Annotated in this window: 98 protein-coding genes, 1 tRNA gene and 5 pseudogenes (2 of these 104 running past the window's edge); 69 read left to right on the top strand and 35 right to left on the bottom strand. The window is 69.7% G+C overall.

The features are described from left to right. A protein-coding gene (locus RNB18_RS06290; RefSeq protein WP_311713155.1) for a polysaccharide deacetylase family protein crosses the window boundary here: on the top strand, positions 1-635 show its 3' end. It extends 643 nt beyond the left edge of the window; only the last 635 of its 1,278 coding nucleotides appear in the window; its start codon lies off the left edge, out of view; the stop codon is at positions 633-635. A gap of 94 nt (positions 636-729) precedes the next feature. On the opposite strand, the gene RNB18_RS06285 is transcribed toward RNB18_RS06290, so the two are convergent. Further along, positions 730-1,716 (bottom strand): ATP-binding protein, encoded by a 987-nt coding sequence (locus RNB18_RS06285; RefSeq protein ID WP_311713154.1) that lies wholly within the window; start codon positions 1,714-1,716, stop codon positions 730-732. Positions 1,717-1,817: 101 nt separating this feature from the next. Between RNB18_RS06285 and RNB18_RS06280 the strand changes: the two genes are divergently transcribed. Further along, the gene (locus RNB18_RS06280; RefSeq protein ID WP_311713153.1) at positions 1,818-2,642 is read left to right on the top strand and encodes a Fic family protein; all 825 of its coding nucleotides are present in this window, start codon (positions 1,818-1,820) and stop codon (positions 2,640-2,642) included. A 336-nt stretch (positions 2,643-2,978) separates the two neighbouring features. Here the strand turns inward: RNB18_RS06280 and RNB18_RS06275 are convergent, their stop codons facing one another. Further along, complete coding sequence (locus RNB18_RS06275; RefSeq protein WP_311713152.1) at positions 2,979-3,812, bottom strand: HAD family hydrolase; 834 nt, start codon at positions 3,810-3,812, stop codon at positions 2,979-2,981. A 611-nt stretch (positions 3,813-4,423) separates the two neighbouring features. On the opposite strand from RNB18_RS06275, the gene ssd reads away from it, so the two are divergent. The 12 genes and pseudogenes from ssd to RNB18_RS06220 all read left to right on the top strand — a co-directional run bounded on the left by ssd (position 4,424) and on the right by RNB18_RS06220 (position 20,418). Further along, positions 4,424-5,536 (top strand): septum site-determining protein Ssd, encoded by a 1,113-nt coding sequence (gene ssd / locus RNB18_RS06270; protein WP_311713151.1) that lies wholly within the window; start codon positions 4,424-4,426, stop codon positions 5,534-5,536. A 227-nt stretch (positions 5,537-5,763) separates the two neighbouring features. Further along, a pseudogene (locus RNB18_RS06265) lies at positions 5,764-6,486 on the top strand (CpaF family protein); the annotation flags it as partial. A gap of 93 nt (positions 6,487-6,579) precedes the next feature. Next, the gene (locus tag RNB18_RS06260) at positions 6,580-8,040 is read left to right on the top strand and encodes a recombinase XerD (RefSeq protein ID WP_311713150.1); all 1,461 of its coding nucleotides are present in this window, start codon (positions 6,580-6,582) and stop codon (positions 8,038-8,040) included. Further along, positions 8,040-10,019, top strand: coding sequence for a hypothetical protein (locus RNB18_RS06255; protein WP_311713149.1), 1,980 nt, complete (start codon positions 8,040-8,042; stop codon positions 10,017-10,019). The genes RNB18_RS06260 and RNB18_RS06255 overlap by 1 nt, the downstream gene beginning before the upstream one ends. Beyond that, complete coding sequence (locus RNB18_RS06250) at positions 10,016-12,532, top strand: hypothetical protein (RefSeq protein ID WP_311713148.1); 2,517 nt, start codon at positions 10,016-10,018, stop codon at positions 12,530-12,532. Before RNB18_RS06255 ends, RNB18_RS06250 begins: the two co-directional genes overlap by 4 nt. Further along, the gene (locus RNB18_RS06245) at positions 12,532-12,933 is read left to right on the top strand and encodes a hypothetical protein (RefSeq protein WP_311713147.1); all 402 of its coding nucleotides are present in this window, start codon (positions 12,532-12,534) and stop codon (positions 12,931-12,933) included. The genes RNB18_RS06250 and RNB18_RS06245 overlap by 1 nt, the downstream gene beginning before the upstream one ends. Before the next feature lie 180 nt (positions 12,934-13,113). After that, positions 13,114-14,097, top strand: a complete 984-nt coding sequence (locus tag RNB18_RS06240) for a PIN domain-containing protein (protein ID WP_311713146.1) — start codon at positions 13,114-13,116, stop codon at positions 14,095-14,097. A 345-nt stretch (positions 14,098-14,442) separates the two neighbouring features. Next, entirely contained in the window at positions 14,443-14,619 is a 177-nt protein-coding gene (locus RNB18_RS06235; protein ID WP_311713145.1) for a hypothetical protein, read from the top strand. A 474-nt stretch (positions 14,620-15,093) separates the two neighbouring features. Then, the gene (locus RNB18_RS06230; protein WP_311713144.1) at positions 15,094-16,494 is read left to right on the top strand and encodes a gamma-glutamyltransferase; all 1,401 of its coding nucleotides are present in this window, start codon (positions 15,094-15,096) and stop codon (positions 16,492-16,494) included. A gap of 339 nt (positions 16,495-16,833) precedes the next feature. Beyond that, positions 16,834-17,115, top strand: a pseudogene (locus RNB18_RS53625) (DUF4158 domain-containing protein); the annotation flags it as partial. A 172-nt stretch (positions 17,116-17,287) separates the two neighbouring features. After that, a complete protein-coding gene (locus RNB18_RS06225; protein WP_311713143.1) occupies positions 17,288-17,737 on the top strand; it encodes a hypothetical protein in 450 nt (149 codons plus the stop codon). After that, positions 17,734-20,418 (top strand): tetratricopeptide repeat protein, encoded by a 2,685-nt coding sequence (locus RNB18_RS06220; RefSeq protein ID WP_311713142.1) that lies wholly within the window; start codon positions 17,734-17,736, stop codon positions 20,416-20,418. Before RNB18_RS06225 ends, RNB18_RS06220 begins: the two co-directional genes overlap by 4 nt. Before the next feature lie 409 nt (positions 20,419-20,827). Here the strand turns inward: RNB18_RS06220 and RNB18_RS06215 are convergent, their stop codons facing one another. The 4 genes from RNB18_RS06215 to RNB18_RS06200 are packed head-to-tail and all read right to left on the bottom strand — an operon-like array spanning position 20,828 to position 26,850. Further along, entirely contained in the window at positions 20,828-23,509 is a 2,682-nt protein-coding gene (locus tag RNB18_RS06215; RefSeq protein ID WP_311713670.1) for an SAV_2336 N-terminal domain-related protein, read from the bottom strand. Further along, complete coding sequence (locus RNB18_RS06210; RefSeq protein WP_311713141.1) at positions 23,493-24,455, bottom strand: AAA family ATPase; 963 nt, start codon at positions 24,453-24,455, stop codon at positions 23,493-23,495. Before RNB18_RS06210 ends, RNB18_RS06215 begins: the two co-directional genes overlap by 17 nt. Continuing rightward, positions 24,452-26,467, bottom strand: coding sequence for a VMAP-C domain-containing protein (locus RNB18_RS06205; RefSeq protein ID WP_311713140.1), 2,016 nt, complete (start codon positions 26,465-26,467; stop codon positions 24,452-24,454). The genes RNB18_RS06210 and RNB18_RS06205 overlap by 4 nt, the downstream gene beginning before the upstream one ends. A 2-nt stretch (positions 26,468-26,469) precedes the next feature. Continuing rightward, positions 26,470-26,850: a CU044_2847 family protein gene (locus RNB18_RS06200; RefSeq protein ID WP_311713139.1), complete on the bottom strand. Its 381-nt coding sequence runs from the start codon at positions 26,848-26,850 to the stop codon at positions 26,470-26,472. 388 nt (positions 26,851-27,238) lie between these two features. Here RNB18_RS06200 and RNB18_RS06195 point away from each other — a divergent pair, with 388 nt between their 5' ends. Continuing rightward, positions 27,239-29,734, top strand: a complete 2,496-nt coding sequence (locus RNB18_RS06195) for a DEAD/DEAH box helicase (protein ID WP_311713138.1) — start codon at positions 27,239-27,241, stop codon at positions 29,732-29,734. Between the two features lie 168 nt (positions 29,735-29,902). Beyond that, a complete protein-coding gene (locus RNB18_RS06190; protein ID WP_311713137.1) occupies positions 29,903-30,133 on the top strand; it encodes a hypothetical protein in 231 nt (76 codons plus the stop codon). A 67-nt stretch (positions 30,134-30,200) separates the two neighbouring features. Here the strand turns inward: RNB18_RS06190 and RNB18_RS06185 are convergent, their stop codons facing one another. The 4 genes from RNB18_RS06185 to RNB18_RS06170 all read right to left on the bottom strand — a co-directional run bounded on the left by RNB18_RS06185 (position 30,201) and on the right by RNB18_RS06170 (position 33,506). Further along, positions 30,201-31,646: a UvrD-helicase domain-containing protein gene (locus RNB18_RS06185; RefSeq protein ID WP_311713136.1), complete on the bottom strand. Its 1,446-nt coding sequence runs from the start codon at positions 31,644-31,646 to the stop codon at positions 30,201-30,203. A gap of 75 nt (positions 31,647-31,721) precedes the next feature. Further along, entirely contained in the window at positions 31,722-32,195 is a 474-nt protein-coding gene (locus tag RNB18_RS06180) for a hypothetical protein (protein WP_311713135.1), read from the bottom strand. Beyond that, complete coding sequence (locus tag RNB18_RS06175; protein ID WP_311713134.1) at positions 32,192-33,073, bottom strand: DUF6083 domain-containing protein; 882 nt, start codon at positions 33,071-33,073, stop codon at positions 32,192-32,194. The genes RNB18_RS06180 and RNB18_RS06175 overlap by 4 nt, the downstream gene beginning before the upstream one ends. 160 nt (positions 33,074-33,233) lie before the next feature. Further along, positions 33,234-33,506: a helix-turn-helix transcriptional regulator gene (locus RNB18_RS06170; protein ID WP_010044175.1), complete on the bottom strand. Its 273-nt coding sequence runs from the start codon at positions 33,504-33,506 to the stop codon at positions 33,234-33,236. Positions 33,507-33,674: 168 nt separating this feature from the next. Between RNB18_RS06170 and RNB18_RS06165 the strand changes: the two genes are divergently transcribed. Beyond that, entirely contained in the window at positions 33,675-34,733 is a 1,059-nt protein-coding gene (locus RNB18_RS06165; RefSeq protein WP_311713133.1) for a hypothetical protein, read from the top strand. A gap of 55 nt (positions 34,734-34,788) precedes the next feature. Here the strand turns inward: RNB18_RS06165 and RNB18_RS06160 are convergent, their stop codons facing one another. Together RNB18_RS06160 and RNB18_RS06155 are read right to left on the bottom strand one after the other, a co-directional pair. Next, a complete protein-coding gene (locus RNB18_RS06160) occupies positions 34,789-35,433 on the bottom strand; it encodes a hypothetical protein (protein ID WP_311713132.1) in 645 nt (214 codons plus the stop codon). A gap of 13 nt (positions 35,434-35,446) precedes the next feature. Next, on the bottom strand, positions 35,447-35,656 hold the full coding sequence (locus RNB18_RS06155) for a hypothetical protein (protein ID WP_258311499.1): 210 nt from the start codon (positions 35,654-35,656) through the stop codon (positions 35,447-35,449). Positions 35,657-36,120: 464 nt separating this feature from the next. Here RNB18_RS06155 and RNB18_RS06150 point away from each other — a divergent pair, with 464 nt between their 5' ends. The 7 genes and pseudogenes from RNB18_RS06150 (at position 36,121) to RNB18_RS06120 (ending at position 41,899) form a co-directional block, all read left to right on the top strand. Next, entirely contained in the window at positions 36,121-37,191 is a 1,071-nt protein-coding gene (locus tag RNB18_RS06150) for an ABC-three component system protein (RefSeq protein WP_311713131.1), read from the top strand. Then, a complete protein-coding gene (locus RNB18_RS06145; RefSeq protein ID WP_311713130.1) occupies positions 37,188-37,661 on the top strand; it encodes an ABC-three component system middle component 2 in 474 nt (157 codons plus the stop codon). The genes RNB18_RS06150 and RNB18_RS06145 overlap by 4 nt, the downstream gene beginning before the upstream one ends. Beyond that, positions 37,654-39,486, top strand: coding sequence for a P-loop NTPase family protein (locus tag RNB18_RS06140; protein ID WP_311713129.1), 1,833 nt, complete (start codon positions 37,654-37,656; stop codon positions 39,484-39,486). Before RNB18_RS06145 ends, RNB18_RS06140 begins: the two co-directional genes overlap by 8 nt. A 227-nt stretch (positions 39,487-39,713) precedes the next feature. Then, a pseudogene (locus RNB18_RS06135) lies at positions 39,714-40,105 on the top strand (aldo/keto reductase); the annotation flags it as partial. Positions 40,106-40,158: 53 nt separating this feature from the next. Further along, a complete protein-coding gene (locus tag RNB18_RS06130) occupies positions 40,159-41,058 on the top strand; it encodes a hypothetical protein (protein ID WP_311713128.1) in 900 nt (299 codons plus the stop codon). A gap of 119 nt (positions 41,059-41,177) precedes the next feature. Then, the gene (locus RNB18_RS06125) at positions 41,178-41,390 is read left to right on the top strand and encodes a hypothetical protein (RefSeq protein WP_307710715.1); all 213 of its coding nucleotides are present in this window, start codon (positions 41,178-41,180) and stop codon (positions 41,388-41,390) included. Positions 41,391-41,608: 218 nt separating this feature from the next. After that, positions 41,609-41,899, top strand: a complete 291-nt coding sequence (locus tag RNB18_RS06120) for a hypothetical protein (RefSeq protein WP_311713127.1) — start codon at positions 41,609-41,611, stop codon at positions 41,897-41,899. 252 nt (positions 41,900-42,151) lie between these two features. On the opposite strand, the gene RNB18_RS06115 is transcribed toward RNB18_RS06120, so the two are convergent. From RNB18_RS06115 to RNB18_RS06100, 4 genes are all read right to left on the bottom strand, one after another. Next, a complete protein-coding gene (locus RNB18_RS06115) occupies positions 42,152-43,354 on the bottom strand; it encodes a hypothetical protein (protein WP_311713126.1) in 1,203 nt (400 codons plus the stop codon). Continuing rightward, positions 43,351-48,471, bottom strand: a complete 5,121-nt coding sequence (locus RNB18_RS06110; RefSeq protein ID WP_311713125.1) for a hypothetical protein — start codon at positions 48,469-48,471, stop codon at positions 43,351-43,353. Before RNB18_RS06110 ends, RNB18_RS06115 begins: the two co-directional genes overlap by 4 nt. A gap of 10 nt (positions 48,472-48,481) precedes the next feature. Beyond that, positions 48,482-50,461: a CHAT domain-containing protein gene (locus RNB18_RS06105; protein ID WP_311713124.1), complete on the bottom strand. Its 1,980-nt coding sequence runs from the start codon at positions 50,459-50,461 to the stop codon at positions 48,482-48,484. Between the two features lie 99 nt (positions 50,462-50,560). Further along, positions 50,561-51,388: a hypothetical protein gene (locus tag RNB18_RS06100; RefSeq protein ID WP_311713123.1), complete on the bottom strand. Its 828-nt coding sequence runs from the start codon at positions 51,386-51,388 to the stop codon at positions 50,561-50,563. A gap of 515 nt (positions 51,389-51,903) precedes the next feature. Between RNB18_RS06100 and RNB18_RS06095 the strand changes: the two are divergent. The 6 genes and pseudogenes from RNB18_RS06095 to RNB18_RS53620 all read left to right on the top strand — a co-directional run. Then, positions 51,904-52,353: pseudogene (locus tag RNB18_RS06095) on the top strand (ATPase, T2SS/T4P/T4SS family); the annotation flags it as partial. Positions 52,354-52,422: 69 nt separating this feature from the next. Next, complete coding sequence (locus RNB18_RS06090; protein ID WP_311713669.1) at positions 52,423-53,352, top strand: type II secretion system F family protein; 930 nt, start codon at positions 52,423-52,425, stop codon at positions 53,350-53,352. Then, positions 53,349-54,137, top strand: coding sequence for a type II secretion system F family protein (locus RNB18_RS06085; RefSeq protein ID WP_311713122.1), 789 nt, complete (start codon positions 53,349-53,351; stop codon positions 54,135-54,137). The genes RNB18_RS06090 and RNB18_RS06085 overlap by 4 nt, the downstream gene beginning before the upstream one ends. 76 nt (positions 54,138-54,213) lie before the next feature. Further along, the gene (locus RNB18_RS06080) at positions 54,214-54,435 is read left to right on the top strand and encodes a DUF4244 domain-containing protein (RefSeq protein WP_311713121.1); all 222 of its coding nucleotides are present in this window, start codon (positions 54,214-54,216) and stop codon (positions 54,433-54,435) included. Continuing rightward, complete coding sequence (locus tag RNB18_RS06075) at positions 54,422-54,787, top strand: TadE family type IV pilus minor pilin (protein ID WP_311713120.1); 366 nt, start codon at positions 54,422-54,424, stop codon at positions 54,785-54,787. Before RNB18_RS06080 ends, RNB18_RS06075 begins: the two co-directional genes overlap by 14 nt. After that, positions 54,754-55,401: an Rv3654c family TadE-like protein gene (locus RNB18_RS53620; RefSeq protein WP_394817594.1), complete on the top strand. Its 648-nt coding sequence runs from the start codon at positions 54,754-54,756 to the stop codon at positions 55,399-55,401. The genes RNB18_RS06075 and RNB18_RS53620 overlap by 34 nt, the downstream gene beginning before the upstream one ends. Positions 55,402-55,659: 258 nt before the next feature. Here RNB18_RS53620 and RNB18_RS06065 read toward each other — a convergent pair whose 3' ends face one another. Further along, positions 55,660-58,155 carry a DEAD/DEAH box helicase gene (locus tag RNB18_RS06065; protein ID WP_311713119.1) on the bottom strand — a complete coding sequence of 832 codons (2,496 nt, stop codon included), beginning with the start codon at positions 58,153-58,155 and terminating at the stop codon, positions 55,660-55,662. Positions 58,156-58,236: 81 nt separating this feature from the next. Between RNB18_RS06065 and bldG the strand changes: the two genes are divergently transcribed. The 16 genes from bldG to RNB18_RS05985 all read left to right on the top strand — a co-directional run bounded on the left by bldG (position 58,237) and on the right by RNB18_RS05985 (position 82,519). Further along, positions 58,237-58,578: an anti-sigma factor antagonist BldG gene (gene bldG / locus RNB18_RS06060; protein WP_024885807.1), complete on the top strand. Its 342-nt coding sequence runs from the start codon at positions 58,237-58,239 to the stop codon at positions 58,576-58,578. Positions 58,579-58,697: 119 nt separating this feature from the next. Further along, positions 58,698-59,135 carry an ATP-binding protein gene (locus RNB18_RS06055; RefSeq protein WP_266515708.1) on the top strand — a complete coding sequence of 146 codons (438 nt, stop codon included), beginning with the start codon at positions 58,698-58,700 and terminating at the stop codon, positions 59,133-59,135. 287 nt (positions 59,136-59,422) lie between these two features. Further along, positions 59,423-61,831 (top strand): sodium-translocating pyrophosphatase, encoded by a 2,409-nt coding sequence (locus RNB18_RS06050; protein WP_311713118.1) that lies wholly within the window; start codon positions 59,423-59,425, stop codon positions 61,829-61,831. A 215-nt stretch (positions 61,832-62,046) separates the two neighbouring features. Continuing rightward, positions 62,047-62,646 carry a small secreted protein gene (locus tag RNB18_RS06045; RefSeq protein ID WP_311713117.1) on the top strand — a complete coding sequence of 200 codons (600 nt, stop codon included), beginning with the start codon at positions 62,047-62,049 and terminating at the stop codon, positions 62,644-62,646. 125 nt (positions 62,647-62,771) lie between these two features. Further along, positions 62,772-64,307 (top strand): DUF7059 domain-containing protein, encoded by a 1,536-nt coding sequence (locus RNB18_RS06040; RefSeq protein WP_394817593.1) that lies wholly within the window; start codon positions 62,772-62,774, stop codon positions 64,305-64,307. A gap of 193 nt (positions 64,308-64,500) precedes the next feature. Then, positions 64,501-66,831, top strand: coding sequence for a serine/threonine-protein kinase (locus RNB18_RS06035; protein ID WP_311713115.1), 2,331 nt, complete (start codon positions 64,501-64,503; stop codon positions 66,829-66,831). 278 nt (positions 66,832-67,109) lie between these two features. Next, positions 67,110-67,307, top strand: coding sequence for a hypothetical protein (locus RNB18_RS06030; RefSeq protein ID WP_059209128.1), 198 nt, complete (start codon positions 67,110-67,112; stop codon positions 67,305-67,307). 258 nt (positions 67,308-67,565) lie between these two features. After that, entirely contained in the window at positions 67,566-70,385 is a 2,820-nt protein-coding gene (gene topA, locus RNB18_RS06025) for a type I DNA topoisomerase (RefSeq protein WP_311713114.1), read from the top strand. Positions 70,386-70,521: 136 nt separating this feature from the next. Further along, the gene (gene tmk, locus RNB18_RS06020; protein ID WP_311713113.1) at positions 70,522-73,707 is read left to right on the top strand and encodes a dTMP kinase; all 3,186 of its coding nucleotides are present in this window, start codon (positions 70,522-70,524) and stop codon (positions 73,705-73,707) included. Positions 73,708-73,847: 140 nt separating this feature from the next. Beyond that, positions 73,848-75,053, top strand: a complete 1,206-nt coding sequence (locus tag RNB18_RS06015; protein WP_311713112.1) for a DNA polymerase III subunit delta' — start codon at positions 73,848-73,850, stop codon at positions 75,051-75,053. 71 nt (positions 75,054-75,124) lie between these two features. Next, positions 75,125-76,699, top strand: coding sequence for an alpha/beta hydrolase (locus RNB18_RS06010; protein ID WP_311713111.1), 1,575 nt, complete (start codon positions 75,125-75,127; stop codon positions 76,697-76,699). A 107-nt stretch (positions 76,700-76,806) separates the two neighbouring features. Then, a tRNA-Thr gene (locus tag RNB18_RS06005) sits at positions 76,807-76,880 on the top strand. 309 nt (positions 76,881-77,189) lie between these two features. Continuing rightward, a complete protein-coding gene (locus RNB18_RS06000; protein ID WP_311713110.1) occupies positions 77,190-77,384 on the top strand; it encodes a hypothetical protein in 195 nt (64 codons plus the stop codon). A 106-nt stretch (positions 77,385-77,490) separates the two neighbouring features. Continuing rightward, on the top strand, positions 77,491-77,913 hold the full coding sequence (locus RNB18_RS05995; RefSeq protein WP_311713109.1) for a DUF3052 domain-containing protein: 423 nt from the start codon (positions 77,491-77,493) through the stop codon (positions 77,911-77,913). 84 nt (positions 77,914-77,997) lie between these two features. Further along, positions 77,998-78,891 carry a glycosyltransferase family 2 protein gene (locus tag RNB18_RS05990; protein WP_311713108.1) on the top strand — a complete coding sequence of 298 codons (894 nt, stop codon included), beginning with the start codon at positions 77,998-78,000 and terminating at the stop codon, positions 78,889-78,891. A 364-nt stretch (positions 78,892-79,255) separates the two neighbouring features. Then, positions 79,256-82,519, top strand: coding sequence for an AfsR/SARP family transcriptional regulator (locus RNB18_RS05985; protein WP_311713107.1), 3,264 nt, complete (start codon positions 79,256-79,258; stop codon positions 82,517-82,519). Here RNB18_RS05985 and RNB18_RS05980 read toward each other — a convergent pair whose 3' ends face one another. The 3 genes from RNB18_RS05980 to RNB18_RS05970 form a co-directional block, all read right to left on the bottom strand. Further along, on the bottom strand, positions 82,520-84,205 hold the full coding sequence (locus RNB18_RS05980; protein WP_311713106.1) for a bifunctional 3'-5' exonuclease/DNA polymerase: 1,686 nt from the start codon (positions 84,203-84,205) through the stop codon (positions 82,520-82,522). A gap of 91 nt (positions 84,206-84,296) precedes the next feature. Next, positions 84,297-85,031 carry a Clp protease N-terminal domain-containing protein gene (locus tag RNB18_RS05975; protein ID WP_311713105.1) on the bottom strand — a complete coding sequence of 245 codons (735 nt, stop codon included), beginning with the start codon at positions 85,029-85,031 and terminating at the stop codon, positions 84,297-84,299. An 81-nt stretch (positions 85,032-85,112) separates the two neighbouring features. Continuing rightward, positions 85,113-85,742 (bottom strand): LysE family translocator, encoded by a 630-nt coding sequence (locus RNB18_RS05970; RefSeq protein ID WP_059209145.1) that lies wholly within the window; start codon positions 85,740-85,742, stop codon positions 85,113-85,115. A 66-nt stretch (positions 85,743-85,808) separates the two neighbouring features. Here RNB18_RS05970 and RNB18_RS05965 point away from each other — a divergent pair, with 66 nt between their 5' ends. Next, positions 85,809-86,966, top strand: coding sequence for a DUF2786 domain-containing protein (locus RNB18_RS05965; protein ID WP_311713104.1), 1,158 nt, complete (start codon positions 85,809-85,811; stop codon positions 86,964-86,966). Here RNB18_RS05965 and RNB18_RS05960 read toward each other — a convergent pair. The 4 genes from RNB18_RS05960 to rpmB all read right to left on the bottom strand — a co-directional run bounded on the left by RNB18_RS05960 (position 86,938) and on the right by rpmB (position 88,704). After that, positions 86,938-87,480 (bottom strand): DUF4232 domain-containing protein, encoded by a 543-nt coding sequence (locus tag RNB18_RS05960; RefSeq protein ID WP_311713103.1) that lies wholly within the window; start codon positions 87,478-87,480, stop codon positions 86,938-86,940. The genes RNB18_RS05965 and RNB18_RS05960 overlap by 29 nt on opposite strands. 88 nt (positions 87,481-87,568) lie before the next feature. Beyond that, positions 87,569-88,081 (bottom strand): hypothetical protein, encoded by a 513-nt coding sequence (locus RNB18_RS05955; RefSeq protein ID WP_311713102.1) that lies wholly within the window; start codon positions 88,079-88,081, stop codon positions 87,569-87,571. A 67-nt stretch (positions 88,082-88,148) separates the two neighbouring features. Further along, entirely contained in the window at positions 88,149-88,454 is a 306-nt protein-coding gene (gene rpsN / locus RNB18_RS05950) for a 30S ribosomal protein S14 (protein ID WP_311713101.1), read from the bottom strand. A gap of 13 nt (positions 88,455-88,467) precedes the next feature. Beyond that, positions 88,468-88,704, bottom strand: coding sequence for a 50S ribosomal protein L28 (gene rpmB / locus RNB18_RS05945; RefSeq protein ID WP_266515650.1), 237 nt, complete (start codon positions 88,702-88,704; stop codon positions 88,468-88,470). Between the two features lie 62 nt (positions 88,705-88,766). Here rpmB and rpmG point away from each other — a divergent pair, with 62 nt between their 5' ends. The 8 genes and pseudogenes from rpmG to RNB18_RS05905 all read left to right on the top strand — a co-directional run bounded on the left by rpmG (position 88,767) and on the right by RNB18_RS05905 (position 91,848). Next, positions 88,767-88,931, top strand: a complete 165-nt coding sequence (rpmG, locus tag RNB18_RS05940) for a 50S ribosomal protein L33 (protein ID WP_311713100.1) — start codon at positions 88,767-88,769, stop codon at positions 88,929-88,931. A gap of 5 nt (positions 88,932-88,936) precedes the next feature. Next, positions 88,937-89,185, top strand: coding sequence for a type B 50S ribosomal protein L31 (locus RNB18_RS05935; RefSeq protein WP_311713099.1), 249 nt, complete (start codon positions 88,937-88,939; stop codon positions 89,183-89,185). Continuing rightward, positions 89,185-90,363, top strand: a complete 1,179-nt coding sequence (locus RNB18_RS05930; protein ID WP_311713098.1) for a CobW family GTP-binding protein — start codon at positions 89,185-89,187, stop codon at positions 90,361-90,363. Before RNB18_RS05935 ends, RNB18_RS05930 begins: the two co-directional genes overlap by 1 nt. After that, a complete protein-coding gene (gene rpsR, locus RNB18_RS05925) occupies positions 90,363-90,596 on the top strand; it encodes a 30S ribosomal protein S18 (protein ID WP_266515642.1) in 234 nt (77 codons plus the stop codon). The genes RNB18_RS05930 and rpsR overlap by 1 nt, the downstream gene beginning before the upstream one ends. Before the next feature lie 154 nt (positions 90,597-90,750). Continuing rightward, entirely contained in the window at positions 90,751-90,903 is a 153-nt protein-coding gene (locus RNB18_RS05920; protein ID WP_311713097.1) for a hypothetical protein, read from the top strand. Positions 90,904-90,905: 2 nt separating this feature from the next. Beyond that, entirely contained in the window at positions 90,906-91,067 is a 162-nt protein-coding gene (locus RNB18_RS05915) for an ArsR/SmtB family transcription factor (RefSeq protein WP_311713096.1), read from the top strand. Next, positions 91,064-91,454 (top strand): annotated as a pseudogene (locus RNB18_RS05910) (SRPBCC family protein); the annotation flags it as partial. The gene RNB18_RS05915 and the pseudogene RNB18_RS05910, both read left to right, overlap by 4 nt. Positions 91,455-91,605: 151 nt before the next feature. Further along, on the top strand, positions 91,606-91,848 hold the full coding sequence (locus RNB18_RS05905; RefSeq protein ID WP_176742548.1) for a DUF397 domain-containing protein: 243 nt from the start codon (positions 91,606-91,608) through the stop codon (positions 91,846-91,848). Between the two features lie 91 nt (positions 91,849-91,939). Here RNB18_RS05905 and RNB18_RS05900 read toward each other — a convergent pair whose 3' ends face one another. Next, positions 91,940-92,440 carry an ATP-binding protein gene (locus tag RNB18_RS05900; RefSeq protein ID WP_311713095.1) on the bottom strand — a complete coding sequence of 167 codons (501 nt, stop codon included), beginning with the start codon at positions 92,438-92,440 and terminating at the stop codon, positions 91,940-91,942. A gap of 365 nt (positions 92,441-92,805) precedes the next feature. Here RNB18_RS05900 and RNB18_RS05895 point away from each other — a divergent pair, with 365 nt between their 5' ends. The 6 genes from RNB18_RS05895 to RNB18_RS05870 all read left to right on the top strand — a co-directional run bounded on the left by RNB18_RS05895 (position 92,806) and on the right by RNB18_RS05870 (position 98,341). Beyond that, on the top strand, positions 92,806-93,630 hold the full coding sequence (locus RNB18_RS05895) for a helix-turn-helix domain-containing protein (RefSeq protein WP_311713667.1): 825 nt from the start codon (positions 92,806-92,808) through the stop codon (positions 93,628-93,630). Positions 93,631-93,771: 141 nt separating this feature from the next. After that, a complete protein-coding gene (locus RNB18_RS05890; RefSeq protein ID WP_311713093.1) occupies positions 93,772-95,232 on the top strand; it encodes an aldehyde dehydrogenase family protein in 1,461 nt (486 codons plus the stop codon). Positions 95,233-95,349: 117 nt separating this feature from the next. Continuing rightward, entirely contained in the window at positions 95,350-95,886 is a 537-nt protein-coding gene (locus RNB18_RS05885; protein ID WP_311713092.1) for a DinB family protein, read from the top strand. 18 nt (positions 95,887-95,904) lie between these two features. Continuing rightward, a complete protein-coding gene (locus tag RNB18_RS05880; RefSeq protein ID WP_311713091.1) occupies positions 95,905-96,546 on the top strand; it encodes a PadR family transcriptional regulator in 642 nt (213 codons plus the stop codon). Positions 96,547-96,629: 83 nt separating this feature from the next. Then, positions 96,630-97,583 carry an ATP-binding cassette domain-containing protein gene (locus tag RNB18_RS05875; RefSeq protein WP_394817601.1) on the top strand — a complete coding sequence of 318 codons (954 nt, stop codon included), beginning with the start codon at positions 96,630-96,632 and terminating at the stop codon, positions 97,581-97,583. Beyond that, positions 97,580-98,341 carry an ABC transporter permease gene (locus RNB18_RS05870; protein WP_311713089.1) on the top strand — a complete coding sequence of 254 codons (762 nt, stop codon included), beginning with the start codon at positions 97,580-97,582 and terminating at the stop codon, positions 98,339-98,341. Before RNB18_RS05875 ends, RNB18_RS05870 begins: the two co-directional genes overlap by 4 nt. A gap of 15 nt (positions 98,342-98,356) precedes the next feature. Here the strand turns inward: RNB18_RS05870 and RNB18_RS05865 are convergent, their stop codons facing one another. Next, positions 98,357-99,640 carry an ion channel protein gene (locus RNB18_RS05865; RefSeq protein ID WP_311713088.1) on the bottom strand — a complete coding sequence of 428 codons (1,284 nt, stop codon included), beginning with the start codon at positions 99,638-99,640 and terminating at the stop codon, positions 98,357-98,359. 117 nt (positions 99,641-99,757) lie between these two features. On the opposite strand from RNB18_RS05865, the gene RNB18_RS05860 reads away from it, so the two are divergent. Beyond that, entirely contained in the window at positions 99,758-100,519 is a 762-nt protein-coding gene (locus RNB18_RS05860; protein ID WP_311713087.1) for a MerR family transcriptional regulator, read from the top strand. Positions 100,520-100,545: 26 nt separating this feature from the next. On the opposite strand, the gene RNB18_RS05855 is transcribed toward RNB18_RS05860, so the two are convergent. Continuing rightward, positions 100,546-100,911, bottom strand: coding sequence for a YbjQ family protein (locus RNB18_RS05855; protein WP_057612411.1), 366 nt, complete (start codon positions 100,909-100,911; stop codon positions 100,546-100,548). Between the two features lie 132 nt (positions 100,912-101,043). On the opposite strand from RNB18_RS05855, the gene RNB18_RS05850 reads away from it, so the two are divergent. After that, positions 101,044-101,916 (top strand): DedA family protein, encoded by an 873-nt coding sequence (locus tag RNB18_RS05850; protein ID WP_311713086.1) that lies wholly within the window; start codon positions 101,044-101,046, stop codon positions 101,914-101,916. 19 nt (positions 101,917-101,935) lie between these two features. Here the strand turns inward: RNB18_RS05850 and RNB18_RS05845 are convergent, their stop codons facing one another. Then, positions 101,936-103,603 (bottom strand): threonine/serine exporter family protein, encoded by a 1,668-nt coding sequence (locus RNB18_RS05845; RefSeq protein ID WP_311713085.1) that lies wholly within the window; start codon positions 103,601-103,603, stop codon positions 101,936-101,938. Positions 103,604-103,704: 101 nt separating this feature from the next. Beyond that, a complete protein-coding gene (locus RNB18_RS05840) occupies positions 103,705-104,196 on the bottom strand; it encodes an inorganic diphosphatase (RefSeq protein ID WP_059209164.1) in 492 nt (163 codons plus the stop codon). 79 nt (positions 104,197-104,275) lie between these two features. Here RNB18_RS05840 and dacB point away from each other — a divergent pair, with 79 nt between their 5' ends. The 6 genes from dacB to folE all read left to right on the top strand — a co-directional run bounded on the left by dacB (position 104,276) and on the right by folE (position 111,900). Further along, positions 104,276-105,913 (top strand): D-alanyl-D-alanine carboxypeptidase/D-alanyl-D-alanine endopeptidase, encoded by a 1,638-nt coding sequence (dacB, locus tag RNB18_RS05835; RefSeq protein ID WP_311713084.1) that lies wholly within the window; start codon positions 104,276-104,278, stop codon positions 105,911-105,913. A gap of 66 nt (positions 105,914-105,979) precedes the next feature. Continuing rightward, positions 105,980-107,104 carry a zinc-dependent metalloprotease gene (locus RNB18_RS05830; RefSeq protein WP_311713083.1) on the top strand — a complete coding sequence of 375 codons (1,125 nt, stop codon included), beginning with the start codon at positions 105,980-105,982 and terminating at the stop codon, positions 107,102-107,104. 193 nt (positions 107,105-107,297) lie between these two features. After that, entirely contained in the window at positions 107,298-108,341 is a 1,044-nt protein-coding gene (gene tilS / locus RNB18_RS05825; RefSeq protein WP_311713082.1) for a tRNA lysidine(34) synthetase TilS, read from the top strand. 73 nt (positions 108,342-108,414) lie between these two features. Beyond that, a complete protein-coding gene (gene hpt / locus RNB18_RS05820; RefSeq protein ID WP_057612418.1) occupies positions 108,415-108,954 on the top strand; it encodes a hypoxanthine phosphoribosyltransferase in 540 nt (179 codons plus the stop codon). Between the two features lie 184 nt (positions 108,955-109,138). Beyond that, positions 109,139-111,172: an ATP-dependent zinc metalloprotease FtsH gene (gene ftsH, locus RNB18_RS05815; RefSeq protein WP_311713081.1), complete on the top strand. Its 2,034-nt coding sequence runs from the start codon at positions 109,139-109,141 to the stop codon at positions 111,170-111,172. A 122-nt stretch (positions 111,173-111,294) separates the two neighbouring features. Further along, a complete protein-coding gene (gene folE / locus RNB18_RS05810) occupies positions 111,295-111,900 on the top strand; it encodes a GTP cyclohydrolase I FolE (protein ID WP_311713080.1) in 606 nt (201 codons plus the stop codon). Between the two features lie 36 nt (positions 111,901-111,936). Here folE and RNB18_RS05805 read toward each other — a convergent pair whose 3' ends face one another. From RNB18_RS05805 to RNB18_RS05780, 6 genes are all read right to left on the bottom strand, one after another. Next, positions 111,937-112,422 (bottom strand): DUF3180 domain-containing protein, encoded by a 486-nt coding sequence (locus tag RNB18_RS05805; protein WP_311713079.1) that lies wholly within the window; start codon positions 112,420-112,422, stop codon positions 111,937-111,939. 68 nt (positions 112,423-112,490) lie between these two features. After that, a complete protein-coding gene (gene folK / locus RNB18_RS05800; RefSeq protein WP_311713078.1) occupies positions 112,491-113,102 on the bottom strand; it encodes a 2-amino-4-hydroxy-6-hydroxymethyldihydropteridine diphosphokinase in 612 nt (203 codons plus the stop codon). Next, positions 113,099-113,458, bottom strand: coding sequence for a dihydroneopterin aldolase (gene folB, locus RNB18_RS05795; RefSeq protein WP_057612423.1), 360 nt, complete (start codon positions 113,456-113,458; stop codon positions 113,099-113,101). The genes folK and folB overlap by 4 nt, the downstream gene beginning before the upstream one ends. Before the next feature lie 237 nt (positions 113,459-113,695). After that, positions 113,696-114,199 carry a nuclear transport factor 2 family protein gene (locus tag RNB18_RS05790; RefSeq protein ID WP_057612424.1) on the bottom strand — a complete coding sequence of 168 codons (504 nt, stop codon included), beginning with the start codon at positions 114,197-114,199 and terminating at the stop codon, positions 113,696-113,698. Further along, positions 114,196-115,056, bottom strand: coding sequence for a dihydropteroate synthase (gene folP, locus RNB18_RS05785; protein ID WP_311713077.1), 861 nt, complete (start codon positions 115,054-115,056; stop codon positions 114,196-114,198). The genes RNB18_RS05790 and folP overlap by 4 nt, the downstream gene beginning before the upstream one ends. A 50-nt stretch (positions 115,057-115,106) precedes the next feature. Next, on the bottom strand, positions 115,107-115,343 hold the 3' portion of the coding sequence (locus RNB18_RS05780) for a phosphatidylglycerol lysyltransferase domain-containing protein (protein ID WP_311713666.1). Its footprint extends 1,575 nt past the window's final position; 237 of the gene's 1,812 nt are visible here — the last part of the coding sequence; its start codon lies beyond the right edge, outside the window; it ends in the stop codon at positions 115,107-115,109.

Below are 115,343 nucleotides of genomic sequence, written 5' to 3'. Positions count from 1 at the left end.
CCTCCGCGCTGCCCTTCGACTACGACAAGGAGCTCATCGGCGCCCGCACCCCTTGCCTGGAGGGTCAGAAGAACTTCATGAAGGCCGCCCGCGAGCTGGGCTTCCGCTATGACACCAGCGGTGTCAACGACCAGGTCTGGCCGAAGAAGAAGCAGGGTCTGTGGGACCTGTCGATGCAGCTCGTGCCCTTCCCCGGGCACTCCTACGAGCAGCTCACGATGGACTACAACTTCATGGTCAACCAGTCCGGCACCGCGACCCAGGGCGACCGGAACAAGTACGAGTTCTGGGGCGACCAGATGCGCGACGGCCTGCTCAAGGGCTTCCACCGGGCCTACGACGGCAACCGCGCGCCTCTGATCATCGGCAACCACTTCGAGTCCTGGAACGGCGGCACCTACATGCGCGCCGTCGAGGAGACCATCGAGCAGGTGTGCAACAAGCCCGACGTGCGCTGTGTCTCCTTCCGGCAGCTGGCCGACTGGCTGGACGCCCAGGACCCGAAGATCCTGGAGAAACTGGGCGCCCTGGGCGTCGGCGAGGCACCGAAGCAGGGCTGGCCGGCCTTCCTGTCGGGCCGGCCGGCCCCGGCACCGAAGGGAGTCCCGGGGGCGCCGGCTGGCAAGCGGCAGTAGTCGTCGGTCGGTTGCCGCCAATTCAGACAGTGCCGCCACTTCAGACAGTGCCGCCACTTCAGACAGTGCCGCCGCCTCAGGCGGTGCGGCCGCTTCAGACCGTCGTGGCCGCCACCGCACTCTCGCCGAGCACGAATGAGGGGTCGATCTGCGCGGCCAGGTCGGCCCCCGTGCGCTCATTGCCCCAGGACTGGGCGTTCTTCAGGTGAAAGTGCACCATCTGCCGGGTGTAGCGCTCCCCGTCACGCAGCTCGTACGTCGCGTCGACCGCCGTCCGCAGCTGGTGCAGGGCGCGGCGGTTGACGTCTTCCAGGAGTGCGAACCGGGGTGGCCGGCCCTTCTCCAGGGCACGCACCCAGTCGGAGTGCCCGACCGTCACCAGCAGGTCGTCCCCGACTTCGGCGCGGAGGAAGTCGAGGTCGTCCCGACCCTGCACCTTGTTGCCGACGACCTTCAGGACGACGCCGAAGTCGCGGGCGTATTCCTTGTACTGGCGATAGACGGAGACTCCCTTCCGGGTCGGCTCGGCGACGAGGAACGTGATGTCGAAGCGGGTGAACATGCCGGAGGCGAAGGAGTCGGAGCCCGCCGTCATGTCCACCACGACGTACTCGCCCTGCCCGTCCACGAGGTGGTTCAGGCACAGCTCCACCGCTCCCGTCTTGGAGTGGTAGCAGGCGACCCCCAGGTCGGCGTCCGTGAAGGGGCCGGTGACCATCAAACGGACGATGTCGCCGTCGAGTTCCACCGCCCGTGCGCAGGCCTCGTAGACCGGGTTGTCCTCGCGCACCCGCAGCAGCCGCGAACCCTCGCCGGGTGGAGTGGTCTTGATCATCTCCGCTGCCGAGGCGATCCGCGGGTTCGTGCCGCGCAAGTACTCCTTGATCAGCGGCAGCCGCTCGCCCAGGGCGGGCAGCGCGGCCGCTTCCGCCTCGTCCAGGCCGAGCGCCGGCCCCAGGTGCTGGTTGATGTCGGCGTCGATGGCGATCACCGGTGCTCCGGTGGCCGCGAGATGGCGGATGAACAGGGAGGACAGGGTGGTCTTGCCGCTACCGCCCTTCCCGACGAAAGCAATTTTCATGTTCACGAAGGGTAGTCAGCAGATAGCTGTATGTGGCAGGCGTGCGTGAGGAAGACCACTCCATCGAGGGGTACGCGGCTGGGTTGCGTAGGGTCGTACTCATGAGTACGACAGGCGCGAACGCCGATCCGCTCGCGGCCCTGGGCTCGCTGCCCGGTGTGGCCGAGTCCGTGGAGTCCGTGCGCAAGTCCGTGGACCGGGTCTACGGACACCGTGTCATGCGGCGCCGCAGCAATGAGCTCACCTCCGAGGCGGCCCTGCGCGGCGCCCGCGGCTCGGCCGCGCTGTCCGGCGCGGACTGGGCCCTCGAAGAGGTGCGCCGACGCTCCGACTTCGGCGTCGACGGCGAGGCGCGGATCATGGGTGCGGCGCTGCGGCTGACCGCCGAGGCCGGCCAACTGCTGTCCATCTGGCGGCAGTCGCCCCTGCGGGTGCTGGCCCGGCTGCACCTGGTCGCCGCGGCGACCGACGAGGACGAGATCGGGCGTCCCCGTCAGGCCGGCGAGACCGTCGACGAGCCGCTCATCGAGCTGCCCCTGCCGGGCGCGGCCGAGGTCTCGGGACGGCTGGAGGGCCTGTCCGAGCTGATCATCGCGGGCAGCTCTGCCCCCGCCCTGGTCTCGGCCGCCGTCGTGCAGGGAGAACTCCTCGCCCTCAGGCCCTTCGTGTCCCACAACGGCCTGGTCGCGCGCGCGGCCGCGCGGATCGTTTTGGTCGGCAGCGGTCTCGACCCGAAGTCGGTCTGCCCGGCGGAGGTCGGTCACGCCGAACTGGGCCGTGCGGCCTATCTGGCGGCGCTCGACGGATACGTCTCCGGCACCCCCGAGGGCATGGCCGCCTGGATCGCCCACTGCGGCAGCGCGATCGAACTGGGTGCGCGCGAGTCGACGGCGGTGTGCGAGGCGCTCCAGCGCGGGGCGGCGTAAAACCCCCTGGAACAGAGTTGCGGCGGTACGAGGACTCGTACCGCCGCTGGCATGTTCACCGGGTTACCAAGCGTCCTCGAGATATTGCCCATCAGGTCGGGAACTTTGCCCGTCACCTGGTGCGGCTGGCCCGTAATCGACGGGTCGACGTCGCGTGGGTGCTCGGTGTCCATGCTCGGTCCGTGGGGCCAAATGCGTTTCTAAGGTGATCCTCTCGGATGTCCTTGGTCTCGCGGGCCGTTAACCCCTTTGTACTCCTGGACCGGAGCAAGCGGAACCCCTGGCCGCCGTTCTTTACTTTTGTCCGCAAATAGGAGTCAAGTAGGTGGAATCGCCTCAGGCCACTGTCGCCCGTCGCCGATTCGCGTACCAGACGAGGCCTGCCGTCGCTGCCGCCGCTCCTATCGCGGCGACCGCGACGAGCGCAGGGCGGTGCGGTACGGCGAAGCCGGGCAGCCGTTGCTTGAGCCGGACCGGCCGGTGGAAATCGAGAATCGGCCACCCGCGCGCGAGAGCCTCGCGGCGCAGTGTCCGGTCCGGATTGACGGCGTGTGCGTGGCCCACGGCCTCCAGCATCGGCAGGTCGGTCGCCGAGTCGCTGTAGGCGTAGCAGCGCTCCAGGTCGTATCCCTCGGATGCTGCCAGCTCCTTGATCGCCTCGGCCTTGGTCGGGCCGTACGCGTAGTACTCCACCTCGCCGGTGAAGCAGCCGTCCTCGCCCACGACCATCCGGGTCGCCACCACCCGGTCGGCGCCCAGGAGTTCGCCGATCGGCTCGACGACCTCGGCGCCGGACGTGGAGACGATGACGACGTCGCGGCCGGCGGTGTGGTGCTCCTCGATCAGGGAGGCGGCCTCGTCGTAGATGATCGGGTCGATCAGGTCGTGGAGCGTTTCGGCCACGATCTCCTTGACGTGCTGGACGTTCCAGCCGCGCACGAGCGCGGAGAGGTACTCGCGGGTGCGTTCCATCTGGTCGTGGTCCATACCGCCGACGAGGAAGACGAACTGGGCATATGCGGTCCGCAAGGCGGCCCTGCGGTTGATCAGCCCGCCTTGGTAGAACGACTTGCTGAACGTGAGTGTGCTCGACTTCGCAATGACCGTCTTGTCCAGGTCAAAGAAGGCTGCTGTGCGAGGCAAGGAGTGGTTTTCCACGACCCCGAGCATAGGTGCAGCCCATTCGGCGTAAGGTGAGGCGCGTGGGTTTGCCTGAGAGGGCTCTCGGGTACACCATGGAAGTCACGGATCGTTCGCGACCGTGCTAACCCGGTCCGGCTCCTCCCCCCCCGAGTCGGCCGTGGAGACGACCCCCACTCTCCCCCCCGGTGGGGGTCGTCGCATGTCCGGGTGGGTTTTTCCTCTTCCGTTCGCGGTCCCGCGACCACTTCGAGGCGGCTTCGGCCGCCTCTTCCGTCTGCCCATGATCTGTCACTGTGTGTAGCCGTCGCGCTGCTCTGCGGAAGTTTTGCACAGGCGCTGCAAGGGCTCACCGGTATGGGTGACGGCGATATTCACAACCGCTGAGTTGTCCACAGTTATCGACCAAGATCCACACGATTTCCGGGACCGCTGCACCGTGATTCCCACACGTCCCGCTCCAGCCGACTTCATGGCCGGTTCTGGTTAGTCGGGTGTGTTGGGCCGGTTCGTATCGGCCGTTCATATGGAGGCCGGTTGCCGGTTCTTCACACATTTGGGAATCGCGGGGCCGAAGGGGCCGCGCGAGAGAGGCGCCGCGCGGGCCCTCGTGGAGGCCCCGCGCGGCGCGGCGAAGGGGGATGGGGACCGTGACCGCAGCCGTCACACACGAGGGAGAGCCCGCTGCCGGAGGGCGACCGGGCCGGCCGTTGATCGTCACGGAGGACGAGGACCTGCTCGACGACCTGCTGCGCCTGTGCGCGGCGGCCGGGGCGAAGGCCGAGGTGCATCACGGAGTGCCGGAGCCCAGAGGAAGCTGGGAGGCCGCCCCGCTCGTCCTGGTCGGCGACGACGCCGCACGGCGCGTGCGCGGGGCCGCACGCCGGCGCGGAGTGGTGCTCGTGGGCCGGGACCAGGACGACTCCGGGGTGTGGAAGCGGGCCGTCGAGATCGGCGCCGACCACGTTCTGATGCTGCCCGACGGTGAGCAGTGGCTGGTCGACCGCATCGCCGACGTCACCGAGGGCGTCGGTCGGCCCGCCCTCACCGTCGGTGTCATCGGCGGCCGCGGCGGGGCCGGAGCCTCCACGCTCGCGTGTGCCCTCGCCGTCACCTCCGCGCGTGAGGGCCTGCGCACCCTCCTCGTGGACGCCGATCCGCTGGGCGGCGGACTCGACGTGCTCCTCGGCGGCGAGAGCGCCGAAGGGCTGCGCTGGCCCGCGTTCGCCGCCTCGCGCGGGCGGGTCGGCGGCGGTGCCCTTGAGGAGTCGCTGCCACGGCTGCACTCACTGCGGGTGCTGAGCTGGGACCGCGGCGACCGCATCGCCGTCCCGCCCCAGGCCGTGCGGGCGGTGCTCGCCGCGGCCCGGCGCCGGGGCGGCACCGTCGTCGTCGACCTGCCTCGCCGCCTCGACGACGGCGTCGCCGAGGTCCTCTCCCAGCTCGACCTCGGGGTCCTCGTGGTCCCCGCCGAACTGCGCGCCGTCGCCGCGGCCGGCCGCGTGGCCTCCGCCGTCGGCATGGTCCTGCGCGACCTGCGGGTGGCGGTACGAGGCCCGTACGCACCCGGCCTCGACGACCGTGAGGTGGCCCGCCTGCTGGGACTGCCCCTGGTGGGCGAGGTGCCGGTCGAGTCGGCGCTCCAGCGGCCGAGAGGAAGCGACTCACCTCCGGGGGCGGCCGTAAGAGGGCCACTCGCGCGCTTCTGCAAGGAGTTCTGGGAGCGGGCGCTGGCGGAGGCGGGAGCGGCATGAACGTCTTCTCGGGATTCGAGCGGGCGGACGGCACGGTGGACGGTTCTGCCGAGGTATGGCGGACGGGTGATCCGGTAGCCGGATCCGCTGAGCGGCGGCGGTCGGGTGATTCGGTGACGGGTTCCGTGGAGCGGCGGCGGCGGTCGGGTGAGGTGCCGGTCGGTGCCATCGGGCTGCGGGCCGCCCCGGTGGGTGGTCTTACGGCTTCCTCGACGGCCGGCGCGGACATGGCTCCCGGGCTGCTGGACGGCGTACGGCAGTGGCTGGCCGAGAGCGGGGCCGAACCGACGCCCGCCCGTGTGGCGCAGGCGCTGCGGGAGCAGGGACGGGTGCTCGGGGACGCCGAAGTGCTGGGGGCCGCCGAACGGTTGCGGTCCGAGCTGGTCGGCAGCGGCCCCTTGGAGCCGTTGCTCGCCGACCCGTCGGTGACGGATGTCCTGGTGTCGGCGCCGGACCGGGTCTGGGTGGACCGGGGCGGCGGACTCGAACTGACCGCTGTCTCCTTCCCGGACGCGGCCGCCGTACGACGACTCGCGCAGCGGCTCGCCGCGGTGGCGGGGCGGCGCCTCGACGACGCGCGGCCCTGGGTGGACGCGCGGCTGCCGGACGGGACCCGGCTGCACGCGGTGCTTCCTCCGGTCGCCGTCGGCTGTGCCTGTCTGTCGCTGCGGGTCGTACGCCCTCGTGCGTTCACGCTGGACGAGCTGGTCGCGGCCGGCACGGTGCCGCCGGGCGGAGACCGGGTGCTGCGGGCGCTGCTCGACGCGCGGCTGTCCTTCCTCATCAGCGGCGGGACCGGCACCGGAAAGACGACGCTGCTGAGCGCGCTGCTGGGGCTCGTCGGGCCGGGCGAGCGGATCGTGCTCGCGGAGGATTCGGCGGAACTCAGGCCGGACCATCCGCACGTCGTACGGCTGGAGACGAGACCCGCCAACCAGGAGGGCGCAGGTTAGGACAAGGCTTTGTGCATGTCTCATGGGTGAACTGGGCTGCCAGGAGATGCCGTTAGATTCAAGGGGCAGTTGTTGTCTCTTGGGAGCGGTGTGGACTACTTCTTTGTGTCTCACGACAAGGTGCGGCGGTACGGCAAGGACTTGTTGCCGGGTGTCGATCTGGATCTTGAGGCGTACGTACGGCGTCGGGGTGCTTTGAAGGAGGGCACCCCGTTCTTCCTCGGGCCGGACATGCGGCCGATGGAGCCGCTGTGTTCGTTCTTCTTCGAGATGGCCAAGACCCTGAAGGCGAAGTCGCTGGCCGACTATACGTATGACGCCCTAGACGTGGTCGACTTCCTAGATGACCTGGAGTTTCCGACGGATTTGCTGTCGGTGACCGAGGAGGACCTGGTCGCCTACCGCGACGACCGGACCCAGTACCAGGACGAGCCGGTGTCGCCGGGCACCTGGCAGCGGCGCCGGGCCATGCTCAACAACTTCTACGACTGGGCCGTCGACGACGCGAAGCTGCTGGACAAGCGGCCGTACTACCGGCGCCGCAACGGCAAGGACGTGCTGGCCTGGGGTGCGACGACCGAGCTAGACGTGCGTCATCTGGCCTACGAGCAGTGGCGTTTCCTCAAGCAGGTGGGCCTGCGCGGGCTGCTGCCGGATGGCGGCCTGGACCGCTCGTTTCGCGGCCTGGCGCCGTTGAGGAACAGCGGGGCGGCGGAGTTGTCGGTGACGACGGGCATGCGGCTTCGGGAGTTCTCCTGCCTGCTGGACATAGAGGTGGGCCGGCCGCGGCGGGATGCCTCGCCCACCGACGTGAAGCTCCAGGCGATCGCGAAGTACGGGCTGCCCAGGGTGTCGACGATCCAGGATGCAACCCTGCGTGAGCTGGACTTTTACCGTCGCACCGAGCGGGCCGCGGTGGTGGCGGCGTCGGCCAGAACTCTGTGGAAGCACCGGGCGGAGCTGTTCGTCGTCGACGACGTGGACCTGAAGCAGATGAAGCTGCGAGGCCAACTGCACGGCAGACGCCGCACGTTCCGGGTCGAGGCGATGCCCGCCGAGCTCCGCCGGATCACCGTCATCGAGGGCGAGAAGGGCCTGGAGGCGATGGGCCTGTTCGTCGGCCGCGGTGGGCGGATGCTGTCCAAGCAGCGGTGGGAACAGGTCTTCGGTGACGCGCACGCCCGCACGCTGCGGACATGCGCCGACCTCGGCCTGAAGCTGGAGATGCCCGCCCGGCTTCGCATTCACGACCTGCGGCACACATTCGCGATCTACATGCTGCAGATGCTCACCCAGGCCGTGTTGGAGGACGAGATCGCGCGGGTGAAGGCCGGGGGCAACGCGGCCTACCTGGCTGATCACCTCTCGCGGAATCCGCTGCTGATCCTGCAGCGGCTGTTGGGACATCGCCAACCACGCTCGACGATGCGCTACTTGACCTATATCCGGAACTCGAATGCCCTGGTCACCAAGGCTATCGCCCAGTGGAACGACCAGGACAAGACCTACGCCGACTACGCGTCGATGCTCACGGGCGGGGAGGCGGCCTGATGGCACGGCGAGGACAGCGCAAGCCGCGGCAGCGGGTGGAGTCGGCGGCGCCGGTCCCGCAGCGGATGGATCACGTCGGGGTGCGCGAGCTGAGCTATGACAAGCGTGGCGAGGTCGTCCGGGTGATGGTTGACCCATCGCAGTTCCAGTGCAGCACGCTGGCCGCCCAGCTCGCGGATGAGTGGCTCATCCACACGCGGGCCGCCGGTCTGCTCAGTGGCGGCGAGGCGCACGCCGCGGCGGTCCGCCGGTTCTGCGAGTTCGTCGACGAGCGCCTGCCCGGGCAGGGCATCGATCCGAAGCTGCCCCGGCTGGACTCGGACCGCGTCGATCTGGTGGACCTCATCCATGACTGGGAGTCCTCCATGATCCAGGAGTTCGGGAGGGAGAAGTCGACCCCCTACTCCAGGGTCCGGCTGCTGCTGTTGCTGATCAATCGGCGCGCGAGCGCGGGGCTGCCGGTGCTGGAGAAACTCCGGCTGCGGGCGGAGGCGCCACCGGTGTTCAAGCGCGGCCGCAACAAGCCGCTGGACGAGTTCTCCAACGCTGAACGGCTCGCCCTGCGGGATGCGGCCCGGGGCGACATCAGGGCCCTGGAGGCCCGGCTCAAGCGCGGGGCTGACCTGCTGGAGGAGGGGCGAGATCCTCGCGACGGCGGCGACTGGCACAACATCGCGGATCTGGTCTGGGCGTCTCGCCATGGGGTGCTGACCGTGGATGAGCTGTTCGACAACCTGCCCAAGCACACGAAGTGGTGGCCCGAGCATCTGATCGCGCTGCTGCCGCCGGACCGCGGCCGCAACTCCTCGGGCCGCTCCGGCCTGGTCAATGCGATCGGCAGGCTGCTCTTCCCGAACGAGCTGGACGTGATGCCCTTCCGCGTCCTGCTTCTGCTGGAGATGCCCGACGCCACCCCGGAGGAGGTGCACGACTTGATGCTGGACGAGATCGAGTTCACGCCCGTCGGGGTGAGGGTGGTCCAGCGCAAGATGCGGGCCTGGCGGGTGAGGGCCGACTTCCACCCCGCCGCCGATGAGGAAGCGCCGCAGGAGGCCGAGGACGACAGCGTCGTGGTCAGCGAGCACACCTACACCGGGGACGGGGCCTGGGGAGTCGCGGGCCTGCTCAGGCGGCTGATGGCGGCGACGGCGCGTCTCCGGGAGGCGTTCGAGGTCGGGCCGCGGCTGTTCGTTTCGGCACAGATCAACCGGGAAGCCGGCGCCCTGGCTGCTGGACCGGCCACGTTCCAGCGCAACGGCCGCCGCTTCACCAGCTGGATCGCCGCCCACCGCGACGAGGCGGGCAAGCCGAATCTGGTGATCTCCCAGCCGCACGAGGTCCGGCGCCTGCGCAAGACCGCCAAGACCGTCCGGGCGGTCGCGCTGGGCGGCACGGTGACGGACCTGGCGGGCGATGACCACCACGTCGAGGTCTTCCGCACTCATTACGCGCACGGCACCACCGCCCACATCCTGGCGGGCCGTTCGATCAACCGGGCTCAGCAGTGGGTCTTCCATCGAACCTCGGCCAAGCCGGTGCTCGTCGATGCGGAGGCCGAGGCCCGCCTTCAGGAGCCGGAGATCGCCGAGGGCCTGGGCCTGAGCACGGAGACGGCCAAGGCGATGGTCGCGGGCGAGCTCGACATGGGCATCACCAACTGCCGCAACCCATACGACTCGCAGTTCACTCAGGCAGGCAACCTCTGCCATGTCGCTCCGGCGATGTGCTTCGTCTGCCCCAACGCGGTGATCTTCACCAGTCAGTTGCCGCGGGTGGTGCTGTTCGCCGACCACGTCGAGCGGATGCGGGCCGTGCTGGATCCGCCCAGGTGGCAGGCCGTCTGGGGACGCCAGCATGCGGCCCTGACCGAGGTGCTGACCGAGTGCGCCGACAGGATCCCCGCCGCCCGCCAGGAGATCGCGGACCAGGCCCTGACCCTGGATCTGCCGCTGGGACTGCGATCGGAGTTTGACCGATGACCACCCCCGCCCTGACCGCCGCCGCTAGCGCGGCCTCGGAGTACTTCGCCGACGACGAGCCGGTCTTCGGCACCAGCCACGAACTGATCGAAGGCCGCCGCGTCCCGCTGTTCGGGGAACGCAGGATCTGGCCAGCCGCCTGCATCCGGCGCCCCAGCAACCGGCCGGTGACCGAGCACACGATGATGTTCCCCTTGGAGGACACAGGCATAGACCTGACCAATCTGCGGCTGCGGGAGATGGTCTTCGCCCAGCTCAACCCCACCCACAAGGCCCTTCGCGACCGGTCGGTGTTCCTGCCCGCAGAACCTACGGAGATCAGCACGCTGCGGCAAACGATCTGGAACATCGTCGACGTCATCATCTGGGGCAAGGAACAGAACCTGCCCGATGACCTCGGCAGGTGGGATCCGCAGGACTGGCAGGACTTCCTCGACCACCAGTCGGCCGACGCCACCGCAGCGGGGCTGCGGCACTGCATCCACGCCATCCGCCGGATGCGCAAGGTCGCCGCCGTCCTGACCGGCATCACTCCCTTCGACGACCCCTGGAACGGCAAAGCGGCCACCCACATCGCCAACGAGACCGCGGAGAACGCCGAGGAACGAGGGGACGGTCTGGCCACCCCGTCGATCCCGCCGGCGACCTGGTGGCCATTGCTGAGGGCCGCTTGGACCTACATCCACCTCTTCGCCCCGGACCTGCTGGACCTGCGAGACCGCCTGGCCGAGGATGGGCCGCCGCAGCCCGAGCAGAAGAGCAAGGTGAACTTCCGCACTGGTGAGGAGATCGACGAGCTGATCGAGGAATGGCTGGCCCGGCCCGACAGCGTCGTCCCAGTCCATGCTCGGGATCGTCAGGGGTCGGCCCCGCTCCGCAAGGGCGAGCCCAATTGGTCGTCGCTGAGCCTGAGCATCACCGGGGGCACGAACCTGCACATGTTCGGAACCGGCAAACGCGCGCACGACCGCTACAGCGGGCGTCGCCGGGAGAAGGTGCTAACTGCCATCGCGAACGGCACGGTCGCCGTCGCCAGCACCGATACGGTCGGCCGACAGGCATACAAGCCCGGGTCCGTCTTCCGGCGGCCCGAAGAGATCGACCAGAAGCTGCGGCAGTGGCTGGCCGACCCGAACAACCTCGTCCCCGTCCGCGGCAAAGCCGACCGCAACGCACCTGCGGGAACGGTGGTCTTCGAGACCCTGCGGCGCGAGGTGCTCGGCGAGGACGACAGGAGCGACCTGAACGGCCGGTCCTCGAAGGCCAGCCAGCGGCGCCGGGAGTGGATCGAGGAGGCCGTCGCCCGCGGCCAGGTCGAGATCATCGACGGCAGCGGCTACCGGGCCCGCCGCCACCCCTGCCCCGGGTTCGCCGAGGTCACCCGGGCCAACGGAACCATGGGCCCTTGGCGGACTGGCATCACGCTGGAGGAACTGGACGCCGAACTGCGGATGGTCCGCGCGGCCTGCTACGTGTTCATCGTCGCCATGTCCGCGATGCGCGACAGCGAGATCCAGGAGATCGAACGCGACGCGATCGCCACCTTCTTCGGCTCGCCCGCAGTGACGTCCCGGAAGGTCAAGAACGACCCGGCCCGCTCCCACCAGCACTGGTGGATCATCGAACCGGTCGCCCTGGCCATCGCGGTCGCCGAACGCCTGTCCTGGCATCCCACCCACATCTTCGCCTCGATCACCCCACCCAAGACCGCGGCCGAGGGCAAGCGACGGCACGGGCGCCGTGGCATCAACGCGGCCTCTGATCTTGACTACTTCATCGAGCGGATCAACAGCACCTGCGGGGATCTGGGCCTGCAGGTGATTTCACCCGCGCACGTTAGGCCACACATGTTCCGCAAGACCATGTCGCTGATCGCCGGCCGTGAACCGGACGCGGAGATTGCGCTCGGGCTCCAGCTCAAGCACGCTGCCCGCCGGGCCGTCTCCAACCGGTCCACTCCGGCCTATGGGCAGATGGACGCCAGCTGGGCCACGGAGTTCGACCGGGAACTGGAGTTCGCGGCCGCCCGCAAGCTGGTGAGCCTGCTCAAGGACCGGCACCGAGGCGAGACGATCGCGGTCGGTCCCGGGGCGGCTCGCCTGCACGCTGGGCTGGATCGGGTCCTCACCACGATCGAGGCCGACCCGCAGCTTCGAGCCCAGCTCGCGGACGAGACCATGATGGCCACCCTGCTGCACTCGGAGTTTCCCGAACTGCACTGGGGCACTCTCAACCACTGCCTGTTCGACGCCCCGCAGGCCGAATGCCAGGAAGGACTCCCTGAAGCCCAGCGCGGGCAGGGGCCGCTGTTGGGGGCCTGCCAGCCAGCCAAGTGCCGCAACTCGACCATCACCCGCGCTCACGCGCCGATCTGGCTCGCCGAGGAGAAGGACCTGGTCACCACCCTCGGACAGAAGCGCCTGGCGCCTCCTCGCCGGGAGTCCCTGGAACTGCGACTGACGGACGTCCGGCTGATCACCCGGACCTTCAAGGAGAACGGAGGCGATCTCTGATGCCAGTGTCTGCCGCCACCGAGACGAAACTGCGGGAGGCCATGGCTCGGCTGCTGGCCGGCGAGCCCCTGCACACCGACGGGGCCCTGACCAAGGAGAACCTCGCCCGCGAGGCGAAGGTCAGCCACGCGACCGTCCACCGGGCCGAGGAGATCCTGGCCGAGTGGGACGCCAAGGTCGCCCGCCCGGTCCTCCGCACTCCCGGCGAAGTCCAGCGAGACGAGACGATCGCCAACCTCCGCAAGCAACTGCGGGAAGTGAAGAGCCAGGTCACCGAGACCCAGGGCAAGTTCGACGCCCTGGCCACGGTCACCGCGAACCTCTACGCGGAGAACCTCGCGCTGAAGAAGAAGCTCGGCAGCCGCCAGCGGCTGGCCGTCGTTCCGGCCCAGGACGGCTGATGTGGCAGCCGGGTCGAACAGTCGGCTGAGCACGCACATTCGTACGCGTGATGTTCGCCGACAACGTCCCCTTGGTCGCCGTTGCAACGGCGACCAGCTGTTCCACCAGCTAGGCGAACTTCAACGGCCGCTTCTGGGGATCCATACCAATGGCAGGGGGACGTCACTACTCTCCGAGGGGTGATCGTGCTCGACGCAAATCAGCTGCGAAATGTGCTCCCGGGAAAGCCGGCCTTGAGGCTGCTTGAAGCTGCAGCACAGCGGTCAGGGCACACGCTGTCCACGACAGATGTCGTCATCCGCGAAGTCGCCCGCCAGCGGCACGACGAGCTCACGGCTGCCATTGCCCAGCTTACGAAGGCCCAAAGGGACTTCAACAAGATCGCGCCGCCTGCGAAGAAGCTCGCAGGCGGCCCTTTCGACAAGCTCACCACAGGCTTCGTCGACGAAGAGGTGGAACGCTTCAAGGAGGCCCTTCACCAGGCGTTTCGCGTCTTAGAAACGATCCCCGAGGACGCCCTCGAAGCGCTCCTTCGTGAAGCGGACCACGCACCTCCATGCCTCAAGGGAGTGGAAGGCCGTGACGCCTCTATCTGGCTCACGACACTTCGGGCATCCCGCAGTCCAGAGGCGGCCCCAGACGGGAAGGTGTTGCCGACGATCCTCCTCTCCGAGGACGGGGCGTTCTGCGGAGCCGATGACCGGCTTGCACCCTCGCTTCTTCAGGACGTGCCGGAGGGCGCCGACGTGCTACTTCGGCGCACAGTGATTGCCGTCATGGACACACTCGGCTTCCAGACCCAATGGACCGACGTTTCCGCGATCACCGACAGCCCTGAGTTTCAAGAGGCTGTCGTCGCGGCCGTCGCCCTCGTTGGCGGCCCGATTCTGCTGGGGCAATTGGGCACAGAGACGATGACACCGCCGCGGCTAGAACGCTCCAGAGGCCAGCGATGTCAAGGAGAAGGCACGACTCTGACCAGCGTGAGTGGCGAGTGGACGTTCCAGGTGATCGTTGGGGAGCCAGCTCCGGATCCTGCGGAAACCCGGCCGCTTGGTTACACCGTCCGGGTCGACGGCGAAGCCCTCGTCACACAGGACGCCTCAGGCAGTTTCACTGACATCTCATTCTCGGCTCACGTGGTCAGGACGTCCCGACGCTGAACAATAACGGCGAGCCTAGAACGGCCCCAGCCACGCCAGTTGCACCTCTCCGGCCCTGTTCTCGTATAGCTACGGCGAACGGACATGTAGCGCAGGGTGAGGCGGGGCTGGAGCGGGCGCGAGGGTCGACGGCATAGCGATCGGCGGTGGCAGCCATTCAGCTTCGAGGTTCATTTATCGGACTTCCGGCGCGCCTGGTGACTCGCCAGGATGGTGCCGCAGTAAATACCGGATTTACTGCGGCAGAGCACCTACCGTGATCATCGCTACCTGCTCAACGGCACCAAGATCAGTCCGAAGACCGGCACTCCCGACCCTGAGTTGCATGGCGGATGGCCACCGCGCATGACCTGGGCCCCCGCCGAGAAGGCAACCTGCATCGCCGTCAACTCGGTCATCTTCCGCTCCAGCGGCCAGAAACTCACCACCTCCGGCACCTACATCGAGATGACCTCCCGCCTCCTCGAACCCATCCTCCTCGCCCTCGGCGTCCTCGCCATCCGCGGCCGCATCAAACGCTGACCGCGCCCCCGCAGCACAGGTAGGGCCCGAGGATCGCCTCAGATGAACAACCGTCCGGAGACGTTCGGTCGAACCGTCTCCGAGTCCTCGTTGCCTTACGTGCCCGACCACAGGCCACCCCCTGTGACCTGCCCTAAGCCCCTCGGACCCTAGATAATTGTGGAGTTGAAGGCGGTTAATGAGCACTTCCGCGGACTCCAACAGTCAGGGCGTACAGACAGCCAACGATCACCGCATGCGTCACTCCGTGGTCAAAATCTCCCAGTGCCCGCTCTCCTAACCGACCGCTCGGCCAAAGCTGCGACTGATGTCCGTGCCCCATGACAGGCTGTCGGGCGTGATCATGCAGCCCCCTCACGACGCGGCCGACTTCGCCTTTAGCCCGACCGACGCCCTGGACATACCCGTCGTCGTACGCGACTTCAGCTCGCTGCGGCGGCCCTCCGAAGCTCTGTGGAGGGGTGCCACCCAGCCGTGGCCGGGGGTGGCAGACATGCCTTCGTACGGGTCCTACCTGGCACCACGACCTGGCGGCAGGTTCTCCTCGCGGCCAAGGGCGTCGGGCGCGACCTGACCCCGTGGCTGCGCCGCACCCCCTGGCTCGCCGTCAACGAGCTCATCTCCCGTACCGCCCCCCTTCAGGCCTACCTCCAGCTCAAGGACGTGCCCGCACCCGCGCCCGCGGCCGGCCGCAGGCTCTTCGTGAACGCCCTGTACCAGTACGGCAGTGAGCGCAGCGCCCACTCCGCCTTCGGCTACCACTTGGGCATGACGATGGCGCACTGGCTCTGCGCCGGGATGGCCGGCCTGGGAAGCACCTGGCATCTCGAAGCCCGAGGTCCGGGCGGCCTGCCCGGCTTCACCGACCCGGCTGCCAAGCTGCCCGACCTGTGGGGCAACCACCACGCCGCCGGCCTGCCCTGGCTGATCGAGGCGAAGGCAGCCCGTGCACTCGGCGCCGGCGTGCTGAAGAACGGGAGAATCCAGCTGGACGGGGGCAGCGCCCTCATGCCCGGCATGGCACACCGGCAGGTCCTCTGCGGCACGTCGCTGCCCGGCAACAGGCCCGGCAAGTGGGAGCAGGACCACCTGTTCCTGGCCCTGCATACGGCCCACCCCCACGGCGGGCCGCAGACCGGCGCCTCCCCGGCCGGCAGTCCGCAAGGCGACGCGGAGGATTACGTCGCCGATGACCCCGAGGCCCTGATGGCCGTCACCCGGCAGCAGCTCCTGACGTACCAGGCCTTGGCCTTCGGGGCTGCGGAGCAGCGGCGCGTCGTCCCGATGCGCCGTGACCGTACGGATCGCGGGCGTCACCGCACCGGTTCCCTGACACTGCTGGAACACGACGAATCCACCACCGGCCTGCGCCGTCGGCTGCGCGCACAGCAGGTGGACACCGAGGCGAGCCTGGCGTCGCACACGGACGCCACTACGTTCATCGCCGCCCGCATCCCCGGCACCGGCATCCACCTCGGTCTCTCCCGCCGCCTCTACGCAGCGTGTGCGGCCCTGCACCTCCAGCAGACCGACATGCCCGACACCGTGGCCTTCGCCGACGGCCCCCGCCTGAACGACCCCAGCTTCGGACAGGACCAGGAGGACGACGAGGCCCGCGAGCAGTACGCGCGTTGGGCTCGCCAAGCCCACTACGAGCAGGAGCAGCGCTATCGGACGCGCGTTCGTGAGGCGGTCAGCACGGCCTTCCGGCTGGCTGAGGAACATCCGGAGGACAGCTCGCTCACGGGCCGACTTCTTCCCGTACGCGTGGACGACCCCGACAAGCCTCTGCTCCTCGAAGCCGCCACGGCAGAGAGTTACCTGGCTCTTGAGCCGACCGACCCCGTCCTCTCCACGGCGGGCCGCACCGCCTGAGCTTGTTCGTCGTCTACCAGGATCTGTCAGGCCCGCCGATGGCCTCTGAGGGCTGGGGGGCGTTTGCTGGTCTGGCCGACGTCGTAGCGAGTGGTGGGCAGTTGACTTCCAGGCCGGCCGCGCCCGCCGCAATAGCATGGGCTTTGACTACGTCCACTCCGCCGTCGACGACCACTCCCGCCTCGCCTGCAGCAAAATCGACAACCTTCAGGGGGTCCCCGTAGTAATCGCCGAAAAAACAACGGATATCCCTGCCCTGCGCGGATGCGCCGTGCCGGTGGCCCGATTGGTTGAGTAGGTGAGCAGGTATGACCGGCCTGGTGTCGGAGCGGCCGTGATGTGGCTGTTCACCTGACCGCGTCCCGCCCTGGCTTCTACGGTGTGGCGCACGGTGCCCACGAGGCGGTTGCGGTGGAGGTCGGATGGCGACCCGTGTTCGCGGATGACGAGCTTGAGCGGCTGCGGGGCTTCCCGGAGATCAACAAGGAAGAGCTGATCCGGTTCTTCACGCTGACCCCGGCGGATGTGGGGTTCATCGACCCGGGACGCGGCCGTAGTCCCAAGGACCGGATCGGGCTGGCCGTCCCGCTGTGCACGCTGCCCTGGCTCGGCTTCGTGCCGGAAAACGTCGCCTCGACCCGGCCGGCTACCGGCCGCTGCGCTCCCGTCGTAAGCGGCCCTGAGCGCCACGGGCCCGGTCTGGTCCGGTCACTGTGTGCAAGGGCGGGACAGGGCCGGGGTGTTGCTGCCATCGTGGTGGCGGACACGGACATTCAGCACGGTTGGGGGCAGCATGGGACGGAACGTCAGGTGGGCGGTGGCGGGGCTGGCGACGGCCGCGGCCTTCGCCGTGCCCGCATGGCTGTGCGGGGCCATCGTACTGCCACCCCTGCTGAAGGATCCCGCGATCCGCTGGTCGCTGGCCTCCGCGCTCGGCGCGGTTCTGGGCTCGCTGGCCGTCCTGTGGGGCCACAGCTTCGCCACCCGAGCCCCGGCGGCTGGAACCTCCGGCCGCTCGGTCCGGGCCACGGCCGAGCGTGCCGTCGCCATCGGCGGCGACAACCGGGCCCCCGTCTCCACCGGCGATGCCCCCGCCCCCGCCCCGCCCGCTGGCGGATCGCACCCTGACCCGCCACCGGCCCCGGACACCGTGTCCGCGTCCGGGAGCCGTGCGATCGCCATCGGTGGAACCAACTCCGGCCCGCTGTCCACCGGCGATCAGCCGGGCGGTGCCCACCCGTGAAGTGGCCGTTCCGCCGGGCCGCGATGCAACCGGAACCACCCGCCACCGGACCCGGCAAGCAGGTCGGGGCAAACGCCGAGCGGGCCGCGGCCATCGGGGGCGACAACTACGCCCCGGTACTGACCGGGGACCACGCGCGGGCAGTGTCCCTGCCGCCCGAGGCACTGCTGCCGCCTGCCCAGGTCGCGGCTCCGTCAGAGCTAGACAACCTGGCAGTGCGCCCGGGCCTGTTCGTCGGCCGCACCAGTGAACTGGACCGCCTCGACGCAGCCCTCGCCACCTCCGGCGGGGCCGTCGTCCAGGCCGTGCACGGCCTGGGCGGCATCGGCAAGAGCACCCTGGCCGCGCACTGGGCTGCCACTCGCCCCCACCGCCGCGCCCCCATACGGTGGATCACCGCCGACACACCCGCTGGCGTACAGCAGGGCCTGGCCGACCTGGCGTGCGCCCTGCAACCGGCCATGACCGGCGCCCTGCCCATCGAGGCGCTGGCGGAGTGGGCCTTGCAGTGGCTGGCCAGCCACACCGGCTGGCTGCTGATCCTGGACAACGTCAACGATCCCGCCGATATCGCCCCGCTCCTGGCTCGAACCTACGCGCAGGGACGCTTCCTGATCACCAGCCGCCTCGCCACCGTCTGGCACCACATCCCCACCGTGCGCCTGGACGTCCTGGATGAGGCTGAATCCCTTGACCTGCTCATCCGTATCGCCACCCACGCCGGCCCCCGGGACCTGGACGGCGCCGCCGAACTGTGCGCCGAACTGGGCCACCTCCCCCTGGCCATCGAACAGGCATCCGCTTACCTCGCGCAGAATCCGCTCACCACCCCGCGCGTCTATCTCACCCTGCTCGACCAGTACCCGGCGGCGATGTACGGCGACGGCGCCGTCGGCACCCCGGACGAGCGCACCATCGCCAAGATCTGGAACGTCACCCTGGACCGAATCACCGTTCTCCAGCCCCAAGCGGCCGACCTGCTGCGGCTGCTGGCCTGGTACGCACCCGACCAGATTCCCGCGACCCTCCTGGACGGCCACTTCGACCCGCCCGCACTGAACGCCGCACTCGGCCTCCTGACCGCCTACAGCATGATCACCCCCGACCCCGCCACCAACACCCTGACCGTCCACCGCCTCGTCCAGACCCTCGCCCGCACCCCCGACCCCGACGACCCCCACCGCACCCCCCACCTGGTCGACCACGCCCGCACCCACGCCACCACCCAACTGGACACCGCCCTGCCCGCCACCTGGGACAACCCCGCCACCTGGCCCACCTGGCGCACCCTGCTCCCTCACATCGACGCCCTCGCCGGGCACACACCCGCCGACACCGACACCGACACCACCGCAGACCTCCTCAACCGCACTGGGCTCTTCCTCGACAACCAGGGCCAGCTCACCCGCGCCATCAACCACCTCCGACGTGCCCTGGCCGACATGATGCGGGTGCTGGGCGAGGATCACCCCTCCACCCTGAGCTCCCGCAACAACCTCGCCTGCGCCTACCGGTCGGCGGGGGACCTGGCCCGGGCGATCCCGCTGTTCGAGCAGAATCTGGCCCACATGGTGCAGGTGCTGGGCGAGGATCACCCCGACACCCTGGGCTCCCGCAACAACCTCGCCTACGCCTACGAGTCGGCGGGGGACCTGGCCCGGGCCATCCCGCTGTACGAACGGACTCTGACCGACATGGTGCGGGTGCTGGGCGAGGACCACCCCGACACCCTGGGCTCCCGCAATGGCCTCGCCTACGCCTACGGATCGGCGGGGGACCTGGCACGGGCCATCCCGCTGCACGAGCAGACCCTGATCGACCGGACACGGGTGCTGGGCGAGGACCACCCCGACACCCTGAACTCCCGCAACAACCTCGCCTGGGCCTACAAGTCGGCGGGGGACCTGGCACGGGCCATCCCGCTGTACGAACGGACCCTGATCGACCGGACGCGGGTGCTGGGCGAGGACCACCCCGACACCCTGGGCTCCCGCAACAACCTCGCCTGGGCCTACAAGTCGGCGGGGGACCTGGCACGGGCCATCCCGCTGTACGAACGGACCCTGATCGACCGGACGCGGGTGCTGGGCGAGGACCACCCCGACACCCTGAACTCCCGCAACAACCTCGCCTGGGCCTACGAGTCGGCGGGGGACCTGGCCCGGGCCATCCCGCTGCACGAGCAGGCCCTGGCCGACATGGTGCGGGTGCTGGGCGAGGACCACCCCTCCACCCTGGCCTCCCGCAACAACCTCGCCGGCACCTACCAGTCGGCGGGGGACGTGGCCCGGGCCATCCCGCTGTTCAAGCAAAATCTGGCCCACATGGTGCAGGTGCTGGGCGAGGACCACCCCGACACCCTGGGCTCCCGCAATGGCCTCGCCGGCGCCTACGAGTCGGCGGGGGACCTGGCCCGGGCCATCCCGCTGCTCGAGCGGACCCTGATCGACCGGACGCGGGTGCTGGGCGAGGACCACCCCGACACCCTGGGCTCCCGCAACAACCTCGCCGGCGCCTACTGGTCGGCGGGGGACCTGGCCCGGGCCATCCCGCTGCTCGAACAGACCCTGCCCGACATAGTGCGCGTGCTCGGCAAGGACCACCCACTGACACGAACTGTCCGAAACAATCTCGCTCATGCCGTCGCCAAACGTGACAACGGCGAACCCGGGCAGCTCTGACCCGGTGTCACTAGTAGCGATATCCGTTGTTTTTTTGGCGGATGCTACGGGGACCCCGTCCTGTGGGGCGTCTCGCGTCGGCGGCGTCCGTGCTGGTCGTGGCGACTCGTCACCACAGCTCGGATGTTCCGGTGCCCAAATGACAGTGCGCGAGTTCTGCGTGATCAGCCACTAACGACGAATTTGGTGGTCGCAAACTTATGACCGACCCTCAGGAGAGCTGCACCCATCCACGATCGTGCTGGCGCACGTCGATCCCGCCAGCTTACCCAGAAAGGCCGATGTCATTGGCGTGAGCCTGTCGACCATCGCATATGCCCTGCTCGACCCGCATGGGCAGCGCTATGTCCGTGCTGTGGAGCGGTAAGCGGAACGCTTCTGAGGCCACTGGAGTGCCAGGCAAACGAGATCAGCCCCGGTGGCGCGGGTTTCCTGTCGAGGCGCTGAGTTCACGGAGGGCTTGGCGCAGTGCCAGCCCGCGCTCAGGGTCGTCGTCGAAAGTCACTACGGCCTCGTACAAGTCCCAAAGTGCCTCGGGATGGCGGTTGACCAACCCAGTGAGAATGCTGATGACATCCATGCGGGCGGAATTGTGACGTGCCAGTGCGCTCGTGGTTCGGGGGCCCAAAGCAGCGACCACCGTGTGTCGTTCGTGTGGATCCATCATCAGCGGAAATTCGAGGAGGACTTCCACGGCTCTCAGCAGTGGCGAGAGGGGGCGTCCTCGAGTGGATGGTTCTGCCGGAGGAAGCACTACGGTGCGTTCGGGGCTTTGCAGCCGGATCTCAGGCCGCTGCTGCGTATGGCCCGCTTTCCTGAGGTCTGTGAATCGCGCCCGTACGGCAGTGAACAGTTCCTCCGGATCAGGCAACCCGGGCAGCACGTCTGCACGTTCAGCCAGCAGGTCAAGCACGACGTCGGAGAAAAGCCCGGAGGCCCGCTCGGACAGATTGGCTGCGACTTGGCCGTCGCCAGCGGCGCGAAGCAGGGTCTGGCGGTGAGTCTGGGTCCGCTTCCCGATGGGTAGGGCTTCGGGCGGCAGCGGTTCCCTGAACCCGAGGTCGTCCTCGAAATTCCCGGCGGTGTCTACGATCCACAGTTGGTCGGTGAGTTCTGGGACGGCGTCACTCGCGTACCGGTTGAGAGCAGAATCCAGATCGAGCGTCACTTTGTCGGCGGCCGTTGCGTCGGCGCAAAACAGCCGCCGGTGGCCGGAACGGTCGATGACACCGTGACCACCCCACCACACCCAGAGTACGTCACCCGTAACCCGTGGTAGTTCGCGGACAAGTGCGCGACGCAGGGTCGCGTAGTCAGCGGGTTCGTGGTGCACGTCAGGGACATAGGACGGCAATGGGGCAAGATGAAGTCGCAGTTGCTCGTCTGGCACGCCGGCGGCTCGCAGCAATTGGTAGAATCTGACCGCGTCCCGGGCGGGCCCGGGTAGGTCCCAGGAGGGCGCGACGCCGTAGCGCTCAATGCCGACGATCAGGGCATGCACGCGGTGCGTTGCAACGGACCTCCTGGCAGAGGCGTCGGTGAAAGTGGCCCGCTGGTCTTCGATCGCGGCAAACTGTCCCGCACGCGGAGTTCTCATTCGCCCTCCCGCCCCGTCCATAGGCTCCTTCTCAGACGGCAGCTCAGCGAGCGGCTCGCCGCCTCGCGGCAGGGCCAGCGTTCCTGAACGGTCGGCGATGATTGCCGGGAAGTCCGGCGTACGGCCGAGACGTGGCGTGATGAAGTCGCTGACTGCGTCAACCGTCTGCTGTGCGGAGCCAGCCCTGACCACCGTGCGGAGCACGCTGCGAACCTCCGGCGCGAAGGCGAATACGTCCTGCCCCTCGAGCGGGTCGTCTACATGCATGAGACCGCTCACCATCACCTCTGCCAGGCAGACGGGGCTGCTTTCGGGGAGGGCAGCGGCCTGGACCAGCCGCATCACGGGAAGCGTCAGCGGATCGACGGCAGCCAGATGGCCGGCTAGCTCGTAGGCCTGCGGCGAGGCCATCGCGCGGAAAGCCTGCACACGCTCGGCGGAGTTCTCCGGCTCACCGTTGACATCGTCCTGGAAGGCCAAGGCGTCAGGCGGACATTCCGCGTCGATGACGCGCAGAGCGGCCACGCCACCTGGCGACGTCATCAGTCCGGCCCAGGTGCGCAAGCTCGGCTCGTTCAGTTCAAGCACGGGTACGGGGAGGCGGGGCCGTGAGCTGAACGAGGCGGGGAGCCAAGGGGCGTGGGCGGTGAGCAGGGTGCTGGGTGGTGCCGGGCTGGTCGTACGAACGATCATGGGCTCGGCTACCAGCCCTGTGCTACTCCATAGCCGGGTCGGGAACAGGTGGACTACGGCGGTCGGCGCCCTGCGGGCCATCACGGCCAACTGCCTATGGGCGGTTCCGGTGTACCAGTGGTCGGCGACCCCGTCTGTCAGTACCAGCACGGCTGTTCGGTCACTGGTGAAGAGTGGTGATGCGGCGAGCGGGCGCACATGCACGGAGCGGAAGATGCCCGAGACCGTAAGGATCTCGGCGAGTTCGCTGATGGTGTCGCGCCAAACCCGCATGGACGGTCCGTCGTCGACGACAAGCACGAGGCGAAGCCAGCGGTCCGCGGCCGGACGCAGCACAGCGTCGAGGACGCCGCTGTCAGCGATAGCCTCAGCGGTGCCATTCTCGTCCAGCTCGTGCCGGTGCGTGGATGGCACCCTTCGCTTCAGCGCGCGCAGGCCTCGAACAATTCCCCGTGGGTGATGCAGGCCGCGAACTCCGGGAATGCGGATCGGTGCGCCAGCGGCCCCGCCGCTCCGGGCCCTATTGAGTACGTAGACAGGGCGTCGGCTCTCCCGGGGCACGGACTGGGCCACATCCCGTTCCGAGCGCTCTGGCTGTCGGGCGGCGGCGGACGCGGACTGGGGTAGGCGCACGGTATCCGGCTCTGGGATGACAGCAGCGTCCGCAGGGTGCTGTGGTTCGGACAGGGCGAGCCACAGGACGTCACTGAGCTCCCGGGGAGAGAGTTCTATGCCGGCGCCACGCAGACAGTCATGCAAGCGTGTAATCAGGGGCTTGTCCGGCTCACCGGCCTCCGCCATGGCTGAGCTCACGCAGCACCGCCTCCCTGAGGTGCTCCGCCTCGGGCTGAACGCCCTGCTGCAGCAAATGGACGGCGTGGAGCAACTGGTCGGTGGCGAGGCCGCCCAGGCTGCGCCGCTGGGTAAACGACCGGATCAGCTCCTGCACCCGCGGCCACAGTGTCTCCAGCTGCTGCAGGTCCTCGGCGAAGTGCGCCCGAACGATGCCTTCCAACTGGTCAGGGCCCGGTTCTGGCAGTTCCAGCCGGATACAGCGGCGCAGAAAGGCCGCCGGGAACTCCCGTTCGCCGTTGCTCGTGATCACGACGAAGGGGAAGTCTTCGCACCGGATGGTGCCGTGCCGCACCCGCACTTTCTCCTGCGAGCCCTGCACATGGACGGCAACCTCAGCTTGCCCTTCGGACAGGCGCGCCAGTTCAGGGACGGTGAACTCGCCTTCCTCCAGCACAAACAGAAGGTCGTTGGGCAGGTCCAGGTCGCTCTTGTCGAGCTCGTCGATCAGCAACAGGCGTGGTCGTCCCTCGTGCAGTGTCGCCAGCGCGGTGCCCAGGGGCCCCAGACGCATGAAGCTGCCGATGTCGTTGGTGCCGCGCTCCTCCGCCCGCAGGCGGCCGATGGCGTCATAACGGTACAGCGCGTCAGTGAGCGTGGCGCGGGTGTTGACCGGCCAGACCAGGACCGGCCCGAGGCCGAGTTCCGCCGCCACGGCGTGGGCGAGCGACGACTTGCCGGTGCCGGGAGCGCCGGTAACCAACAGAGGGCGACGTAGACGCAGGGCGGCGTTGACCACCTCCACCTGCTTCTCACCGATCAGATACGGCCGCTGCGCGGCCTCGCCGTCCAGCCGCGGCCGTCGCCACGGCGGGGGCTCGGGGAGCAGTACGGAATCATCGTATGTGCCGCCGTCACCGCGGAAGAGCCGTTCCTGAGGGCGCTCGATGTTCACACGGAGCCTCCTTCCATCCTCGTCGGGTTGGTCAGCCGTTGTCGGGGCGGCGCCCAGCTAGGGTCTTCCCACAACAAGGCCAGGTGAGCACCCATGTGCGCGTTGTCATATAGCGCTTCGGCGCGCTGCCGTCTGACCACTTCGCGTAGGTTGCGCGGCCAGTCGTCGGGGACAACCGCCCGCAACGCCTCGGTCAAGCCCTGACTGTTGCCGCTGCGATGCCACAGGACCACGGGCACCCCAAGCCAGCGGCACAGAGCCAACGCGCTGTCGTGCTGGTCGGGCGGACAGGAGGCGATGACGCAGGCGATGTCCCCGCGGCTGGTCAGGATGCTGTTCGCCGCCTGCTGGTCGGTCAGCACATAGGGGGACGCCTGGGAGCTCCGGCCATGCTCCCAGCGCGCTTTCCAGGCACCAGAACGCCGCACGCTTTGTCCACGTACGACCACGACCCGGTCCAACCCGACGGGCCGCGTCCCCAGCGGTCCGGCGTGGGTGGGCAGCTGGTCGACTGCCAGTCCGAAGAAGCCTTCTTGCAGCAGAAACTCCACGCCAGCCGACTCCTCGTATTGGTCGAGGTCGTCTACGGCCTCGGACAGGTCGGCGCACAGGTCCGCCCGGGTGCGCGGGGTGTCTCCCCCGGTCCACGTGCTTACCTGGTGTCCGTGCGCGTCGTAGAGGCGGACCACGTACTGGAGGGCCTCCGCGCTGGGCTCCGTCGCCCACAGCCACACCCGCAGTACCGGCTGCGAAGTTCGGGCAGTCGCACGGGACTTGGCAGACCAGCGGCACTGCTGCATAGCCTCAGGGCTGACGCCCAAGCGGTCGGACGCGCGTTGCGACCATTCCCGCAGGGCGTCGCCGTTCTCCTGCCGCGCTGCGGCGACTTCCTCAATTACCTGGATCACGGGCGGCACAACACCAGGTTCACTTGTGCGGTCCTCCAGGTCCTCGATCAGCGTTCCAACATGCACGTCGGCTACGGGCAGCGTGAAGTGGGGGACGGCTCTGCGGGCTGCCGCCCGCACCTCCAAATGCGCGGCCGGACCCAGTAACGCGATGAGATCCTCGTATTCGTCCGGGGTGAGGATGCGCACGGGCCCCAGCCTCGCCGCGACGTCCCTGACTTGTTGTGCCACCACCCCGTGTGCCGTGAGCGTGCTGAGCAGAGTCGGCATGCCCCGCGTGTGACACAAGGCTGCATCGACGAGGTCCGCACAAGTGGGCGGGAACCAAGGGAGGTTGAGAACGCGGCCAAGCCGTTCAGCGCATCGCTGAAGGTTCCGTTCCGAGAGAACATCGAGGGCGGCGATCAGCTCGCCGCGTCGGACTCGCATCCGAGGGTCGGACATCTCAGCGGCCAGGGTGGGGAGCACGCCGGCAGCGGCGAGCAGCTTCATCATCTCGGAAGCCCTGATGGCGTACGAGCGGAGGTTATCGGGTTCAGTGGACACCACCAGGCCCGTTACACAGCCGCGTTCACGATCCCACAATGGTGCGCCGCTGTGGCCGGGCAGAATCTTCAGCGGGGCGTACCCAGGATCCAGTATGTACCAAGGCCCCATGCTGACCTGGACGTAGACGTCCACGAGCGAGCGTGGGGCTCCGTGGGCGTACCAGGTCGACAACCGGCGGCCGGACGTCTCCCGCACCGGCACCGGAGTGACGTCCGATGCCCCCATGCTGACCTTCAGCAGGGCGAGATCGCCGTCCCACCACTGTTCGCCTTCCAGCTTCGGCGCCAGCCAGCTGGCCAGCTCTACAGCGTGGCGCTCACTGCCTTGGCTCGGAAAGGAAACGACGACCTCAAGCATGTCCTGCGAAGTCGGCTCGGTGGCGGCCAGCTTAGGCCGCCCGAGAGCAGCATTGATCACATGGGCACAGGTCAGCAGGAACCCGTCCGCGACGACCACACCCGCACCCAGTCCCTCGCCGATCGCACCACGAGTGTGCAAGGTGGCCCACGCCTTGCGGATACGGGCGTCTGGGTCGTCGTCGGCTTGCCAGCGCACGACTACTCCGTCGGCACCGACGCTTCGAGATTCCACGTCGCGGACACCGTGAGACTTGCCTCGCCCTTGTTGGCGACGATGCCGAGCGTCAGGTCGTTGCCGACCTTGACGCCCAGGTCGACGGTCAGCTGCTGAGGCCGCCGGTCCATGGCAGACACTGTCTCGTGCACCGACTGCAGCACAGGAACCAACGGCTTCAGGACCTGCCGCAGTGCACCGCGAGCGGCCCGCCCCACCCTTCCATTCCCCTCACCCGCGACGGGCACGAGTGGCGCGGAACCAGGCGTCGCGCCGCCCGCGCCCGAGTCGGCCAGCGGACTGGGAAAGACCTCCAGCAGCACCGTCTGACCGTCATCGAAGGTGAACTCAACATATTCCCCCATGGGCCCAACTATGCCAGTTCCAACCTCCTCTGACCCCCAAACCGATCAACTTCGAGGCCCGGGTCGGGAGCAGACTTCTTGTCGGCGAAGATCCGGATGCATCCTGCTTCGGTGAGTGCGTGTATCTGCCGGTCGAGCAATTGCCCTTGGTGGACACGCGTGCGTATCCCACTAGCCGCCGGTCCGTACGGCCGAAAAGGGGCGCGTTGCCGTTGGCCGCGGCCGGAAGGGGCGCCGACCCGTTCCCTGATCGGATCCCCACGTGTCGTGGTCAGGCAACCTGGTGCAATCCAGATGTGAACACCGTGTTTCCTTCGCTACTGTCTGTCGCGGCGGCGCCCAGGGGTGGGGAGCCCATCAGTGCGAGATTCGTCCTCAGGGGGCTCATATGGTCATCGACTTCTCTTCCTTCGGCTCGGGTTCCGCCCCGACGCCCACCGACCCCCGGGTGCTTTTTGACGCGCTTCCCGGGCGTGCTGCCCAGTACGAGTTCCTGCGTGACCCGCAGGGACAGGTACTCCAGGCGTGGTATGACCGGCGCTCGGAGAAGGACCTGGTCGTCAAGCTCAACACCGGCGGCGGCAAGACCCTGGTTGGGCTTTTGATCTGTCAGTCGAGCCTGAACGAGAGCGCCGGCCCGGTGCTGTATCTGGCCCCGGACCCCTATCTTGCCTCGCAGGCGATGGAGCAGGCCGTGGACCTCGGGCTGGAGGTGACCTCCGATCCCAGGTCCACCCGCTTCGCGAGCGGTGAGGCGATCTGCGTGCTCAGCCTGCACCGGTTCGTCAACGGCAAGAGCGTCTTCGGGCTCCAGGGGAACGGACGTCCTGTCACCGATGTCGGCACGATCGTCGTCGACGACGCGCACGCGGCGCTGGCTACCGTGCGCGAGAAGTTCACCCTGTCGCTGTCGAGGGCCCGGCACGCCGAGGCGTTCACGGCGCTGCTGGAGCTGTTCACCGATGACCTGCGCCAGCAGTCGGAGATCACCTACCTGGGCCTGACCACGCAGGACCCCTCGGCGGTCGCGCAGGTACCGTTCTGGGCCTGGACCCGCCGCATTAGTGACGTCAGTGCGATTCTGAACGGCCTGCGGGACGATGAGGACCTGCAGTGGCCCTGGCCCCTGGTCAAGGATGTACTGCCTGTCTGCCGAGCCGTCTTCACCGGGGAGGGTCTGGAAGTCCAGCCGCCGTATCCGCCGATCGGCAAGATTGCCAGTTTCGCGCGGGCGCGGCGCCGGGTTCACCTGACCGCGACCCTGGCCGACGACAGCATCCTGGTCACCGACTTCGCGGCCGACCCAGCCACCGTAGGGGCCCCGATTACCCCCGCAAGTGCCGGCTATCTCGGGGATCGCCTCATTCTCGCCCCCCAGGACATCAGCCCGTCGGTCACGGACGCGGCCGTGCGAGCGATGGCCGCGAAGCTCGCCGAGCGGGTCAACGTCGTAGTCCTGGTGCCCTCCCACCGCAAGGCCGCCGCATGGGGGCCGTACGCGCAAATCACCGCTGCGGACTCCGAGCAGATCGGGTCCGCGGTCAAAAAACTGCGCACCCGGCATGTCGGCCTGGTGGTGCTGGTCAACAAGTACGACGGGATCGACCTGCCCCGCGAGGCCTGCGAAGTCCTGGTTCTGGACGGTCTGCCGCAGGCTTACGGCGGCCTCACTCGCCGCGAGGCGATCGTCGTCGGCGACTCCGACGCGATGGTGAACCGGCAGTTGCAGCGCATCGAGCAGGGTATGGGCCGCGGGGTGCGTTCCGTCAACGACCACTGCGTCGTCCTGCTCATGGGACCGCACCTGTCGCAGTTGATCGCCTCGCCCCGGTACCGGGCCCGGTTCAGCCCCGCCACCGTCGCCCAGATCGACTTCTCCCGCAAGATCGCCGCGCATCTGGCCGGACAGCAGCTTGAGCAGATCGAAGGCGTGATCGCGCAGGTCCTGGGCCGTGACCCGGGCTGGGTCTCCGCCGCCCGCACCGCCCTGGCCGAGGTCACCTATCCCCAGAGCACCATCTCCAAGGTCGCCGCGCCCGCGCGCAGGGCCTTCGACCAGGCCGCACTCGGTCAGTACTCGCAGGCCGTTACCCACATGAGCGAGGCTGTTGCCGCGGCCACCGACCCGGCCGAGCGCGGGTTCCTTCAGGAACAACTGGCTGCCTACCAGCATTTCACTGACGAGCCCAAGGCTCAGCAGGTCCTGGTCAAGGCGCTGGTACACAACCCTGAGCTGCTGCGGCCGATCGACGGCGTCAAGGCCACCCGGATCAAGGCCACTGACACGCAGGCGGTACTCGCCGCCGCCTACCTGTCCGAGACTTACAGCGACCGCAACGAGCTCTTGGTGGGCGTCGACGTCCTGCTCGACGAACTCACGTACCACCCAAATCCGAAGCGGGTCCCTGTCTTCGAGCGGTCCCTGGAACGCCTTGGGTATCACCTCGGATTCGAGGCCCAGCGACCGGAGCGCACGACCGGCAACGGGCCGGACGTCCTGTGGGCCATCGGGGAGTTGAAGTACCTGGTTCTGGAAGCCAAGTCAGCGGCCACTTCCGACAAGATCTGGCGCAGTGACGTCGCGCAGCTGGCTCACTCCATGAGCTGGTTCCAGCAGACCTACGATCAGACTTGTACTGCCACCCCGGTACTGCTGCACCGTGTCAACACCCCGGAGAACAATGCCGTCGCTCCGCCCGGCACCCGCATCGTTACCGAGGACATGATGACGAAGCTGGGTGAGGCGCTGCGCAAGGCGACGCTCGCGCTCGCCGACGCCGACAACTGGGGTGATCCGAAAGCGGTGGTCGAGCAGCTCAGCGCCCACGGGCTCCTCGCCCAGGGCCTCGTCGAGGGATTCAGCGTCAAGCCCCGCTCCTTCTAACTGTCGGGGCTGCGACTGGGTGGCGGTACGAAGTCACATCTTCGGGGCCCAGCAAGCTGTCAGAGCGCCTCTGACCTGTGCGCGGAGTGGTTATCCACAGGCCTGCGTGTGACCAGGCCCCGGGCCGTACGGTGTGGACCTCCCTGATCACGAGCACGGGGGTGCGCAGTGCCGTACGAGGTCGACCTGGCGGTCCGGGTGGAGGACGCGCTTGATGAACTGGCGCCGGAGGGGCGCAAGGAGGTGATGGAGACGATCGCTGCCGCTCTCGTGCGGCCGGGTGAATGGCCGCCGCCTGGCGGCTGGCACGCCGCGCTGGTTTTCGGGCCTCGCTCGTGGGTGTGGTTCACCGCCTTCCTGGGTGGCATCGAGGTGATCGATATCGGTTGGGTGGGCTGACACCGGCTGGCGGCCCACGGCGCTGGGCTGCTGGTCGACCGCTTTGTGGCGTGCATCCGCCTTCTGCCTACTGGGCGGGTGTAGTCCACGCCAGGCCGCCGAGGTCGAGCCGATGGCGGGCGCGGGTGACGGCGACGTAGGCGAGACGGGCGTCCGTGTCACTCACTTCAAGGGGCTGTCCGGCCTTGGGTGCGCCAGGATCGGTGACCGGCTGGGGAAAGTCGTTGCCGATCCTGACCGCCGGCCATTCGCGGCCTTTGGCCTTGTGGGCGGTGGAGACGGTGACATCGGCGTGCGCCTCCTCGGAGAGTTGCGACACGGCCGCGAGGATGGCGTCGGGGCCGTGGGTGTCGACGAGGTCGACGAAGGGTTGCAGGTCACGGCCGGCCGGATCGTAGACGGCGTAGTCCTGCAGGTCGCCCCAGGACGCGAACAGTACGAGTTCGGGGTGGTGCGTGCGGCGGCCTTCTTTGAGATCACGGGCAGCGAAAGCGAGTTGGGCCAGCTGTTGTCCTCCGCGGGTGAGGGCGACTCGGTGTCCTTCGCCGAGCAGGCACATGACCTCCGTCATCGCACCGATGTTGGTCCGGCACAGCACGGCGTCGGGGTGGTCGACGCTGCTCACCTCTGCGGGAATGCTGGTGGTCCCCGTCAGGCGGATAGGGGCGTCGGCGAGTGCGAGCCATCGGTTGGCCTCGTCGGCGATCTGCGGCCCGAAGCGGAACGAGCGTGTGAGGGTCAGCTGCTCGGCGTCGAAGCCGGTCATCACGTCGGTTGCGCCCCGCCAGCCGTAGATGGCCTGGGCCGAGTCGCCGACCATGGCGAGCTGAGCGTGGTCTCGCTGGGCGATGAACACTTGCTCCAGGACCGGGTTGGTGTCCTGGGCCTCGTCGAGGAAGAGGAAGTCGGCTTCGATCTTCGGGCCGGTCAGCGCCCACATCTTGAGGTAGTGATCGTGCTCGAAGCGGACGACGCCGTGGTCGGGGCGTTGCAGGTCTGCCCAAGCCTTGGCTGCGAATGGGAGCACGTGCTCGGCGAACTGCCTGTGTTCGGCGGGTCGGTCGAGGCCCCGCAGGCCCGGCACGTGGTGGCGTGCCAGAGTGGCGTCGGCGGAGTGGCAGAAGCGGGTGACGGTGCGCAGCACGTTGTGGGACAGGGTTCTCTGGCTGATCTCGTGATCGGCGATCCGTAGGGGGTGCAGGATGCCGAGGGCCTGGCCGGTCTTCCAGGCCAGCTGGCGGGGGCTGTTGAGCCGGTCTGCGTAGCGGTGGCCGAGTGCGGCGAAGGCGGTGGCGTGGGCGGTGCGGCACTGCACCGTGGATGGAAAGCGGGCCGCGGCGTCGCGCGCGATGTCCTTGTTGAAGGCGAGATAGCGGCCTCGGTGTTTGGTGCTGGCGGCGAGCAGGCACAGCGTGCTGGTCTTCCCTGTTCCGGCTCCGGCCTGCAGTGCGAGGTGCTGGCCGGAGCGGAAGGTGTCCGCCGCGTGGACCTGTTCGGGGGTGGGAGTGTGCAACAAGGACTCCGGAGGATGGGAATGGCCAGACCGACTGCAGCTGGTGATGCGGATGCTGGTGGAACGACGGTTGATTCAGACGGGTGGGCGCGCCTGGAGAAGATGGCCTGCGGCGCAGGCCAGTACTTCTTCCGGGGTGCGGTGGGTGACCAGGCGGCGCAGCTGCGACTCGAGACGCTGGTGCCGTTCGCGCTGCTCTCGCGCAAGGCGGGCAGTAATCCGCTCGCGCAGGACCTCCCCGGCGTGCGCACCACTGGCGGCCGCCTCCTGGCGGATCTGCGCGTGGGCGCGGCGGCTGAGGACGACGTTGAGCAGGACGCGGCCGTGGCGGTCGGGGTAGTGCGTGCTGAGCACGTCGATCGGTAGGAGCGAGTCCAGCCGACGCCGCAGCCGGTGCAAGGCGCGGCCCGGGCTCTTGGCGCTCTGCACCGTCATCAACCGGGTGCGGTTCGTGTTTGCGGCGAATGCCACGCAGCAGCGGGCTCGGTGAAGCTCCCGGGCGGAGGCGGGCCGGGTCAGGGCGATCTCGACGGCGTACTGATGTGTCACGACTGAGCCTGCCGTGGAGCGGGGCCGCCGGGACGGCGTCCGTGCGAGGGCAGGCGGGTGTGGATGTGTTCGTGGTGTCGGAGCGGATCGAAGGGCTCCCAGTCCGCAACGGCGAGGTCACCCGCTTCAGGGGCGGCGGCATGCTGGTCACACCGCTGGGCACGCCACCGCAGCTGTTCCTGGTAGGGCAGTGCGGAGAGGCTGTAGACGGCCATGACATCCGACGGCAGCGCGAGTTGGCCTTGGTGGGCGCTCACTGGCACCAGGGCCCACACACCGTGCAGGGCGCTGGTGCCGAGAACCTTGGCGGTGCAGCGGGTACGGCGCAGCGTCTGGGCGACGCACTGGATCTCGTCGACGGGCCGGGAGGCCAGGTAACGGACGAACAGGAGCTGTACGACAGGCCGGGCCGGTCGGCAGACGGCCTGGCCCGGCGGCGGACTGCTGGCCGGCGCGGCTGGCGGAGCGAGGACTCCGGCGTCGAGCAGACGGCGTGTGCGCAGGGCGAGAGATCGGCGCAGCCCGGACAGCTGCGGCGCGGCAGGCGGCGCCGGGCGGCCGGGGCATAGCAGTGCGTGCGCGAGCCGGCACCAGCTGCTCCCGTCGCCTGCCGGATGGGCGATGCCGCGGCTGACGTGCCAGCGGCAGGACTCCGGCACACGGGTCGCGGGCACTTCGTGCGGATGCAGCTGCACCGGGTGGTCGTCGGCGCGCAGGTACCACTCGACCGGATTGCCGCATGCGCGGCAGGAGGCGGTCTGGCCGCAGCGCAGCAGCTGGCTGGCGCTGTCGGGAGTGATGCGCAGGGATCGCCGCCGAGGCGCGCTCGCGCGGCTGCCGTCCCAGCGCCGTGGAGAAGGAGAAGGTGGGGAGCACATGCGGGCGAACCTCCCAGCCGACACGCCGCATCGGCAGCACCCGGCCCGGATGGTCCCCCGGGTAGAGCAGAACGGGGCGACAGGAGTGCGAACGACTGCTCGCGCATTCGATACGGCGTTGCCGGATTGGGTGAATCGCCGCCGGTGCTGGCAGCCCGGATCAGATGTCGGAGCTGGCGTCGGCTCCGGGCAGGTCGTGCTCGTGGCAAAGGGTGGCGAAGAGGTCGTCGAACGGTGTGTCCAGGGCGTGTGCGAGGGCGTGCCACGTCTTGAGGGTGCCGATGGTGCGGCCCTGCTCGATCTCGATCACGGTGCGCCTGGCCAGGCCGCTGCGGGCGGCGAGCTCGTCGTAACTCCACCCGCGTTCAGCCCGCAGGCGCCCCAGCTCCAGCCGGAGCGCGTTGAGGTCCGGATCGGGCGGCAAGATCGTCACCCGACCATCCGACGGTGCAGGCCCCTGCCCTGTCAGTGCATACCTCTGCCCTATTTGCCTCAGCGGTCCACGGGCAAGAGGGCAGGGGTCTGCACTACGGTGTCGGCCGCCGCCGCCGTACGGCGCGGTGGGGCTGGCGCCGGACAAGGAAGGGAGGGGCATACGCCCATGAAGCTGCACACCGTGTGTCCACAGGCGCCGCGGACCTGGACGGTGGAACTGAGGTGCCAGACCGGCGGGATCTTCCTCGTGTGCCAGCACTGTCCCCAGGACGGCCAGCGGGTCGCCGCAGAGTCCGCCCGCTCGGCGGCTCTCGCCCACCTTGCCCGGCACGCCCGCGGTGATCTTCGGGCCCCCTACCTGCGCATCTGCCAGTGCCACGACCGCGGATGCCGCTGGCACCGCCGGCATCGCGGGTGCGCCGGCCCCATCCGCCTGCTCCTGGCCTGCGAACGCGGCGGCCGCATTTGGCGCCTCGCCGACGTCTGCGGCGCCTGCGCCGCAGCCACTGCCCAGGCCGCCATCGTGCCCGACACCCTGCTTGCCGCACCGCTGCGCCCACCCTCTGCACGACCGCGTCACACACGGCGGCGCAGGGGACCGGGAGATCGCGTCCGCGTGGGCGAGATGCTCAGCTACCTGGCTGCCGCCCTGCCCACGGACGTCTCGGCCAGGGCGAGGCTCCTCGCCCTGCAGTGCGCGCTGCGCATGAACGCGTACATGCACGTCGAACTCCCTGCAGGCTTGCTGCGCGGTCTTCGCATCGACGCCGGGGAAACCTGCTACGAGTTGGAGCGGGCACGGTGGCTGAACGTGGTGAGTGGTCCCGGAGTCGGCGGGGTCGCTGCAAAGCTTCGTGATGCCGCGTTGCTCACGCAGTCACCCGCTCGCCCCGACCGGCGGCGCGCCGCCGACTGGGCGCTGCGGACCGGGCGCCCTGCCCGGAGGGGGCAGACCGAGCACCGGCTGTGGCTGCTGCGCGTCTACCTCGCGGCGCACAGCGATCCGTCCTCGGGCGACGGGCTGAGCGAATGTGACCGGATCATCCGTGACTGTGGCCTGCACGATCAGGGGTTCCACAGCGCGCTGACGTGCCTTACAGCGACCGGCACCGTACAGGAGTGGCGGATCTGCCCGGACTCAGGGGACGTGCGCTGGAGGCTTGCCCCGGGGCCTCACGGGAGGCGTCTTACAGACCGTGGTTGTGATGCTGGTGAGTTCGCGTGAACGTGGAGCTGTGTCCTTCCGCCGCACCTCGATCCACCTGATGAGGGGGCAGCGATCAGTAAGTAACCTTGATGCCCAGGGACTCGCCGTGACGGCGGACGAAGTCTTCGACGAGTTGCGGATTCCGCCGCATGGCAGCCTTCAATTGATTGGCCTGAAACTTGTCCCGGCTGGTGTTGAGTAGCTCTTTCCAGCCTGGTCGCGGGTTCACGATGCCTTCCACGATGAGGAATTCAACGATGTCTTCGACGCATGGGCGGAATCTTGTGCCGCCCATGGGAAAGTGCAGCTTAGGTAGAGGGCGGCCCGGGAGGACTTCTTCCCATGTGGTTGAGGATCCGTATACCTGGAGGTGTGCGTCGGGGTATCCGTCACCTTTGCGGCGTTCGTAGTCGTAGTGGAAAAGACCCTCCTTGGACTCTTTGTCTTTGAATATGCCTACGAACGACTGCTGGACCGCAAGGTACTCACGTTCTTCGTCGAACCGGAGCTGGAAACTGACCTCCATCCACAGGTTCGGGCGCCCGGGCGGTGTGTCCAACTCAAACCGCTGCGACTTCATCGGGTTTTTCTGCACGTTGCTGGCGACTAGAAACGTACGTTCCTGGCGGTGCTGCATCGCCAGTGCCCGGACCTGAACGTGACGAGCCACGGTCTGGCTGAGCATGGTGTCCATCTCCACTGCGAACTCGGTCGCCATTGACCGCAGAGCATCAGAGATCAAGAGTGCCCCCGATGAGTGACCACAGGGCGTGCGCCTGAGCGGAGGAGAAGTCGCGGTTACGGGCCTGTTCCTTCAGTTCGGCGTAGGTGAGGCCGAGCTCTTCGAGAGCTGCCAGGGCGCCGGCGTGCCACTCGTCGTAAGACAATTCCTCATACCGTGCGTCACCCTGGTCTGTGGGGCGCTCCTCGATCGCTGTCACGGTCCTTCCCCCTCCTTCTCGCGCTCGTACGTGCTGGTCCTTCTTGAACCGTACGGCAGAGCACTGACAGCGACGAGAGCGCGGCCATGAAGTCGCCATATGTGCAGGTCAGAGACGCGGGTAGGTGTCGCTCCCCGTGGTGCTAGCCGATCAGCGGTGAGTCCCACCGTCTGCGGATTTCGTCGGTTCTGCAGCTGAGTGCGCTCGGGCGCCGTCGCGGCCGCCCCGATGACCTGACCAAAGAGCTCGCGTTATCGGTACGCCGCTGCCGGCCGAATCCTGCCGGGGACATCCGCCCCGGCGCCGAGCCGTCACCGAGCCCCGGTGGAGGCGCGCGCCCTGTCCATCGACGATCTCCGATGGTAGAAGTGGGCAGCGGCGTGTACTTGGGGGAAACGGCGCACCGGGGGGGGGTAGGAGTGGACGCATTACCGCAGGGCGGTGGCCAGAGGAGCGCGGACGGTGTGTCCGTGTCGCAGTATGTGCCGCCGCCGTCGGTCGTGCCGCACAACCAGTTCGACACCCGGACACCCCTGCAGCAGGTTTTCTACTGGACGCCGGAGCAGTGGGAGCAGTTCACCTGCGAGTGGGTTCGCATGCGCAGGGACGAGTTCGGCTACCTCGGCGTGGAGGTCCTGGGCGGGACCAACGACCGCGGCGCTGACGTCGTCGCCTTCATGAGCGAGCAGCGGTTGAACGGTGCCTGGCACTGCTACCAGTGCAAGCACTACACCGACGACCTCACGCTCGACGACGCGCTGCCCGAGATGATCAAACCGTTCGTGGCGACGCTGGAGACGAGCCGGACGCTCCCCGCCCGGTACATCTTCGTGGCACCTAAGATCCATCCCCGGCTCAAGGACATGGTGCTGACCCCGGCCGCGCTGAAGGACCGGTTTCTCACGTACCTGGACGGGCGGACCAAGCCGGTCGCCGCGTTGTCCCCACAGACCCGGGCGGCCGTGCGGGCGTTGGCGGAGCGCACGGACTTCTCGATGTTCTGGACCGTCAACCTGGACGAGGTCCTGGAGGTCTACAGCAAGTCGCCGCTGTTCGCCTCCCGCTTCAACCTGCCGCCCACCGGCAAGCCCCGCAAACTCCTTCCCCCTCCTGAGCCCCAGGTCAACGAAGCGCGCTACCTCCAGCAGCTCCTGGACGTTTACCAGGAGAGGTTCGGCGAGGACATCGCCACCGTGCAGCACGCCTTCGAGCACCCTGATTCGGGAGAGCATCTTGGGCGGCAGCGAGTGGCGTTCTTCGATGCGGAGGCCCTACGCATGTATGCACGAGAGAGCATCGCGGGGGACACCTACGAGGAGCTACAGGACGACGTGCTGACCAACCTGATCGAGGTGGCCGCCATCGACTACCCCTCAGGGTGGGACCGCCTCCAGCAGGTCCTCAAAGCCTCCGGGCAGATGACCCTCACCGGGTCGCCCCTGCTGCACCTGTTCCGCAACAGCCAACGTCAAGGCATGTGCCACCAATTGGCGAACGTCGACAAGCTGCACTGGTGCAAAGGAGGTTGCCGATGAACCCGCTCAACAGTCCGGTCGAAGTGGGGATGCGTACGTTGGTACTGCTGGCCCGCAGCCATCCTCACCCACTGGACCTCTCCTGGCTGGTGGTACTGGACCACGCCATGCTGCACAGCAGCCAGTTCGACGGTCCGCCCAGCCTCCATCCCCGCCTGCCCGCCCAGCCGGGCGAGCTCGGCATGAAACGGCAGATGATGCAGGAAGGGCTGGAGGTGCTGCTGCGCGCCGGCCTGGCCACGGTCGAGGCGACCGATGACGGGCTCGTCTACCAGGTGACCCCGCGCGGCTCGGGGTTCGTCGGCATCCTGGAGGCCCCGTACGTCGGCAAACTGCGTCAGCGCGCGCAGTGGGCCGTGGAGCAGTTCGCCTCGACCACGGACGCGGTGGCGGCCACACGAGACATCACGACCCGCTGGCACAACGAATTCACTGCCGACATGCAGCACTTGGGGGTCGGCCATGGCTAACTTCACCCTGACCCATCTGACGTATGCCGGTGCGGGCCTGCCGACGGCCAGCGTGGAGTTCGACCCCAAGTTCACGGTGATCTACGGCTCCTCCAACACGGGAAAGACCTTCCTGGTCGACTCCATCGACTACATGCTCGGCGGTCATGTCCGTCCCTCGATCCCGCGCGCCGAAGGATACGGACAGATCCTGCTCGGCCTGCTGCTTCCCGACGGCAGGCCTCTCACCCTGGTCCGCAAGCCCGGTGGCAAGAGCATTCACGTACACCAGGACGACCTGAGGGAGTTGTCCCACGCCACCCCCGACGCGATCGTCTCGGCCCGCAGGATTCGCAGCCGCCGTGACATCTCGCACTACCTGCTCAGCAAACTGGGGCTGGACGACACCTACGTTCGCACCAACGAGGGCGGCAACACCGAACTGCTCAAGCTTGCCGACCTGACCCACCTCAGCGTGGTCACCGACACCCGCATGATCGATCCGAATCCGCCCTCGCAGCGCACCCGCGGCACCGCGGCCAGGACCACCGCCCGCTCGGTCATGAAACTGATGCTGACCGGAGAGGACGAGCCCCCGGCGACCAAACTCCCCAATGCTGCTCAGCGGCGCGTCCAGCGGGGCAAGATCAACCTGATCGATTCGCTGGCACTGGACCTGCACGCCAAACTCTCCCGCGACCAGACCCCCGACGAGCTGCGAGACCAGCTGGCCGGGTTAGAGGACAGCCTCAACAACATGGCCCGCTCGCTGGCCGGCGAGTCCGAGCAGCAGGCCCGCGTCGTCGCCGCCCGTGCACACCTGGCCGAGACGGACGCCGAGCTGGAGGCACGCCTAGGTGAGGTGCTCGACCTGCTGGGGCGATTCGACACCCTCCGTCAGCAGTATGAGACAGACCTCGCTCGTCTGGAGATGGTCAGCGAGGCGGGCAATCTGCTGGGCTACTTCCAGGTCGGCCGCTGCGTCTTCTGCGGGGCGGACCCCGAACACCAGCAGGCCCAGCACGGCCATCAGGAGACCACCCAACTGCACGAGGCCGTGCTCGTCGAGTCAGCCAAGACGCACTCCCTTCTCGCCGACCTCCGGCTGACCATTGAGGGACTGGAGGGCCAGCGCGACGAGCTGGCCGAACGCCGCACGGCCCTGAGCGCGCAGGCGGCCGAGGCCGACGGGGCCCTGGCACAGATCGAAGCACGACTGGCCCCTCTCCGTGACGGGCTGCAGGACACTGTCGACGAGCGTCTGCGTGTCGAACGCGACCTGGAACTGCGGGCCCGGCTCGATGAACTGGAAGAGCACCGCTCCCAGCTGGTGGCCCAGGGCGCCCTGCCGTCCAAGCGGCGGGAATCCCTGATCGCGGGCAGAATCCTGTCGTCGTTCGACGAGCTCTTCCAACGCACCCTGGATTCCTGGCGGATCCCCGACGTGGAAGGCGCCAGCTACGACCCCTACAGCGGGGACGTCAGTGCTGGCGGAACGGCGCGCGCCGGCCACGGCCGGGGCATGCGCGCTCTGCTGCACGCCGCGTTCTCCATCGCCCTGGCCCGCTACTGCCTGGACCGCAGACTCCCGCATCTCGGCTTCCTAGTCCTGGACTCGCCGCTGGTGACGTACAAAGAGCCGGACTTTGACGCCGACCGCATCCCCCCGAACGTGATCGACCATTTCTACCGCTCGTTCCTGGCCTTCCCCGGCCAGGCCATCGTCGTCGAGAACGCGACACCGCCCCCCGACGTCCTCGAGCAGGCACGGATCGTCACCTTCAGCGGCAGCGGAGCCCGCCCCGGCTTTTTCCCCGCGCGTCCCAGCACCGCCAACCGGACCTGAGCCGCACCGAACCCGCAGGAGTGAAGCGCCGGACGGCCCGGCATGCCGATACCATGCTGACCGGCCGGCCACAACGTGAAACGGCGGCGCACTATGCCCTCAGCGCCGCGAAGCCGTCACGGGCTTTCTGCCGACCACCACGCACGGAGAACAACGGGCGACCACCCGAGCGGCACGCTCACGGAAGCGGCCCGGGGTCCGGGGCCTCTCAGGCACCGGACCTCGAGATGACGTCCCTCGGCTTCGCCGTCTACCAGATCCCCGCCGAGGACACCGAGCGCGCCGTCTCCGAGGCCCTGGCCGTCGGCTACCGCCTGCTGGACACCGCCAGCCGCCTACGGCCACGAAGAAGCCGTCGGCCGCGCCATCAAGTCCAGCGGCCTCCCGCGCGAGGAACTGTTCGTCACCACCAAGCTGTGGGTCCAGGACGCCCCCGCCCAGGACAACACCCGCCGCGCGTTCGAGACGTCCCTGAACAAGCTGGGCCGGGACCACCTCGACCTGTACCTGATGCACCAGCCCTTCGGCACGTTTACGGCCAGTGGCGCGCCATGGAGGCCTCAACCGCGAAGGCCTGACGAGGGCGATCGGCGTCGCTAACTTCTACCCCGACCGGCTGCGATGTACCTGAAACGTCGTCACCGACACGGTTCAGGCTCTTAACCTGGCCCGATGGATACAGCTGTCGAGATAGTCAGCGCCCGGACGCGCCAGCTCTTCTGGGAGCTCAGCTCCATCATCGAGCTGAGTCCCCTGCGAGCATGCTGGACCGGTGAGGGCTTTTCTCCCGTGGAGGCCGCGCAGACTCGCTCGGGTGGAGCCCGCAAGCAGGTCTTCAGTTCCTTCGCCGAAGGCGTTGACTGGACCGACGAGGGGCAGGTACAGCGGGCCCTGCGCGCGTTCGAGGGCATGCTGGATGAGTGCACCGGCTCCTACGGCTGGGACGGGACGCTGGCGAAGGTCACAGCCGCGCTGGCCCGGGACGGCTACCAGGTCAGCCCGACCCTCCAGATCCTGCCGGTCGGCGAGTGGCGGCCTGAGGTAGCGCGGCACGACGCCAGGGCGTACGCGGAATCCCTCAGGCTTCTGCGGGGTGCCCGCAACGCGATGGAGCGGTCGGGCCTCCTGACCTCCGACATGCCTGAGGAGCGGCTGCGAGACGTGCTGCTCGTCGCCCTCAACGCCTACTTTGAAGGGCAGTCCACGGGCGAGACCCTGAACGGCAAGGGCAAGACGGACATCCTGATCCGAGTCGGAGACCGCAACGTGTCGATCTCCGAGTGCAAGTTCTACACCGGGCCGAAGTCGGTCACCGACGCGCTGGACCAGCTGCTCAGGTACACGGACAACGGCGGCCGCCGGACGTCTCTGCTGATGTTCTACCGGGAGAAGGACCCGGATGCCCGGATCGCCGGCACTATCGCCGCGATCCGTTGCCACCCGCAGTGCGAGTCCTTCGACTCCAGCAGAGCTGGCGAGGACCGGCAGTGGGGTTTCGTTGTCCGGGGCAGCGGAGATCCGGGCAGTGCTCCCCGTGCCGAGGTGGCGTTTATCCCCTTCGTCATCGCCTGATCCCACCAGGACTTCAAGATCATCCCGTGGTGGCTTTGCCTCACCTTGGCTGGACCCCTACGGAACGATGTGATGACCCCGGCAAGGGTCGGGGCCCCCAGATGAGGACAACGACGACGATGAACCTGTTGAAGCTGCTGTTCAAGGCGATCACGTCCAACCGCGAGCCCGACGCCCTGCCCCGCTCGGAGGTCTACCACTGGCGCTGCGACACGTGTGGCGACAGGTATGTCGGCTCCGGACGACAGCATGTCGGGAACGTCGCCGCTTCGCACCGGCGGCGGATGGGCGGCAAGTGCCGGACGCCGAAGGTGTACGCCTCCGAGGTGTGACGCCTACTTTAGCCAGACCCCGCCAGCCGTCAGCACTCAATCTCCGCTGCTCTGCCCCGGGCGCGCCCCGTGGGGCGCGCAACGGCTTTGTCGGAGAGGAGCACACTCGAGAGCTCACACAGAAGCGCGCAAACGCTCCAACTTTATGCGGAACTCCTCCACTTCCGGTGGGCGGACCTGCTGATCCTGGCCAGACCGGCAGGTGCAGCCGCCAAACCGTGTATGCGATCACCGACCTGACCTCGCAGGAAGCCTCGCCCGAGCGGCTGGGCCGACTCGCCAGGTCGCAGTGGACCACCCAGAACCGGCTCCACTTCGTCCGCGACACAACCTTCGCCGAGGACGCCTCCCAGATCCGCACCGGCCGCGCCCCGGAGAACATGGCAACCCTGCGGAACTTGGCGATCAGCGCCCTCCGCACCGCCGGGCACCGCAACGTCGCCGCTGACCTCCGCCACGCGTCCTACGAGCCCTTCACCCGCCCGCTCGACCTCCTGGGCATCGCCTGATCAGCGCATTCACGAGATCGCCGGACTTTGCAACTCCCCTGGTCGTGCCTTCAGCACGACGCCACCGGATGTGAGCAATACCCACCCGCCCTATCACCAACGCTCGCCCTGGCGGCTGGAGGGGACTTCCCTGGTCCTATGACTACTGATGCCGGGCTGCTGTGGACGTGGATGCGCACGGCCTTGATAGCAGCTGCCGTTCACTACCGTGTGGGCACGCACATCACAAAACGGTGGGCTTCGGGCGGCCGGTCAGCCCGGACGATGTTCCGACAGGAGGTGGGCGAGGGCGTGGCCAGCGACGGTGGCCCGGTCTGCGTCCGCCGGTTGGGCGCGGCGGACGCCGAAGGGGCGGAGATCCAGGATCTCTTGGGTCACGTTCTGTCCGACGTGCTGTTTGTCGTATCCCGCCGGGTCCTGGAGGAAGGCGATGGCTGCGGCAGCCAGTGCGGAGCGGACGTCGCGGGTCTCCGAGGGCATGCCAACGAGGAGTTTACCGACGGGGACATCCAAGTTCAGTGCCTCGGTGCAGCCCAGGACGGCGGGCAAGGCCTTGCCGCCGAACTCCGGGTATCCCCCGGTCGTCAGCGCGCGGACGACGACTGCCGCCTCGTCGGACGGGTCCTCTCCCGGCGGTTCCAGCACCATGCGGCATACCTCCAGCCGCAGGTGCGGCGGAGGGTATGTCCCGACCGCCGGTGGCGGGGCGGCGGCCAGTGCGTCGGAAAGGGTCTCGATGTAGGCGGGCCCGCAGGCGAGGCAGGCGCAGATGTCCCCGAACACCTCGGCCAGCCAACGCTGCCAGACCGTCTGCCGTTCGGACGAAAGCCCGCTCTCGCGCAGCCTAGCCTTTAAGGCGGCCTTCAGCTTGCAATCGTCCTCGATGTGGTGGCCGGCCTCGTGGGCAACGGCGAGCAATCCGGGAAGGTGCTCGGTCTGGTACCACGGCACGCCGATGATCGGGAACGGCAGCTGTTGAACCGCCTTAGCCCCGGACCGGGTACGGACGCCGCTCGGCAGCAGCTCCCGGTAGTCGCTTCCCCGAGCGACCGCGAACGGGACCAGGGCCCGGTTAGGGAAGACCAGCGGCGGTACGGGCGCGGAGACACCGGCCTCACGCAGCGCCGGCGCGTAGCAGGCCCAGGCCAGCTCGTCGGCCGTATCGAGAAAGCCCCGGTACTGCGGGAGGCAGCGCAGTATCAGCTTGCTGCGGAAGAAGTCCCACACATGGTGAAGGTCCAGGACGAGTTCCGGAAGGTTGGCGTCCGGGAGCCTTTCAAGATCGTCGAGACTGGTCTTCAGCATCTGCACCAGGGAGGCCACCTGACTGTGGTGCTTCTCCAGCGGCTGACCGGCCATCGTGGCCTCTTCAAAGCGAGCCGTTTCCCGATTTAGGCTCCTGACCAGGTAGTCCGACCGGGTGCCGCTGCGCTGGTAATGGTCGACGTCGATCATGTCAGCACTGCGGTCATGAACGTGACGGGGGCGGCGAACAGCGACGTGCCACCAGCGGCCAGCCACTCCGGGCCCGTCCAGGACAGGCGCCTCAGCACCAGGGCACGGAAGGTGTCCGCCAGTGGGCGCTCTTCCCGTACGGCGGTTGCGAGCAGTTCGACCGACGGGTAAGTGTGATAGTCGTTCAGTCCGATGCCAAGGATGGCGGCGGCGGGAAGCTCTGAGGCCAGTTGGGCCGCGAAGTAGTTACGCCGGAGCAGTTGCTCGGGGATGTCCAACAAGGATCCGGGAACCGGCGGATCAAGGACGACTATGCAGTCCGGCGTGTCTTGCAGCCAGAGGGCAAGGGCCGTGGCCGACAGATCGGAGCCGCGCGACTTGCTCGCGAGTCTCGACTCTGGGGACACAGCAGACAGGTCAAAGTACGGCTCGCCAGCAGTGGACTCCAGCGGGGCACTGACGTGAACCAGGCTCGGCCGGCCCGGGAGCGGGTGGCGGAAGTCCACGAGCTCCGCCACCTGGATAGCGAGCCCACAGGAAGCGTAGATGTCGGTGAGGTCGACACCGGCCTGACGATGGCCGCCCCGGGCTTGATACTGGACGGTCTCGGACGGCGCGACGACGACCACGGTGGGTGGCTCCAGCGACCTTCGGCGGGACCTGTCGGGATGGTTCAGGGCGGCGTGGAGCACTGTGGACAGGTCGGGGTCCTGCTGCTCGGTCAGCCGGGAGCTGGCCCGCCTGGTGCGCGGGCCTGCGAAGCCATCGACCGGGAGGCCCGGGTCGATCAGGTCACGCAGGGCGGCCTGGAGGCGCATGATGGCGCCGGTGGTAGTCAAATTCGGCCGCGTGCGATACGCAACCACCGGAGCGTCCCGCCCCAACTCGGTGACGGCCAGTTCCCACGGCAGGGCGTGGACGGCCGGGTCATCGGATTCCAGCCTCAGCACCCGAATCCGATCCGGGAGCCAGACCTCCGGCATCGCCTCGTTCAGGGCAGCGTGCAGACGGTCCACCACGCCGCTCGGATCGTCGAGCATGCGCCGTTGCAGCAGCTCGGGACGGTCGAACGACAGGCCGGCAGGCGTCGCGAGGCCGATCGCCAGCTGGTCAGGTCGGTATGGGGGGCTTGACAGGTAGGCCGGAGCGGATTCGTCAGGGCGGTGCGGCAGACCGAGGCGCTTATACATCTGGTCGGCCACCCGGGCGGCATCCCGCACACCGGCGATCTCCGCGTAGGCGCTCCAGGTGTCAGCCGCCCAGCGAGTAGGCCGGTGCACTTGGGCCGCTATCTCGGCTGCTTCCTCGAGCAGCTGTCCTCGCTGTGCCGAGTCCAAACCGGACGGTGTCCTGACAGCCTGCAGAAGGACAGCTGACTGCAGGAGCGGGTAGTGCTCGCCCAATGACAGGAAAGTGTCACGGTACTTCGGTTCGAGGGGGGCACCGAGCCGGGCGCGGAACTGAATCCACCGCCAGTACGCAAGTGGATCCCGTTCCGGCCCGAGGAGGCGCAGGGCCGCCTCGGCAGTCGATGCACGGCGCTGCCCACCGGCCAGCCGGTCCAGTTCGCCCAGCAACGCTCGGTGGAGCGCCTGGTCCTCTTCGTCATCATCGGCCTCGTCGGCCGTGGCGAGGACACGCCGCAGCGGCGCCACCATCGCCTCGCTGGCGTCGGGCAGGGTCGGGCAGCGACGCAGCTCATCGAGCACGAAGAGCCTGGCAGACGGTGGCTGGAGAGCTTCCAGCGCATCGGCAAGTGCGGGAACCGTGTCGAAGTCCTGCCCCCACTCCTCGACCAACCGGTGAGCGGCGAGGATGACGGCGTGCCGCGGCGGCATCGGCCCGCTCGCACCGGCGGGGGCCTCGGCGAGGGAGGGGCGGTCTCCCCCTGCTAGGGCGAGCTCGCGTCCGAGCAACTCGGTGCGGAGTACGGACTCGCTCTCCGCAGAGGCCCATTGATCAGCTGGTAGGCCGGGAGCCGTACGTGCGGCCGCGAGCAACCGGTCGGCCTCCCGGAGATCGCCGACCTCGCGCAGCAAAAAGCGCGCGTGCAGATAGCGGCACTCCGGGTGGCCGGTCCGGTAGCCGAAGTCCGCCCACATGCTTGCGGCTTGGTGGAAGAGCTGCTCCGCGTGGTCCACGGCGAGCAGTTCGCCCAGCACAGTGGCACGCAGCTGGTGGACGAGGGCTTCGTCCTGGTATCGAGCCACACCGGCTATGCCCGCGGTGATCGAGAGAATGCGGTCCAGCGTCTCCAGAGCCCCTTCCCCCCGCCCGAGCATCAGCTCCGCCTGAGCGGTGAGCAGCAGTGCAGTCACCCGACCGTCGGTGTCTCCGCCGTCGGCCAGCGGCCGCAGGATGTGCAGGGCGGTGGCCGGACGGCAGCAGGCCAGCAGAAGCCTGGCCCGCGTCAGGGCCGCCGGATGTGCTTCGGCGCGCGCCTCAGTGGGCGGTTCGGCGAGCTTGCACCAGTGCAGTGCCTCGTCTAGGCGCCCGTGTGCCTCGCGGTCGCGGGCCAGGCAGAGGGCAATCGCCGTGGCCTGGGTAGTCCGCTCCTTGCGCACGGCCAGCTTGTAGGCCTGCTCGTATGTGATCTGCGCGGACGGATCGCCACTGGCGAAGCGGAGGTCGCCGAGGACCCTCAGCAGGTCTATGCGCTCGTTCTCCGTAATGACGGCGAGGGCCTGTTCGGCGAGCTTTGCGGCTTCGGCCGGACGGCCGTTGATGACCTGCAAGGTCGCCCGGAGCGTGAGCTCTTGGCCGGATCTGAGGATTGTGCCGTGCTCGTGTTCGCGAAGCCGGTCCACCTGGCTCAGGGCGCCTTCGGCCTCGCTCCACCGCGAGTCCAGGGCACTCGCCTGGTCGCGCATCGCCCGCTGGCCGAAAACGTATGCCCGTTGGAGGTGGGCCTCGAGCAGGTCGGCGTACGGGATTAGGGGCCGGCCGTCTCGGGTGAGCCTGGATTCGCCCTCCTCCAAGAAGTCGTCGCCGAGGACCTCGGTGGCGAGCTGTAGCAGGTCATCGAGCGCGTCGTCCTCGCGCGCCTGGCGCATTGCCGCCCGCCACACGGCGCCAGCCTGTGGGTCGCCCACGTGGAACCGGTGGTAGAGCGCCTCGCACGTGAAGTCCGCCCACTGGTTGGGATATCGGGCGGCGAGCGTCTCGAAGTGCTGGGCGAAGGCGCAGTGCAGTTCCGCGAAGACCTCGTGGGCGGAGAGGATCAGCCGTTGCGGGACGCGGACGTCCGGGTGGAAGATCACCGTGGACGGGTCTCCGGCCACCTGCGAGACCCAGGAGGATTCGTCGGCGTAGTCGAGCAGCCGCAGCCAGGTCCGTTCGAGTTCAGCGTCGCCCATCGGTGACACGGTGAACGGATAGGGATTTGTATCGCCGTCGCCGTAACTGTCCTTGCGAGGATCGTCACGTGCGGTGGGCCGGTCCGTAGTGCGAAGGAAGGGCAGCATCACCGGCAGGTCCTCCCGTCGCAGCCGACGGGGGACGACACCGTAACGCACCAACCAGCGCACCTTGGGGTCCTTGATCCGGCGCACCACGCGGTCGATGAGGAACGGGATGCTGGGTTCGGGCGCGTCCGCTAGGGCCGCGGCGCTCAGCTCGGGGTCCTGCTCGATGGCATCGGCGAAGAGCGCGAGGGTGAGCGGCCGACCATTGGCACGGTGTCGCGCGACAGCCCGCTTCTCGGGGTCGGTGATACCACGGATCTTCCGAAGGTACGTTTCGGCCTGCCGGTCGGTGAACGGTCCGATCTCGATCGTCTTGCTCCTGCGCAGAATCCTCGGCATTTTAGGTGGTTTCGGCCGAGTTCGTACCGCGTTCGGTCCCGGTTGGAGCCGTTTGCCCAGTTCGTATCGCCCAGCCAGCACGATGCGAAGGCCGGGGCAGCGGTCCTGCACCTGCGTGAGGAGCTCTAGGAAGCGGACGGTGCCCTGCTGACCTCGCAGCAACAGTTCCTCCATCGTGTCGCAGACCAGGAGGGATGGCTGATCACTGGCGGCGGCATTGAACAGGTCGACGAAGTCATCGGTGATTGCCGCCTGGAGTTCGTCGGTCTTCTGGGACCTCAGGCTCTGTGCCGCCGCGCGATTCAGGTCGGATGGGCGGCGGTCGAGCAGGCTGCGGAAGGAGGCGTAGCTTTCGAGCCTGCCGAACGTCCGTTGCGCCGAGCGAATGTCAAATTGTTCGGCCATTTCCAGCAGGGCCAGCCAGGGGTGGTGGCCGATGGCCACGGGCGACACCACGTCGAAGTCGATCCGGGCGCAGGGAATATCCCGCTTGGCGGGGACGCAGTAGCGCGTGACTAGCCAGCGCAGTTGCATCGTCTTGCCCATGCCGGGCTCAGCGAAGACCTGCCACGTGCGACGGCCGCCGGAGCCGCGCAATAGGGCGGAGGCCTGCTTCTTAAGGCCCGGCGGCGCCAGGTACTGCGCACAGCGCGCGTAGTCGACGGCCCAGTAGCTCTGGGCCCGGATGTAGCCCGCGCGGTCCCGTCGTACACGGGCAATGTCCGGGCCCGACAAAGTGAGGCGGTCGGCGTCATTGAGTACGTCCAGCAGATCCTGACAGCGGGCGAAGTCACGCTGCCGGTCGGCCTCGGCGAAAAGCTCCTCGAACAGGGCGAGAGCCTGCGGCGGGTCGGCCACCAGCAAGTGCCGCAATTGCTCGTGCTGGTCCCCGACGGCCTTCCAGTAGTCGGCGAGTTGCTGCTCCAATACGACCAAGTCCACAGGTGCCGGGCCGCCGGTCCATGTGGTCCGCCAGCTCTGCATGTACTCTTCGCGGTCGTCAGGCGGCAGCCGATAGTGGCCTGGCCGGCCGGGCACTTCCTCGACAATGCCCGGCTCACGCGGCCGATGGCGGAAAGGTTCGTCGGACTCCTTGTCGGCTCTCTCCCGCTCGGTCAGCTCATCCAGTGCGGGTGCGTCCTGCCCGGCAGACGGCCGCAATACGGTGTCAAACAGGCTCCGGTCGAAGGTGCCAGCGGCGGCGCAGGCCTTGAGCAGCGGCTTCCATGCTTCGGGATACAGGGAGCGGCGGATCTCGGCCGGGCTCGATCCAGCTTCGATCAGATTGATGATCGTGTCGAGGGGGCTGGTCATGGTCGCCCTCCTACAGTCTGACCAGGGTCCTTCTGATTGAGCAGAGCAAATCAACAGGCGCGCCGTGCTTGCCGAGCCGCTTGCAGTAGCCCTCGAATACCTCCTTTTCCTGCGCGAAATTCAGTCCGGCGCGTTCGCAATACTCCTCGGCCAGCCGCATGAACTCACGCTGCTCGAAACCGCCGAGTTCGACTATCGGCTCCCACAGCCCGCTGGTGTCCTCTGGCAGCGTGCTGCGGATCCAGCCCTCGGATGCCACCAGGACCATCCGCAACGGCGCCTCCTCGTGCCGTGCGATCCGTTTGATGAGTTCGGGATAGACGGTCTGCTTGCAGGGCTCCGACTGCAGGAACTGGGCCTGATCGAGTGCCAGGACATGGACACGGTCGGGTGAGGCGGCGTACAGGTCGTCCAGAAACGCCCTGAAGATCCGCTTCTTTCGCTCGTCGGAGTGTCCGGCGTCCTCATTGAAGCTTTGCCCCTGGTCCGTGACCAGCTCCGGTGCTGTGGCTTCGTCGGTCGCGACCGTCGTTGTACCTACGAGCTCGGCGTTGAGCGCGGCGTTGAAGCCGTTGAAGGCGTTCTCCGGGAACGGCTCCGGCTGGCTTTCGTCGAGGCACCCAGCACGGACCGCGCGCAGCATAGAGAGCCAGTCCTTGTTCTCCGGACCGAGCGGCCCACCGTCGTAATCCGGCACCCTGCGGGCGAGGTCCACATACGTGACACGATGACCGTGGACGAAACAATTCAGCAGGCAAGAGACAGTGAACCAAGTTTTGCCGGTTCCGGAGACAACCAGGAGTGGGCGATCAGCGTATTTCGAGGGGCAAAGCACCTTCCACGCGGTACGACGCTTCTCCGCGCGGTCGACGAAGAGGATCTGGTCGAGATACGGCCTGTGGTCGCACAGCCTGGCGATGGAGGAGTCGCTCGGTACCTGCCGGATCGCGAGTACGGATTCCGGGTCACCGCGCGTGACCAGCGCAGGCAGAGCCCAGTAGTTCTTGTTGGTGTGCTCCTCGCGCAGTTCCCGGCGGCCGGCGTAGACAGCGGTGTCCACTGCATGGCCGCTCGCCATCTCCTTGTACAACTCGGCGGCAAACCGGACGCACGCCGGTGAGTCGATGTCGGCCTGCATCGACACCACGGCCTCGGCCTCGGCTTCCAGGAAAGCGTGGGCGAGACCGCCGAGCCGGTCGGTCCGGTCAGTCGCGGTCTGGCAGGCGTTTAGGACGACGAGCCGAGGCTGCCACTTGTCAAGCAGCTCCATGATGTCCTCGGAGGTCAGCCACCACCTTCGCTCGCCGGACGAGTGCCCGGTTGACCAGTTGAAGGGCATCCCTGCAGGGATACCCTTGACCGCTGGCATGCCGTGGCCGATGAAATGCAGGATGTGGGGCTGCCACGTCCTGACCTCTTTGAAAAGATCCCCACGTGTCGGGCCGTCAAGGACCTGGACGTGCCAGCGGCCGGGCTTCATGCCTAGTGCCGCACCGACCCGGGCAGTCTCCGAGTTGGCGAGCGCCTTGTGGTCGGCCGGATCGCAGATCACCAGGAGCACACGCAACGGCCCCAACGGCCGTGCCTTTTGGAATCTGTCCGGCGAGTCGTCCTCGTCCTGTTGCCATTCATCGCCGGTGCCAGCGTGCTGGCGTGTGGCAAGCAGCTTCGAGTGATTGAAGAGCCACCTGTTGCGGTCCCGGCTCAGTTCCCACGGCAGTCGGCGCAAGTCCTCTACCGCGATCTCGATACGCATGCGCATCGCCGGTTGGGCCGGGCCGCCAACCTGTAGGGCTTCCGTCCAGAGCTGGCCCACCGCACCGGGTGTGAGGAGAGCGAACAGGGCGTCGCCCAGGTCCTGCCGTTGCTCTTCGGTGCCTCCTGGCCCGAGCACCGTGTCGAACTTGGCCAGCAGCCGGGTGGCCTCCGTCAGATCGAAATCCTGCGATTCTTCTCGTACAGGATCACCGGGGTGGAGCTCCTCCACCATCAAACTGACCTTGGGGGGCTCAGGCCCCCCGCCCGCCTGCGCGGATGGTGCGGGGCTTATGCGGAATCGGGCTGTCCTCATCGCGGCCTCTGAACGCGGTCAGCCGTCCCCCGAATCGGGGAACGGCAGCTGATCCTCCGAGTCCAACAGAGCCAGGGCAGCACCGGGATCATCCTGGATCTCCTCAGCCATCAGCGAGGGCAGAGCCTCGGCCTGGGCTCCATGGCCGGGCGGTCGCGGACCGTAGTCAACCACCACCTTGTCCAGCCACGTCTTGCGGAGCCGAACCACCTGGTAGAACGGCGTGATGTCGGTACCGGTCCACTCCGCTCCGAGCGCGCTACGTCGTACGACCGACGCGCCGAGCGCCAGGTCAGCCAGCTCGAAGGCACCCGCCGCACCCGCCGTGGCCGACAACTTCAGCTCAGCCGTCGCTCCTGTGCTCGCCGCGGAGAGCACCGTGCCAGCAGCTGCGTAGGTAACGCCGGTAACGACCAGCAACGAATTATCCCACGCACCGTTCCACCACAGCGTGATCAGGTCGTTCCCAAGGCGCCGGACGTCCGAGATCATCCTCTGCTGGATCTCGCGGTACGCCACGAAAGCCGTGTTCTTCCGCTGGAAGGTCACTGAAGCGCCGGCGTCCGTCTGGGTCAGCACGGAAAATGCGTCCGGCACGGTTCCGGAGGCTTTGTAGCGAACCTCGACCGAATGATTCGAATCGTAGGTGAAGTTTCCGGGTGAGGTGCCTCTCTCCGCATGGAAAGTTACTCCGTGATCGGCCAGCTTTCCCGCTCTGCGGATATCATCGCCCTGGCGGTCATAGACGTCACCTACCCGCACGAGCTGCGACAAGGGCCAGTTAACCCACCAGCCCTTCCAGTGATCCTTGGTCATCGCTTTGCGATAGACCTCATATGCCTGCATCGTATCTCCCGAGCTCGGTGATTCTCGGGTGGGCAGCGCACTACATTCTCGGCGGAACCTCGGACGATCGTGGGAGAACCGCGGCAGATCGCCGGGGCCTAACCGGTAGATCCACTCGTTTTTACGCTAGCCCCCGCAGAAGGGCCTGTCAAAAGTCTGGCCAAGCTGGTGGCCGATGGCGGCACGGGCACGTCCCTATGGCCACAGGGGAGTTGCAAAGTCCGGCGATCTCGTGAATGCGCTGATCAGGCGATGACACTTCGGGCGTCGGCGGACGATATCGATCCCCGGGGTAGGCGCTCTATCGCTGCGACTGCCTCAGTCAGCGCATCCCGGCGAGGGAGGGAGACGGCTCAGGAGGAGGGTGGTGCCGTGGGTCATAACGTTCGCGTAACACTCCACGGATGTCCCTGAGACAGTGCGAGTGAGTCCCAGGGCGCTGCGACAAGAGGAGCACCACGAGGTTGCTGAGACACATAAAGCGCTGAGACAGCTCAACTGTTCCTAACGCGTTACTCGTCACGCTCGAGGACCTGGTGCGACAGGCGCTGCGGATGCGGCCCGACCGGCTGGTCGTGGGTGAGGTGCGCGGGCCCGAAGTGGTGCATCTGCTGGCGGCGTTGAACACGGGCCATGAGGGCGGCTGCGGGACCGTGCACGCCAACGCGGCGGCCGACGTGCCGGCCCGCCTCGAGGCGCTGGGCACGGCGGCCGGGCTTGACAGGGCCGCGCTGCACAGCCAGTTGGCGGCCGCGCTGTCGGTCGTACTGCATCTCGTGCGTGACCGGACCGGGCGGCGGCGGATCGCCGAGGTGCGGGTGCTGGAGCGGGACTCCTCGGGGCTGGTGCGGACGGTGCCGGCGCTGCGCTGGGGAGCGGAGGCGTTCGCGTACGAGCGGGGGTGGGAGCGGCTGCGAGGGCTGCTAGGGGCCGCGACGCGGGGGCCGTCGGGGGAGGGCGGGTGACGTGGGCGGGCCAGGAGCGAGGGGACGACGACGAGACGGCTCGGACGGGGGGAGGACGTGGTGATCGGGATGGGGGAGATGTCGGTGGGGTCGACGGGTGTGGCCGTGGGGTGCCTCGGGGTGGCCGTGTGGCTGTGGGGCGGGCGGCGTTCCGGGGCGCGGCGGGCGCAGGTGCTGCTGGCGGGTGGCGGTGTGGTGGGGGTCGAGCCTCCGCCGTGGCGGCGACTGGTGGAGGAGTTGCGGCAGGTTCGTGGGCGACTCGGCTTCGAGTGGTGGGCGGCGGTCGCAGGGCTGGTGATCGCCGTGCTGGGGTCCTCGGTGCTGCCGGTCGTCGCGGGGGCCGCCGGGGTGCCGTTGCTGCGGCGGGTGCGGCTGGCCCGGGCGGAGCGCCGGGTGCGTGAGCGGCGGGCGGACGAGGTGATCGCGCTGTGCGCGATGGTCGCCGGGGAGGTGCGGGCGGGGCGGCAGCCGGGGGAGGCGCTGGTGCGGGCTGTGCGGGAGTTCGAAGGCGCGGGGGTCGGTGGGGCCGGATCGGGTGCGTTCGGTTCTGGAGTGCCGGAGTTCGGCGGTCTCGGTGAGACGCAGGCCGCTGTGCTGGCGGCGGCCCGGTTCGGTGGGGATGTTCCGGGGGCGCTCGCGGCCGCGGCTCGGCGGCCTGGCGCCGAGGGGCTGTTGGGGCTCGCAGCCTGCTGGCGGGTGGCCGTGGACCAGGGCGCGGGGCTCGCTGCCGGGCTCGATCGACTCGAAGGTGCGCTGCGGGCCGATCGGGACCAACGAGCCGATATGCGCGCCCAGTTGGCCGGAGCTCGATCCACTGCGTGGATGCTCGCCGCGTTGCCGGTGCTGGGGCTGGGCCTCGGTGCTGCCCTCGGTGCCGATCCCCTGCACGTCCTTCTGCACACCGGTTCCGGGCTGGGCTGCCTGCTGGTCGGCGGCCTGCTGGAGGGCGTCGGGATGTGGTGGGCGACGCGGATCGTACGGGGAGCCGAGGCGGCATGAGCGCGGAAGTTGTCCACAGGCTGGGGGCGGTTGTGGGGGCGGCACTGGTGATCGCCTGGCTCGCCCGGTGGGCCGCGGCGGTGCAGCATGAGCGCAGAGTGCGGCGGCGGCTCGGAGAGTTGCTGGCCGCTGCGCAGACCACGGCCGAAAACCCGCGGTTCGAGGTTCGGGATCTCGTGCGGGGGTGGCTGCCCGTGGTCGGCGTCGGGTGCGCCGGGTGGGTGCTGGTCGGCGGAACTGCCGGGTTCGTGGTCGGGCTGGTCGTCGCGGCGGGCTTGTGGCGGTGGCGGCTACGGCAGACGGCCGGCGTGGGTGCCGAGGAGGCCGACGCAAGTGAGGCGGCCCGGCAACTGCCGCTCGCCGCCGACCTGCTGGCCGCCTGCATCGCGGCGGGCGCGGGTCCCGTGATCGCGGCACAGGCCGTGGGCGAGGCGCTGGGCGGTCCCGTGGGAGAGGGACTCGCGCGCGGGGCGGCCGAGGTACGGCTCGGCGGCGAACCGGGCGAGGCCTGGCGCAGGCTCGCCTCGACACCGGGCGCCGGGGCGCTGGCGCGGCTGCTGGAACGCGCCGACGTGACCGGGTTGCCCGCGGCCGGACCGGTTGCCGCGCTCGCGGCGGACGCCCGCGCCGACTGGGGGCGCGCCGCGACGGCACGGGCACGGCGGGCGGCCGTGCTGGTCACCGCACCGGTGGGGTTGTGTTTCCTGCCCGCGTTCATCGCCGTCGGCGTGCTGCCGATCGTGATCGGGCTTGCGGGTGGAGTGCTGGGAGGGGGTGGGCGATGACGGTCGGCGGCCGGTGATCCGGCGGACGGGTAATTCAGGCGGTATGTCAACAGGACTGATCCTTACGGGGGCTGAGATGTGCAAGACGGTATGGGCGCGGGTGCGTGCCCTGGTGTGCAGGACGATGAGCGGGGCGCGGCCGATGCGCGGGGACAGGGGCATGGTGACGTCCGAGTACGCGATGGGGATCGTCGCGGCGGTGGCGTTCGCGGTGGTGCTCTACAAGGTGGTGACCAGCGGGGCCGTCAGCGCGGAACTCCAGGCCATCGTGAAACGGGCGCTCGATGCGAAGGCGTGAACGGGCGGGAGATCAGGGGTTCGTGACGGCGGAGTCGGCCATGGTGCTGCCCGTGCTGGTGATGTTCGCGATGGCGCTGGTGTGGGGGCTGCTCGTGGTGGCCGCGCAGATCCAGTGCGTGGACGCAGCCAGGACAGGCGCTCGCGCGGCGGCCCGCCAGGACCCCGCCGAGGCAGTCGTCCGGGTGGCCCGGGCCACGGCACCGCGCGACGCGCAGGTGACGGTCGCCCGGGAGGGTGACCGGGTCCGTGTGGTGGTCGTGGCCAAGCCGCCCGCGTTGCATGGCCTGCCCTTCGAGGTGCGGGAGGAGGCCGTGGCATGGGCGGAGGAGACGGTGGGGGAAGGAGGATGAGCGGCGGTTCGACGAGGAGCGGATCCTCGGAGCGTGGGGTTGCGGTTGCGTGGCCCCCCGCTGCGCGGTCGGCAAAAGCCCGGTGCGCGGAAGTCGGCCTCACCGGCGCGCGCCGCGCTGTTGCCCGGTTCGCCGGCGTCCACCTCGCTGCCACCCGTTCGGACCGTGGTTCCGCCACCGTCTGGAGTGTCGGTGCCATCGCGGTGCTGTGCGTGGTGTTCGGGGTCGTGCTGGCCCTCGGGCAGGCCGTCGTCGTACGGCATCGGGCGGCCGGGGGCGCGGATCTCGCGGCGCTCGCGGCGGCGGACCACTGGGCCGAAGGGTCCGTGGTGGCCTGCGCCCGGGCGGAGGGGGTAGCGCGGGACCAGGGCCTGCGGCTCGTGCGGTGCGAGATGGTCGGCGAGATCTCGGACGTGACGGCGGCCTCGGGGCGGGGGCCGTTCACGGCGGAGGTCAGGGCCCGGGCGGGGCCTGCCGGGCCGGTCACGTCGCAGGCTCCGCTTCCGCCGGAATCCCGGGGGGCGCCACGTCCTGGCGGTCCAGCGGCTCCTGGAGCCCCGGTCCCGGGGCCGCTGGGGGGTCAGGCGCCGCCGGCTCGGTCGGCGCCCCAGTGAGGCAGGGGCTCGGGTCCTCCGTTGGCGTCCGGGTGGCCTGGGTCCGGGTTCTGGGTCGGCGTCGCGGTGTGGCCTGGGCTCGGGTTCTCGGTTGGCGTCCTGGTGAGGCAGGGGCTCAGGTCCTCCGTCGGCACCCGAAGGTCTCCCGGCGCCGTTTGCTCCATCGGCACCCCGGTGAGGTCAGGGCCCCGGTTCTCCGCCGGCATCCCGAGGTGCTCTCGGCGCTGTTCGGTCGGTCGGCGCCCGGGGAAGGAGGGGCTAGAGCCCCTCCTTCGGCAGCCCGGGAAGCTCCGCCTCCGCCCCCTCCTCCGGCGCCCCCCGCAACAGCACCGTGAGCAGCCGTACCGCGCCCCTCTTGTGCAGCGGGTCGTTGCCGTTGCCGCACTTGGGGGACTGGATGCAGGACGGACAGCCGGCGTCGCACTCGCAGGAGGCGATGGCCTGGCGGGTGGCGGTGAGCCAGGCGCGGGCGGTGTGGAAGGCGCGCTCCGCGAAGCCCGCGCCGCCCGGGTGACCGTCGTAGACGAAGACCGTGGGGAGCAGCGTGTCGGGGTGGAGGGGGATCGACACGCCGCCGATGTCCCAGCGGTCGCAGGTCGCGAAGAGGGGCAGCAGGCCGATCGAGGCGTGCTCGGCGGCGTGCAGGGCGCCGCCGAGGATCTCCGGGTTGATCCGGGCCTCGTCGAGCTGGTCCTCGGTGACCGTCCACCACACAGCGCGCGTGCGGAGCGTACGAGGAGGGAGGTCGAGTTTCGTCTCGCCGAGCACTTCACCTGTGATCAGACGTCTGCGGAGGAAGGAGACCACCTGGTTGGTGACCTCGACGGAGCCGTAGCACAACCTGCCCTCGCCCCAGGGGACTTCGACGTCCGTCTCCAGAACGGCGATGGACGTCGTGTCCCGGGCGACCGTCGAATACGACGGGTTCGCCTCCTCGACCAGTGCCACCGAGTCCTCCAGGTCCAGCGACCGGACCAGGTAGGTACGGCCCTGATGGAGGTGGACAGCGCCCTCGTGGACGGCGGTGTGGGCGGAGCCCGCGTCGACCGTGCCGAGGAGGCGGCCCGTGCCCGACTCGACGATCTGGATGGGGCGGCCGCCCTCCCCGCGGATGTCGGTGAGGTCGGCGGCCCGCTCCCGGCGCGTCCAGTGCCAGGCCTTGGTACGGCGGCGCAGGAGCTTCGCGGACTCCAGCTGCCCCAACAGGCTCTCGGTCTCCGGCCCGAACAACTGCATGTCCTCGTCCGTCAACGGCAGTTCCGCCGCGGCCGCGCACAGGTGTGGGGCGAGGACGTACGGGTTGTCGGGGTCGAGGACCGTGGACTCCACCGGCTGGTCGAAGAGGGCCTCGGGATGGTGGACGAGGAAGGTGTCCAGGGGGTCGTCGCGGGCCACCAGGATCGCCAGCGCCCCCTGGCCCGCTCGACCCGCCCGGCCTGCCTGCTGCCACAGGGACGCGCGTGTACCGGGGTAGCCGGAGATCAGTACGGCGTCCAGCCCCGAGACGTCGATGCCGAGTTCCAGGGCGGTTGTGGCGGCCAGGCCCAGCAACTCGCCTGAATGCAGGGCCTGTTCCAGGGCGCGGCGTTCCTCCGGGAGATAGCCGCCGCGGTACGCCGCCACACGGCGGGCCAGGGAGCGGTCGACCTCCGCCAACCGCTCCTGGGCGATCACGGAGATCAGCTCGGCGCCGCGCCGGGAGCGGACGAAAGCGACCGAGCGCACGCCCTGTACGGCGAGATCCGTGAGGAGATCGGCCGTCTCGGCGGTGGCCGTACGGCGGACCGGGGCGCCCTTCTCGCCCTGCATCTCGGTGAGCGGGGGCTCCCAGAGGGCAAACACCAGTTCGCCGCGCGGTGAGGCGTCGTCGGCGACCTCGACCACGGGGAGGCCGGTGAGGCGGCGGGCGGCCACCGACGGCTCGGCGGCGGTCGCGGAGGCCAGCAGGAAGACGGGGGAGGCGCCGTAGCGGGCGCAGAGGCGGCGCAGACGGCGCAGCACCTGGGCGACGTGGGAGCCGAACACGCCCCGGTAGGTGTGGCACTCGTCGATGACGACGTACTTGAGCGCCTTCAGGAAGGAGGACCAGCGGGAGTGGGACGGGAGTATCCCGCGGTGCAGCATGTCCGGGTTGGTCAGCACGTAGTTGGCGTACTGGCGGATCCATTCACGTTCCTCGAACGGCGTGTCGCCGTCGTAGACCGCGGGGCGTACGGAATTGCCCAGCGGTTGTGAAAGTTCCTTCACCGAGCGGCACTGGTCCGCAGCCAGGGCCTTCGTCGGGGACAGGTAGAGCGTGGTGGCGCCGCGGCCGTTCGGGGCCTCCGAGCCGTCCAGGAGGGTGGAGAGGACCGGCACGAGGTACGCCAGGGACTTGCCGGAGGCGGTGCCGGTGGCGACGACGACCGACTCGCCGTCCAGGGCGTGTTCGGCCGCGCGTGCCTGGTGGGCCCAGGGGTGATCGATGCCGCAGGCCTGGACGGCTGCGATGACCTCCGAGCGGATCCGGTCGGGCCAGACGGCATGGCGACCCGCACGTGGGGGCAAGTGCTCCGTATGAGTGATGCGCGCAGCCCGGCTCGGCCCGGCGGCGAGCCGGTCCAGGACCGTGCTCGGCGTGGGGCGGGGACCGGCGTCCGTCGAGGGTCGATCGGATCGGAGATTCTTGGCCATCGGCACCGAGTGTGTCACTGGCGTGACGGACAATGGGAGCAAGGCGTCGTGCACGCCTGCCGGTAAGTGATTGAATGCCATCGCGGCTGGCGAACCGTCCGGGGGCTTCAAGCCGAGGTGTCCCGAGGGGCGACCGCTCGATAGCAAGGTGCTGGAGGATCCGTGGACCTGTCTCTGTCGACCGAAACCATCGGCGATCGCACGATCGTCAGGGTCGGTGGCGAAATCGACGTATATACCGCGCCCAAGCTGCGCGAGCAGCTGGTCGAGCTGGTGAATGACGGCAGTTTCCACCTTGTCGTCGACATGGAGGGCGTGGACTTCCTCGACTCCACCGGGCTCGGCGTACTGGTCGGCGGACTGAAGCGTGTGCGTGCCCATGAGGGCTCGCTGCGCCTGGTCTGCAACCAGGAGCGCATTCTCAAGATCTTTCGTATCACCGGCCTCACCAAGGTGTTCCCGATCCACACCTCGGTCGAGGAAGCGGTGGCGGCGACCGACTGATTCGTTCCCGGGCCCGTGCCCGGGGCGGCAGCTGGACGTCGGCAGAAGCAAAAAGAAGGGGTCCGGGCTTTCGGCGGCCCGGTCCCCCGACAGCACGCCCGTAGTTCCGAGGGGGACGCATGGCCACCGTTGAACTCCGTTTCAGCGCGCTGCCCGAGCACGTCAGGACCGCCCGACTGGTGGCGGCAGCGGTGGCGCGCAGGTCCGGAGTGGACGAGGCCGTCCTCGACGAGGTCAGACTCGCTGTCGGCGAGGCCTGCACTCGTGCCGTCGGACTGCACCAGAGCGGCGGCATCACCGCGCCGGTCAAGGTGCTGCTGATCGAGGAGGAGAAGCAGTTCTCCATCGAGGTCGGCGACGAGGCGCCGCGTTCGGCCCCGGGTGACCGGGCTCCGGGCGCCCTGGGTGAGGAACCCGACGTGGAGACCGAGGAGGACGAGATGGGCCTCGCGGTCATCAGCGGCCTCGTCGACGATGTCGAGGTCACCGCGGGAGAGCACGGCGGACAGATCCGTATGACCTGGCCGACCACGCCGCCGGCCGCAGTGCTCCCCTGATTTTCACCCGTTCGAATCAGTTTTCTGTTCGACATGCGGAAGGGCCCCACCACACTGGTGGGGCCCTTCCGCATGTCGGCATGGGCTTTCTGTGCCTACAGTGGTCTGGTGCGATGCATATCGTGAATTGGTTCACGATCTAGATATCGGTCTTGAATGCCCCCGGGGCATTACTGCTTTCAGGTTCTGTAAAGGCGAATTCCGTTTACCGCGCCCTGTTTTGATCAGGGCGGGGTACCTACAATCCGTCCACATCTTGAGCTCAGCCCAAGCGTCAAGGAGGACGAATGGCGGGGCTTTCTACCCCTGATCAGTTGGACCAGCCCACAACAACCCTCGCGGCCGCGGTGCTCACCGACGACAACCGGGTGCTCATCGCGGTCATCGCGGTCGTCGCCCTGGCGGCGCTCGTGGTGGCGGGGGTCCTGGTACGCCAGGTGCTCGCGGCCGGCGAGGGCACCGACAGCATGAAAAAGATCGCGAAGGCCATCCAGGAAGGCGCGAACGCCTATCTGGCACGCCAGCTGCGCACGCTCGGCGTATTCGCCGTCGTCGTGTTCTTCCTGCTCATGCTGCTGCCCGCGGACGACTGGAATCAGCGCGCAGGCCGATCCGTGTTCTTCTTGATCGGCGCCGCGTTCTCGGCGGCCACCGGCTATATCGGCATGTGGCTCGCGGTGCGCAGCAATGTGCGTGTGGCCGCGGCGGCACGGGAAGCCACTCCGGCGGAAGGCGAGCCGGAAAAGGATCTCACCGCCGTCTCCCACAAAGCCATGAAGATCGCTTTCCGTACGGGCGGCGTGGTCGGCATGTTCACGGTGGGGCTCGGTCTGCTGGGCGCCTCCTGTGTGGTGCTGGTGTACGCGGCCGACGCGCCGAAGGTCCTGGAGGGCTTCGGTCTCGGCGCGGCGCTCATCGCGATGTTCATGAGGGTCGGCGGCGGCATCTTCACCAAGGCCGCCGACGTCGGCGCCGACCTGGTCGGCAAGGTCGAGCAGGGCATCCCGGAGGACGACCCGCGCAACGCCGCGACCATCGCCGACAACGTGGGCGACAACGTCGGCGACTGCGCGGGCATGGCGGCCGACCTCTTCGAGTCGTACGCCGTGACCCTGGTCGCCGCGCTGATCCTCGGCAAGGCGGCCTTCGGCGACGCCGGACTCGCCTTCCCGCTGCTCGTCCCGGCGATCGGCGTGATCACCGCGATGATCGGCATCTTCGCGGTCGCGCCGCGCCGCTCCGACCGCAGCGGCATGTCCGCGATCAACCGCGGGTTCTTCATCTCCGCGGTGATCTCGCTCGTGCTGGTGGCGATCGCCGTCTTCGTCTACCTCCCGGGGAAGTACGCCGACCTCGACGGCGTCACCGACGCGGCGATCAGCGGAAGGGACGGCGACCCGCGGATCCTCGCGCTCGTCGCCGTATCGATCGGCATCCTGCTCGCCGCCGTCATCCAGCAGCTGACCGGCTACTTCACCGAGACCAACCGGCGCCCGGTCCAGGACATCGGCAAGAGCTCTCTCACGGGGCCCGCCACCGTCGTCCTCGCCGGTATCTCGATCGGTCTCGAGTCGGCCGTCTACACCGCCCTGCTGATCGGCCTCGGCGTCTACGGGGCGTTCCTGCTCGGCGGCACCTCGATCATGCTGGCGCTGTTCGCGGTGGCGCTGGCCGGCACCGGCCTGCTCACCACGGTCGGTGTGATCGTCGCCATGGACACCTTCGGGCCGGTCTCCGACAACGCCCAGGGCATCGCCGAGATGTCCGGCGACGTCGAGGGCGCGGGCGCACAGGTGCTCACCAACCTGGACGCCGTCGGCAACACCACCAAGGCCATCACCAAGGGCATCGCCATCGCCACCGCGGTCCTCGCGGCATCGGCGCTCTTCGGGTCGTACCGCGACGCGATCACGACCGGCGCGCAGGACGTCGGCGAGAAGCTCAGCGGGGACGGCGCGCCGATGAGCCTGATGATGGACATTTCGCAGCCCAACAACCTCGTCGGCCTGATCGCCGGCGCGGCGGTCGTCTTCCTCTTCTCGGGGCTGGCGATCAACGCGGTGTCGAGGTCGGCGGGTTCCGTGGTGTACGAGGTGCGGCGGCAGTTCCGCGACCATCCCGGGATCATGGACTACAGCGAGGAGCCGGAGTACGGCAAGGTCGTCGACATCTGCACCAGGGACGCCCTGCGCGAACTCACCACACCCGGTCTGCTCGCCGTGCTGGCGCCGATCTTCATCGGGTTCACCCTCGGCGTCGGCGCGCTCGGCGCGTTCCTCGCGGGCGCGATCGGCGCGGGCACCCTGATGGCGGTCTTCCTGGCCAACTCCGGCGGTGCCTGGGACAACGCCAAGAAGCTCGTCGAGGACGGTCACCACGGCGGCAAGGGCAGCGAGGCCCATGCCGCGACAGTGATCGGCGACACCGTCGGCGACCCCTTCAAGGACACCGCAGGGCCCGCGATCAACCCGCTGCTGAAGGTGATGAACCTGGTGGCGTTGCTGATCGCCCCGGCGGTGATCAAGTTCAGCTACGGCGAGGACAAGAGCATCGGCGTACGGATCTTCATCGCCGTTCTCGCGTTCCTCGTGATCGCCGGCGCGGTCTACGTCTCCAAGCGGCGCGGCATCGCCGTAGGTGACGAAGACAACGAGAAGAAGGTGGCCAAGTCGGTGGATCCCGCGGTGGTTTCGTAGATCCTGGCACGAGGCCCAGCTCAAGGGGCGGGCGGGCGGCGCGTGTTCATGCGCCGCCCGCCCGCCTTGTGCGTGCGCGCCGCTCGGTCGTGAGGCTTCTCTCGCCTGGGGCGAACGGGGATGAAAGGGGTCTATATGTGATATTCGGTGCGCGGGTGTGGTGCGTGTGCTGTGTAAGGTCCGGGGGCTGAGAGGCCACGGAAGGGACCGATCCGGTGAACAAGAAGCTCGCGGCCGCACTGTCCGGCGGTGCGGTACTGGTACTGGCGCTGACGGGATGCAGTGGCAGCGAGGACAACAAGGAACTCGACGCCTGGGCCAAGAAGGTCTGTGACCTGGTGCCGGCCCAGAACAAGAAGATCACGGCGGCCTACGACGCGATCACCAAGGCGGCCGAGGACACCGAGAGCACCCCGGCGGAGCTCCAGAAGGCCGACTCCCAGGCCTTCCAGGACCTGTCCGACGGCTACAAGGCGCGCGCCACGGTCATCAGCACCGCCGGGGCGCCTCCCGGTGCCGAGGACGGTGAGAAGAAGCTCCAGGCCGCCGTCAAGCAGCTCACGGCCCTGTCGGCCGCCTATGCCGACATGAAGACGCAGGTGGAAGGGCTCAACACCAAGGACCAGGCGAAGTTCGCGACCGGCCTCAAGGAGGTCTCGGCCGAGATGAAGAAGGTGGAGACCCAGCGCCAGACCGCGCTCACCGCGCTGAAGGACCTGGAGTCGGGCGACACCAAGCAGGCACTGTCCGAGCAGTCGGGCTGCAAGCAGGCCTCGACGTCGCCGGAGGCGTCCGCGCCGGCGACGGACAGCTGAGCGCATTCCGGGCTGCCGACGACTGAGCGGGTCCCTGGGGGCTGCCGGTAGCTGAGCGGCCGGGGTGGCTGAGTGGTGCCGCGAGTGGCTCGGTGAGGCGTGCGGCGCGGCGGGCGCGGGCCACAATGGAGGGCGTGAGTACCTCCAGCCTGCCCACGCTGCCCGCCGCCCCCGCCTCCGGCCGTCCCGACGTCACCGCCCAGTTGCGGGACGCCCTGATCGGGGCCTCCTTCACCGCCGACGGGCTGCTAGAACTGCTCGGCGCGCCCGCGTACGCGGCGCTCGCGCGCAGCGAGACCGTGCCCGCGCTCCGGGCGACCCGCGAGGACTCCCCACTGGCGGTGCTCGTACGCCTGTTCCTCCTCCAGCAGCCGGTGACCCACGCGCGCGTGGCGGACGTCCTGCCCGTCGACGCCTGTCTGGAGAGCGGCTGGCTGGTCCGTGTCGGCAGCGATGAGGTGGCCGCGACGGTGGACGTACGGCCGTACGGCGGACCCGGCGGCGAGGACTGGTTCATCGTGTCGGACCTCGGCTGTGCCGTCGGCGGAGCCGGCGGCATCGGCAGCCGGGACGAGGGTGTCGTCCTCGGGGTCGGCGGTGCCTCCACGACCCTGGCCGGCCTCACCGTCCGTACCCCCGTCGCCTCCGCCCTCGACGTCGGTACCGGCTCCGGGATCCAGGCCCTGCACGCCGTACAGCACGCCACGCGCGTGACGGCGACCGACCTCAACCCGCGCGCGCTGCACATCACCGCGCTCACGCTGGCGCTGTCCGGGGCCCCGGCGGCCGATCTGCGGGAGGGCTCGCTGTTCGAGCCGCTCAAGCAGGGGGAGATGTACGACTTGATCGTGTCGAACCCGCCTTTCGTGATCTCGCCGGGCGCGCGGCTGACGTATCGCGACGGCGGGATGGGCGGGGACGATCTGTGCCGCTCGGTCGTTCAGGGGGCGGGGGAGTTGCTGAACGAGGGCGGGTTCGCGCAGTTCCTCGCCAACTGGCAGCACGTCGAGGGGGAGGACTGGCAGGACAGGCTCAGGTCGTGGGTGCCGCGCGGGTGCGACGCGTGGGTCGTGCAGCGCGAGGTGCAGGACGTCACGCAGTACGCCGAGCTGTGGCTCAGGGACGCCGGTGACCACCGGGGCGACCCGGCCGAATACCAGGCGCTCTACGACGCCTGGCTGGACGAGTTCGAGGCGCGCAAGGTGAAGGCCGTCGGCTTCGGCTGGATCACCCTACGGAGGACTGGCTCCGCCGTGCCCTCGGTCACCGTGGAGGAGTGGCCGCACCCGGTCGAGCAGCCCCTCGGCGACACCGTCAGGGCGCACTTCGAACGCCTCGACTACCTGCGCGCCCACGACGACGCGGCCCTGCTGGAAGCCCACTTCAGGCTCGCGCCCGAGATCATCCAGGAGCAGGTCGGGCTGCCCGGCGCGGAGGACCCGGAGCACGTGGTGCTGCGCCAGCACCGCGGGATGCGCCGGGCCACGAAGGTGGACACCGTCGGCGCGGGCTTCGCCGGTGTGTGCGACGGCTCGCTGAGCGCGGGACGCATTCTCGACGCGATCGCCCAGCTCATGGGCGAGGACCCGGTCATGCTGCGCGACCGAACGCCCGCGCAGATCCGGCTGCTGGTGGAGCAGGGGTTCCTGGAGCCCGCGTGACCTGACGCCGGCCGGCCACGGCTGAGGCGGACTCGACCTCCTGAGGCCCCTGTGTCCGCTCTGGCGGGATTGCTCCGGAAAAGGGCTCCTGTCAGTGGCAGGTGCGAAGCTACCTTCGAGAGACAGAGCTGACGCGTTCTCGGGGGAGGCGCGCTGTCTCGGACCCGGTGCCCGGGTCTCGGGGGGAGGCGTGATGGCGGGGGAGACGCCGGATCAGGGCGAAGGCAGGACCATCAACGGCCGGTACCGGCTGCTGCGGACGCTCGGCGCGGGCGGCATGGGCCGTGTCTGGCTGGCGTACGACGACGAGCTGGCCTGCGAGGTCGCGATGAAGGAGATCGCGCTTCCGGACACGCCGATGGACGCGGGCGAAACGGCCCAGCGCATTTCCCGGGCCCGCAGCGAGGCCCGGCACGCGGCCCGGCTGCGCGGCCATCCACATGTGGCGACGGTGCACGATGTGGTGGTCCACGAGGGGCTTCCGTGGATCGTCATGGAGCACGTGCCGGACGCGGTCGACCTCCAGGCGGTCGTACGGCGTTCGGGGCCGCTGTCGGCCGAGCAGGCGGCCCGCATCGGCCTCGCCGTCCTCGACGCCCTCACCGCGGGGCACCGCGTCGGCATCCTCCACAGGGATGTGAAACCGGCCAACATCCTTCTGGCGCCGGACGCTTCGGGCGACCCCTACGCGCGCGTGCTGCTCACCGACTACGGCATCGCCCTCCAGCCCGAGTCCCGCGAGCCCCGTCTCACCGCGACCGCGGGAATCCTCGGCACCCCGGGCTATCTCGCGCCGGAGCGCGCCCGGGGCGAACCGCCCACTCCGGCAGCCGACCTGTTCTCCCTGGGCGCCACGCTGTACGCCACTGTCGAGGGCCGCGGCCCCTTCGACCGCCACGGCGAGTTCGCCACGCTGACGGCCCTGCTGGGAGAGGACCCCACCCCGCCCGCCCGGGCCGGTGAACTCACGCCGGTGCTGCTGGGGTTGCTGGTCAAGGATCCCGTGCGCAGGTTCTCGCCGGAGACGGTGAAGCGGGGGCTGGAGCGGGTTGTGCAGGGGGCCGGGGGTGCGGCGGGGCCGGGGCACGGCTCCTCGGCGGGAGGATTCGGGCCGCCTGTCGGTGGCTGGGGGCCGGCGCCGGGGACTCCGCAGACGCCGCACACTCCGGGAGGCGCTGCCGGAGGCGGTGGTCCGGCCGACGCGAGCCCTGCTGGAGCAGGCGCGGCCGACACGCGCCCCGGCCCCGGGGAACCGGCCACGCCGGGGGTGACACCTGGCTCGGCGTCGCCGTACAGCCCATGGCCGCCCGCGGCAGGGCAGGCGCCGGAACGGGGCAACCCCTATGCGCAGGGGGCGGGTTCGCCGTATGGCTCCTCGCCGCCGTACGGCGGCGCTGGTCCGGGCTCCCCCTACGGCGGTGGAGCTTCCGCGCCGTACTCGGGCGGTGGCTCCTCGCCGCCGTACGGGAGCGGGACGCCCGCTGGATACGGCGGCTCGGGTGCGCCCGGCAGCCCCACCGCCGCCGGCGCACCCACCGCCTACGGCGGGTCCGTCGGTCCGGGCGGACCCGGAGGCCGGGCGCCGTTCTCGTTGGCCCCGCCCCCGCCCCCGACGCCGCGCCCCGCCGCCAAGAAACGCCTCGCGCTCGTCGCTCTCGTCGTCGGTGTACTTCTCGTCGTCGCGGGCGGTGCGTGGGGAGTCATGTCGCTGACCGGGGACGACGGCAGGAAGGACACGGCGACCAAGTCCTCGCCGAGCACGAGCACGCGTTCGTCACAGGGGGCGTCGCCCACCGGGCCCGTGCTGCCGTACGGCGAGGTGGTCGGGCTCGACGAGCCCCTGGAGACCGGGGACTGCGTGCAGGCGGTCTGGTCGGGGACGCCGTTCAAGTCGGCGCCGAACCTGGGGGTCGTGGACTGCGCGGACGACTGGCCGGACGGCCAGGTGGTGGCCGTCGACACGGCCACCGACTTCGCCGACGCCAGGGCCCAGGGCGCGAAACGCTGCGCGAACCTGAGCCGTGCCGTCGTGGACGCGCTGCCGGACGCGGCCGGGTACGCCGTCGTGCCGACCGAGGAGGGCTTCGGTGCGGCGGGCAGCGGTACGGCATGTCTCGTACTCGGCCGCCATGCCGCGATAGGCGGCGAGGTGGGCCGCTTCCGGGACCTGGGCACCGACTTGTGGGTGGGGCAGATGAGCGTCGGCGACTGCTGGGTCTACCAGCAGCTCGACGACGGCTACAAGGCTCCGCTCACCGACTGCTCGAAAGCCCACACCGACCAAGTGATCGGCACTGTTCAGGCCCCGGCCGAAATGACCTACAAGAAGGGCACCGACAACGCGACCAAGTTGTGCGGCAACAAATTCGAGTCGACCTGGGCGCCTGATCAGGAGCGTCTCGTGTACGGCTGGGTGGCCGACGAGGACGACTGGAAGAAGGGATTCAACAAGATCGTGTGCACGGTCAGCCTGACCGACAACAAGAAGTCGAGCGGGAAGATACCCCCGCCCGGCGCGGTCTGAATCCGGTCGGTTTCCGCGCCGAATCCGGTCGCGCTCCCTCGGAGAAGCGCGGATCCGGGTGAGAGCCGAACGTGAACCGGATGAGATTTGTGGTCGACCGGGACGGTCGACCGGGATGGCCGGGGTGCCGATCCGGTGGTCGGCCGAGGGCCGGTCAGGGGGAGTCCGCGGTCGTGTCGGCGCGGCGTTCACCCGGGGTTCGTCTGTCCGCCGCCCGCGCGTGCCAGTCTCCATCGAAGGTGCACGCGCGGGCGGGAGAAAAGGGGCCACGGGGAGCCATGGAGAGCGGACCGGCGATCTTCGCGGGAATGGTGTTCGCCCTGTTCGGGGGAGGGCTGCTGGTGTGGACCGCGGCCCGGGTGCGCCATCGTGAACCTGTCGCCCACGGTGTGAGTCCCGTCGCATCCGCGACCGTCGCGACCCTCGCCGCGCTCATCACGCTGGCCCTCGCCGCATGGTGCTTCACCCGCCTCTAGGACGGCTCCCGGAACGTCTGCGCGAGTGGGTCGACCAGTAATGGGGAGGTCACCCTCCGGATGAGCTCGAAAAGGCCGGTGGGCGCTCGGGGCGGCAGGAATGGCGGTAGTCGGGTTACCGTTCGAGTGGCCGTTGCGGGCTTTTCCCGTTTGACACGGGGGCGGGATGTACCGTCACACTCCGCAGCGTCAGCATGACCCGACCCCGGGAACCAAGGCCTGGGGAGACCCCAGTGTCGACCGGAGAGAAGAGCGAAGTTGTCCCCGACCAGCGAGACCGCAAAGGGCGGCCGCCGACTCGTCATCGTCGAGTCGCCTGCCAAGGCGAAGACGATCAAGGGCTATCTCGGCCCCGGATACGTCGTCGAGGCGAGCGTCGGGCACATCCGCGACCTCCCCAACGGCGCCGCGGAGGTGCCCGAGAAGTACACCGGCGAGGTCCGCCGCCTCGGCGTGGACGTCGAGCACGACTTCGAGCCGATCTATGTCGTCAACGCCGACAAGCGGGCCCAGGTCAAGAAGCTCAAGGATCTGCTGAAGGACTCCGACGAGCTCTTCCTCGCCACCGATGAGGACCGCGAGGGCGAGGCGATCGCCTGGCACCTCCAGGAGGTGCTCAAGCCCAAGGTCCCGGTCAAGCGGATGGTCTTCCACGAGATCACCAAGGCCGCGATCCAGGCCGCCGTCGCCAACCCGCGCGAGCTGAACCAGAAGCTGGTCGACGCCCAGGAGACCCGCCGCATCCTCGACCGCCTCTACGGCTACGAGGTCTCGCCGGTCCTGTGGAAGAAGGTCATGCCGCGCCTGTCGGCCGGCCGTGTCCAGTCGGTCGCGACCCGGCTCGTCGTGGAGCGGGAGCGCGAGCGCATCGCGTTTCGTTCTGCCGAGTACTGGGACCTGACGGGCACCTTCGCGACCGGCCGCGCGGGGGACTCCTCGGACCCGTCGTCGCTGGTCGCCCGCCTCCAGACCGTCGACGGCAGGCGGGTCGCGCAGGGCCGCGACTTCGACTCCGTGGGACAACTGAAGAGCGCGAACACCCTCCACCTCGACGAGGCCAATGCCCGCGCCCTGGCCGCGGCCCTGGAGCAGACGCGGTTCGCGGTCCGCTCGGTCGAGTCCAAGCCGTACCGCCGCTCGCCGTACGCCCCGTTCCGTACGACGACCCTCCAGCAGGAGGCCTCGCGCAAGCTCGGCTTCGGCGCGAAGGCGACCATGCAGGTGGCCCAGAAGCTGTACGAGAACGGCTTCATCACCTATATGCGTACGGACTCCACGACCCTGAGCGAGACCGCCATCACCGCGGCCCGCGCCCAGGTCACGCAGTTGTACGGCGCCGAGTACCTGCCGTCGTCCCCGCGCACCTACGCCGGGAAGGTCAAGAACGCGCAGGAGGCGCACGAGGCGATCCGCCCCTCGGGTGATCGTTTCCGTACGCCCGCCGAGACCGGCCTGACAGGCGACCAGTTCAAGCTCTACGAGCTGATCTGGAAGCGCACGGTCGCCTCGCAGATGAAGGACGCGACCGGCAACAGCGTGACCGTGAAGATCGGTGGCACCGCCGCCGACGGGCGGGACGTCGAGTTCAGCGCCTCCGGCAAGACGATCACCTTCCACGGCTTCCTCAAGGCCTACGTCGAAGGCGCCGACGACCCGAACGCCGAGCTGGACGACCGCGAGCGCAGGCTGCCCCAGGTCGCCGAGGGCGACGCCCTGAGCGCCGAGGAGATCACGGTCGACGGGCATGCCACCAAGCCCCCGGCCCGCTACACCGAGGCCAGCCTGGTCAAGGAGCTCGAAGAGCGCGAGATCGGCCGCCCGTCGACGTACGCGTCGATCATCGGCACGATCCTCGACCGCGGCTATGTCTTCAAGAAGGGCACGGCACTGGTGCCGTCCTTCCTGTCCTTCGCCGTGGTCAACCTCCTGGAGAAGCACTTCGGCCGGCTCGTCGACTACGACTTCACCGCCAGGATGGAGGACGACCTCGACCGCATCGCCCGCGGTGAGGCGCAGGCCGTGCCGTGGCTCAGGCGCTTCTACTTCGGCGAGGGCAGCGGCGGGGGCGGTGCCGCGGACGCCGGCAACGGCGACGGGGACCACCTCGGCGGTCTCAAGGAGCTGGTGACCGACCTGGGCGCCATCGACGCGCGCGAGGTGTCGTCCTTCCCGGTGGGCAACGACATCGTGCTCAGGGTCGGCCGCTACGGCCCGTACATCGAGCGCGGCGAGAAGGACTCCGAGAACCACCAGCGGGCGGACGTCCCCGAGGATCTGGCGCCCGACGAGCTGTCCGTAGAGCTCGCGGAGGAGCTGCTCGCCAAGCCGAGCGGTGACTTCGAGCTCGGCGCCGACCCGGTGACGGGTCACCAGATCATCGCCCGCGACGGCCGCTACGGCCCGTACGTCACCGAGGTGCTCCCCGAGGGCACCCCGAAGACCGGCAAGAACGCCGTGAAGCCGCGTACGGCCTCGCTGTTCAAGTCGATGTCCCTGGACACGGTGACCCTCGCGGACGCGCTCAAGCTGATGTCGCTGCCGCGTGTCGTGGGCGCCGACGCCGAGGGCCAGGAGATCACCGCGCAGAACGGCCGCTATGGGCCGTATCTGAAGAAGGGCACGGACTCGCGCTCGCTGCAGACCGAGGACCAGCTCTTCACGATCACCCTCGAAGAGGCGCTGGCGATCTACGCCCAGCCCAAGCAGCGTGGCCGGGCCGCCGCCAAGCCGCCGCTGAAGGAGCTGGGCACCGACCCGGTCAGCGAGAAGCCGGTCGTGGTCAAGGACGGCCGCTTCGGACCGTACGTGACCGACGGGGAGACCAACGCGACCCTGCGCTCCGGCGACAGCGTCGAGGAGATCACCCCGGAGCGCGGTTTCGAACTGCTCGCCGAGAAGCGGGCGAAGGCGCCCGTCAAGAAGACGGCGAAGAAGGCGCCCGCCAAGAAGGCCCCGGCCAAGAAGGCGACGGCCGCCAAGACCGCGGCGAAGAAGACGACCACGGCCGCCAAGAAGACGACGGCGAAGAAGACCACCGCCAAGAAGGCGACGGCTTCCAAGACGGCGTCCGAGGACTGAGTCCGGCCCTGTTTCGGGCCTGAATCCTCCACTGAGGCTTCGCAATGCGAACGCCCCGGCATCACTTTGGTGTCGGGGCGTGCACACCTGCGGACGCGCTCCCCGGGCTGTCGGTGGCTGCCGATAGGCTGATTGCATGACCCGTGCCGAGCAGCCAACGGCCCTTAACCCGGCCCCCGACGACGCCCTGGTCGCGGACTCCCGCGAGCGCGCCGTCCGCGCCCTGCTGCGCAGGCCCCAGCTCAAACGCCTGTGGAGCGCCCAGCTCGTCGGCGGGATCGGCGACACCCTCGCGCTCCTGGTGCTGGTGCTGCTGGCCCTTCAGGCGGCCATCGCCCAGGGCTCGTTCGGCGGCGGCTACCGGGGCGTGGCGTTCGCAGTGGCGACCGTCTTCGGTACGCGCATCCTGGCGACGCTGCTCTTCGGCGCCGTTCTGCTCGGCCCGCTGACGTCGCTCACTTCGCACGAGGGGCCGCTCGACCGCCGGTGGACCATGGTCGGCGCGGACGGAGTCAGGCTCGCCCTGCTCATCGTCGCGCCGCTGTGGATCGACTGGACGCCGGACAACGCCCTCGCGATGCTCCTGGTGACCGCCTTCGTGATCGGCGTCGCCGAGCGCTTCTGGACCGTGTGCCGTGAGAGCGCGGCGCCAGCCCTGCTGCCGGAACCTCCCCCGGAGGGGGCGACGGTACGACCGCTGCCCGACCACCTGGACGCACTGCGCCGCCTGTCGCTGCGGACGACCTTCGTGGCGATCCCGCTGGCCGGTGCCGCGCTCGTCATCGCCGGCCTGCTCAACAACCTGCTGGGCTCCGGCCTCGACTGGTTCGGACAGCACCAGGCGGCCCTCGCGTCGTACGTCGCGGCCGGTCTGTTCGCCGCGTCCCTGTCCGTGCTGACCTTCCTGGAACTGCCCGGCACGCGCACCCCGCGCGCGCGTTCGCCGCTGGAGGGGCTGCGCCGGCCCAAGACGGGCACCGGCGTCGACAAGGGCCGTACCGGCGCGATTCCGCTGCTGGTGGCGGCCTGCGCGGCCGTCGCCGTGGCGATCGCGGCCGCCGTGGCCGTCGCCGTGCTGCACGCCAAGGACCTGGGCGGCGGCCCGGTGATGTACGGCCTGATGGTGGCCGCGCTGACCGGCGGTGTCGTGGTCGGTGTCCGTACGGCTCCCAAGGTGCTGGTCTCGCTGTCGCGGCGCCGGCTGCTCGCGCTGGCGATCGCGTTCACCGGCATCGCCCTGCTGGCCGCCGGGCTCGTGCCGGACGTCACCACCGTGCTGCTGATCGACGCGTTGGCCGGTGTCGGCGCGGGTGTGGCCGCCAACACCGGGCACACCCTGCTCGACCAGGAGACCGAGGAGTACCGGCGGGCGCGGACCACCGAGCATCTGCACGCGGTCGTGCGGGTCGGCGTGGCGCTCGGCGCGCTCGTCGCCCCCGTGGTGGCCGCGGCGATCGGTCCGCACCGGCTGGTGAACGGCAAGTTCGTGTTCGCGCACGGCGGCGCCGCGTTCACCCTGATGCTGGTCGGCGCGCTGCTGCTGCCGGTCGCCGCGCTGGTGCTGGCCAAGGTCGACGACCGGTCCGGCGTCCCCCTGCGGCACGACCTGCGGGACGCGCTGCTCGGCGGCGACGACCCGGTGACCGTGCCCGCCGACAATGGCTTCTTCATCGCGCTGGAGGGCGGCGACGGGGCCGGGAAGTCCACCCAGGCCGAGGCGCTCGCCGAGTGGATCCGGGCCAAGGGCCACGAGGTCGTGGTGACGCGCGAGCCGGGGGCGACCCCGGTCGGCAAGCGGCTGCGGTCGATCCTGCTCGACGTGTCGAGCGCCGGGCTCTCGCACCGGGCGGAGGCCCTGCTGTACGCGGCGGACCGCGCGGAGCATGTGGACACCGTGGTCAGGCCCGCACTGGAGCGAGGTGCGGTCGTGATCTCCGACCGCTACATCGACTCCTCCGTGGCCTACCAGGGCGCCGGGCGCGACCTGTCCCCGACGGAGATCGCCCGCATCAACCGCTGGGCGACGGACGGTCTGGTGCCTCATCTGACCGTCCTGCTGGACGTGTCCCCGGAGATCGCCCGCGAGCGGTTCACCGAGGCGCCGGACCGGCTGGAGTCGGAGCCGGCGGAGTTCCACGCGCGCGTGCGGTCCGGATTCCTCACGCTGGCCGCCGCCGACCCCGGGCGGTACCTGGTCGTGGACGCGGGACAGGAGCCCGAGGCCGTCACCACCGTCGTACGGCATCGGCTCGACCAGATGCTGCCGCTGTCCGAGCAGGAGATCCGGGAGCAGGAAGAGGCCCGGCGCAAGGCCGAGGAGGAAGCGCGCCGCAAGGCCGAGGAAGAGGCCGCGCGCAAGGCCGAGGAGGAGCGCCTGGAGCGTGAGCGCCAGGAGCAGCTGGCCCGGCTGAAGGCCGAGGAGGAGGAGCGCAAGCGGCGCGAGCTGGAGGAGGCCCAGCGTCGCGAGGCCGAGCGGCAGGCGGAGGAGGCCCGGCTGCGGGCCGAGGAAGCGCGCAGGCGGGCCGAGGAGGAGCGGGTACGTCTCCTCGCCGAGGAGAAGGCGCGCGCCGAGGAAGAGGCACGGCGCAAGGCCCAGGAAGAGGCCGCCCGTAAGCGGGCCGAGGAAGAGGCGCGACTGCGTGCCGAGGCCGAGGAGCGCCGGCTGGAGAAGCAGCGCAAGGCCGAGGAGGCGTTGCTGCGGGCGGAGGAGGCCCGGCGGCTCGCCGAGTCCGCGGCCGCGGCGGCGGAGGCGGGGCCCAAGCAGGCCGCCACTCCCACTGCGGGGATGGACGCGGCGACCGTGCCCACGCCTGTGGTGACGCCGACGAACGCGTCGGGCGGGCCGGTGGACGAGACGGCTGTGCTGCCCCGGGTCCGGATGGACAAGGGGGAGGAGGACGGCGGTGAGTCGGACTCCGGTTCCGGTGGTGCCGACTCGGAGGTGACGGCCGAGCTGCCGCAGCCGCCGGTGCCTCCGGGTGCGGCGGACGAGACCGCGGTGCTGCCTCCTGTCCCACCGGGGGCTGCCGATGAGACCGCGGTGCTGCCGCCGGTGGCTCCGGGTTCCGCCGACGAGACGGCCGTGCTGCCTCCTGTGTCGGGGGAGGGGCCCTCGGATCGGGTGCCGCCGGGGTACTTCCGCGACGAGGAGCGGACGCGGGAGCTGCCGCAGGTCGACGAGACGGGGACGCCTCGGCGGAGGGCGCGGTCGGACTGGGCCGAGGAGACGCCGTTGGACGATCTTCCTACGCTCGCCGATGAGTTGCTCGGGCCGCATGACGACGAGTACGGGGACGATCGCGGCCGGCGTCGGGGGCGGTAGCGGTCGTTCTACGGGTGCGGGTGGGTTGTGGCCGGCCCCCACCGGACCGGGGCCGACAACCGACTGTCGGCCCCGTTGTCAGTGGTCGCCCCCACAATGGATCCCGTAGCGCGAAACATGACGAAAGGGCGGCGTGACCCATGACCGTATGGGACGACCTGGTCGGCCAGGAGAGGGTGAGCGAGCAGCTCGCTGCCGCCGCTCGGGACGCCGACGCCCAGGTCACCGCCGCCACCACCGGCACCCCGCCGCCCGAGGCGTCCAAGATGACGCATGCCTGGCTGTTCACGGGACCGCCCGGAGCGGGCCGGAACCAGGCGGCGAGGGCCTTCGCGGCCGCGCTGCAGTGCGTCAGTCCGGACCGCGCTCTCGGGGGGATCCCCGGCTGCGGTTTCTGTGACGGGTGTCATACGGCACTCATCGGCACCCACGCCGACGTCACCTCCGTGGCCGCCGTCGGCAGCCAGATCCTCGCCGACGACATGCGGGACACCGTCAGGAAGTCGTTCACCTCGCCGGCGACCGGCCGCTGGCAGATCATCCTGGTCGAGGACGCCGAGCGGCTGAACGAGAAGTCCGCCAACGCGGTCCTCAAGGCCGTGGAGGAGCCCGCCCCCCGTACCGTGTGGCTGCTGTGCGCGCCGTCCATCGAGGACGTCCTGCCGACGATCCGCTCCCGCTGCCGCCACCTGAACCTGAGCACCCCCTCCGTGGAGGCCGTCGCCGACATGCTCGTGCGCCGGGAGGGCATCGAGCCCGCCGCCGCGATGGCCGCCGCCCGTGCCACTCAGGGCCATGTCGACCGGGCCCGCCGCCTCGCCACCGACCCGGCCGCCCGCGAACGCCGCGCCGCAGTACTGAAGCTGCCCTTGCGCGTCGAGGACGTCGGCGGCTGCCTCAGGGCGGCGCAGGAACTCGTCGACGCGGCGGCTGACGACGCCAAGCAGCTCGCCGAGGAGATGGACGGCAAGGAGACCGAGGAGCTGAAGGCCGCGATGGGCGCCTCCCAGGGCGGCCGGATGCCCCGCGGCACGGCGGGCGTGATGAAGGACCTGGAGGACAGACAGAAGCGCCGACGCACCCGCACCCAGCGCGACAGCCTCGACCTGGCCCTGACCGACCTCACCGCCTTCTACCGCGATGTCCTCGCCCTCCAGCTCGGCTCACGGGTGGCGATCGCCAACGCGGACGCCGAGGACGCCCTGGAGCGGCTCGCCCGCGGTGGCTCCCCGGAGACCACGCTCCGCCGTATCGAGGCGATCGGCGCCTGCCGTGAGGCTCTCGACCGCAATGTGGCCCCGCTGCTCGCGGTGGAGGCGATGACGATGGCGCTCAGAGCGGGTTGACCACGTCACTCGTACGAGGCTTTGTTTACACGGATTGCAATCAGTAAACTGCACAGAGTTACTCTCGCCTGATGTACACCAGGCGCAGCTCCCGCTCCCTCCGCACCGGCGGCACTCTTCTGGCTGCCGCGCTGCTCGCCTCCGCCTGCTCCGCGGGTGCTTCGACGAATGCGGCCACCTCGGCCGCGGACGTGGCGCTGGCCGCGCTGCCGCGGTCGACACCGGCCGCCCTCACGCCGTACTACGGACAGAAGGCGCGCTGGCACGGCTGCGGGGTCCCCGGTTTCGAGTGCGCCACGCTGAAGGTGCCGCTCGACTACGACAGGACGGCCGACGGGGACGTCCGGCTCGCCGTCTCCCGCACGAAGGCCACCGGGCCGGGCAAGCGCCTCGGGTCGCTGTTCGTGAACCCGGGCGGACCGGGCGGCTCGGCGATCGGCTACCTCCAGGCGTACGCCGGGATCGGCTACCCGGCCGAGGTGCGGGCCCGCTACGACATGGTCGCGGTGGATCCGCGCGGGGTCGCCCGCAGCGAGCCCGTCGAGTGTCTCGACGGGCGGGACATGGACACGTACTCCCAGACGGACATCACCCCCGACGACGCGCGCGAGACCACCGAACTCGTCGACGCCTACAAGAAGTTCGCGGAAGGGTGCGGCGCGCACTCGGCGAAGCTGCTGCGGCATGTGTCGACGGTCGAGACGGCCCGGGACATGGACATCGTCCGGGCGGCACTGGGCGACGCGAAGCTGAACTACGTGGGGGCGTCGTACGGGACGTTCCTCGGGGCGACCTACGCGGGACTGTTCCCCGGCCGCTCGGGGCGGCTGGTGCTGGACGGCGCGATGGACCCCTCGCTGTCCGCGCGCCGGCTGAACCTCGACCAGACGGTGGGCTTCGAGACGGCGTTCCAGTCGTTCGCGAAGGACTGTGTGCAGCAGCCGGACTGCCCGCTCGGCACGAAGACCACGACGACCGCGCAGGCCGGCCACAACCTCAGGACCTTCTTCGCCAAGCTGGACGCGCACCCGATCCCCACCGGTGACGCGGACCGCCGCAGCCTCGGCGAGGCCCTCGCCACGACCGGCGTGATCGCGGCGATGTACGACGAGAGCTCCTGGGCCCAGCTGCGGGAGGCGCTCGGTTCGGCGATGAAGGAGAAGGACGGCGCCGGGCTGCTGGTCCTCGCCGACAGCTATTACGCGCGGGGCGCCGATGGCCGCTACAGCAACCTGATGTCCGCCAACGCGGCCGTGAACTGCCTCGACCTCCCGCCCGCCTACGACAGTCCGGAGGAGGTCGAGAAGGCCGTCCCGACCTTCGAGAAGGCGTCCCCCGTCTTCGGCGAGGGCCTCGCCTGGGCCTCCCTCAACTGCGCGTACTGGCCGGTCGGCCCCACGGGTGAGCCGCGCCGCATCAAGGCGGAGGGCGCCGCCCCGATCGTCGTGGTCGGCACCACCCGCGACCCGGCCACCCCCTACCGCTGGGCCCGATCCCTGGCCGCCCAGCTCTCCTCGGCCCGCCTGCTCACCTACGAGGGCGACGGACACACCGCCTACGGCCGCGGCAGCGCCTGCATCGACTCCGCGATCGACGCGTATCTGCTCCGCGGCACCCCTCCGGTGGACGGGAAACGCTGCTCCTAGCCCTGGTCGCGGGACCGCCCGGGGTGCCCCGAGGGCTGGTGCGGAGCACCCCCGGAAACTGTGTAGACTTACCGACGTTGCTGACCGCACCATGGTGCGGACAGCGCGCCGCCTTAGCTCAGATGGCCAGAGCAACGCACTCGTAATGCGTAGGTCTCGGGTTCGAATCCCGAAGGCGGCTCTGTGGAAGCCCTGGGACTCACTCGCCGTGACCTGGGGCTTTTGCTTTTGACGGATGCGGCGTCGGCGCTGGGCGCGTGCCGCTCGGCGGTCCACGGTCTCAGTTCTGGTCTCAGTTGTGGGTTCCGGCCAGGCATGAAGTGGTCTCCCATGCGGCGCATCGCATCCTTGGAGCCACGCCGGTGGCGACCTTGCGCGGGCCCCAGGAGCGCCCGGGCCGATGGTTTACGCGTTACCGCCAATAACCGCCCGCCCGCTTTGGTGGTCCGCAGCCCTGCGTCACCGATCGGGACCCGGCTAACGTCCCGGCATGAGGCGACGCAAGCGCATCGGAACAAGCCGTGCCGTGTCCTTACGACGCGTGCGGGACAGGTCGATCCAGCGCCGGGAGGGCGTCCGGCCCGGCGGCTGGCGCAGACGGTTCGGGCGCCGGGCCGAGCAGGCCCGGCCCTGGCTCCAGTTCTTCGCGGATCTCGCCACGCTGCTCGCGCGCGTGGTGCGGTAGCCGGTTCGAGGACGCCCGGTTCCTGACGCCGTGTCCGGGCGGACATCCTCCGCCCTGGCCGTCACCATGGGGTGGACGGGGCTGGACCAGTGCGCGGAGGAGCCGTATGTCAGGAACCGGGCCGGCGGGCGGCTACTCCGCCACGCCCCTCGCCAAGAAGCTCGGCATCAAGGCGGGGCACCGGGTACGGCTCGACGGCGCGCCCGACGGGTGGGACATCCCCGGGCTGCCCGAGGACTGCGATGTCGCCGCCGGCGGTTCGCACGGCGCGGATGTCGTCCTCACCTTCCATCGCGAGTACGCGCGGCTCGCGGCCGAGGCGGACGGACTGGTCGCCGGCCTCGCGGACGATGCCGCACTGTGGATCGCCTGGCCGCGCAGAGCCGCCGGGCACGTCAGTGACATCACCGAGAACGCCCTGCGGGAGGTCTTCCTTCCGCTCGGTGTCGTCGACGTGAAGGTCGCGGCGCTGGGGGAGGACTGGTCGGGACTGAAGTTCGTGCGGCGGAGGGAGAACCGGCGGGGGTGAGGCCCCCATACCTGAGAAGTCCTTACCGTGAACGGCTAGCATCGCGCCGGTTGATGCCCGTTGGACGAGGGACGAGGTGGGGACATGGGCGCGCCGAGGATCGCCGTCGCCGTGGTGACCATGGGGAACCGGCCCGACGAGGTCGACGCCCTGCTGCGGTCCGTGGCCAAGCAGGACATCGCCCCAGCCCGGATCGTGATCGTGGGCAACGGCTGCCGGCTGCCGGAGTTCGCCGAGCGGCTCTCCCTGCCCGGCGAGGTCACCACCCTCGACGTCGAGGAGAACCTCGGCTGCCCCGGCGGTCGGAACGTGGCGCTCGCCCGGCTGCGCGACTTCGGCGACGTGGACGTCGTAGTGGAACTCGACGACGACGGCCTGCTCGTGGACGCCGATGTGCTGCGCCGCGTACAGGAGTTGTTCGCGGCCGACGAGCGTCTAGGCATCGTCGGGTTCCGTATCGCCGACGAGAGCGGCGAGACCCAGCAGCGGCACGTCCCCCGCGTCGGCGCCTCCGATCCGATGCGCGGCGGCTATGTCACCGGGTTCCTGGGCGGCGGGCACGCCTTCCGCATGACCATGCTCGCCGAGACCGGGGACTGGCCCGCCGAGTTCTTCTTCGCCCACGAGGAGACCGACCTGGCCTGGCGGGCCGCCGACCGCGGCTGGCGCATCCTGTACGCGCCCGAACTGCTGCTGCAGCACCCGAAGACCTCACCGGCCCGGCACGCCATCTACTACCGGGTCAACGCCCGCAACCGCGTCTGGCTGGTGCGCCGCCGGCTGCCCCTGCCGCTCATCCCCGTGCACCTCGGCGTGTGGACGGCGCTCACCCTGCTGCGGATCCGGTCGGCGAGTGGACTGCGCGCCTGGTTCGGCGGGTTCGTCGAGGGCCTGCGGGAACCGGCCGGCGAACGGCGGCCGATGCGGTGGCGAACGGTGTGGCGTCTCACCCGGCTGGGACGCCCGCCCGTGATCTGAGGGCTCATGGTCCCGAGCACAGGACGAGGGTCCCGGTCGTTCACCTCCGCCGACCGGGACCCTCTCGCGTCCCACGGATCCGGCCGCGACGGCGACACTCCCCCGAGTTGCGCGTCGTACGCGCGCGCCCTCGGGCCAGATCCGATGTAGTGATCACATCAGGTTGCGCCAACAAATCGCTAACATGTGGCCAACGCATCTACGTTGTGTTGTTCGCCGGTTGGCGTGAAGTCGACGGCAGCGATGGGGAACTGACTGTGTGCAGGGCTGGGGGCGGTAGCGGATTCCGGCAGCGGCCTGCGTCGGACGGCTGGCGGGAAACCGCCGTGGAGAGGGCGGAAATCCGCCAGAAGTGGGCGGCGTGATGGGGCGCGGATCGCAGTCGGGTCTGCGGTTCGGACTGCTCGGGCCGCCGGTTCTGTACGACGGCAATGGCGGGGCCGGGGTGCGTGTCGTCGGCAGCCGCAAGCAGCGGATCCTGCTGGCCGCGCTGCTCCTCGAAGCCGGCCGGGTCGTCTCCGCCGAGGCCCTCAAGGACGCCCTGTGGGGCAGCACCCCGCCGGCTTCCGCGAAGGCCTCCCTGCACAACCACGTCTCCCGGCTGCGGCGGCTGCTCGACGACCCCGAACGACTGCAGGCGATGGCCCCCGGTTATCTGCTGCGCGTCGCGCCGGGCGAACTCGATGTCCAGGTCTTCGAGAGTCAGGCCGCCCGGGCCCGCGGCGCGCACGCCGACGGGAACTGGACCGAGACCGTCCGGGCGTGCGCGGCGGCGCTCGCGCTGTGGCGGGGCGCGCCGCTCAGCGGGGTCCCGTCCGAAGTCGCCGGATACGCCCTGGTCCAGCGCCTGGAGGAGGCCCGGCTGCTCCTCCTGGAGTGGCACTACGACGCCGAGCTCGCCCTCGCCGACACCCGGCCGGGCGCCCTGGTCCCCGAACTCTCCGCGCTCGCCGCCGAGCACCCCCTGCGCGAGTCCTACCACCGCCAGCTGATGCTCGCCCTCCAGCGCACCGGCCGCCAGGCCGAGGCCCTCGCCGTCCACCGCGACCTGCGCACCCGCCTGGTCGAGGAACTCGGCGTGGAGCCGGGCCCGGCGGTCCGCGATGCACATGTGGAGGTGCTGCGCGGGGGAGACGGCGGTGACCAGACTGGCGGGGAGGGCACAACAGGCCGTTCAGGAAGGACCGTTGACTTCGGCGAGCCGCAGAGGGAGAGCCGGTCGACCCCTCCGGGTGCGCTTTCCCCAGGCGCTACGCGCGAAGACGCCCCGTCCGGCCCCCATTCGTCGCGCCCTGCCCCCCATTCGTCGCACCCCGCCGCCGATCCGCTGACCCCCGGCCCCGAGGCCGAGACCCCCCTCCCCGTGCCCCGCCCTGCCCAACTTCCTCCACCCCCCGGCCACTTCACCGGCCGCACCACCGCCCGCGACAACCTCCGCGCTGCCCTCACCCTCGGCGGCGGCCCGGCAGTCGGTGTCATCAGCGGCATGGCGGGCGTCGGCAAGAGCGCGCTCGCGCTGCACGTCGCCCATGGGCTGCGGGAGCGTTTCCCTGACGGCCAGCTCTACGTCAATCTGCAGGGCGCCACCCCGGGAATGACCCCCCTCACCCCGGCCCAGGCCCTCACCGCCCTGCTCCGCGACCTCGGCGCCGACCCGCGCAGCATTCCCGAACACCCGGACGCGGCGGCCGCGTTGCTGCGCTCGCTGCTCGCGCCCACCCGCACGCTCATGGTGCTGGACGACGCCGCGAGCGCCGCGCAGGTACGGCCGCTGCTGCCGGCCGGCGCCGGCTGCGCGGTGATCGTCACCAGCCGTTCCCCCCTGACCGCCCTCGACGACGCCCACCGCTTCCCGCTCACCCCGCTCTCGGCCGAGGAGAGCGCGGAGTTGCTGCGCGCGGTGTCGGGCCGGGGCGGTCGGGACGGATCCGACGCCGACGGCGGCCCCGCTGATCGCATCACCTCCGTCACTCCCATCACTCCCGTCACCCCCGATGCCGATGGCGTCACCCCCGCCGGCCCCATAGACGCCACCCACCCCCTCATAGAACTCACCGGCCGCCTCCCCCTTGCACTCCGCGTCGTAGCCGCGCGCCTGGCCGCCCGTCAGGCCCTCACCCCCGACGTCCTCGCCGACCAACTGGCCGCCACCGAGGACCGGTTGCGGCACCTGGAGTACGACGACCTCTCCGTCCGCCGCTCCCTGGCCGTCGCCCACGACGCCCTGGCCGCCTCCGGCCGCCGGTCCGACCGCGACGCGGCCCTCGCCCTGCGCCGCATCGGCGCCCTCGACCTGCCCACCTACGGCGTCCCCCTCGTCGCCCGCCTCCTGGGCACCGACGGCACCGACGAGACCCGTGCCGAGGACGCGCTCGACCGCCTCGTCGACGTGGCCCTCCTGGAGGAGACGGCGTACGGCCGCTACGCCCCGCACGGCCTGGTCCGCGACTTCGCGCGGGAACTCGCGGGCACCGGGCACACCCCCGACATCGCCCGTACCGCCCTGCGCTGGTACGCGGCCGTCGCCGAACGCGCCCTCACCGCGATCGTCGAACCCGGCCTCGACCTGGAGGACCGCCGCCGCCCGACCGCCGCGCAGCCGCCGGAGCACGCGACACATGTGCTGGCCATCCAGCCGTTCCCGTCCTCCGAGAAGGCCTTCGCCTGGGGCGAGTCGGAGCTGGAGAACATCGTCGTCCTGGCCGAACGGCACACGGACACCCCCGACGAGCGCACCGCCGCCCATGTCTCCACCCTGCTGCGCCTGCTCTCGCCCTTCCTCCAGCGCAGCGGCCGGGTCGCCGAGACGGAGATCCTCGGCCGGGCCGCGCTCACGGTGGCGCGGCGGCTCGGTGACGAGGCGGCCGAGGCGTGTGCCCTGGGCGATCTCGCCGGACTGCACTTCCTGACCGGCCGGCACAGCGAGGCCCTGGCCCTCAACGACCGCGCCCTCGCGATCTGGCGGCGGCTCGGCGCGGACTCCTGGACCCGCCGCTGCCTCAACAACCGGGGGCTCCTGCTGGAAGGCCTGGGCCGGTACGCCGAGTCGGACGTGGCACTGCGGCAGAGCCTCGCCTACTCACGGCAGTTGAACGACCCCTTCGGCGAGGCTGTGGCCCACAGCAACCTGGGCAACCTGTACGAGCACACCGACCCGCGCGCCGCCATCGAGCAGCACCGGCGTTCGCTCGCCATCGGCGAGGAGACCGGCAGCGTGGTCGTCCGGCACTCGGCACACTGCAACATCGGCTACGCCCACCTCACCCTCGGCGAACCGGCAGCCGCGATGGCGCACTTCGAGGAGAGCCTGCGCATCCTCGGCAGCCCCGGCGACTGGCACGGCGAGTCGCAGAGCCGCCTCGGTCTGGTCCGCGCCCTGCGCCTGATCGGCCACGGCGAACGCGCCGCCGCCGAGTGCGCGGAACTGCTGCGCCGCGCGGACGCCCGCGCCGACCGCTACACCGGCGCCCTCGCCCGCCACCAGCACGGCCTCCTGCTGCGTGAACGGGGGAGAGCGGAGGAAGCCCACGAGCAGTGGCGGGCCGCTCTGGACGCGCTGGACGGGACGGACGAGAAGACGGTGCTCCAGGAGCTCATCGCGCTGCTCGACGACTCCGGTTTACGGTGATCACTTCGCGTCCGCATAGCACTCCACCACTGCCGTCGTGAACGGAAACCGCACCGGTGTCTCGCCGAACGTCAGTCGCCCGGCCAGGTCCGACGCCTCCCTGATCGCCGCCACGACAGCCTCGGTCTCCTCCTCGGGACAGTGCACGATCACCTCGTCGTGCTGGAAGAACACCAGCTCGGCCGCCATCCGGGAACAGGCCTGCCGCAGCGCGGCGAGCAGCAGCAGAGCCCAGTCGGCGGCGCTGCCCTGCACCACGAAGTTCCGGGCGAACCGGCCGCGGGCACGGGTGTTGGTGGAGGCGTACCCGGGCCCCCAGCCGTCTTCCACAGGTCGCTCGACCGGGTCGTCCTGGGGGATGCCCGCCTCCTCCGCGTCGCCCGCGCCGGCCGCCGGCGGGCATGTCCGTCCCAGCCAGGTCCGCACCAGCCGGCCCTCCTCGCCCGCGCGGGCCGCGTCGTCGACGTACGCCACCGCCTTCGGGAAGCGGCGTCTGAGCGCGGCGAGGTTCTTGAGGCCGTCGCCGGAGGTCTGACCGTAGACCGCGCCGAGTACGGCGAGCTTGGCCTGGCCGCGGTCGCCGGAGAAGGCCCGTTCGGAGACGGCCTGGTAGAGGTCGGTCTCGCGTCCTGCCACCTCCATGAGCCCGGGATCGCGGGAGATGGCCGCCAGCACCCGCGGCTCCATCTGGTCGGCGTCGGCGACGACGAGCCGCCAGCCGGGGTCGGCGACCACCGCACGCCGAATGACCTTGGGGATCTGGAGGGCACCGCCGCCATTGGTGACCCATCTGCCCGTGACGGTCCCGCCCGCCAGGAACTCGGGCCGGAACCGCCCGTCCCGTACCCAGTCCTGGAGCCAGGACCAGCCGTGGGCGACCCAGATGCGGTACAGCTTCTTGTACTCGACCAGCGGCTTCACGGCCGGATGGTCGACGGACTCGATTTCCCACCGCCGGGTGGACTTCACCTTGATGCCGGCCTGCGCGAACGCCTTGATGACGTCAGCGGGCAGATCGGGCCGTACCCGGCGCCCGAAGGCCTCGGACACCTGGTCGGCCAGCTCGGCGAGACGCCGGGGCTCGCCGCCGCCGGCATACCGCTCACCGAGCAGTTCGTGCAGCACCCGGCGGTGGGTCTCGGCGCTCCACGGCAGCCCGGCGCGGTTCATCTCGGCGGCCACCAGCATCCCCGCCGACTCGGCGGCGGTCAGCAGGCGCATCCGGTCGGGGTGCGCTGTGGTGTCGTGCCGCCGCTGCTGGTCGGCGTAGACCTCGACGAGGTCGGTCAGCGGCAGATGGACCCTCTGCGGCTCGAACAGGGGCGACTGCGAGCCCGGTTCGGCCGCGCGCTGGGGCGGGTCGGGCGGTACGGGGCCGCCGTGCAGCCGGGCCAGGGCGGCCGCGGCCGAGCGGGGCTCGCCGTATCGCCCCGCGTGGCCGAGCAGGAGGGTCTCGGCGTCCTCGATGTCGTAGCACCGCTCCACCCGCACCCCCGCGGCGAGCAGGCGTGGATAGACCTCGGCGGTGGACCGCCACACCCACCGCGCCACCTCCGGCCGCCCCCGCACGGCCGCACCCGGATCCGCCTCCCACCGCACCGGCCCGGCAGGCAGCCCGTCGGGACCGAGGGCGGCGACCTCCACACCACCGTCCTCGGCCGGAGCGAGAGCCCACCGGTCGGTCATGGTTGCGAGTGTGACACCAGGGTCTGACAACAGACCTTCCTGACATCAGGGGCGGCGCCTCGCCGCCCCGGGCTCACCGAACCGGATCCCCTCAGTCCTGCTCCCCCTGCAGCTTCAGGTACCCCTCCAGCTCCTTGGCGATGGCAGCCTCCACCGGCCCTTTCGCGATGCCGAGGCCGGACAGGACGCCTGTGCCGTGTTCGAACTCCAGCAGGGCCAGCAGGATGTGTTCGGTGCCGATGTAGTTGTGGCCCAGCCGGAGGGCCTCGCGGAAGGTGAGTTCCAGGACCTTCTTGGCGTCGGAGCCGTAGGGGATGAGTTCGGGGACCTCGTCGGCGGCCGGCGGGAGCGCCTCGGTCGCGGCCCGGCGGACGGCGTCGAGGGTGACGCCCTGCGCGACGAGCGCCTTGGCGGCGAGGCCCTCCGGTTCTGCCAGCAGTCCGAGGACGAGGTGCTCGGGACGGCCCTCGGGGTTGCGGGCGGTGATGGCCGCGTTGTGGGCCGACATCACCACGTTGCGGGCCCGCAGGGTGTACCGGCTGAAGCCCTGGTCGGCCGCCAGGTCCGTCGACTCCTTCGGCACGAACCGCTTCTGCGCCGCCTGCCGGGTGACTCCCATGCTCCGTCCGATGTCCGTCCAGGAGGCACCCGAACGCCGGGCCTGGTCCACGAAGTGGCCGATGAGATGGTCGGCCACCTCCCCGAGGTGATCGGCGGCGATCACCGCGTCCTGGAGCTGGTCGAGGGGCTCGACATGGACCTTCTTGATGGCCGTGATGAGGTCGTCGAGCCGTACGGATGACGTGATGTTGGGGTTGGTCGTCATGTGTCAACCTTAGGTTGACACCCGTCGGGCGTCAACCCTTGGTTGACATCGAGAGGCGCCCACGCGTGCGTGCCGGCGCCGCTACTTCGGCGAGGACACCACCAACCGCACCGCCAGCCCGGTGAACACCGACCCGCTGAAGATGTTGAGCCCTCGCGCCACCCGCCGACTGCGCCGCAGCAGCGCCGAGAGCTTCCCGGAGAGCAGCCCGGTCAGGCCGTCCACCACGACGCCCATCACGGTGATCGTGAGCCCTAGCACCAGGAACTGCCCCCACACGTGGCCCATCTCCGGCGCCACGAACTGGGGCAGGAACGCCACGTTGAACAGGATCACCTTGGGGTTGAGCAGATTGGTGACGGCCCCCTGCCAGAAGGCCCGCCGCATCCCGGGACCGGCCGGCGCCCCGTCCTCACCCGGCACCGAACGGTCCCGGAACGCCTTCACGGCGAGATACAGCAGATAGGCTGCGCCCGCCCAGCGCAGCACGTGGTACAGCGTCGGCAGGGCCTGGAACAGTGCCGAGAGACCGAGCGCCGCCGCGACCGTGTGCACGAACATCGCCGAGGCCACCCCGAGCGCCGCCATCACCCCCGCGGCGGGTCCGCCCCGGCCGCCCATCGCCACGATGAACATCATGTCGGGACCGGGAGTGACACAGAGCGCGAAGGCGGCGACGAGAAAGGCCGCGTAGAGAGACATGTCCACCATGCCGCCATGCTCGAAGCGGCACGCGCGCGTGGGCGACCGATTTTCGGGGAGTGAGACGATCGCCCCGTGAGCAGCAGTAAGAGCAACAACGCGAGCGGCAGCCCGAGCGCCACCGTCGACCGCGCCTTCCGGGCCGCCCTCTACGCCGACGACGACACCGCCCTGGACACCGGCGCCTCCGTCCTCGCCGCCGACCCCGAAGCGGACGCCGAACTGGCCCGGCGCGGCACCGAGTTCGTGGCGCAGGCCTGGCGGCGCGGCTGGCAGCCCGCCGATGTCGTACGGATGGTGCGACGCGAACTGGACGACCCGCATGTACGCCTCGCCACGGCCCTGATCAGGGCGCAGGCCCCGGACGACCGCCCGCGCGGCCACCGTTGGGCCGCTCAGCTGGCCCAGCTGGAGGAGCCCGGCGAGAACGCCCCCCGCCCCGACCGGTTCACGCACGCCACCGCCGTACTCGAGCTGTACCGCCTGCTGCTGCGCCTGCCCGCGCTGGAACCGCTGGAGGAGCCCCGGCGGGAGCACCAGGGCGACGCCCGCATGCTGGGCCGTATCCGTGCCCTGCTGGCCAAGGCGGAGGCGACCGGCTACCCCGAGGAGGCGGAGGCCCTCACCGCCAAGGCGCAGGAGCTGATGGCCCGGCACAGCGTCGACGAGGCGCTGCTCGACGCCCGGGCGCCCGCGAAGGACGCCCCCGGCGCCTGCCGGATCGGGGTCGAGCCGCCGTACGAGCAGGCGAAGGCGGTGCTGCTCGACGCGGTCGCCACCGCCAACCACTGCCGGGCCGTGTGGAACGAACCGTTCGCCTTCTCCACGGTCGTCGGCTTCGAGGGCGACCTGGCGGCGGTCGAACTCCTGTACACCTCGCTGCTGGTGCAGGCGCAGTCCGCGATGGCGAAGGCGGAGGCAGCCCAGCGGGCGGGCGGCCGGGGGCGCACCAAGACCTTCCGGCAGTCCTTCCTCGCGGCCTACGCCCACCGCGTCGGCGACCGTCTGCGCACCGCCGCCGAAGCCCCGGTGACCGACGACCTGCTGCCGGTCCTCGCCTCCCGCGAGGTCGCCGTCACCGACCGCATGGCCCGGATGTTCCCGCAGACCACCACGACCCGTCTGCGCGGTGTCAGCGATGAGGCGGGCTGGACCGAGGGCGCCCGGGCCGCCGACCGGGCGCAGGTCGGAAACCGGCCCCGGCTCAGTCCCCGACCGGAGAGAAGGCGCTGACCGAGGCGTTCGGGTCACCGGCGTTGTCGCTCCGGCCCTGGACCGGGCCGTACGACCACTTGTAGCTCTTCGTGGTCCCGGCCCCCGGCAGGGCGATGTTCAGCGTCTTCACGTCGAGGCTCGCCTTGGCGCCGGCCTCGCCGCGCGTGTACGTGAGGGTGAAGGTGGCGGCCGTGCCCTTGGCCAGGGTGAGCTTCGTGGACTTCGTGCCTTCGGCGGGGGAGAGGCTCGCCGACGAGTCCGTGGCGTTCAGGTCGACGCCGGGGAAGCCGTCCAGCGTGCACTCGGCGCTCTGGTTGGTGAGCGTGACGGGGATGTTGCCGGTGTCCCCGGCGGCGGGGGCCACGTTGGCGGGTCCGACCTCCACGTCCATGGCACCGATCCGGCACGTGGTGCCGTTGCCCGGGCTCGCGGCGGGGCTGTCGTCACCACCGGAGCCGGAGCTGTCACTGGAGCAGCCGGTCAGGAGCAGGGCAGCGGCGAGGGCGGTGACGGCGAGGGGGGCGGCGCGCATGTGAAGTCCTCTGATGTGAGCGATCCGGTGCATGGATCATCACGCATGACGGGACACCACGGTTGCCCGCCCCCACCGACGCCTTCCGCTACGACCCCGAGCTCACCGTCGGGAACCCGCTCGGCAGCTTGCCGCCCTCGGCCCGGGTGTAGGTCTCGGCGCCGATGCCGCCCTCCCAGTTCACCTTGAGGGTGTCCTTGCCGACCGACTCGACCGTCCCGTCGGCCCGGTCCTTGCTGCCGTCCGTGCACTTGAGGCGGATCGCGTCGGCGCTCGCGGAGCCGCTGCACACCGTGCCGCCGGTGACGAAGAGCCCGGCCCGGTCGCCGTTGACCAGCAGCGCCACGGCCTTGCCGCCCGTGGTCGCCAGCCAGTTGCCCGCCACCTCGCCGGACGCGGACGGGGAGGACGTACCGCCGGTCTCCCCGGAAGCTGAGGCCGAGGCGGACCCCGACGAGCCGGCCGTACTGGAGCTCGGCGACGGCTCGTCGTCCGAACCCCCGCCGCTGCACGCGGTCAGGACGAGCGCGCCCACCAGTCCCGCGGCCGCGAGCCCGGCCCGCCGACGCGACGCAGTGCGCGAGAGGATCGCCGTAGTCACTGGAGGCTCCAAGCTGTAGCGGTCGGCCGGACGGACCGCAGCAAGCTACCAGCACCACCCGTGAGAGTTACCAGGACGATTTGCGGACACCTGGCAGATATCCCGCGTGCGCCTGCTCCCGCAGTCCCACCCGGGACAGCCCGAAGGCCCGGAAGTAGCCGCGCGGCCGCCCGTCCACCTGATCGCGGTTGCGCACGCGCGTGGCGCTCGCGTCCCGCGGCTGCCGTCGCAACTCATCCTGTGCGACAAGCCGTTCGGCGTCCGTGGAGGAGGGCCGGCGGATGATCTCCTTCAGCTCGGCCCGCCGCTCGGCGTACCGCGCGACGATCACCTGGCGCTTCTCGTTCTTCGCGATCTTGCTCTTCTTCGCCATACCGGTTCTCCCCTCAGATCCGCACACCGCGCGCGCGGATCCGCGCCACGGCCGCCTCGACGCCGATCGAGTCGACGGTCTTGATGCCCTTCGTGCTCAGCCGCAGCCGCACATGCCGCCCCTCGCTGGGCAGCCAGTAGCGCTTGGACTGGATGTTGGGGTCGAAGCGGCGCGAAGTGCGCCGGTGGGAGCGGGAGATGCGGTTGCCGAAGCCCGGCTGGGCCCCGGTCAGCATGCAGTGGGCGGACAAGGGTGATGCACCTCTCTCCGAGCGGATGTGTAAATGGAATTCATTTTCAGTAAGATACCAGCATGGCACGCAACGAACTCCGCCCGGTCATCAAGCTCCGGTCCACCGCCGGGACCGGCTTCACCTATGTGACCCGCAAGAACCGCCGCAACGACCCGGACCGTATGACCCAGCGGAAGTACGACCCGGTCGCCCGCCGTCACGTCGACTTCCGAGAGGAGCGCTGATCCTCGTGCGCCAGTCGATCCACCCCGCCTACGGCCCCGTCGTCTTCCGTGACCGGGCCGCGAACTACGCCTTCCTGACCCGCTCGACGATGACGAGCGAGAAGACGGTCGAGTGGGAGGACGGCAACACCTACCCGGTCGTCGACGTCGAGATCTCGAACGTCAGCCACCCCTTCTACACCGGCACGGCCCGCGTTCTGGACACCGCCGGCCGCGTGGAGCGCTTCGAGCGCCGGTACGGAAAGAAGGGCTGATGCTCTCCGTCGTGATCGTCGGCGGGCTGCACGCCGACGCCCGCAAGGCGGCCGTCGGGCAGCTGCTCGCCGACGTGCCGGGCAGTGTCGCCCTCCACCACGACCTGGCAACGGCCGCGGCCGGCACCGTCGTACGGACGATCCGCGACACCACCGGCATCCTGTCCGCCGGCGAGACACCCCTGGTCAACGACTGTGCGTGCTGTGCGCTCCGGGAGGACCTGGTCCCGGAGCTGCGCCGCCTGGACGCGGCCGGGACGCTCCGCCTCGCGGTCGTCGAGCTGTGGGACTCCGTCGAGCCCAAGGCGATGGCCGAGGTGGTCGCGGCCGGCGGTCTCACGGTCACCGGCGTGATCACCGCGGTCGACCCGGCACTCGTCCTGCCCTGCCTCGGCAACGGCGACGACCTCGCCGAGCGCGGCCTCGCCGCCGCGGCCACCGACCAGCGCACGGTCGCCGACACCTTCGCCCGCCAGCTGGAGTACGCACCCGTCCTCGCCGTCCTCGACTCCCCGGAGGCCGACGAGGAGGACCGCGAGCTGCTCGCCCAGCTCCATCCGACGGCCCGCCAGGTGCCGATCGGGAGCGGCTCCCAGACGGACCCGGCGGGCACCCGGTATCCCGTACGGCACTCCGCGCACTCTCCGCTGGTCCGGGCGGCCCTCGCCGGATTCGACGTGGAGTCCGCCGCGGCGGCCCAGCACCCCGCCTGCGCCCTGCTGCCCGCCGAGGCCGACGCGCACGGTGTGTCCACGCTCGTCTGGCACCGCCGTCGGCCCTTCCACCCGGAGCGGCTGTACGAGGCCCTGGAGGACATCACCTGCGCGGCGGCCCGCAGCCGGGGCCGGTTCTGGCTCGCCGACAAGCCGGACGTGCTGCTGCACTGGGACGCGGCCGGCGGTGCCCTGTGCGTGGAGAGCGCCGGTCCGTGGCTGGCCTCGCTCCCGGACGCCGCGTGGGACATGGTCCCGCCGGTGCGCCGGGCGGCCGCCGCGATGGACTGGCACCCCGAGCACGGCGACTGCTGCCAGCACCTCGTCTTCACCTCGCCCGGTCTCGACCGCGACGGCCTCGAAAGGCTCCTGGAGTCCTGCCTGCTGACCGACGCCGAGTACTCCGCGGGGCGCGACGCCTGGAAACGACTCCCGCCCGCCTTCGACACCCTCCTGGAGGTCTGATGCCTCGCAAGCCCGAGCGCAAGCCCGTCAAGAACAGGCCCAACCCGCTGGACGCGGCCAAGGTCACCTACATCGACTACAAGGACACCGACCTGCTGCGGAAGTTCATCTCCGACCGGGGCAAGATCCGCAGCCGCCGTGTCACCCGAGTGTCGGCCCAGCAGCAGCGACTGCTCGCCCGTGCGATCAAGAACGCCCGTGAGATGGCACTGCTGCCCTACTCCAGCAGGTGAGGCCCTATAGGTAGGACTTTCCCTACGGTTGACTCGTAGGGAAAGTCCTACCTATTTTTTGGACGCCGGCTCCAGGTCGCCCCCGAGGGCGCGCAGACCTCACGCTCTCCGGTCCGGGCATGGGCGGCTTCGGCCCCGCTCGGCCCGGGGGATCATGTTGGTCACGACCGACGTTGACGCGGACCGCGTCTTCGCCGCCCTCGCGAGCGCCGTGCGCCGGGAGGTACTGAGGCTGCTGCGCGACGGGGGGCCGCAGCCCGTCCAGGCCCCGGCCGACCACTTCGACATGCGGCGGCCGAGCATCTGAGGGTGCTGCGCGAGGCCGGCCTCGTCTCCGAGCAGCGCTCCGGCCGGCAGCGCATCTACCGACTGGAGGCGGCCCCGCTCGCCGAGGTGCAGGACTGGCTCCATCCGTACGTGAAGGACCTGGGCGCGCTGCTGGACCGTATGCCCGACGATGACGTGACATGAGCAACGCACCCGACGAGGACCTCACGGTCATCCGCGTCGACCAGTTCTTCCCTGCACCCGCCCGCCAAGGTCTGGCGCGCCCTCGCTGAGCCCGAACTGCTCGCGCAGTGGCAGATGCAGGGGGCGAAGGCCGCCGTCGACGTGGAGGTTCTCGCGTTCGAGCCGCAGCGGATGCTGAGCCTCCGGTGGACCGACGCCGATCCGGCCAACTCCGCGGACTGGACCGTCACATGGAAGGTGGAACAGGAAGGGCGTCGTACGCGTCTCTTTCTAGTGCACGAGGGTTTCGATCCCGACGATCCCGCTCAGCCGATGGCCCGGACGATCACGGACGGGGGCTGGCGGACGCATGTGATGCGAGCTCTGGGGCACACGATGGAACGTATCCAGTGCCCCACACGTCACATCTGTAACCACAGGAACACCCCTCGTGCACGTGCATCTGCTCATGCATCTGCACGTGAACAGAGCTATGATCCGGACCAGTTGACCGCTGAATCACTGGCCACAAGGCCACCGCACCACCGGGGAGCGACCTGTGGACCTCGACGTGTACAACGGCATGACGGCCACGGCTCTGCGCGGGGTGGCCTGGCAGAAGAGCCGGCACAGCAACTCGCAGGGTTCCTGCGTGGAGTTCGCGCGCCTGCCGGACGGGGGGGTTGCGGTTCGTAACTCCCGCTTCCCGGACGGCCCCGCGCTCGTCTACACGCGCGCGGAGATCGAGGCGATGCTCCTCGGTATCAAGGACGGCGAGTTCGATCACCTGATAGCGGGCTGAACCCCGGTCACCTGTGGGTGACCGGGGGTAACCGCTACAGCGCACCGTGTAACGCGCGTAGAACCGTGGCGTCGTAAAAGGCCGCGATGTATCACTCGGTGGAAGCCGCGGCCGGACCTGCGTGCGGCTGCAGCCGGAACAGTGCCCAGACCAGCTTGCCGCCCAGCGCCCCGGTCATCGGATGCCAGCCCCAGCTGTCGCTGAAGGAGTCGACGAGAAACAGCCCGCGCCCGGACTCCGCCGAGAAGTCGTCGGAATCACGCGCGACCGGACTGTCCTGGCTGGGGTCGCGCACCGCGCACACCAGCCGCTCGGTCCACCGCATCAAGTGCAGCCGCACAGGCGGCTTCTGCTCCCCGGCGTGCACGCCGGTCACCGGCACCGCGTGCCGCAGCGCGTTGGTGACCAGCTCGGAGACCACGAGACAGATGTCGTCGAAGTGGTCGCCCAGCTCCCACTGGTCGAGCGTTCTGCGGGTGAACCTCCGTGCGTCGCCCACCGCTTCGTAGCGGGCGGGCAGCGAACAGGAGGCGGCGTCGGACACGGCCGCAGGATCCAGCGGCGGAAGGCCCTGCCGTAACGGCTCGAGCATGGTCGATCCATTCATCCCCATGCGAGGCACTCCCGGGAACTCGCGGTCGTTGCGATGCAGCGGTTGCGCGGGACCATGGTTTCGGATGAGCGATGCAGATGCAAGGTGCAGATGCACGTGCAGCTGACCGAATTGGACCCACCCGTACCGCTTCTTGGCCATTTTTTCCGCCATCTTCTCCACTACTTCTTTCCTCTTCCTCCCCTCTACGTCTCTCGGCCCTGTGCAGAATCTTTGGCTTCTTTCCATATCTGTAATCGGACGAGTACTGCTCGGAGTGTTTTAGTGGCAGACTTCGGCCCCTGAAGACGTTGGGGAGGCTGGCGAACGTGAGCGCGGGAGAGCCCGGATCGGTGGTGCGGCGGATGCTGCTCGGCTCGCAACTCAGGCGACTGCGGGAAGCGCGGGGCATCACGCGCGAGGCGGCGGGCTACTCGATCCGCGCGTCCGAGTCGAAGATCAGCCGGATGGAGTTGGGCCGGGTGAGCTTCAAGACACGTGACGTGGAGGACCTGCTGACGCTCTACGGCATCACGGACGAACAGGAGCGGAACTCCCTCCTTTCTCTCGCTCGCGAGGCCAACGTCGCGGGGTGGTGGCACAGTTACTCCGACGTCCTGCCGAGCTGGTTCCCCACCTATGTGGGCCTGGAGGGCGCCGCCTCCCTCATCCGCGCCTACGAAGTCCAGTTCATCCACGGCCTGTTGCAGACCGAGGCGTATGCACGTGCAGTGGTGCGGCGCGGTATGAAGGGCGCGAGCGAGGCGGACGTCGAGAAGCGCGTGGCGCTGCGCCTGGAGCGGCAGAAGTACCTGGCCGACGACGGCGGTCCCGAGTTCCATGTGGTGCTCGACGAGGCGTCCCTGCGCCGGCCCTACGGCGACCGCGAGGTGATGCGCGGACAGCTCCAGCACCTCATCGAGATCTCCGAACGCCCCAACATTCGGCTGCAGGTCATGCCGTTCGGCTTCGGCGGTCACTCCGGCGAGAGCGGCGCCTTCACGATCCTCAGCTTCACGGAGTCCGACCTGACGGACGTCGTCTATCTGGAGCAGCTCACCAGCGCGCTGTACCTGGACAAGCGCGAGGATGTCGCGCAGTACGAGAAGGCGCTGAAGGAACTCCAGCAGGACAGCCCGGGTCCGGACGAGAGCCGGGATCTGCTGCGCGGTCTCCTCCAACTGTCCTGAGTACGCGGGATCTCCGCCAACCCTCCTAGGGTTCTCCCCAGAAGATTGCTCAGCGTGCCCAACTGGCGTGCCGCGCAAGTACGATGACGTGTGATCAGACCGTGACGTTGATCGTGTGTCTGCTAGTGATTTGGGGATCACATGTCGTCGTACTTCACCGACCTGGCCCAGCAGTACATCGACGGTGAGTGGCGCCCGGGTACGGGTTCCTGGGACATCATCGACTTCAACCCGTACGACGACGAGAAGCTGGCGTCGATCACGATAGCCACGGTCGACGAGGTCGACGAGGCGTACCAGGCCGCCGCCCGCGCGCAGAAGAAGTGGGCCGAGACCAACCCCTACGCCCGCCGTGCCGTGTTCGAGAAGGCGCTCCGGCTGATCGAGGAGCGCGAGGGGGAGATCGCCGAGGCGATCATCGCGGAGCTCGGCGGCACCCGCCTGAAGGCCGGCTTCGAACTCCACCTCGCCAAGGAGTTCCTGCGCGAGGCGATCCACCTCTCGCTGCGCCCCGAGGGCAGGATCATCCCCTCGCCGGTGGACGGCAAGGAGAACCGCGTCTACCGCGTGCCGGTCGGCGTCGTGGGCGTGATCAGCCCCTTCAACTTCCCCTTCCTGCTGTCGATCAAGTCGGTCGCCCCCGCGCTCGCACTCGGCAACGCCGTCGTCCTCAAGCCGCACCAGAACACGCCGATCGTCGGCGGCTCCCTGGTCGCGAAGATCTTCGAGGACGCCGGGCTGCCCGCCGGTCTGCTCAACGTCGTCATCACCGACATCGCCGAGATCGGCGACGCCTTCCTCGAGCACCCGATCCCGAAGGTCATCTCCTTCACCGGCTCCGACAAGGTCGGCCGTCACGTGGCCACCGTCTGCGCCTCGCACTTCAAGCGCTCGGTCCTCGAACTGGGCGGCAACAGCGCCCTGGTGGTCCTTGACGACGCCGACCTCGACTACGCGGTCGACGCCGCGGTCTTCAGCCGCTACGTCCACCAGGGCCAGGTCTGCATGGCCGCCAACCGCGTCCTCGTGGACCGGTCGGTCGCCGAGGAGTTCACCGAGAAGTTCGTCGCCAAGGTGCGGACACTGAAGACCGGCGACCCGCGCGACCCCGAGACGGTCATCGGTCCGGTCATCAACTCCTCGCAGGCGGACGCCATTTCGGGTGCCGTCGAGCAGGCGCTCGCCGACGGCGCGACGGCCCTGGTGCACGGCACCAGGACGGACAACCTGGTCGAGCCCTCCGTCCTGACGGACCTGCCCGCCAACTCGCCGCTCCTCAAGCAGGAGCTCTTCGGCCCGGTCGCCCTCCTCGTCACCTTCGACGGCGAGGAGGAGGCCGTCCGTCTGGTCAACGACACTCCGTACGGCCTCAGCGGCGCCGTCCACACCGCGAACATCGAGCGCGGTGTCGGCTTCGCCAAGCAGATCGACACCGGCATGTTCCACGTGAACGACGGCACCGTCCACGACGAGCCGATCGTCCCCTTCGGAGGCGAGAAGCACTCCGGCATCGGCCGCCTGAACGGCGACACCATGCTGGACTCCTTCACCACCACCAAGTGGATCTCGGTCCAGCACGGCCGCAGCGGCTTCCCGTTCTGATTCCTCACGTACGACCGCTGCCGCGCGGGCCCTTGAGGACCGGAACTGTCCGCAAGGGTCCGTAGCTTCGTGGGTGTCGGGGGGAAGGCCCCTCGAGCCCGACGAAAGGCGGCGGTCATGGTCACTCACGTTCCCGCGGAGGAGTACGGCGACGAGCGCGGAGCGCTTCTGTCCTTCCTGGAGGAGCAGCGCGGCGGGATCCGGCGGGCCGTGTTGGGACTGACGCATGGGCAGGCGGTGAGCCGGCCGAGCGCGAGCGAGCTCTCCCTGGCCGGGCTGGTCAAGCATGTCGCCGAGACCGAGCAGGGCTGGATCGCCCGCGCCAAGGGCGAGGAGCCGGCCGTGCACCGGGAGCCGTCGAACTGGCACGAGTGTTTCGCCCTGGTCGACGACGAGACCGTCGAGTCGCAGCTGGCGTACTGGGAGAAGGTCGCCGCCGAGACGGAGGCGTTCGCCCGCTCGGTGCCGAGCCTCGACGACACCTTCCCGCTCCCGGACCAGCCCTGGTTCCCGCCGGAGGGCCGGGCCTCGGTGCGCTGGGTGCTCCTGCATCTGATCCGTGAGACGGCCCGCCATGCCGGGCACGCCGACATCATCCGCGAGTCCCTCGACGGCAAGACGGCGTTCGAGCTGGTTGCGCTCGCCGGAAAGTGACGTCCTAACCTGGACCGCATGTCAGCGATCCGTCTTCTCGTGCTCGGCGCGGTGCGTCAGCACGGGCGGGCCCACGGCTACCAGGTGCGCAACGACCTGGAGTACTGGGGCGCGCACGAGTGGTCCAACGCCAAGCCCGGCTCGATCTACCACGCCCTGAAGCAGATGGCGAAGCAAGGGCTGCTGATCGAGCACGAGACGGCGCCGTCCACCGCGGGCGGCCCGCCGCGCACGGAGTACGAGATCACCGAGGCCGGCACCGAGGAGTGCTTCAGGCTGGTGCGCGAGGCGCTGACCTCGTACGACCAGAAGATGGACGTCAAGTCGGCGGCGATCGGCTTCATCGTCGAACTGCCGCGCGCCGAGGCCGTGGCGCTGCTGAAGGAGCGCATCCGCGGGATCGAGGCGTGGCGCTCCTCCGTCACCGAGCACTACGTGCCCGAGGACGGCCCGGAACAGCTCGGCCACATCGGCGAGATCATGAACCTCTGGATCCACACGGCCGACGCCGAGGCCGAGTGGACCCAGGGGCTCATCGCCCGCATCGAGGGCGGGGCGTACACCTTCGCGGGAGAGGGAGAGCCGTTCGTCGGCGTCCTCGCCGAGGGCGAGGAGAACCCGTATGCGACGGGGGAGCGGCACCCCGGGGACGCTCGCTAATCAAGTTTGACGAATGCGCTCCACGGCATTACTTTGGGAGAGTAGTCAAGTTTGACTACATGTCGATCTTGGAGGGTGCCTCGATGACCGACGTGATCGTCGCGGAAGGCCTGCGGAAGCGGTACGGCGACAAGGCCGCCCTGGACGGGCTCGACCTGAGGGTCGCGGGCGGCAGCGTCCACGGCGTGCTCGGCCCCAATGGCGCGGGAAAGACCACCCTGGTCCGCGTCCTGTCCACCCTGTTGCGCCCGGACGAGGGCCGTGCCGAGGTGGCGGGCCACGACGTGGAGCGCCAGGCCTATGACGTACGGCTGCGTATCGGCCTGCTCGGCCAGCACGCGGCCCTCGACGAGGAGCTCGGCGGCCGCCAGAACCTGGAGATGTTCGGCCGCCTGTACCACCTGAGCGCCCGCCACGCGCGCGTGCGTGCCGACGAACTCCTGGAGCGCTTCGGCCTGGCGGACACCGGCCGCAAACCGGTCCGCGCCTACAGCGGCGGCATGCGGCGCCGCCTCGACCTGGCCGCTTCCCTCATCCGCGACCCGGAGGTGCTGTTCCTGGACGAACCCACGACCGGCCTCGACCCGCGCGGCCGCGCCGAGGTGTGGGCCGCGGTCCGCTCCCTGGTCGGCGGTGGTACGACGGTCCTGCTGACCACGCAGTACCTGGAGGAGGCCGACCAGCTCGCCGACCGCATCTCCCTCGTCGACCGGGGCCGGGTCGTCGCCGACGGCACGGCGGACGAGCTGAAGGCGCGAACCGGCGGAGACCGCATCGATGTGGTCCTGCGGGACGGGGGCCAACTGGGCGCGGCTGTCGCCCTGTTGCCTCTCGACGCGGCCGGGGTCTCGGTCGACCCCGACCGCCGGCTGCTCAGCGCTCCGGTCACCGACCGGATGGCGGCGCTCTCCGGTGTCGTACGGGCCCTGGAGGCGGCCGGAATCGAGGCGGAGGACGTGGTCCTGCGCCGGCCCACGCTGGACGAGGTGTTCCTGCACCTCACCGGCGACGACCACCGAGTGAAGGAGGCCGTGTGAGCACATACGCGCTGACCGATTCCTGGATCATGACCCGGCGCGAACTCGCCCACTGGGCACGGCAGCCGGTGCGGGTCCTCGTCGGGCTGGTCTTCCCCGTGATGCTGCTGCTGATGTTCGGCTATCTCGTCGGCGGCGGACGGGGCGTCGAGGGGGAGTACGTCGACTATCTGGTCCCGGGGATGCTCGCGCTGACCATGGCGTTCGGGCTGGAGGCGACCATGATCGCCGTCACCCAGGATCTCAACAAGGGCGTGATCGACCGCTTCCGGTCCATGCCGATGGCCAACGGGGCCGTCCTGGTGGGCCGTTCGGCTGCCGACATGCTCCAGTCCGTGCTGAGCCTGGCCGCGATGATCGGCGTCGGCCACGCGATCGGCTGGCGGGTCCACGGAGGTGTCGGCGGACTCCTGGCCGCAGTGGGCCTGTTGCTGCTCTTCCGGTTCGCGATGCTCTGGATCGGCATCCATCTGGCGATGGTCGCCGGGAAGCCGGAGATGGTGCAGGCCGTGCAGATCCTGGTCTGGCCGATCGGCTTCCTGTCGAACGCCTTCGCCACCCCGGACTCCATGCCCGGCCTGCTGGGCACGGTCGTCGACTGGAACCCGATGTCCCAGACGGCGACGGCCGTCCGGGACCAGCTGGGCGGCCCAGGTGGCGAACCAGGTCACGTATGGGCCGCGGTCCTGTGGCCGCTGGCCCTTCTGGCGGTGTTCTTCCCGCTGGCCCTACGGCGGTTCGCGCGCCTGAGCCGCTAGAGCCGTCGTCGTCGGTCAGCGGAACGGGGTGCCGTCCTCGTGCACCTGCATCTGCGGACGCCCGGTCACCAGCAGCCAGGCCGGCAGGGAGGCGATGCACAGCAGTGCGAGGATCGCGGACGAAGCCACCAGCAGGGCGGCGACGAACAGGCTCACCCAGGCCTGCCGGGTGACGGCGAGCAGCATGCCCAGCACCCCGGCCGCCACGCCGAGGGACGGGTGCACGGCGTCCACGAGTGCGTGGGCGCACAGCCCGAAGGCGACGCCGACGAACACGGCCGGGAAGATCCGCCCGCCCCGGAAGCCGCAGGAGGCCGCGACGAGCAGCGCGGCCAGCTTCACCACCGTCATGGTGGCGTACTCCCCGGCCGACCAGCCCGCCGGATCGGCCGCCAGCTCCCCGATCTCGTCGAGCCCCTTGAAGAGCGTCAGATGGCCCCCGACGGCCGCGAGCAGCCCCAGGACGAGTCCACCGACCGGAAGCGCCACCATCGGATGCCGCAGCCGCGCGAACGCGCCGTGGACGTACGGGAAGGACAGCACGGCCACCATGCCGAGCAGCGCGGCGGCCGACGCGACCACCAGCACCGCCAGCAGATCGCCCCAGTCGGGCTGCCCGAACGCGGGCAGCCCCAGGTCGAAGGTCGGATGGGCCACCAGGGTGGTCGTCAGCGCGGCGGCCGCGGCGGCCGCCAGCGGCCCGAAGACGTTGTCCCACAGCGCGCCCCTGAGCTGCCGCCCGGCCAGCGCCTCGGAGATCACCAGCGCCGCCGCCACCGGCGTTCCGAACAGCGCGCCGATCGTCGCCGCCTCCGCCAGCACCGGCCACAGTCCGCGCGGCAGTCGCGGGGCCAGCCGGCACCCCAGCCAGAAGGCGAGCCCCACGTTCACCGCGATGATCGGGTTCTCGGGGCCCAGGCTCGGCCCACCCGCGAGCATCAGCGCGGTCGCGAGCAGCAGCCCCGGCAGCACTGCGGGCGGCAGCACGGGAGCGTCCAGACCGGTGGTGGCCGGATCGGGACCGGCGTGCCCGGGCACCTTCCACACGACCAGGCCCACGGCCACCCCGGTCGCGGTGAGCACGACCAGCATCCACAGCACGGAGTACCGGCCCACCCCCAGCGCGTCCGGCAGGTTCCGCCACAGCACGTGCTGAAGCTCCTCGGCCGCCGCGCTCACCCCGAGGAGCAGCAGACTCGCGCCCACTCCGACGACGAAGGCAGGGAGGATCAGCGGCAGCAGCGCGCGGGCCGGGGTCGCCGGGGTGGTGGATGCCTGCTGCGCGGTGTCCTGGGCCACGGCCTCACGATAAGCGGACGAAACGGGCGGGACATCCGGAGATGTTCCTGCCGGGCTTGCACCTCACGCGGCGTGAGGAGCCACCGTGGAGCGCGTACCGAGAAGGGAGCGGACGAAGTGAGCTACTCCGTGGGACAGGTCGCGGGCTTCGCCGGCGTCACGGTGCGCACGCTGCACCACTACGACGACATCGGCCTGCTCGTGCCCAGCGAACGCAGCCACGCGGGCCACCGGCGCTACAGCGACGCCGACCTCGACCGGCTGCAGCAGATCCTGTTCTACCGCGAGCTCGGCTTCCCGCTCGACGAGGTCGCCGCCCTGCTCGACGACCCGGCCGCGGACCCGCGCGCGCATCTGCGCCGCCAGCACGAGCTGCTGACCGCCCGGATCGAGAAACTGCAGAAGATGGCGGCGGCCGTGGAGCACGCCATGGAGGCACGCACGATGGGGATCGATCTCACGCCGGAGGAGAGGTTCGAGGTGTTCGGGGACAAGGACCCGGAGCAGTACGCGCAGGAGGCGGAACAGCGGTGGGGCGGCACGGAGGCGTACGCCGAGTCGCAGCGCCGTGCGGCCCGCTACACCAAGGACGACTGGAAACGCATGCAGTCCGAGGTCGCCGACTGGGGCGAGCGCTACGACGCCCTGATGGCCGCCGGTGACGCACCGACCTCCCCGGCGGCCATGGACATGGCGGAGGAACACCGGCGGCACATCTGCGCCTGGTTCTACGACTGCCCGTACGAGATGCACCAGGGCCTGGCCGAGATGTACGTGTCGGACGAGCGCTTCAAGGCGTTCTACGACTCCATGCGCCCCGGTCTCGCCGAGCACCTGAGGGACGCGATCGGGGCGAACGCCGCCCGCCACACCACCTAGGCCACTCCTAGCCCCTGACCCGGGGTCTACTCCCGGGTCAGGACCACCGCCGTGCCGTAGGCGCACACCTCCGTGCCGACGTCCGCCGCCTCCGTCACGTCGAAGCGGAACATCAGCACGGCGTTCGCCCCGCGCGCGCGTGCCTGCGCGACGAGCCGCTCCATGGCCTGGTTGCGGGTCTGCACCAGCGTCTTCGTGAGCCCCTTGAGCTCACCGCCGACCATCGACTTCAGCCCGGCACCGATCTGGCTGCCGAGGTGCCGGGAGCGCACGGTCAACCCGAACACCTCGCCCAGCACCTCCTGGACCCGATGGCCGGGTACGTCGTTCGTCGTCACCACGAGCACGTCTGGCTGGGGCCCCTGGCCACCGCCGAATTCGTCAATACCCATGGCTCACAGCTTTGTCCCAGACCGAGCACAGTGCATCCTGGGGAGCCGCATGGAACCTGGGCCACCACGGCTGCGTTGATACTTTTGGGCAGCCAGTCCCAGCCCGTCCCCACACGCAGGAGCCACAATCCCGTGACCACGCTCGCGCTCGGCCCCGAGTGGCTCAGCCCCGACTATCTGATCGAGACCTTCAGCCTGCCAGGCATCCTGCTGATCGTCTTCGCCGAGTCGGGCCTCTTCGCGTTCCTGCCGGGCGACTCCCTGCTGTTCACGGCGGGTCTCTTCGTGGCCGAGGGGAACTTCATCAGCCAGCCCCTGTGGCTGGTCTGCACGCTCATCGTGCTGGCCGCCGTCCTCGGCGACCAGGTCGGCTACATGATCGGCAAGTTCTTCGGGCCGAGGCTCTTCAGCCGCCCCAACTCCAAGCTCTTCAAGCAGGAGAACCTGGAGAAGGCCCACGAGTTCATGGAGAAGTTCGGCCCCAAGGCCATCGTCCTGGCCCGCTTCGTCCCGATCGTGCGCACCTTCGCCCCCATCGTGGCCGGCGCCGGCCGGATGAAGTACCGCACCTTCCTGACGTACAACGTGATCGGCGGCGTGGCCTGGGGCACCGGCGTCACCCTCGCCGGCTACTGGCTCGGCCAGATCGACGCCATCAAGAAGAACGTCGAGGCGATCCTCGTCCTGATCGTCCTGGTCTCTGTGGTCCCGATCATCATCGAGTACCTCCGGGAGCGCGGAAGGAAGAAGCGGGCGGCGGCCCAGGCCCCGCCCCAGCAGCCGTACCAGCCCATGGACGACGCGACGACCCAGCTCCGCCGCATCCCGTCGGACGACCAGCAGCAGCCCCCTCAGCAGCAGAACGGCTACGACCAGTACTACGGCCAGCAGCAGCCGCAGCAACAGCAGCCGTACGCCCAGCAGTACCCGCAGAACTACGGCGACCAGCAGTACGGCCAGAACCAGCAGAACCAGCAGAACCCCTACAACAACCAGGGGTACTGAGAGCTGCCGGGGGCGCGGGTCAGAACCCCCGCGTCCTCTTGGCGGCCCGCCGCTTCCCCGCGGAACCGACCCTCAGGAACAACCGGGAGATCTCGGATCCCAGGTTGACCCCGATGGCGATGGCCATGGCGAGCGCCGCCGCCTTCGACAGGGACACCAGCCCTTCGTCCACCTCGTTCCCGGCGATCGACAACAACCCGAAGTACGTGGCGGAACCCGGCAGCAGGGGTCCGATCGCCGCTGTCGTGTACGGCAGCGCGGACGCGAACCGGTACCGGGACAGCAACTGCCCGAACAACCCGACGAGTCCGGCCGCGACGGCCGTAGAGGCGACCGGTGAGAACTCGCCGGTGTAGTGCATCGCGCCGTAGACACACCAGGCGACGCCGCCGTTCAACGTGACGGCCAGCACGGTGGATCGTTCCTGCTGCAGCAGTACGGCGAAGGTCAGCGACAGCAGCATCGACGCCGCGATCTGCCACAGCGGCCGCGGATCCGTCGACAGCGCCTCGTCGGGGTTGAGATGCGCGCCCAGCTGCACGCCGACGTAGAGCATCACCAGCACGCCGACCACGATGCCCACGAAGAAGTACATGACCTCGAGGAGCCGGGCCGACGCGGTGATGTAGAAGCCGGTCAGCCCGTCCTGGACGCCCGCCACCAGCGCCCGCCCGGGCAGCAGCGCGAACAGCCCACCGGTGATGACCGCGGACGCCTTCACGTCCACGTGGGCCAGCGTCAGCGCGATCCCGATCGCGGCGGGCGGCATCGCGGCGACCGTGAACTGGTAGAACTCCGGCAGCCCGCGCCCCGCGCACAGCCACGCCAGCCGGTCGCCGAGCATGGCGCCCAGCATGGCCGCGACGAACACGAGCAGGTCACCGCCGACCAGCACGGAGGCCGCCCCCGCGAGCAGCCCGCTCGCCGAGGTGAGCACCCAGGTCGGATAGGGGTGCCGGTTGCGGCGGATCTCCGCGAGCCGCCGGTAGGCGTCCTCCAGGGAGATGGCCGTCTCGGGGTCGCTGAGGTCGTCCACGAGCTGGAACACGGCCGCAAGGCGCGTGTAGTCGGTGCCGCGCCGCCGTACGGTCCTGGAGGCCGTCACGGGATCGTCCACGAGCGACGGCTGGTACGTGATCGACAGCAGGGTGAAGGTGACGTTCGGCTCGCAGCGGTCCAGGCCGTAGGACCGGCAGACGGCGAACATCGCCGCCTCCACGTCCTCCGCGCCCTCACCGCCCGCGAGCAGCAGCTCGCCGATACGCAGCGTCAGGTCGAGCACGCGCGGGACGGCCGGACCGGCGTCGTCCTCGGACTTGTGCACCAGCTCCGGCGCGGGCCGCTCGGCCACCGGCATCCGTAGCATCGTGCGCATCCGGTCCTGCCAGGGCACGTCCTTGGTGAGGCTGACCACCGGTATGCCGGTCGGCGGGGTGAACGCGGGCGGCGCGTCCTTCGCGCTGTACGTGCGGGGCGCAGTGAACGCCGACCCCTCGGGCTCCGCGGCCGTCGGCTGCGGGACGTCCAGCCCCTTCGGCAGCGCGAACTCGGACGTGGTCTCCGGCTCGCCGCCGACGGTTCTGGACATGGCGAGCCCGTCGGGAACGGCGAACTCGGACGTGATCTCGGAGTCGTAGAAACTCCTCGCCTCGTCAGACTGCGGCTTGCGGTGCTCCGCCTCCGTCACTCCGTAACGCTCCCTGAACGACACATTCCGTAGGCCTCAGTATGCGCGGGCATGCTGACGGGCCGCACGCGTGCGCGTGCGGCCCGTCAGAAGCACAGGGCTCAGTGGCCGCCCGAGTCCTTGAAGCGCTTGTAGGACCGCTCGATCTCGGCCTCGGCGTCGACGCGGCCGACCCAGTCGGCGCCCTCGACGGACTTGCCGGGCTCCAGGTCCTTGTAGACCTCGAAGAAGTGCTGGATCTCCAGGCGGTCGAACTCGGAGACGTGGTGGATGTCGCGCAGGTGCTCCACCCGCGGGTCCGTCGCCGGGACGCACAGCAGCTTGTCGTCACCGCCGGCCTCGTCCGTCATGCGGAACATGCCGATCGCACGGCACTTGATGAGGCAGCCCGGGAACGTCGGCTCGTCAAGAATGACCAGCGCGTCCAGCGGGTCGCCGTCCTCGCCGAGAGTGTTCTCGACGAAGCCGTAGTCGGTCGGGTAGGCGGTCGAGGTGAAGAGTCGACGGTCCAGGCGGATCCGACCGGTCTCGTGGTCCACCTCGTACTTGTTCCGCGAACCCTTCGGGATCTCGATCGTGACGTCGAACTCCACCGGTGGCTCCTCCATGATCAACACATAGTTCTGGTGGTTAAGTGTCCCTCACGCTGGTGTGTGATCGCGAAAGGGGCTGTTGGTCGTGCCTGAACTGAGGCCTTGGCGGGCCGCGAGACCGCATGCGACGCGGGTCGCGAACGCCGTACGACCGCGTCTGGCACGCGCCGCGGGCGCCGTACGTCCAGGACTGACCCGGGCCACGGACGCCGTACAGCCGTACCTGGTACGGACCGTCGCCGCCGTGAAACCGCAGGTCACACGGCTTGCTCGGATTCCTCGCCCGAAGGCCGTCAGGACCTGGCAGTACACTGCGGGCGCCGCCACCGCCGGTCTGGCGCTGGCCGCCACCGTGGCGACCGCCGCCGGTCCGTGGGACTCCTCGGGTCAGCGTACGGCCGAGCGGGACCGGGCGGTCGCCCTCGAGCGGACGGGTGGCACAGATCACGGAGGTGATTCCGGTTCGGCGGCCGCCGGGCCGGGCCCCGCTCCGAGCGCCCCGTCCGTGCTCACCGCACTGGGCGGCGCGGCCAACACGGTGAAGTCCGCCCCGACCGGCCAAGCGCTCGCCGCCGTCCTCGGCCCGCTCCTCGGCAACACCGCGCTCGGCACCCGCCACACGGCGGCCGTCGTGGACGTCGCCACCGGCAAACGGCTCTACGGCGCGGGTGCCGGCACGGCACTGACCCCCGCCTCCACCACGAAGATCGCCACCGCCGTCGCCGCCCTGTCGGCCCTGGGCGCCGACCACCGCCTCGTCACGCGCGCGGCCCTGGAAGCCGACACCAAGGAGCTCGTCCTCGTCGGCGGCGGCGACCCCACGCTCACCGCCCGCGCGGACGCCCAGGGCTGGGCGAGCCTGCGTGAACTGGCCGAGGAGACCGCCACGGCCCTGAAGAAGCGGGGCATCAAGACGGTCACGCTGTCCTACGACAAGACCCTCTACGCGGGCTCCGAGATCCACCCGATCGGGGTCAACGACAACCTCGCCCCCGTCAGCGCCCTGATGGTGGACGAGGCCCGCACCGACGGCACGGCCAGTGGACCCGCGCCGCGTACGACGGACCCGGCGGCAGACGCGACCCGCACGTTCGCCCGGTTCCTGTCGGACCACGGGATCAGGACGACCTCACCCGGACCCTCCAAGGCGACCGGCCGCGCCGAGAACCTCGCCGAGGTCCTCTCGCCGCCCCTGTCCGCCCTGGTCGAACGCATGCTGACCAACAGCGACAACGACATCGCCGAAGCCCTCGCCCGCCAGACCGCCGTGGCGGACAGTCAGCGCGCCGACTTCGCGGGCGGCGGCAAGGCGATCCGTGCCCAGCTGAAGAAGCTCGGACTCCCGCTCGCCGGCGCCGACTTCCACGACGGCAGCGGACTCGACCGGGACGACCGGCTCACCGCGAACCTGCTGACGTCCCTGTTGGTGAAGGCGGGTGACCCGGCTCACCCGGACCTGAGACCCGCCCTCACCGGCCTTCCGGTGGCCGGCTTCACCGGCACCCTGACCAGCCGTTACACGGACGGCGCGGCAGGCGTCGTACGGGCGAAGACGGGCACCCTGACCGGGGTGAACACCCTGGCCGGGACGGTCGTGGACCAGGACGGCCGGCTGCTGGCCTTCGCATTCCTGACCTCGGACACGACGGACCCGGGGGCGGCGCAGAACGCGCTGGATCGCACCGCCTCGGCGCTGGCGGCCTGCGGATGCGGCTGACCCGGCACCCGCCTTGCCCTCCCGCGTGGCCTGCCCCAAGTGGGAACGCTCACGTACGGTTGACGCATGACGAGCATCGGTGGTGCCGAGATGGTCGACTGGAATCTCGCGGTGGCGACCGCGACCCGGCTCGTGCGGCCGGGCCCCGACGTGAGCCGTGACGAGGCCCGGGCCGTCGTCGCGGAACTGCGCCGGCACGCCAAGGCCTCGGAGGGACACGTCCGCGGCTTCACCCGGATGGGGACGGAAGGCGTCCACGACACTCCCGTACTCGTCGTCGACCGCCCCGGCTGGGTCCGGGCGAACGTCGCCGGGTTCAGGGAGATCCTCAAACCGCTCCTGGAGAAGATGCAGGAGCGGCGCGGCAACAGCCCCGGCGGCGCGGTCCTCGGGGCCGTCGGCGGCAAGGTGACGGGCGTCGAACTCGGGATGCTCCTGTCGTTCCTGTCCTCCCGCGTCCTCGGCCAGTACGAGACCTTCGCCCCGGCCACCCGCGAACTCCCGGCGGGGGAGAACGGCGGCGGCCGGCTCCTCCTGGTCGCCCCGAACATCGTGCACGTGGAGCGCGAACTCGACGTCCAGCCCCACGACTTCCGCCTCTGGGTGTGTCTGCACGAGGAGACGCACCGCACGCAGTTCACGGCGGTGCCCTGGCTGCGTGACCATCTGGAGGGCGAAATCCAGTCGTTCCTCGGGGAGACCGAGGTCGACCCCATGACCGTCCTGGAGCGCATCCGGGAGGCCGCCCAGTCGCTGGCCGGCGGGCGTCCAGAGGGCGAGGAGGAGGACGAGGGACGCTCTCTCGTGGAGATCGTGCAGACACCGGCCCAGCGGGAGATCCTCGGCCGCCTCACCGCCGTGATGTCCCTCCTGGAGGGCCACGCCGACTTCGTCATGGACGGAGTGGGCCCGGCCGTCGTGCCGAGCGTCGCCGAGATCCGCGAGAAGTTCCAGCAGCGGCGGGCCAAGGGCGCCTCCCGCCTGGACATGGCCCTGCGCAAGCTGCTCGGCCTGGACGCCAAGCTCCGGCAGTACCGCGACGGCGAACGCTTCGTGCGGGCCGTCGTCGACCAGGTCGGCATGGACGGCTTCAACCGCGTGTGGACCTCCCCCAACACGCTCCCGACCAAGACGGAGATCGCCAAACCGGCGGACTGGGTCGCGCGGGTGCATCGCAAAGCCGAGTCGTGAACCGCGTACGGACGTCGTGAGAGGAATCCGGCCGACGGCAGGCGAACGCCCCTTCAATCACCCGTCCGAGGGACCGTGAGCGAGGGGTAGGCGTGCAATGCTCGGGGAACGCCCCGGTTCTGTCACCATCTACACACTCTGAGTGACCGAACCTCGGGCTCACCCCCCGAAAACTTCATGAAGGGAACCGGACATGGGTCCCCATCCTGCGGTCGCGGCGATACGCCTGGCGGTCCGCCGCGTCCTCCACGACATCCTCAACGACCATCACGCTTCTGCTGACCGTCCCGCTTCCGGCGAGCAGAGCCCGCACGAGCGCCCGCCGTCGCCGCTCGTGCTCGTGGCATGCTCCGGCGGTGCCGACTCCATGGCCCTCGCCTCCGCCCTCGCCTTCGAGGCTCCCAAGCTCGGCATCCGCGCCGGCGGCGTCACCGTCGACCACGGCCTCCAGCCCGGCTCCGACCAGCGCGCCGAGGAAGTCGCCCTCAGGCTGCGCGAACTCGGCCTGGACCCCGTCGAGTCCACCGCCGTGACGGTCGGCCGCGAAGGCGGTCCCGAGGCCGCCGCGCGCGACGCCCGCTACGCCGCCCTCGACGCGGCGGCCGAACGCCACGGCGCCGCCGCCGTCCTGCTCGGCCACACCCGCGACGACCAGGCCGAAACCGTCCTGCTCGGCCTCGCCCGCGGCTCCGGCACCCGCTCGCTGTCCGGCATGGCCGCGGTCTCGGGGGCCGACGGCCGTTATCGCCGGCCCTTCCTCGAACTCGACCGGCAGATCGCCCGCAAGGCCTGCATGGTCCAGTCCCTGCCCGTCTGGGACGACCCGCACAACACCGACCCCGCCTACACGCGCTCCCGGCTGCGCCACGAAGGCCTGCCCGCCCTGGAGAAGGCGCTCGGCAAAGGAGTCGTCGAGGCCCTCGCCCGTACGGCCCAGCTCTCCCGCGACGACGCCGACGCCCTCGACGCCTGGGCCCGCCGGGCCGAGGCCTCCGTACGCGACGCCGCCGGCCTCCTGGAGTGCGCCAAGCTCTACGCCCTGCCGCCCGCCGTGCGCCGCCGCATCCTGCGCCAGGCGGCCATCGAGGCGGGCGCTCCGGCCGGTTCGCTCTTCGCCCGTCACATCGAGGAAGTCGACCGTCTGATCACCGGCTGGCGCGGCCAGGGAGCCATCAATCTCCCGGGCAAGGTCGTCGCCCAGCGGCAGGGTGGCAGACTGGTGATTCGGCAAGGCTGAACCCTTTGCTCCCCTCGGGGAGTGACGGACGGCTGGTGGGACGACCGAAAGTGATGCGGTGGACGCGAAAGACATGGGTGCCGACCTCAAAGAGGTACTCATCACCAAGGAAGAGATCGACGCGAAGCTCGTGGAGCTCGCCGCGAAGATCGACGCGGAGTACGCGGGCAAGGACCTGCTGATCGTCGGCGTCCTCAAGGGCGCGGTGATGGTCATGGCCGACCTCGCGCGGACGCTGTCCACCCCTGTCACGATGGACTGGATGGCCGTGTCGTCGTACGGCGCGGGCACCCAGTCCTCCGGCGTGGTGCGGATCCTCAAGGACCTCGACACCGACATCAAGGGCAAGCACGTCCTGATCGTCGAGGACATCATCGACTCCGGCCTGACGCTGTCCTGGCTGCTGTCCAACCTGGGCTCCCGCGAGCCGGAGTCGCTCAAGGTGTGCACCCTGCTGCGCAAGCCGGACGCCGCCAAGGTCGCCATCGACGTCGAGTGGGTCGGCTTCGACATCCCCAACGAGTTCGTCGTGGGCTACGGTCTCGACTACGCCGAGAAGTACCGCAACCTCCCGTTCGTCGGTACGCTCGCGCCCCACGTCTACGGCGGCTGAGCCAGACGGCTCAAGCCCTGTAAGACGATCGGGAACCCCAGCGGGTTTCGCGCCGTTGGAGCATGCAGACGGGTTCGACAGCTCTCCCGTGCGGCTTCGGCCCACAATGCTGGGGTACCGTCAGAAGAACTGTCTTATCAAACTCACTATGGCAGGAGGGACGGGGCGACACCGCTCCGTATGGATGGACGTGAAGCGATACTTCCGTGGGCCGGTCATGTGGATCGTGCTGGCCGTCCTTGCCGTGGTCGTGTTGATGCAGGTCGTCGGCTCGTCCGGCGGCTACAAGACGGTGGACACCGGCCAGGTCGTCCAGGCGATCAATGACAACAAGGCCGAATCAGCCAAACTGACCACCGGCGACGAGAACACCATCAAGGTGCAGCTCAAGGACGGCGAAAAGGTCGAGGGCAGCTCGAAGATCCAGGCGAGCTACATCGGCGACCAAGGCCGTGACCTTGCCACCGTGCTGCAGAACAAGTACCAGGACAAGCAGATCCCCGACGGGTACACCGTCTCGCCGACGAAGCAGAACGCCTTCGTCGGGATCCTGCTCTCCCTGCTCCCCTTCGTCCTCATCGTGGTCGTCTTCCTGTTCCTGATGAATCAGATGCAGGGCGGCGGCTCCCGGGTCATGAACTTCGGGAAGTCCAAGGCGAAGCTCATCACCAAGGACACCCCGAAGACGACGTTCTCGGACGTCGCAGGCTCGGACGAGGCGGTCGAGGAGCTCCAGGAGATCAAGGAGTTCCTCCAGGAACCGGCGAAGTTCCAGGCGGTCGGGGCCAAGATCCCCAAGGGCGTACTGCTGTACGGCCCTCCCGGCACCGGCAAGACCCTGCTCGCGCGCGCCGTCGCGGGCGAGGCCGGTGTCCCCTTCTACTCGATCTCGGGTTCCGACTTCGTCGAGATGTTCGTCGGTGTCGGTGCCTCCCGAGTCCGTGACCTCTTCGAGCAGGCCAAGGCGAACGCCCCGGCGATCGTCTTCGTCGACGAGATCGACGCGGTCGGCCGCCATCGCGGCGCCGGCCTCGGCGGCGGTCACGACGAGCGCGAGCAGACGCTGAACCAGCTGCTCGTCGAGATGGACGGCTTCGACGTCAAGGGCGGTGTGATTCTCATCGCCGCGACGAACCGGCCCGACATCCTCGACCCGGCCCTCCTGCGCCCCGGCCGCTTCGACCGCCAGATCGCGGTCGACCGCCCGGACATGCAGGGCCGTCTGGAGATCCTCAAGGTTCACCAGAAGGGCAAGCCGGTCGCTCCGGACGTCGACCTCTCGGCCGTCGCCCGCCGCACCCCGGGCTTCACCGGCGCGGACCTGTCGAACGTGCTGAACGAGGCGGCGCTCCTCACGGCGCGCAGCGACAAGAAGCTCATCGACAACCACTCGCTGGACGAGGCCATCGACCGTGTCGTGGCGGGCCCGCAGAAGCGGACCCGGATCATGTCGGACAAGGAAAAGAAGATCACCGCGTACCACGAGGGCGGACACGCCCTGGTCGCGGCGGCTTCCCCGAACTCCGACCCGGTCCACAAGATCACGATCCTCTCGAGAGGCCGTGCTCTGGGCTACACGATGGTTCTGCCGGACGAGGACAAGTACTCGACCACGCGCAACGAGATGCTGGACCAGCTGGCTTACATGCTGGGCGGCCGCGCGGCCGAGGAACTGGTCTTCCACGACCCGACGACCGGCGCTGCGAACGACATCGAGAAGGCCACCGCAACGGCCCGCGCGATGGTCACGCAGTACGGCATGACCGAGCGTCTCGGAGCCATCAAGTTCGGTGGCGACAACACCGAGCCGTTCCTGGGCCGCGAGATGTCGCACCCGCGTGACTACTCGGAAGAGGTCGCCGCGCTGGTCGACGAAGAGGTCAAGAAGCTGATCGAGACGGCGCACAACGAGGCCTGGGAAATCCTGGTCGAGAACCGCGACGTCCTCGACCAGCTGGTCCTCCAGTTGCTGGAGAAGGAGACGCTGAACAAGGAGCAGATCGCCGAGATCTTCGCTCCCATCGTCAAGCGTCCCCCGCGGCCGGCCTGGACCGGATCCTCCCGGCGTACGCCCTCCACCCGTCCGCCGGTGCTCTCCCCCAGGGAGCTCGCACTGACGAACGGCGCCAACGGCGCGGCCCCGGCGATCTCCACCGCCAAGGCCACCGCGTCGGAGCCGGTCGCGGATGCGGTTCCCGAGGAGCGCCCCGAGAGCTGACGCTCACCCGTCCCGCGCCGGTGACCTCACCGGACCCGGAATGGATGCCGCGCCCCCCAGGTTTTAGCCTGGGGGGCGCGGCGTTTTTCGGCCGTTGAGGGACTCTAGGAACGAGGCACCAGATGACCGACCCCGTGACGCTGGACGGCGAGGGCACCATCGGCGAGTTCGACGAGAAGCGCGCCGAGAACGCCATCCGCGAGCTGCTGATCGCGGTCGGTGAGGACCCGGACCGAGAGGGCCTGCGGGAAACGCCGGCGCGGGTGGCTCGGTCGTACAAGGAGATATTCGCGGGGCTGTGGCAGAAGCCCGAGGACGTGCTGACCACGACGTTCGACCTGGGGCACGACGAGATGGTGCTTGTGAAGGACATCGAGGTGTACTCGACCTGTGAGCATCACCTGGTGCCGTTCCGGGGCGTCGCCCATGTCGGGTACATCCCGGCCACCACGGGCAAGATCACGGGGCTGTCGAAGCTGGCCCGGCTCGTGGACGTCTATGCCCGCCGGCCGCAGGTGCAGGAACGACTCACCACGCAGATAGCGGATTCCCTGATGGAGATCCTGGAGCCGCGTGGCGTGATCGTCGTCGTGGAGTGCGAGCACATGTGCATGTCGATGCGGGGCATCCGCAAGCCCGGTGCGAAGACGCTCACGTCGGCCGTGCGCGGTCAGCTGCGGGACGCGGCGACGCGCAACGAGGCGATGAGCCTCATCATGGCGCGCTGACCGGCCGGGCTGTTTTCGGGTCGCTGTTTTCGGGCCTCAGGCCGTCGACGCGGCGCCCGTGTTCCGGTCGTCGTCCTCCGGAAGCTTGCACACGCGCTCCAGGAAGATGGCCGCCGCTATCACCGCGATACCTGCCAGGACCGAGAAGCCGGCATAGATGGCCTGGTCGCGGCGGGCGGGGATGTCCAGGTATTCCAGGAGGAAGACGCCGGTGCCGCCGTACATGCCGGAGACGAGGGCGGCGACCAGGGCGCTGGCCTGGCCGAAGACGACCGCGCGGGCGGCCATCAGCGGGTCGACGCCCTTCGCCTCGGGGACGCGCTCGCGCTGGGCCTTCAGGCGGGAGCGGATGGAGAGCGCCGTGGCCATGAGGACCACGGCGATCAGGGCGAGAACGATGGGGGCGGCCAGCGGGACGCTGGGCAGGGTCCCGACCGAATTCCACAGGCGGGCGCCCGCCCAGGACAGGATCCCGGCCACGGCGAAGACGCCGGCCAGCAGCCTGATACGCAGCTCTCTCACGGTGCCCCTTCAGCTCCCCCGAGGTCCTTGGGCTGTCCCACGGACAGTGGTCGTCTTGACCTTAACGGCTATTCGGGCAGCTGGAGTTCCAGGTCCTTGCGGGGTTCCACCCCGTTTCGCGTGACGGTGTCGAGGAGTTCGGCGACCGGGCCGCGACCGGGCAACTGGGCCTCGGGTTCCACGTCGTGCCAGGGGGCGAGCACGAACGCGCGCTCGTGGGCGCGGGGGTGGGGCAGGGTGAGGACCGGATCGTCGGAGACCACGTCGGCGTACGCGACGATGTCGACGTCGAGGGTGCGCGGGCCCCAGCGCTCGTCCCGCACCCGGTTGAAGGCCTCCTCGACCGCGTGCGCCCGCTCCAGCAGGGAGGACGGGGGGAGCGTGGTCTTCAGCACGACGACCGCGTTGAAGTACGACGGCTGGCTGTCGGCCGCCACGCCCCACGGCTGCGTCTCGTAGACGGGGGAGACGGCCTTGATGCGGACCCCGGGTGTGTCCTCCAGGGCGTCGATGGCCCCCTGGAGGGTCTCCAGGCGATTGCCGAGGTTGGAACCGAGGGAAAGCACGGCCCGCTTCGGGTTGTGGAGGGTGGTGTCGGCGGCGTCCACCTGCTGCACGACGGAGGCGGGCACCGGCTGTACGGTCGGGTCGCTGTGACCCGCGGCGAAGGACGCGGTCATACTCGGCTCCGGGTGATGGTGACGGTCACGTCGTCGAAGGGCACGGTGATCGGTGCGTCGGGTTTGTGGACCCTGACCTCGACCTCCTCTACCCCCTCGTGCTTCAGACAGGCCTGGGCGATGCGCTCTGCGAGCGTCTCGATGAGGTTGACGGGTTCGCCCTCGACGACGGCCACGACCTCCTCCGCCACGATGCCGTAGTGCACGGTCTTCGTCAGGTCGTCGTCGGCGGCGGCCGGCCGGGTGTCGAGTCCCAGGACGATGTCCACGATGAAGGTCTGGCCCTCCTCGCGTTCCTTGGGGAACACACCGTGGTGCCCGCGGGCCTTCAGGCCGCGCAGCGCGACACGATCCACGCGAATCACTCCTGCAATCGTCGGTGACGGCCGGTCCGTACCGTGTGCGGGCGGTACACCGGCCTCGAACGAATCTACCTGCGAGCACTGACAGGGCCGGGCCACGGGGGCGCGAGCCGGTGCCGGGGTCCGGAGGTTTCACCGTGTGTTTCCCCTGGGGAACCCGGCGGCTCACGGGTTGGTAGCCGCCCATACCCAGGGGTTCGTGATTCCAACCACTTCTTGGTTCCGACGGGTTCAGGAAGGGGCTTCCCCGTCCTCGTCCTCGTCGTTCTCGGCCAGCACCGGAGAGGCGTGGTGGGACCACATCTTCCAGCCCTCGGGGGTGCGGCGGAACACGTTCGTGGCGACCACCAGCTGGCCGACGAGCGGACCGAGCTCCTCGCCGCCCTCGGGTGCCGGGCCGCCGCTGAGGATGTTCTCGGTGCACGTCACCAGGGCGGTGTCGCCGGTGACGGAGACGTGCACGTCCGTGAGGAAGAACTGGATGTAGTCCGTGTTCGCCATGATCAGCGCGTACGACCTGAGGACCTCTCCGCGACCGGTCAGCACGGGCCAGCCGGGGTGCACGCAGGAGACCACGCCGACGTCGGCCGGGTCGTGGTACTCCTCGTCGACGCCCAGGTCGGCAGGGGTGAGCCAGAACGAGGACAGCTCCTCGAAGTCACCGCGCTCCAGCGCCTCGTAGAAGGCGGTGTTGGCGGCTTCCACCTGTTCCACGTCGGTGTGGGGGGCGCTCACCGGGCTCCTTCCACGGCGCGGGCGACCCGTACCGCGTCCGCCGTCGCGCGCACCTCGTGCACGCGCACCGCCCATGCGCCGGCGTGCGCCGCGAGGGCGGAGACGGCGGCCGTGGCGGCGTCGCGCTCGCGTGCGGGCGGCGGGGCGCCTTCCGGACCGGCGAGGACACGGCCGAGGAACCGCTTGCGGGAGGCGGCGACGAGGAGGGGGTGGCCGAGGCCGAGGAGACGGTCGAGGTGGGAGAGGAGGACCAGGTCGTGCTCGGCGTCCTTGGAGAAGCCGAGGCCCGGGTCGACGACGACACGGTCGGGAGAGATGCCGCCCTCGAGGACGGCGTCCACACGCGCGTGGAGCTCGTCGACGACCTCGGCGACGACGTCGGCGTAGACGCCCTTGACGTTGCCGCCCGCCAGGAAGCCGCGCCAGTGCATGACGACGAAGGGGGCACCCGCGTCGGCGACGACCGGGATCATCGCGGGGTCGGCGAGGCCGCCGCTGACGTCGTTGACGAGGGCCGCGCCGGCGGCGAGGGCCTGTTCGGCGACGGAGGCGCGCATGGTGTCGACCGAGACGGTGACGCCTTCGGAGGCGAGGCCGCGGACGACGGGGATGACGCGCCGGAGCTCCTCGTCCTCATCCACCCGGGTGGCTCCGGGGCGGGTGGACTCGCCGCCGACGTCGACGAGGTCGGCGCCCTCCTCGACGAGGGCGAGGCCGTGCTTGACGGCGGCCGTCGTGTCGAACCAGCGGCCGCCGTCGGAGAAGGAGTCGGGGGTGACGTTCACGACTCCCATGACCGCGCAGCGGTCCCATTCCGGAAGGCCCGCGACGCGCCCGCGTCCGCTCTGCTTGCTCATGCGTTCAGCCTAGGCCCAGCGTGGAGCGCCGGGACCGCGCGGCCTGTGGCTCAGGCCGCTCTGACGTCCCGCTCCGCGACCGCGTGGGCACACACGCGTGCGGTGTGCGAGCGGCGGCGCAGGAAGCGCGGCAACGGGAGGGCGAGGTTGACGAAGCCCTCCGCCTGCATGGCGGCGAAGCCGATGCGCGGGAGGTCGCCGGAGGCCCGGTAGACGACGAACCGGGGTTCCCAGCGGGGCTGGAACTTGGCGTTGAACTTGTACAGGGACTCGATCTGGAACCAGCG

It is taken from the genome of Streptomyces doebereineriae (assembly GCF_031845645.1).
Classification (GTDB): Bacteria; Actinomycetota; Actinomycetes; order Streptomycetales; family Streptomycetaceae; genus Streptomyces; species Streptomyces canus.
This window is presented reverse-complemented; position numbering and strand designations above follow the sequence as displayed.

Coding starts and splice junctions, on each gene's coding strand:
- RNB18_RS05975 (WP_311713105.1), bottom strand. CDS start 85,031: ATGACGACCAACCCCAACATCACGTCATCCGTACGGCTCGACGACCTC.
- RNB18_RS06055 (WP_266515708.1), top strand. CDS start 58,698: ATGGCCACCGTTGAACTCCGTTTCAGCGCGCTGCCCGAGCACGTCAGG.
- RNB18_RS06015 (WP_311713112.1), top strand. CDS start 73,848: ATGACCGTATGGGACGACCTGGTCGGCCAGGAGAGGGTGAGCGAGCAG.
- RNB18_RS05920 (WP_311713097.1), top strand. CDS start 90,751: ATGTTGGTCACGACCGACGTTGACGCGGACCGCGTCTTCGCCGCCCTC.
- RNB18_RS05830 (WP_311713083.1), top strand. CDS start 105,980: ATGACGAGCATCGGTGGTGCCGAGATGGTCGACTGGAATCTCGCGGTG.
- RNB18_RS06200 (WP_311713139.1), bottom strand. CDS start 26,850: ATGGGGGAATATGTTGAGTTCACCTTCGATGACGGTCAGACGGTGCTG.
- RNB18_RS06110 (WP_311713125.1), bottom strand. CDS start 48,471: ATGACCAGCCCCCTCGACACGATCATCAATCTGATCGAAGCTGGATCG.
- RNB18_RS06235 (WP_311713145.1), top strand. CDS start 14,443: ATGACCTGGGCCCCCGCCGAGAAGGCAACCTGCATCGCCGTCAACTCG.
- RNB18_RS06175 (WP_311713134.1), bottom strand. CDS start 33,073: ATGTGCTCCCCACCTTCTCCTTCTCCACGGCGCTGGGACGGCAGCCGC.
- RNB18_RS06035 (WP_311713115.1), top strand. CDS start 64,501: ATGGCGGGGGAGACGCCGGATCAGGGCGAAGGCAGGACCATCAACGGC.
- RNB18_RS06050 (WP_311713118.1), top strand. CDS start 59,423: ATGGCGGGGCTTTCTACCCCTGATCAGTTGGACCAGCCCACAACAACC.
- RNB18_RS06285 (WP_311713154.1), bottom strand. CDS start 1,716: ATGAAAATTGCTTTCGTCGGGAAGGGCGGTAGCGGCAAGACCACCCTG.
- RNB18_RS05985 (WP_311713107.1), top strand. CDS start 79,256: ATGGGGCGCGGATCGCAGTCGGGTCTGCGGTTCGGACTGCTCGGGCCG.
- RNB18_RS05895 (WP_311713667.1), top strand. CDS start 92,806: ATGCTGCTCGGCTCGCAACTCAGGCGACTGCGGGAAGCGCGGGGCATC.
- RNB18_RS06080 (WP_311713121.1), top strand. CDS start 54,214: ATGTGCAAGACGGTATGGGCGCGGGTGCGTGCCCTGGTGTGCAGGACG.
- RNB18_RS06255 (WP_311713149.1), top strand. CDS start 8,040: ATGGCACGGCGAGGACAGCGCAAGCCGCGGCAGCGGGTGGAGTCGGCG.
- RNB18_RS06160 (WP_311713132.1), bottom strand. CDS start 35,433: ATGGCGACCGAGTTCGCAGTGGAGATGGACACCATGCTCAGCCAGACC.
- folK (WP_311713078.1), bottom strand. CDS start 113,102: ATGACCGCGTCCTTCGCCGCGGGTCACAGCGACCCGACCGTACAGCCG.
- RNB18_RS06030 (WP_059209128.1), top strand. CDS start 67,110: ATGGAGAGCGGACCGGCGATCTTCGCGGGAATGGTGTTCGCCCTGTTC.
- RNB18_RS06010 (WP_311713111.1), top strand. CDS start 75,125: ATGTACACCAGGCGCAGCTCCCGCTCCCTCCGCACCGGCGGCACTCTT.
- RNB18_RS05880 (WP_311713091.1), top strand. CDS start 95,905: ATGTCAGCGATCCGTCTTCTCGTGCTCGGCGCGGTGCGTCAGCACGGG.
- folP (WP_311713077.1), bottom strand. CDS start 115,056: ATGAGCAAGCAGAGCGGACGCGGGCGCGTCGCGGGCCTTCCGGAATGG.
- tilS (WP_311713082.1), top strand. CDS start 107,298: ATGGGTCCCCATCCTGCGGTCGCGGCGATACGCCTGGCGGTCCGCCGC.
- RNB18_RS05960 (WP_311713103.1), bottom strand. CDS start 87,480: ATGCGCGCCGCCCCCCTCGCCGTCACCGCCCTCGCCGCTGCCCTGCTC.
- RNB18_RS05855 (WP_057612411.1), bottom strand. CDS start 100,911: ATGGGTATTGACGAATTCGGCGGTGGCCAGGGGCCCCAGCCAGACGTG.
- RNB18_RS05980 (WP_311713106.1), bottom strand. CDS start 84,205: ATGACCGACCGGTGGGCTCTCGCTCCGGCCGAGGACGGTGGTGTGGAG.
- RNB18_RS06065 (WP_311713119.1), bottom strand. CDS start 58,155: ATGGCATTCAATCACTTACCGGCAGGCGTGCACGACGCCTTGCTCCCA.
- tmk (WP_311713113.1), top strand. CDS start 70,522: ATGACCCGTGCCGAGCAGCCAACGGCCCTTAACCCGGCCCCCGACGAC.
- RNB18_RS05885 (WP_311713092.1), top strand. CDS start 95,350: ATGGTCACTCACGTTCCCGCGGAGGAGTACGGCGACGAGCGCGGAGCG.
- RNB18_RS06100 (WP_311713123.1), bottom strand. CDS start 51,388: ATGCAGGCATATGAGGTCTATCGCAAAGCGATGACCAAGGATCACTGG.
- ssd (WP_311713151.1), top strand. CDS start 4,424: ATGGGGACCGTGACCGCAGCCGTCACACACGAGGGAGAGCCCGCTGCC.
- RNB18_RS05995 (WP_311713109.1), top strand. CDS start 77,491: ATGTCAGGAACCGGGCCGGCGGGCGGCTACTCCGCCACGCCCCTCGCC.
- ftsH (WP_311713081.1), top strand. CDS start 109,139: ATGGACGTGAAGCGATACTTCCGTGGGCCGGTCATGTGGATCGTGCTG.
- RNB18_RS06250 (WP_311713148.1), top strand. CDS start 10,016: ATGACCACCCCCGCCCTGACCGCCGCCGCTAGCGCGGCCTCGGAGTAC.
- hpt (WP_057612418.1), top strand. CDS start 108,415: ATGGGTGCCGACCTCAAAGAGGTACTCATCACCAAGGAAGAGATCGAC.
- RNB18_RS06125 (WP_307710715.1), top strand. CDS start 41,178: ATGAACCTGTTGAAGCTGCTGTTCAAGGCGATCACGTCCAACCGCGAG.
- RNB18_RS06140 (WP_311713129.1), top strand. CDS start 37,654: ATGGCTAACTTCACCCTGACCCATCTGACGTATGCCGGTGCGGGCCTG.
- RNB18_RS05990 (WP_311713108.1), top strand. CDS start 77,998: ATGGGCGCGCCGAGGATCGCCGTCGCCGTGGTGACCATGGGGAACCGG.
- RNB18_RS06090 (WP_311713669.1), top strand. CDS start 52,423: ATGGGGGAGATGTCGGTGGGGTCGACGGGTGTGGCCGTGGGGTGCCTC.
- RNB18_RS05930 (WP_311713098.1), top strand. CDS start 89,185: ATGCTCTCCGTCGTGATCGTCGGCGGGCTGCACGCCGACGCCCGCAAG.
- rpsN (WP_311713101.1), bottom strand. CDS start 88,454: ATGGCGAAGAAGAGCAAGATCGCGAAGAACGAGAAGCGCCAGGTGATC.
- RNB18_RS06165 (WP_311713133.1), top strand. CDS start 33,675: ATGAAGCTGCACACCGTGTGTCCACAGGCGCCGCGGACCTGGACGGTG.
- RNB18_RS06225 (WP_311713143.1), top strand. CDS start 17,288: ATGGGACGGAACGTCAGGTGGGCGGTGGCGGGGCTGGCGACGGCCGCG.
- rpmG (WP_311713100.1), top strand. CDS start 88,767: ATGGCACGCAACGAACTCCGCCCGGTCATCAAGCTCCGGTCCACCGCC.
- RNB18_RS53620 (WP_394817594.1), top strand. CDS start 54,754: ATGGGCGGAGGAGACGGTGGGGGAAGGAGGATGAGCGGCGGTTCGACG.
- RNB18_RS06040 (WP_394817593.1), top strand. CDS start 62,772: ATGGAGGGCGTGAGTACCTCCAGCCTGCCCACGCTGCCCGCCGCCCCC.
- RNB18_RS06145 (WP_311713130.1), top strand. CDS start 37,188: ATGAACCCGCTCAACAGTCCGGTCGAAGTGGGGATGCGTACGTTGGTA.
- RNB18_RS06195 (WP_311713138.1), top strand. CDS start 27,239: ATGGTCATCGACTTCTCTTCCTTCGGCTCGGGTTCCGCCCCGACGCCC.
- RNB18_RS05890 (WP_311713093.1), top strand. CDS start 93,772: ATGTCGTCGTACTTCACCGACCTGGCCCAGCAGTACATCGACGGTGAG.
- RNB18_RS06000 (WP_311713110.1), top strand. CDS start 77,190: ATGAGGCGACGCAAGCGCATCGGAACAAGCCGTGCCGTGTCCTTACGA.
- RNB18_RS06075 (WP_311713120.1), top strand. CDS start 54,422: ATGCGAAGGCGTGAACGGGCGGGAGATCAGGGGTTCGTGACGGCGGAG.
- RNB18_RS06280 (WP_311713153.1), top strand. CDS start 1,818: ATGAGTACGACAGGCGCGAACGCCGATCCGCTCGCGGCCCTGGGCTCG.
- RNB18_RS06105 (WP_311713124.1), bottom strand. CDS start 50,461: ATGGTGGAGGAGCTCCACCCCGGTGATCCTGTACGAGAAGAATCGCAG.
- RNB18_RS05900 (WP_311713095.1), bottom strand. CDS start 92,440: ATGCTCGAGCCGTTACGGCAGGGCCTTCCGCCGCTGGATCCTGCGGCC.
- RNB18_RS06275 (WP_311713152.1), bottom strand. CDS start 3,812: ATGCTCGGGGTCGTGGAAAACCACTCCTTGCCTCGCACAGCAGCCTTC.
- RNB18_RS06245 (WP_311713147.1), top strand. CDS start 12,532: ATGCCAGTGTCTGCCGCCACCGAGACGAAACTGCGGGAGGCCATGGCT.
- RNB18_RS06215 (WP_311713670.1), bottom strand. CDS start 23,509: ATGGCGGAGGCCGGTGAGCCGGACAAGCCCCTGATTACACGCTTGCAT.
- rpsR (WP_266515642.1), top strand. CDS start 90,363: ATGCCTCGCAAGCCCGAGCGCAAGCCCGTCAAGAACAGGCCCAACCCG.
- RNB18_RS05875 (WP_394817601.1), top strand. CDS start 96,630: ATGACCGACGTGATCGTCGCGGAAGGCCTGCGGAAGCGGTACGGCGAC.
- RNB18_RS06130 (WP_311713128.1), top strand. CDS start 40,159: ATGGATACAGCTGTCGAGATAGTCAGCGCCCGGACGCGCCAGCTCTTC.
- RNB18_RS06115 (WP_311713126.1), bottom strand. CDS start 43,354: ATGATCGACGTCGACCATTACCAGCGCAGCGGCACCCGGTCGGACTAC.
- RNB18_RS05970 (WP_059209145.1), bottom strand. CDS start 85,742: ATGGTGGACATGTCTCTCTACGCGGCCTTTCTCGTCGCCGCCTTCGCG.
- RNB18_RS06085 (WP_311713122.1), top strand. CDS start 53,349: ATGAGCGCGGAAGTTGTCCACAGGCTGGGGGCGGTTGTGGGGGCGGCA.
- folE (WP_311713080.1), top strand. CDS start 111,295: ATGACCGACCCCGTGACGCTGGACGGCGAGGGCACCATCGGCGAGTTC.